A 115343-nucleotide genomic window follows, 5' to 3' on the forward strand; every position below is an offset into this window, starting at 1 on the left:
CCTTCGCCGGTCAGCGCCGTCAACACGGCTTCCGCTGCCCCGGCATAGGTGTTGTGCCCGCTGGGGTAGTCGGGGTGCAGCGGCGTCGTGGCCTCCGGCGTCCAGCCCGGGTCCGGCGTGGTGCCCGGATCACCGTCACCGTCGTCAGCTGCCCGGATGGCCGTGACAGGCCGCCAGCGGGCGTAGGTGTACTTGCTGTCGGAAGCGGCGATCTGCGTGTCCACGAGGGCGACGTTGAAGATCGCCACCATGCCGACCCGCTGGAACAACGGCTGCCGCGACTGTTCAAGCGCAGCCCGCAAAACCCCGGTGTAGGCCTGCTGCGTGGACTGCTCCCAGAACTTCGCCGTCCTGGTCTGCTCGTCAGTGCGCACCGCGCTGCCCGAGACGCCCAACGCGCGAACCTCGGCCAGATCGGCCCGGTAGCGCTCGGAGCCGAGCTCGGGCGGCGGCCCCAACCGGAACTGCGCCGGGTCGTCGAGCAGGAACGGCTTCGCGTACCTCGATCCGGCCTGGATGGCGGCCCCGTACGTCGGCGGCGTGGGCTGCCAGACCCCGGGACCCGGCGCCGGGGGTTGGTACGGCCCGTTGACCGATTCCGGATCCAATCCGTCGTTCGCTCGATCCGCGAGCACGACGCGCGCCTGCTCGCGGCCGACGCGAACGCCTCGGTCCTCAGCGGGACCGTCCGGGATCCGGTCCAGGGTTCGCTCCAGCGCAGCGTTCAGCTCCGCCTGGCGACTCGGCACCAGTTCCGACAGCGCAGCGTGGACTGCTGATGCGATCGCCGCCTGCTCGTACTCCTGCGGTTGCCCCACCCCGAGGTCAGAGCGGACCGCCCGGGCCGCGGCGAGCCAGGACACCGCCCACACGCGGTTCTTCGTGACCTGCGCCGATGCCGGGATGCCCGCCGCGTCCACGGTTGCGGCGGACACGTCGTACCACTCCAAAGCCACATCCACAGCCGGCTGGCCGATTGCGGATGGCACCGCGACCGTCGTTCCGACCACCACCGACACGGCGGCCAAGGCGGTGCTACCTCTGGACGCCCACCCTCGTTCGAACAAGCCTCTTCCCATGTGCAGCTCCTCCGTCGGCGTTCACCTCTCGGTGCCACGTACGACGACAGCGGCGAGCAGGTTCACCACCAATCCGATTCCGACCATCCGGTCTGCCGCGCTGAGCTCACTTCCTGGCGGGGCTTCGAGCAGGGAACTCCTGGTGTCCCTGCGGTTTCGGCGCAACGCCCGCGTATCCGTCCGCGCACCGGGTCGTTGCGCTTGGTGGCGGGGATAGCGTCGGCTGCGGGAGGTCGTCCGTGTCTCAGGGGTGGAGTCGGACATCGCTGCGCCTGCTCGGCGCGCTCGCGGCGGTGGCGTTGCTGGTGTCCTCCTCGGAGGTCCTGACCGCGGCGGCCGACGGGCCGGTGGACACGACCGTGCCGCGTGCGGAGTGCGGGCCGGGATCGGCCCCGGAGACCGGGCTGCAGGGGCAAGTGCCGCTGGCCGACCGGCAGAGCGGGCGCAGTAGCCAAGCGCCCTACCAGTGCAATCTGGAGCTGCTGGGCCAGTTCCAGGGGCAGGGCCAGGCGACGGTCGGGGCTTCCTACGGCCACTGCCAGTACCTGGGCACGATCGTCACCGGATCGCCGCGCGCGGAGCGGCCCGGGGTGAACGTCGTCGACTTCTCCGACCCCGCGCAGCCGGAGCTGACCGATTCGCTGGTCAGCCCCGCCACGGTGGGCGGCACGTGGGAGACGTTGAAGGTGAACGAGGAACGCGGCCTGCTCGCCGCGGTTTCCACCGGGATCCTCACCGGAGGGGTGTTCTTCTCCGTCTACGACGTCAAGACCGACTGCGCGCATCCCCGCCTGCTCAACAGCGTCGCCGGAACGCAGCTGACGCTGCCGATGCCGACGCCCGGCCACGAGGGCGGGTGGGCGCCGGACGGGCGGACCTACTACGCCACCGGCGCCGTGGGCGGCACGATCGCCGCCATCGACGTTGCCGACCCGGCCAGCCCGAGCGTGGTGTTCGTCGGCACCACCGGCTTGTCCAACCACGGCTTCGGGGTCAGCGCCGACGGCAACCGGCTTTACGTGGCCAGCGCGCTGCCCGCCGGGATCACCACCTTCGACGCCAGCGACGTCCAGCGGCGCAAGCCCTTTCCGCTGTTGCGCCGGATCTCCGACATCAGCTGGCAGGACGGGCTGATCACCCAGCACGCGATCCCCTTCACCGACGGCGGCCGGCCGTACCTGGTGGTGGCGGACGAGTTCGGCTCCGGCGGGGTGCGAATCATCGACATCTCCGACGAGCGCGCCCCGAAGACCGTCCGCCAGCTCAAGCTGGAGATCAACCGGCCGGAGAACACCGCCCTGCGCGCCGAGGACACCGCGCGCAACGGGATCTTCGGCTACGAGGCGCACTACTGCACGATCGACCGGCCCGCGGACCCGACCGCGCTGGCCTGCGGCTGGGTGCAGTCCGGCATCCGGGTGTTCGACATCCGCGAACCGGACCGGCCGCGGGAGATCGCCTACTTCAACCCGCCCGGACAGGTCGGGCAGAACGCGCGGCTGGTGAACTCCGCGCACGCCACGGTTCCGGTGGGTGCCACCGTCTCCGACATCAGCAACGGCAACGTCGGCAACCCCCCGCTGAACCTCGGCCCGACCGACCTGACGGCGGACTGGTGCATGTCCCCGCCCCGGTTCGTCGGCGAGCAGTTGTGGGTTTCCTGCGACGACAACGGCGCCCTGGCGTTGCAGTTCACCAACGACGCCTACCCGCTGCGATGAACCGCCGCGTCCTGGCCGCGCTGGCAGCGCTGGCGGTGTTCGGGATCGGCCTGCTCGCCGGCACGTCGCTGCGCGGCGGCGGTGACGCGCAACGCACCTCTCCCAGCGCCGCCGACGTCGGGTTCAGCCAGGACATGATCGTGCACCACCAGCAGGCGGTGACCATGGTGCAGCTGGTCCGCGGCAAGCTGAGCCCGCAGGTGGATGCCGCAGCCGAGGCGATCGCGGCCGACCAGCTCCGCGAAATCGGCCGGATGCAGGGCTGGCTGGTGCTCTGGGAAGCACCTCAGATCGCGGAAGCGCCGATGTCCTGGATGGGCGGCGCGCACCACCACGGCGAAACCCCCATGCCGGGCATGGCTTCCATGCCGGAGCTCAACCAGCTCGGTTCGAGCACCGGGACCGACGCCGACGTCGTCTTCCTGCAGCTGATGATCCGGCACCACCAGGGCGGCGTCGACATGGCCGCCGCGGCCGCGCAGCAGGTGTCGAACCCGCACGTGCGCGACCTGGCCAACGCGGTCGTCGCCGAACAGCAGCAGGAGATCGGCACGTTGACCCTCTTGCTGCAGCAATCCGGTGCGCAGCCGCTGCCCGCCCGCTGATCTGCGCCCCTCCGCACGGGGCGACGATCCGATCGTGCTCGCCGAATTCGCGCGTCCGCGGCACATCCCGTTGAGCGGCAGCAGAAGCGAACGCCTTCTGCGGGAAGCTACCTACGCTCGACGCATGGCAATCGAGACTTCCCAGGCCGGGATGCAGGCGAACTCCGCTGGTGGCGCATCGAAGTCGATCTTCGACGAGGTCGTCGACCGCAAGAGCTCCAACTCCATGAAGTGGGCGTTCGCGAAGACGATGTTGACTCCCGAGCAGGCCGCGGCGGACCCGCTCCCGATGTGGGTCGCCGACACCGACTTCAAGGCCCCGCAGGCAGTCGTCGACGCCCTCCACGAGGCCGTGGACCACGGTGTCTTCGGCTATCCCGGTGGCGCGAGCGACAGCTACGTGGATGCGGTGACGAGTTGGCAGTTCCGCCGGTTCGGGTGGGAGGTGCCCGAGGAGTGGGTGGTGCAGACCCCCGGGGTCATCACGACGCTGAAAACCGCCGTGCAGGCCTTCTCCGCACCTGGCGATTCGATCCTCATCCAGCCCCCGGTCTACGGGCACTTCCACGACGACGTCCTGCTCAACGGACGCCACCTCGCCCTCGCTCCGCTGGAACGCACCGACGACGGATACCGTTTCGACGCGCGAACGTTCGAAGCCGCGATCCAGCCCAACACCAAGCTGTTCATCCTCAGCCACCCGCACAACCCGACGGGAAACGTCTGGACCGAGGAAGAACTGACCGCGATGGGCGAGATCTGCGCCCAGCGCGGAATCCTCGTCGTCTCCGACGAGATCCACCAAGACCTGATCATGAACCCGGCGAAGAAGCACGTCCCGTTCGCCTCGCTCTCCCCCGAGTTCGCGCGCAACAGCATCACGTGCACGGCCCCGAGCAAGACCTTCAACCTGCCGGGTTTGCAGAGCGCGAACGCCTTCGTACCCGACCGCCGCCTGCGCGAGGAACCGCTGCGCCAGTACGACCGGAACGCGTTCCCCTTGGTCAACACCCTCGGAATGGTCGCGGCCGAGGCCGCCTACGCGCACGGCGAACCCTGGCTGGAAGAGCTGCTCTCCTACCTGCGCGGCAACCACGAGCACTTCGCAACGTCGGTCAACAACGCCACCACGAAGGTGCGCGTCCTACCGGCCGATTCGCTGTACCTGGCGTGGATGGACTGCCGAGAGCTCGGAATGGACGCCGAGACGCTCAACGACTTCATGCTCACCACCGCCCGCCTCTGGCTGGACAAGGGGCAGAAGTTCGGCCTCGACGGGCACGGCTACATGCGGGTGAATCTCGGTTGCCCCCGCTCGACAGTCGACCTGGCGATCCAACGACTCCTCACCGCCGTGACGGAACTGTAAAAGGAGCAGTCGTCAACAGGGCACATCAATCCGACCTGCACCAGGTGCTTGCCGTGCGCCTCGCCGGAAGCTGGCGCAGGTGCGCCTCTACGCCGCAGGCGTGGTGACCGGCGTGTGGTACCAGGAGTACCCCGGCGCGCTATCGGTGCTCCGCTCGGTGACCTTCGGCCGGATCGCCGGCCGCGAAGCGGCAGGAAGGACGAACGCCGCGTTGTAGGTACCGGTGCAGTACCAGGGACAACCGCGTTGGCGCCTACCGGGTGCGGAATCCGCCGTCGACGACGAGCTCGGTGCCGGTGACGAAGCTGGCGTCATCGCTGACCAGGAAGGCCACCGCTGCGGCGAGCTCGTCCGCGTTCGCACGTCGGCCGAGGGGGGTTTCGGGGACGACACCGCCTTCTGGTTCGAGCTCGTTCAGCGGCGTGCTGACGCCGCCGGGGACGAGCGCGTTGACGCGGATGCCGTCGGGCGCGAGTTCGAGAGCGGCGGTTCGGGTCAGGCCGAGCAAGCCGGACTTGCTCGCCGCGTAGGCGGAGTAACCGATCGCCCCGGACGGGCCGAAGATGGACGAGGTGTTGACGACAGAGCTGTTCGTTCCCTTGCGCAGCAGCGGCAACATCGTCCGCAACCCGAGGAATGCACCGGTGAGGTTCACTCCCAGCAGGTGGTTCCACGCCTCGAGGGTTTCGTCGCCGATCTCGGTGACGTGGATGATGCCCGCGTTGTTGACCAGGATGTCCAGCTGCCCGAACCGTTCCTCCACCAGGTCGTGGGCAGCGCGCCAGGACGCCGGGTCGGATACGTCGAGGTGCAGGTAGGAGACGTCGAGCCCGTCGGATTGCAGACTGGCGGCGGTCTTCTCACCGGCCTCGTCGAGCACGTCGCCGATCAGCACGGCGGCGCCTTCAGCGGCGAGCCGCTGGGCGTGCGCGGCTCCCTGGCCGCGGGCGCCGCCGGTGATCAGCGCGGACCGGCCGGCGAGCCGGTGCGCAGGGTTCGTGGTCATGGCAGTTCCTCCGGAAAGCAGCGTTGCGACGCGAAGCGAGGCCGACCGGGAGGCCGGCCCGTGGGTGTTCCGTTGATCAGGCGGTGGCCGGCACGCCGTTCGCGGCATGGGCGGCTGGCGCCGCTTCCAGCGCGCTGAGGAGGCGCTCGGTGTCGGCCATCTGGTCGTTCCAGATCGCGCGGACGATGTCGATGCGCAGTTCGGGGTTCTGGATGCTGGCGAAGTAGTTGGCCAGGGCCAGGCCGCGCGGTCCGGCCGCCTCGTGCAGGCCGATCATGCGGGCGACGAGCTTGGCCTGGACGCCGTAGATCGGGATCTGCGGTCCGCGCGGTGCGATCAGGCCGACGAAGTACAGCTTCTCGGCTCCTTCGGGCAGGATCCCGCCCGCGTAGCGGACCGGCACGCGGGAGCGCCAGGTGATCTGGTCGTCGTCGAGGAACGGCAGCGACACGTTGAACCCGGTGGCCCAGATGATCGAGTCGTACTCACCGGTCGTGCCGTCGGCGAAGTGCACCGAGTTCCCGTCCAGGCGGGAGATGCCGGGGCGGATGCCGATGCGGCCGTGGTGGACCCAGTACAGCAGCAGGTCGTTGACCGTCGTCGCCCCCTCCGCCAGCGTCCGGGCCTCCGGCATCGGCATGCCCGGGTAGCAGCTGTTCTCGCCGATGGAGACGCGAGCGAGGAGTCGGCTGATCAGGTCCTGCTCGTCGGGGCTGAACTGCGACAGGAACGGGACTTCCTGGCGCGGGACGCCGAAGTAGGTCTTCGGCTGGAAGTGGAGGCCTTCCCGCATGACGATGTCGGCTTCGAGGCGGTGCTGCGCGACATCGGCGGCGACGTCGCAACCCGAGTTGCCCGCGCCGACCACCAGGACGCGGCGGCCGTCGAGGTCGCCGACGTTGTTGTAGGCGCTGGTGTGGATCTGGCGCCCGGTGAACTCGCCAGGGACCTCCGGGACGTGGGGGCTCCAGAGGTGGCCGTTGGCGATCAGGACCCCGTCGAAAACGCCCTCGTCGCCGCGCGAGGTCATCACCCGCCAACCGGCCGAACCGACCGGCCCGTCGTCAGCCGGTACCGGGGTCACCGAGGTGACCTCGGTGTTGAACGCGATCAGGTCGTAGTGGCCGTGGTGCCGCGCGTAGGACTCGATGTAGGCGCGGACCTGGTCCCGCCGGGGGAAGTGCGGGTAGTGCTCCGGCATCGGGAAGCCCTCGAAGTGCGTCATGTCCCGCGAGGTGATCAGGTGCAAGGCCTCGTAGTCGGTGTGCCAGTGGCCGCCGACCCGGTCGGTCTTCTCGAAGCACTCGACCTCGTAGCCTGCCTCGCGCAGCTGCTGGAGTGCCGACACCCCAGCGGCCCCAGCTCCGATCACGCAGTATCGAGCCATCTTCGCTCCTCATCGTCGATACCGGCCGCGCCGGTGTGATCTCGCGGGCCCCGCTCGCCCTGTTCCCGGGCGGGAGCTCCGCTCGTAGGGAAAGTCTGGAAGTCGATCCAGCTCTCGTCCACGCCGTTGTTTCTGCGATTGCTCAAGGGGTTACCTTGAGCGGAACTTTCGTCCTGCGAACGTCGAGGAGGCCGACGTGGGAACGCAGATCACGCTGCAGCAGTTGCAGTACTTCCTGTCCGCTGTCGAGCACGGGTCCCTGTCCGCCGCGGCCGAAGCGCACTTCGTCGCGCAGCCGAGCCTGTCCGAGCAGATCCGCCGCCTGGAGCGCCAACTCGGCGTCACCCTGTTCCACCGCACGAACCGCAAGCTGATCGTCACCGATGCGGCGCGGATGCTGATCCCGCACGCCGAGCGCACCATCAAAGCCGCTGAAGAAGCGACGGCATCGGTGGACCCGGCGCGGACGTTGACGGGAGGCACCGTCGCCTTCGGCACCTTCAGCAGCGCCCACCACCTCCTGCACACCGACCTCGTCGCGCAGTTCCGCGCCCTGTACCCGCAGGTCCGGATGCGGTTGCTGGGGCACAACTCGGTGCAGGTCGCCGACAGCGTGCGCGACGGCCAGCTCGAGGCCGGACTCGTCGCGCTCCCCGTCGACGACCGCGGCCTCGACGTCGGCCCCGTCGAGTGGGTCGCCGAGGCCGTCTACCTCTCGCGCACCCGCAGCCGCGTGCGCCGCCCGCTGTCGATCCAGGAGGTGGCCGAGTCCGAGCTGATCCTGCCGGAAGTGCGCTGGGGCGACACCGACCCGACCCGCCGCCAACTGCTGACCCACGCGCAGAACGCCGGGGTGGCCCTGCGACCGATCGTGGAGGTCGAATCCCCCGCCACCGCGCTGGCACTGGCCGAGCAGGGTGTCGGGGACACGGTGATCTCCCTGCCGCTCGCCCACGCCCTCGGCTCGACCGCCAACCTGCACTGGAACTCCCTGCAGCAGCCCCTGCACGAGACGTTCGCGTTCATCACCCGCCGGGGCGCTGCCCTGTCCCCCGCCACCGAGATCGTCATCCGGCTCGCCCGGAAACTGCTCCAGAACCTGCCCCATTCCGCCCGCCTGCCGGCCTGACGCCCCGCACCGCTCGACGCCGCCCCGACCAAGGCTCTGACCTGCGCCGACCCAGGCCGACCAAGACCCAGGTCAAGGTATTTCCTTGGTCGTATCTCAGCAATCTCGGCTTCACCATTGGCGCGACCAGGCCCAACACTCCCTACACCCGCGGACGGCGGCCACACCACCGATCACGTCAGGCAGCAGGCGTGAGCGCTCCGGCATCGCGCCTGCTGCCGCCGCACCACCCGCGGCCGACGAAGGAGAGCTCGATGGCCAGTGTCGACCAGAGCCACGCCACCAGATCAACGGACGAACACTTCAAGCGGCGAATGTCCCTGCAGGCCGCCATGTTCATCGGCGTCGGCGGCCAGATCGGATCGGGGTGGCTGTTCGCCGTGCTCTCGGCAGCGGGCATCGCAGGCCCCTCCGCGTTGATCTCGTGGCTGATCGGCGGTGCGCTCACCATGCTGATCGCGCTGGCCTGGATGGAGGTCGGCACCGCCATCCCGGTCAGCGGGGCCATCGTGCGCTACCCCTACCTGTCCAACGGCGGACTGGCCGGCTGGATCATGGGCCTGTCCTACTGGCTGGCCAACATCTCGCTGCCCGCCATCGAAGCCGTCGCCTCGCTGACCTACTTGGGCGGGCTCTTCCCGCAACTCGGCCTGCTCACGACCCGGGACGGCGTGTCGATGCTGTCCTGGCCCCGCGGGATCCTGCTCGGGATCGCCCTGATGCTCGTGTTCCTGGCGATCAACCTATTCGGCGTCAAGCTGCTCAGCGAGGCCAACCGCTGGGTGACCTGGTGGAAGATCATCATCCCGGTCGCCACCTTCCTGCTGCTGTTCCTGACCTTCGACGGCGACAACCTCACCTCCTACGGCTTCTTCGGCGACGAGCAGCACGGCGGCCCGGGCGCGATGCTCGAAGCGGTCGCGGTGTCGGGCATCGCCTTCGCCCTGATGGGATTCCGCGGCGTCATCGACTTCGGCGGCGAGGTCAAGCGCCCCAGCCGCAACATCCCGCTCGGCACCATCGGCTGCGTCCTCATCCCGCTCGGCATCTACCTCGGCCTGCAGCTCGCCTTCCTCGGCGCGATCAACTGGGCCGACGCCGGAGTCGTCCCCGGCGACTGGGTGGGCCTGGCCAACAGCCCCTGGGCGGAAGGCCCCCTGGCCGCTGCTCTGCACGCCTCCGGCTACGCCGCGCTCGGCGCGTTCGTCTCCATGCTCCTGCTGGACGCGATCCTGTCCCCCGGCGCGGCCGGGTACATCTACCTCGGCAGCGGGGCCCGCGTCGGGTACGGCCTGGCGGTGAACAAGTTCTTCCCGCAGATCATGACGCGGGTGAACCGCCACGGGGTGCCTGCCGTCTCGGCGATCGTCTCCTTCGGCATCGGCTGCCTGTTCTTCCTCCCCGCACCGAGCTGGTACCGGCTCGTCGGGTTCATCAGCTCCGCCCTGGTGCTCAGCACGCTCGCCGCATCCGTCGCACTCGTCGTGATGCGCCGGACCGCACCATCGCTGCGGAGGCCGTTCCGCCTGCCCGCCGCCGGTTTCCTCGCCCCGCTGGGCTTCGCCGCGGCCACGCTGATCATCTACTGGTGCGGGTTCGTGACCCTGTACAACCTGGTCACCGTCCTACTCGGCGGCATGGCGGTCTACGCGGTCTTCTTCTCCTGCCAACGCGGCTGGACCCGCCGCGGGCCGGCGGTGGTGCTCGCGTCGGTCTTCCTCGCCTGCTGGGCGTACGTGACCGGGAGCAGCGGATTCCTCCTGGCCCCCGAGGACGTCACCACCCCCGACGGTTCGTGGCCGGTACCGCACGTGCTCGTCATGGCAGCGCTGTGCGCGGGCTTCCTCACCGCGCTGCACCTGATGAGCCCGCCGGAAGGCCGCCAGCACCTGCGCGGCGGTCACTGGCTGGTCTTCCTCCTGCTGATGCTGCTCGGCGTGTCCGCCATCGGCGAATACGGCCCTGCGACACCGGTCCTCGCCTTCCCGATGGACTCCATCGCCGCTCTCGCAGTGGGCGTCCTCGCCTACTTCTGGGCCGTGGCAACAGGTTTCCGCACCCCCGAAATGTCCGAACTGGAGGATGACAAGTGCTGAACGCGATCGTCACCGGCGCCGCAAGCGGCATGGGCAGGGCCACCGCCCAACTGCTCCACGCCGAAGGATGGCGGGTCCTGCCCCTGGACCGCGTCGAAGCGGACATCGACACAGCCGACGAGCCGCTGCGCACCACCGCGGTCGACGTGACCCGGCGCTCCGAAGTCGCATCCGCCATCGACGAGCACCTCGGCCCCGACGACGCGATCGACCTGGTGGCCAACATCGCCGGGATCTACCCGCCCAGCACCCTCGCCGACTTCACCGAAGAGCTCTACCGCAAGACCTTCGACGTCAACGTCCTCGGCGTCCTCAACGTGACCGCCGAGTCCGCACCGCGCATGCGCGAAGGCTCCTCCGTGGTCAACTTCGCCTCGGTCGACGCCTTCGAAGTCTCACCCGGACAACTCCTCTACGGCGCGTCGAAGGCCGCGGTCGTCATGCTGACCAAGGAACTCGCGCTCGAACTCGCACCCCAGCGGATCCGCGTGAACGCGATCGCACCGGGCTGGGTCGACACTCCCGGCAATCGAGCGACCGGCCGGATGGCCGCCGCAGCATCGTCGGTCCCGCTGGGTCGAGTCGCCGCGCCCGAGGAGATCGCGCGCTGGGTCCTGCTGCTCGCAGGCCCCCACGCAGGATTCATCACCGGCGAATCGATCGTTCTCTCCGGAGGAGACGTTCTGCGCTGAACCTTCGAAGCCCTGGGGCGTGGACGGGACTTAGGTCCGCACCCGCGTGCTCGGCCGTGGTGTGTACTGGCCGTGCAGAAACGACATACCTGCGTTCACGCCCAGACCCCGCGTGCGAGGTGGGACTCCGGTGGATTCCGGTGCTGCGGATGATCCGAGCGCTCACGCGTTTCCACCGCCCTCCCATCACCACCGCGTGCTCCCGCACATCGGTGGTCGCAACGCGGGTTCGCCGCGTGGGCCGCAGAGCGCGAGTGCTGGAGGCGCGCGGTCATGGGCCGAGTCGTCGGCCGCTGGAGTGCGGGTAACGGACACTGGCACGAGGGGCCCTGCTTCGAACTGGTGCTGGAGCAGGCATCGGGGAAGTGGGTGCTGACCTACTTCGAGCACGGAGAGGTGCACGCGCGCACCGGGTTCGACACCGAGGAGGACGCGCACGGGGACCTCGGCTGGCTCATGGACAGGATCCCCGCCGAGTACCAGCCCTGGCGCGCGAGCTGACGGACGACACTCCCGGACGCCGCTGGCCTGGCTCGATCTTCGGAGCTGCTCAGAACCGCGCCGCGAGCACTTGCCGGGCGAGGACGTGGTCGGCGGTGATGCGCTGGGCCAGCTCGGTCAGCCGCAGGTGGTGTGCGCGCGCGTAGTCGCGCAGCGGTGCGAAGGTGTCGTGGATCTGGAGGTGGCTCTCCTCGGTGAGCACCCTTCTGGCCCGGTCCAGAGCCGCTCGGCTGTTCAGCGTCGCGTGCAGCTGTTCCGCGAGGTGTCCGCGGTGGGCCAGGCAGTGCTGCTGGTGCAGGCTGAGGACAGCGAGGTCGGCGAACCCCTGCGCGAGTGCCACATCGCAGGTGGGCAGTCGGCTGGAGTCGGTGCGGAGCAGGCTGAGCACCCCCACCGTCCGGGCTTGCCAACGCATCGGCAGTGCGTGCACCGTGCGGAACCCGAACGCGATGGCTGCCGTGACGAAGCTGGACCACCGGTCGGTGTCGACGCCCAGCCCCTCGACCGAGATGACCTGGCCGGTGTTCAGGCACTCGATGCACGGACCGCGCTGGTAGATCTGCAGCCGCAGCAACCCGATGGCGTCGGTGCCCTCGTCCGAGGACGCGACCAGGAACAAGCCCCCGGACCTGTTGGCCAGCATTATCCCGACGAGATCCCCGTCGAGCGCGTCGACCGCGTCGGTGGCGAGGTCGTACAGCGTTTCAGACAGGTCGAAGTCGCCCACCAACGCGCGGGCGGTCCTGGCCAGCGCCTCGACCACAGCGCGTTTCGGGCACGCCTGGCCTCCGGAGTCGTTCATGGCGGCCCGTCACCGCGTTGACCGTGCGAGGTCGGTTCGGCCCAACCCAAGATCTCCTCGGCACGGCCGCGGTCGGTGACGACCTGCCAGGCCACGCCGGAAAGCCGCGCGTGGTGGGTGCGGGCGTAGCGGCGCAGCAGGTTGAACGCCGTGTCCACGTCGAGCCGGCCGCGGTCGGCGAGCACACCTTTGGCCTGTTCGATGACGACCCGGCTGTTCAGCGCACCCTGCAACTGCTCGATGAGCACATCGCGGCGGGCCAGTGCCCGGTGTTGCAAGATCGCGATGGTGGCCACGTCCGCCAATGCTTGGGCCAGCACCAGGTCGTCGTGGTCCAGCGCAGTGGGTTCGGCGCGGAACAGGTTCAGCGTTCCGATGGTGTCCGAGCGCAGCCGCATCGGCAATGCGTGGACGGTGCGAAAACCCCGTCGCTGGGCCTCGGTGGCGAAGCCGGGCCAAGTGGCGGCGTGCTGAGCGATATCCACAGCGGTGACGGGCCTACCGGTGCGGAAGCAGTCGGTGCACGGGCTGGGCTCGTCGGTTTCGACCTGGAACAACTCGACCAGGTGGGCCTGCTCGTTGGACGACGCCAACAACCGCAGGTGCCCCATCTCGTCGACCAGCAGCAGCCCGGCAGCGGCGGTGTCCAGCAGCGCTACGCAGTGCCGCACGAGCGTGTGCAGCAGATCGAGCACGTCGAAGTCGTTGACCAGGTTGTCGGCCAACTCCACGAAGGCCGCCGTCACAGCAGGTTCTTGCGGCTCTGAACGCGCCACCATGGCAAACCTCCTCACTCTCCTCACCCTGGTCCCACCCGCACCCCGCTCAGCCTCCGTCCTCCTCGCTGAACCGGAGGCGGCGGGCCACGACATCGGCGGCGACGTCCTTCAACGGCCGGCCCTCGCAGAAGGCGTGGGCGCGCAACCGCGCCAGCGCGGTGTCGGTGGGCACGCTCAACTGCGACGAGACCATGCCGGTGGCTTGGTGCACCGCGGCGTGGTCGCGCCACGACAGGTCGATCAGCTCCGGCTTCACCTCGGCAGCGGACAGGACGCGGGCCTGGTGGTCCAGCAGTGCGGCGGTCACGGCCGTGGCGACCACCAGCGCTTCGGTGACCTCCTCCAACGGCCCGGTTCGGATGCGGTGGCAATCCAGCACACCGATCCCGATCGCACCGACCTGCAACGGGAACGCGAACAGCGACCCCACTCCCGCGGCGGCGACCTGCTCGGCGAACGCGGGCCACCGCAGCCGAACCTCGTCCGTCGTCACATCCGGCACCAGTACCGGACGTGCCTCGCTGAACGCGGTCACGCACGGCCCTTCGCCGAGGCTGAACTGCAACTCCTCGATCTTGCTCCCCGCCGCGTCGGTCGCTCCCAACAGCATCCGACCGCCCGCGTGTTCGTTGGTCATCAACGACAGCCCGACTCCGTCCACGGGCAATGCCGCGAGACACGCGTGGCACAGTCGCTCGGGCAAGCCTTCCTGCCCGGGCACGTCCGCGACGATCGCGGCGAGCCCCTCCGCCAGCCGGATGCGATCAACCGCCATAGCCGCCCCCGCCCCGGGGATCGGGCGCCATACGGGTCCAGGTTCAACGCATCCGACCCTGCCATTACCACTACTCAGTGTGACACCGCGAACACGGACTCCGGACCGGGACTTTCGGCCCCAGACGCGCAGGGGCATGCCGGCCGACAGGATGCTGACTTGATCGGTACAGGAAGGGCGCTAGGTGCGACCGAGCGCCTTCATCGCCGCGGCCTGCACAGCCCGGCGGTCCGTCTTGCCGCCCGGTCCGACCTCGAGCTCGTCGACGGTGACGACGTACTCCGGCAGGTACTCGGTCGCCACGCCGCGCGACCGCAGCCAGTTCGCGAGCGACTCGGTGTCCAGTCGCCCGCTGTCCGCGAGAACGACCGCAGCGCAGACGCGTTCGCCGTAGAGGTCATCGGGAATGCCGACGACGGCGACGTCCGACACCGACTCGTGGCCGCGAACGAGTTCCTCGACCTCGACGATCGAGATGTTCTTGCCGCCCCGGATGATGAAGTCGGCCTTGCGACCGACGACGCGCACCCGGCCGACGTCGTCGATCTCCACCACATCACCGAGCAGCATCCAGCCGTCGTCGGTGTAGAGCTCGGCGTTCGCCGCCGGATCCGCCCAGTACCCGGCGGACACCAGCGGGCCGCGCACCGCGGGCTGCCCACGCCGGATCCGTCCGGTGCTCTCGGAACCGGAGTCGTCGAGCACCCGGACGTCCATCGATTCGAGCACGTGACCGCAGGTGCGCAAGCGCGTCTCGACGTCGTCGTCCAGGGTCGTGCGGCTGACGCCACCGGCCTCGTTCGAGCCGTAGAACTGCAGGACCTTGGCACCCGTGCGCTCCTCGAACGCGCGAGCATCGCGGTACGCGACGGACTCGCCCCCGGTGTACAGGACGCGGAGGCTCGAAAGATCGCGGGCGCGCACGGCCTCCGAGCGCAGCAGCATCTTGAACTGCGTGCTGACGCAGCAGAGCACGGTGACCTCCTCGCGCTCGATCAGCTCGGCGATCTCCTCGACGTCGAACCTCGACGTCACCACGGCCGGAACGCCGAGGAGCGCCGGCAGGAAGTGCGCCGACCACAGCCCGAAGCCGAACGGTGCCGGAACGGCGGAGCAGACCACGTCGTCCGGCCCGATCCGGCCTCCGAGCATCGCCTCGCGCGCGAAGGCGACCCACCGCCGCTCCCCGTGCGCGACCACCTTCGGCAGTCCGGTCGTTCCGGAGGTCGAGTTGAGGATCGTCACCTCCGATGTGCTGAACGGCACCCCGCTCGGGCTCGTCACTTCGGCTCGGCCCGCACCACCGACGCGGTGCCGCGTGACCGATCCGCGCTCGTCGTCGACGACCACGACATCGACCGGGAAGACCCCGCGTTCCCGCAACTCGACGACGAGGTCGTGCCACGACCGGCCGCGAATCGCTGCCGACGTCACCAGGACCTCGGCGCCCGTGCGGCCCATGATGTGCGCGACTTCCCGCACCCCGGAACGCACCCCGATGGCAGTCGCGACGCGGCCCGCCCGGAAACAGCCGCACAGCGCGGCGTGCACGCCCGCCGTGTCGGGGAGCAGCAGTGCCACGCGCGAGCGCGGACCGCCGGCCGCCCTGTTCAGCTCTTCGGCGACCGCATCCGCCAACCGGTCGTACTCGCTCCACGTCGTTGTCCGGCTCGGGGTCACGAATGCGGTGCCGGTGGGGATCTGCCGCGCCCAGGTGCGCACGACCTCGCTGATCGAGATGTCGTCGTAGAGCCCGGGTGCGGTGGCGAAGCTCCCGGGGACGATGGGACCGCTCACCACATCACTCACCTCGCAGCGCCTCCCAGTCTCACGCCTCGGTGCCTCGGCGGGGTCGTCCGCAGGGCCGCAGCGTGCTGATCCAGCGCCGGGTGTCGGCCGGGTCGATCACGTCGTCCAGCTCGAAGGTGGTGGCCGCGCGCAACGCGCGTCCGCGCTCGTAGGCCTCGGCCACCAGGTCGTCGTACAGCTGCTGGCGCGCGGCCTCGTCGGGCGCCGCCGCGAGTTCCTTGCTGTAGCCCAACCGGACCGCCCCCTCGAGCCCCATACCGCCGATCTCGCCGGTCGGCCACGCCACGGTGAACTGGGGAGCCCGGAAGGAGCCGCCGGTCATCGCCATCGCCCCCAGGCCGTAGCCCTTGCGGAGCACCACTGCGCCGAACGGCACCGTCAGGCGAGCACCGAGCACGAACAGCCCGCCGAAGCGCTTGACCGTCGCGTCCTTCTCCGCCTCCGGTCCGACCATGAAACCCGGTGTGTCGCAGAGGGAAACGATCGGGAGCCCGCCCGATTCGCAGAGCTCCAGGAACTCGGCCAACTTGTCCGCGGCCTCGGCGTCGATCGCGCCGCCCAGGTGGTGGCTGCTGTTGGCCACCAGGCCGTACGCGACGCCCTCCACCCGGACCAGCGCCGTCACGATGCCGACGCCGTAGTCCGGACGCAGCTCCAGCACCGAGCCCACGTCGACGATGGCATCGATGGCGGTGCGGATGTCGTAAGCGCGCAGCCGGTTCTCGGGCACCACGTGCCGGGCGAGGCGCGGGTCCGGCGCCTCCCACTCCACGCCCTCGCCCGGGGAGAGCGGGCTCTGGAAGTACGAGAGGTACCGGCGCGCCAGGTCGACGGCGTGCTCCTCGTCCTTCGCGACCAGGTCGACGACCCCGTTGCGGCGCTGCACGTCGATCGGACCGATGTCCTCGGGCCGGTACTCCCCCAGCCCACCGCCGGAGATCATCGCGGGTCCGCCCATGCCGATGTTCGCGTCGGGCGTTGCGATCACGACGTCGCAGGCGCCGGCCAGCGCGGCGTTCCCGGCGAAGCAGCGCCCGGAGACGACCGCCACCGTCGGCGCACCGCCGCGCAGCGAACCCAGCAGCCGGAACGTCGGAACGTCCAGCCCCGCAACGATATCGATGTCGGTATCGCCGGGTCGGCCGCCACCGCCCTCCGCGAACAGCACCACGGGCACCTTCCGGTCCCGTGCCACCCCCAGGATCCGGTCGGTCTTGGCGTGGTTGCGCATTCCTTGCGTACCGGCGAGCACGGTGTAGTCGTAGGACAGCACCACGGCCTCGGCCGCCGACCGGCCGAACCGATCCGCGCCGATGGTCGCGACGCCGCCGATCAGGCCGTCGGCCGGAGTGCTGGTGATCAGGTCCTGCTCGGACCGCCGGCGGCGCTGGGCGGCGAGCACCAGGGACCCGTACTCGACGAAGCTGCCCGGGTCCACCAGATCGCTGATGTTCTCCCGCGCTGTCCGGCGACCGAGTTTGTGACGCTTGGCCACGGCCTCGGGACGTGCCGAATCCTGGGTGACGGCTTGCCGCTCGCGCACCTCGTCGAGGTCGGGCCGGGAGGAGTCCAGGTCGAGCTCGAATGCGGATTCCGCCTCCGCCGCGCGGGTCCGCGCGTACACCACGAGCGGATCGCCCGGCGCCACCGTCCGACCCGGCGGCACGAGCGCGCGCACCACTCGCGCCGCGTGATCGGCAGTCAGGACGTGCTCCAACTTCATGGCCTCCAGCACAGCCAGCTGACCGCCCGCAGGCACCTCCTCGCCTTCGGCGGCAACCGCGACCACTGTGCCCGCCATCCGAGCGCGAACCACCTCTTCTCCCGGCCGCAGCTCCAACGCGGCGACGGGGGCCGAGGGGACGGGAGTGGTCGCGCCCGCTTCGGCCACCAGCCGTTCCATGCTTCCTGCCAGGAACGTGGTGCTCACGGGGCCAGCGCGCAGATCCCCGTCCGAGAGAAGGGCGCGCAGGAAGGGGATGTTCGTGGCGGCGCCCTCGATCGCGAACTCGCCCAGGGCCGCGTCGAGCTTCGCGAGGGCGGCGGTGCGGGTTCCCGCGCGCGCGATCACCTTGGCCAGCAAGGAGTCGTACCGCGGGCTCACGACCAGGCCCGGCAATCCGAAGGTGTCCACGCGGACCCCCGGCCCGGTGGGCGGGGTGAACGTCGTGAGGGTGCCCGCGGTCGGTGTCGCGCCGCCGTCGGCGGTCATCGTCTCCAGGTTCACCCGGGCCTGCACCGCCGTGCTCGCGGCGGCTGCGGGTTCGCCCCGCACGCCGGACGCGTCCGCCACGACGCCACCGGGGAGCGGGAGGTCGGGCAGGACGGCACCGTCCGCGAGGGCGAGCTGCGCTGCCACCAGGTCCACACCGGTGATCTCTTCGGTGATGGTGTGCTCCACCTGGATCCGGGGGTTCACCTCCAGGAACGCGAACTCCTCACCCCGCACCAAGAATTCCACTGTGGCCAGACCGCGGTACCCGAGGCTCGCGCAGAGCCGCACCGCGGATTCGTGCAGGCCGCGGCGCACGTCCGGCGCCAGGTCGGCCGCGGGCGCGATCTCGAGCAGCTTCTGGTGCCGCCGTTGCACGCTGCAGTCCCGGTCACCGACCGCCAGGACGGCCGTGCCGTCCGCGACCACCTGGACCTCGATGTGCCGGGCACCGTCGAACAGGGCCTCCGCGAACACTTCCCGGTCCCCGAAACCCAGATCAGCCTCGGCGGCGCACGCCCGGTAGGCCTCGTCGACGGCAGCGGCGTCGCGAACCACCCGCATGCCGCGCCCACCACCACCGGCCAGCGCCTTGATCATGATTCCGCCCGGGTTCTCGGCGAAGAACGCGCGGACCTCGTCGACCGTCGAAGCGCCGGAGGTGGCCGGAAGCACGGGCACGCCCACCGCGACTGCGGCGGCGCGGGCCGACGCCTTGTCCCCCAAGGTGTCCAGGACCGCCGGATCCGGGCCCACGAACTCGACGCCCGCTGCCGCGCAGGCCCGCGCGAATTCCGCGTTCTCCGAAAGGAATCCGTATCCGGGATGCACCGCGTCGGCGCCGGATCGCGCGGCCGCGGCGAGCACCGCCGCGTGATCGAGGTAGGCGGCCGGGCCGGCACCGACCAGCGGCAACGCCTCGTCGGCGGCGTGGACGTGGGGCGTGTCCCCGTCGTCCTCCGCGTACAGGGCGACGGTGTTCACCCTCATCTCGCGCGCGGTGCGCACGACGCGCAGCGCGATCTCACCGCGATTGGCGATCAGCAGCTTCTTCATCGTCACGAACACCTTCGTCTACGCGCGGTCACGGGCGACGGGCAGTTCCGCGGCCCGGTCGAGCAGTTCGCCCTTGCGGACCTTGCCGGTGGCCGTCATCGGCAGCTGCTCGACGAGCACGAAATCGGGCACCTTGTACCCGGCCATGTTGTCCTTCGCCCACGCGCACAGGTCGTCGCTCGTGGCGCCGCTCTCCGACAGCACCACGAAGGCAACTGCCACTTGGCCTTTCGCGCGGTCGGGCCGGGGCACCACCGATACCGACTCGATCGCCGGGTGCAGGCGCAGCAGGGCTTCGACCTCGGACGGGAACACGCTCATCCCGTTGGTCTTGATCATCTCCTTGGCGCGCGCCAGGTAGTGCAGGGCGCCCCACTCGTCGAGCCGGCCGACATCGCCGGTGTGCAGCCACCCGTCGCGGATCGTCTCCGCGGTCGCGTCGGGCCGGCCGTAGTAGCCGGTCAAGATCGACGGGCTCCGCACGATGATCTCCCCCGACGTCCCCACCGGCACGGGATCGCCCGAGTCGTCGACGATCAGGACGTCGGTCCCCGGAACCGGCAGGCCGCAGAACACCGGATCGGCGTGCAGGTCCCGATCGCCGTCCTGGAACCCGAGCGTGAAGGTGTCGGCCGTGTGCGTCTCGGTCATGCCGTACGAGGCCTCCCGCAGGACGCCGCCGGTCGCTTCCCGCCACCGCGCCCGGACCTCCGGGGTCAGCTTCAGCACGAACGACACCGCGAGCGCGTTGCGCAGCGACGACAGCCGCGCGCCGTCGAACCCCGGCAGGTCCATCAGCTCCACGTAGTTGTCGACCGTGGCGACCAGGTCGGTCACGCCGTGCCGCTCGACCAGGGACACGGCCGTTGCCGGGTCCCAGCGCGTCATCAGGACGAGCTGCTGGCCGTTCACCAGCGGTTTGAGAACGCCGAAGTCCTCGCCGGCGATCCAGAACACGGGCAGGAAGTTCAGCGACACGACACCGGAATCGCCCACCTGCTTGCCTCCGGCCACGCTGGCGGTCGCGGCCGTGTACACCATGTGCCGCTGGGTGTGCTCGCAGCCCTTCGGCAATCCGGTGGTGCCGCCGGTGTAGTTGAGCGCCGCCAGCGCGTCGGGGTCGCTCGGTCGTGCCTCGGCGCGCGCTGAAGTGCTGATCTCGGCCCAGTCCGACCGCGCAGCGGTGAGGTCGAACGGCACCGGCACGTCGGGCTCGGCCGTGATCAGGTCGGCGAGCCCGGTGAACGCCACGTGCCGCAGGCCCGTGTCGCCGCGCACCGACTCCACGAGGTCGGCGAACGAGTCCTGCGCCAGGAGCACCGTCACCCCGGCGTCCTCCAGCTCGTACCGCAGCTCGTGGCCGCGGAACATGGGGTTGATCGGCACGTGCACCGCGCCCGCCTTGAGGATGCCCACCATCGCGATGAGGAACTGGGGGCAGTTGCCCAGGAACACGCCGACCCGGTCGCCCGGCGCCACACCGCGTTCGACGAGCCAGCCGGCGAACCGGTCGCTCAGCTCGTCGTATTCGGCGTAGGTGATGTCGCGCCCGTAGAACGAGATCGCGACGGTGTCCGGGCGGGTCGCGGCCCAGTGCCGGAGGTACTCGGGCAGGCCGGGCACCTCGACGGGGTACTCGACGGTGCGCGGCACCTGGTCCGGCCAATTGGCCACCTGCAGTTCGCGCACCTCGGCGAGGGCCGCGTCGCGGCGGGACAACGGCATTCGGTCCTCCTAAGGTTCCGGGCGCGCGTCGGCGGCGATGCCGACCGCGCGCTCGGTCAAGCGGATCTGATCGTTGATGAACCGCTCGCGGTCCTCGCCGGAAGCGTGGCCGAGGCGGGCGGCGCCGTGGACGATCGAATCGATCAGCATCGACACCAGCCGCTGGGGCGGCGCGCAGGGATCGATCGCGGCCGGGTCCAGCCCGGACAGGTAGTTGGTGAAGCGGCGCACCAGTCGGCGCCGCAGCGTGCTCCACAGCGCGTCCACTTCGGCATCGACCGCGGCACGGCTGTCGATCATCGCCACGATCGACCCGTTGGCGAAGATGGCCTCGGCGAAGGCGCGGGTGGTCATCCGCAGCACCGCGGCCGGTGGGAGGGACTCGATCCCGTCCAGCTGCTGCGCGGACTCGAGCTCGGCGCAGACCTGCTCGGCGACCGCGAGGAACGCCTCGTCCTTCGAGCGCAGGTAGGCGTAGAACGTGGGCCGCGAGGTCCGGGCCCTGGCCGCGATCAGTTCGACCGTGGTCGCCGGGTATCCGAGGTCGTCGAAGCACGCGGCCGCGGCCGCGATCAGCTCCTCGCGCCGAGGTCCGGACGTCTCCCGGCGATTGGCCCGCGCACGCTCCTGAGCATCACTCGTCGTCACGCCTCGATTGTCTTGGCATCGGCGCTGGCCTCCGGCGCGCACCTGGGAGGAGGACATCGTGCAGCTCCCCTCCGGACTTGCGACGCGTGATCGCCACCACAGTGGTTGACGTTGACGTCCATGTCAATACACCGGCGCCGATCGGCAGACCGCCCCGTGCCACGTGAGGGATCTCCCCCGGATGTCTCGATCTGCCCTGCGCCACCGAGGAGTCCTGCTACCTTCGAGTCGCCGCCGGCTTGATCGTCGGCGGGCACGGGCGGGCTGGGGACAGACACGACGAACGTTCGACGCTGGGGGCGGAGCGTGCCGGTACTTGCTCGACTTGCTGGGGAACCTGATCATCGCGGCAGGCGACCACGCCGCCGCGGGCAGCTCTGGAAGCTACGGCACCAGGCGTAGGAGCAGTACCGACGCGCAGGGATTCCTCTTATGCCGCAGCGGAATCCCGCCTTCGCGCAGCACCGCCGAGTTCACGACTCGATGACCGAGGAGGAGAACAAGGTGACCGAGACCGATCGCGAGCAGTACGCGCAGTGGCTCCCGGTAGAGCAGGAGAACAACCCCCGCCTCGGCCGGGACATCATCTTCGACTACCTCAAGACCGCCGGTGTCGACCGGCTCTACGGAGTTCCCGGCACCAACGAGATCCCGCTGATCGACGGCACCGACGTTCCGGAGAACCAGATCAGGTACGTGCCCTGCCTGCACGAGAACATCGCCCTCGGCGCGGCGATGGGGTACGCGCGCCACCGGCGGACCGACGCCGGCGAGGTCGTGCCCGGCGTGGTCGGATTGCACGTCACCCCAGGAGTCGGCCACGCGCTCGGGAACCTCTTCAACGCGTCCCGGTCGCACATCCCGCTGCTGGTGCTGTGCGGGCAGCAGCACAGCAACCTCCTCATCCAGGAACCGCTCCTGGGATCGGACCTGGTCCAGGTCGCCCAGCAGTACACCAAGTGGGCTTACGAGGTGCGCGGCCCCAACGAGATCGGCATGGCCATGCAGCGCGCGCTGAAGACCGCGCTCGCTCCGCCGATGGGGCCGGTGTTCCTGTCGATCCCGTGGGAGTTCCTGGTGCAGACGGGAGCCGACCCGCAGCGGGGCCGTTTCACCCGGATCGCCCGGGAGTTCCACGCGCAGCCTTCCGAGCTGGACAAGGCTGCCGACCTCCTGGCCAGGTCGCGGTATCCGGTCATCGTCGCCGGTGACGGCGTCGGCGAAGCCGAGGCGTGGCGCGAGCTGCAGGACCTGGCGACGGCCATCGGTGCGCCGGTGTACAACGAGCAGCTCAGCAGCTACCTCAACTACCCCCACCACCTGGCGCATGCGCGGGGCGAGCTGCCGAGCGTCCAGCAGCAGGTCAGGCAGGTCCTGGGGCGGAAGGACCCGGACACGGTGCGGGACACCGCGTTCCTGTGCGGCTTCAACGCGCAGGCCCAGCTCGTGATCTACGACTGGGACGAGGGGCCGCTGATCCCCGGGCACCTGACGCAGGTCTACCTGCACAACGACCCGTGGCAGATCGGCAAGAACCACTACGGAGCGGCGGCGGCCCTGGGCGACATCAAGGACGCCTTGCCCAAGCTCACCGCGGCGGTCAAGACCCACCCCCAGTACGACCGGGTTCACGTGGACGGCCTGAACGAGGAGTTGGCGCAGGAGGACCAGGAACTCGCCGGGGATTTCCAGCAGCGCGCGAAGGAAGTTCCGGGCCAGGGCATCGCTCCCGCGATGCTCGTGGACGTGCTCGACCGGGTTCTGCGGGACCACTCGGTCCACCTGGTCAACGAAGCGTGTTCGGACACCGCGGACTTCCAGCAGGGGCTGTCCTTCGATTCGCCGACCAGCTACATGTCGTCCGAAGGAGGCTCGCTGGGGTACTCGATGCCCGCCAGCCTCGGCGTCGCCGACGCGCTGGCCGGATCCGGTGCGGGCGAGGCGGAGGGCAAGCGGCCCATCGTGGTCAACGCGGTGGGAGACGGATCGGCGCTGTTCTACCTGAACGCGTGGTGGACCGCGGCAAAGTTCCAGCTCCCGGTGCTGTACCTGATCACGAACAACAAGCAGTACAAGACGCTCCGCGTCGGGCTGGACGTCCTGCGGAAGTCCTACGACTGGGAGCCGAGCGGTACGGCCGAGTACCTCGAGCTCGACGAGAATCCCCAGCTCTCGTTCGTGGACCTGGCAGCGGGCTTCGGAGTCGATGGCTGCCTGGTCGATTCCGCGGACGACCTCGAACGGGCGCTGACCAACGCGGTGCAGGTGGTCGACGGGGGCAAGCCCTACGTCGTGGAAGTCCTCACCGACCCGGATCTCCCCGACACGGGCGAGGTCGACATCGGCTCGAACGGGCAGCTCGGCGCGCTGCGAGGAGATGCGGGCCACCGGGTCATCTGGAACTTCGGCCCAGCCTGACGACGTCGTCCCCGCCTGTCGTGCGGCTCGGAACCGGGCCGTGCGGCAGGCGGGACCTGCTCCCTCACGACGAGGCGCTGATGTCGACGAGGAGGCGTCGGGCCAGCCGCTCCGAGGACTGCGGGTTCTGTCCTGTGTAGAGGCTCCGGTCGACGACTACGTGGGGGCGCAAGGGAATCCGTCCTCTGCTGTACACGACTCCTGCCTCCTTGAGCTTGTCCTCCAGGAGCCACGGCGCCTTCTTCGCGAACCGGTTGAGCAGTTCCTCCCGGTTGGACAGCCCGGTCATCCGGTAGCCGGCGAAGGGTGATGTGCCGTCGGATCCGGTGGCGGCCAGGATCGCGGCCGGCGCGTGGCACAGCAGCGCGAGGGGCTTGCCGGATGCCAGCCGGTTCGCCAGCAGGCGACCGGAAGTCGAGTCGTGGGCTAGGTCTTCCATGGGCCCGTGGCCGCCCGGATAGAAGACGAGGTCGAACTCGTCGGCATCGACGGCGTCGAGCGCCACCGGGGTCGCCAACGCCGTCTCGATTCCAGCCAAGTAGCGCTTGACCTCGCGCCGCTTCCAAGGTGCTCCACCGGCCAGGCCGAGGCTCAGCTGGTCGAGCGTGGGGGCCTTGCCGCCGGGAGTCGCGATGGTGATGTCCCATCCTGCCTCGGAGAAGATCCGGTGCGGCACGGCGACTTCTTCGGCCCAGTAACCCGACGGGTGCACCGAACCGTCGTTCAGCGTCCAGCGGTCCGCCGCCGAGATCACGAACAGGACATGCGTCATCTTTCCGCTCCTCCTGACGCCGTCGTGCAACGACGGTCGGGCCGTCGGACAATGGCACCCGCGAAACATCCGGATCCCCGGACGTGTTTACAGTGCTAACATTAGCCACCGCGCGCACCCGCCGTCAACGCCTCGAACAGGGAAACCCCACCCGCAGGCTTCCACTCGCCGCCACGGATGCGCGCCCAGCCGAATTGCAGCGGACGACGAAAAAGGCGCACCGGCCCTTATGTTGACAGTGCTCACATCTCGCGCTAGCTTCATGTTTACACCGTCTACATTCTGGCGAAGGAGCTGCTCCGATGTCGTCCCCCCAAGGCACGTCTTCGACCGAACACGGCACCGTCGAGGTGGACCTGGGTGGCCGGACGGTCGCCGTGCCGAAGGGCGGTCTCTACGACCGGTACCGGATGAACACCGACCTCGGTGAAATCGCCCGCGATCCTCGGGTCAGCAGCGTGGACTTCTTCCGCGGCATGCCCAAGACCGCGGTCGATTCGCCGATCGGTACGACGTTGACGCCGAACTTCTACTACCGGATCTCCACGGCCCGGCTCACGATGCTCGCGCGATCCCGCGCGATTCGCGCTCGCCTGCCCGAGGAGCTCGCACCGCTCGAGGTCGTGCCGGGCATCGGGCTGATCTCCGTCATGTTCTTCCGCTACGACGTGTGCGACATCGACTTCTACACCGAGGCGGCCGTCGGGATCGCGGTGCGTCCGGCGCGCCACGGCCGGTTGGGCACCTTCGACCTCGTTTCCAGCCTCAGCAACGACCACCTGCACTCCTACGTGCTCTCGCTGCCGGTGAGCACCGACATCGCGCAAGTCCGCGGCCACGACGGCTACGGATTTCCCAAGTGGGTCACCGATCTCGACGTCGACATCGACACCCGCCGCACCGTCGCCCGCGTGGCCAACGAATCCGGCGGTACGGACCTGGCGCTGTCCGCAGCGACACCCGCTCAGACCGCGCATCCCAGCGGCGAACGCGTCTCGACGCTGACCGCGTACACCTCGATCGACGGCGCCTGGCACTCGACGCTGAGCCAGACCAACGCACTGGCATCCGGAAGTACCCGTTCCCCGAGTGGTCTCGACCTCCAGGTCGGCCGCGGCCGCATGGCCGACGACCTGCGATCGCTCAAGCCGATCCGGACCATCCGGTTCGACGTCACCACCGAAGGCCAGCTCGCCCTGCACATGCCGGTCCCCACGTCGGTCCCGAACAGGACCTAGGAACACGCGCAACCGAAGGAGAAGGCGATGTCCGAGATCAAGCCGGTGCTCGAACCGGAGGCAGCCGAATTCGCCAAGGCCACCGACAACCCGCCGTTCCTGTTCCAGCTGCCACCGGCCGAAGGGCGCAAGGTGGTGGACGAGGTCCAGTCGGGCGAAGTCGACAAGCCCGCGATCGATGAGGAGTGGGTCACCGTCGAGGGCGGTCCGACCGGTGCGGTGAACGTCCGGGTCGTCAAACCCGCCGGCGCCGGCGGATCGCTGCCAGTGGTGTTCTACATCCACGGCGCGGGCTGGGTGTTCGGCAACGCGCACACCCACGACCGGCTGGTCCGCGAGCTCGCCGTCGGAGCCGAGGCCGCCGTGGTGTTCCCGGAGTACGACCTCTCCCCCGAGGCGAAGTACCCCACCGCGATCGAGCAGAACTACGCGGCCGCGCAGTGGGTGTTCGCCCACGGCGCCGAGAAGGGCCTCGACGCCGCCAAGTTCGCCGCCGTCGGCGACTCGGTGGGCGGGAACATGACCGCCGCGCTGACGCTGATGGCCAAGGAGCGCGGCGACGTCCACATCGGACAGCAGGTGCTGCTGTACCCGGTCACCAACGCCGACTTCGACACACCCTCCTACCACCAGTTCGCCGAGCACTACTTCCTGGCCCGCGAGGGCATGCGGTGGTTCTGGGACCAGTACACCGATGACGATTCCCAGCGCGAGGAGATCCACGCGTCACCGCTGCGCGCCTCGACCGACCAGCTCAAGGGGCTTCCACCTGCCTTGGTGATCACCGCCGAAGCCGACGTGCTGCGCGACGAGGGCGAGGCGTACGCGGCCAAGCTCCGCGAGGCCGGTGTTGCGGTCACCCAGGTGCGGTTCGGGGGCATCATCCACGACTTCATGATGCTCAACGCCCTGCGCTCGACCCACGCCGCGAACGCGGCGATCAAGCTGGCCCAGGACACCCTGCGGGCGGCGCTGCACTGAAACCCGCGGCGCTGGAGGTGGATTCGCCAGGACCACCTCCAGCTCCTCATGCGCGAACAGCACACGGAGTCCTCATGCCCACCAGCCCCGTTGCCACCCCGGCCGTGACCCGCGGCTCCGGCTTGCCCCCATCGCTGACCCCAACCCTGCTCGACCGGTTGACCGCACGAGTCGCGGCCGCAGCAGACGCCGCGAAGGTCACCACCAACGCCCCGTACACCGGTGGGCCGCTGGCCGATCTGCCGGTCTCCACGCCCTCGGACGTCGAGACCGCGTTCGCGCGAGCCCGCCGTGCGCAGGAAACCTGGGCTGCCACGCCCATCCGTGAGCGCAAGAAGATCCTGCTGCGCTTCCACGACCTCGTCCTCCAGCGGCAGGACGAAGCTTTGGACCTGATGCAGGCCGAGAGCGGCAAGACGCGCCGCGACGCGTTCCTCGAAGTCACCGACATCGCCATCACCACGCGGTATTACGCGCGCAGCGCCGCCCAGCTGCTCGCGCCCCGACGGCGCCGCGGCGCGATCCCGCTGCTGACGCACACCACCGAGCTGCGGCACCCCAAGGGCGTGGTCGCGGTCATCTCGCCGTGGAACTACCCGTTGAGCATGGCCGCCGGGGACGCCATCCCAGCGCTCGTCGCCGGAAACGCCGTGGTGCAGAAACCCGACACCCAGACCGCGCTCACCGCGCTCTGGGCCCTCGACCTGATGCGCGAAGCCGGACTGCCCGCGGACGTGTGGCAGATGGTCATCGGGCGAGGCAGCTCCATCGGCGGCGCGCTCATGGACAACGCCGACTACATGATGTTCACCGGCTCCACCGCCACCGGGCGGAAGATCGCGCGCGACGCGGGCGAACGCCTCATCGGCTCCTCGCTCGAACTCGGCGGCAAGAACGCGATGCTCGTGCTCGACGACGCCGACATCGCACGCGCCGCCGACGGCGCCATCGACGCGTGCTTCCCCTCGACCGGCCAGCTCTGCGTTTCGATCGAGCGCATCTACGTCGCCGAGGAGATCTTCGACGCCTTCGTCGCCGAGTTCGTCGCCCGGACCAACGCGCTCCGACTCGGCGCCGCCTACGACTACAGCGCCGACGTCGGATGCCTGACCAACCCGTCCCAACTGGACACCGTCACCGCGCACGTCGACGACGCGGTCGCCAAGGGGGCCACCGTGCTGGCCGGAGGCAGGGCCCGGCCCGAACTCGGGCCGCTGTTCTACGAGCCGACCATCCTCACCGGTGTCACCCCGGAGATGACGCTGCACGACCGCGAAACCTTCGGCCCCGTCGTCTCGATCTACCCGGACCGCGACACCGACGAGGCGGTCGCGCGGGCCAATGCCACGCCCTACGGCCTCAACGCCAGCGTCTGGACCCGCAACGGCGCCAGGGGGCGGGCCGTCGCGGCACGCCTGCGCGCCGGAACCGTCAACGTGAACGAGGCGTTCGCCGCGGCGTGGGGAAGCATCGACGCCCCGATGGGCGGCATGGGCGATTCCGGGCTCGGCCGTCGCCACGGTGCCGACGGCATCCTCAAGTACACCGAGCCCCAAACCGTTGCCCACCAACGGATCCGGGGCTTCTCCCCGCCCTCCGGTGTCTCGCACGAGACCTGGTCTTCCGCCCTGACCGGAGCGCTGAAGTTCCTCAAGCGCATCGGCTCCCGCTGAAGCCCGCCCGAACAGCCGCGAAGGAAGAACAGCAACGATGACACGAGATCGGGCTGCGCCCGAGCCGTCCGCACACGCGCCAGGACTAGCCGGTATCGACGACGGCGGGGCACCCGGTCCGGCTCCAGCCGCTACGACGACGCCGGTGAAGCCTCGAGCATCGCGCGGACCGCGGCGCGGACGCGGTCGTCGACCACCTCGGGAGCAGGGACGTCGAACTTGCCGTCGATGTGCAGGAACGCCAAGCCGTGGACGAGGCCCAACGCGCCCGTCGACAACGCATCCACATCGGCCCCGGGGAACACGCTGTGGACGATGTCGTTGACGTACTTCCAGATCGCTTCGGTCGCGCGAACGCGTTCGTCACTGCTCGAATCGCACGGATCCACGAACATCACCCGGAACAAGGCCGGGTGCGCGAGCGCGAAGCGGACGTAGGCCACCGCGATCTCGGCGAAGTCGTCGGGAGTCACCGGCGACGGGTGCGCCGCGACCAGCTGCTCGGCCAGCTCGCGGTAGCCCTCCGCGGCGACCGCGGAGAGGAGCGCGTCGCGGTCCGCGTAGTGGCGGTAGGGCGCGGTGGCCGACACCCCCGCCCGCCGTGCGACCGCTCGCAGCGACAGCCCGGCATTGCCGCTCTCCTCGAGCAGCTCCCGCGCCGCGCGCAAGCACGCAGCACGCAGATCGCCGTGGTGGTACGTCGTACTCGCTTGCGACACGGATCACCCTCCCAAATGTGTGCAGTGCTCACATCCACTCGGTAATGTAAGCGCTGTACACATTCTAGCCGATCGAGATCGGGAGGTGAACGCAGATGCCGAGCGAGTTGTTCTCACCGCTGCCGCTGCGTTCCGGAGCGGTACTGGGCAACCGGATCGCGAAGGCCGCCATGGAGGAGAACCTGGCCGACGACGGCCAGCTGCCCGGCCACGAGCTGCTGGCGCTGTACCGGCGCTGGGCCGCGGGCGGGGCCGGACTGCTGATCACCGGCAACGTCATGGTCCACGCCGAAGCGCTGACCGGTCCGGCCGGGGTCGTGCTCGACGAGAACTCGCCGCTGGAGCCGTTCACCGAGTGGGCCGCGGCCGCGAAGTCCGGCGGCGGATCGGTGTGGATGCAGATCAACCACCCCGGTCGCCAGGTCGACGCCGCCATGCCCGGCGTCGTGTGGAGCCCGTCCGCGGTCGGCGTCGACCTGGGCCGGCACAGCAAGCGCTTCGGCCGCCCCGTCGCCATGTCCCCCGAGCAGATCGAGGCCACGGTGACCCGGTTCGCCGTCACGGCGGCGCGCGCCGAGCAGGCGGGCTTCGACGGCGTGGAGATCCACGCCGCGCACGGCTACCTGCTGTCGCAGTTCCTGTCTCCGCTGGTCAACCGGCGCACCGACGCCTGGGGCGGATCGCTCGAGAACCGGGCGCGCATGCTGCTGGACGTCGTCCGCGCCGTGCGCGCCGCCGTCTCGCCGACCTTCGCCGTCGCGGTCAAGCTCAACTCCGCCGACTTCCAGCGCGGCGGGTTCGACGCCGACGACGCGCGGCAGGTGATCGCCATGCTCGACGCGCTCGGCGTCGACCTGGTGGAGCTCTCCGGCGGCAGCTACGAGAGCCCCGCGATGTCCGGCCGCCCGGCCGACGAACGCACCCGGGCCCGCGAGGCCTACTTCCTGGACCTGGCTAGGGACCTCGTCCGGACCAGTCCCCTCCCCCTGATGCTCACGGGCGGCATCACCCGACGCGACACCGCCGACGAGGTCCTCGCCAGCGGCGTGGCGCTCATCGGGATGGGCACCGCCCTCGCCGTCACCCCGGACCTGCCCGAGCGCTGGCGGCAAGGACGCGAAGCCGAACAGCGGCTGCGGCCGGTGGCCTGGTCCGACAAAGCTCTCGCCGCCGCGGCCGGCATGGCGCTCGTGCGCCACCAGATGCGCCGGATCGCCGGCGGAAGGACGCCGAGGCCCAACACCCACCCCGCCTACGCCCTCGCCTGCGAACGCCGCCAGCAGCGCCAAGCGCTACGCCGCTACCGCGCCTGGCTGCCCGCGCACACCGACCTCGCAGCGAAGAAGCGGGCCGCGTAGCCGAGCGGTGCGGGTGTTCCCCGATCGCACGCGGAGCACCCGCAACGCGGGCTCAGCGGAAGACCAGGCCACCGTCGATGAGCCCGGCCTGGCCCGTCATGTAGTCGGAGTCCGGGCCCGCCAGGTAGGAGACGAAGGCCGCGACGTCCTCGGGGGTCTGGGCGCGGCCGAGCGCGATGCCGTCGACGAACTTCGCGTAGGTCTCGCCCTCGTCGGCCCCGGTCAGCTCGGCGAAGCGCTTGTCGATCTCGACCCACATGTCCGTGCCGACGACACCCGGGCAGTAGGCGTTGACCGTGATCCCCTTCGCCGCGAGCTCCTTCGCCGCGGCCTGGGTGAGGGCGCGGACCGCGAACTTCGTGGCGCTGTAGGCGCCCAGCATCGCGAACCCCTCGTGCCCGGCGATCGACGAAGCGTTGATGATCTTCCCGCGCACGCCCCGCGCCTGGAACGAGGCTGCTGCGGCCTGGATGCCCCACAGCACGCCGTTGACGTTGACTGCGAACAGCCGGTGCAGCTCGTCCGCCGACACGTCGGTCACGGGGCCCACCAGGGCGATGCCCGCGTTGTTGACGACGACGTCGAGCCCACCCAGCTCGGCCACCGCCGAGTCCACCGCCCCGAAGACCGCGTCCCGGTCCGTCACGTCGGCGGCCAGCGCCACCGCTCTGCGACCGGCCTCCCGGACCTCACCCGCGGTGCCCTCCGGCGCGGACAGATCGACCAGCGCCAGGTCGAAGCCGTCGGCCGCGAGCCTCCGTGCGATGCCCGCGCCGATCCCGCGCGCCGCTCCCGTCACCAGCGCGACACTGCTGTCAGCCATGCGTCCGCTCCCTCCCGGTCGGTCGGCAGCCCGGTCGGCCACACGCCTCCGGTATAGATGACCGGCGCCGACGACCGACAGGGTTGCACCCCGTTGCAACGGCCACCACCGGGTCGCGGGCGGACCGGACCACTCGATCAGGGCCACCGGAGCATCCACATAGGACACGCTCCGGGTCCGCCGCCGTCTCGTGGATTCCGGCGGCGTCCCGCCCAGCGACCGGAAGCCCAGTAATCTCCGGCCAGATCCGCCGCTTCGGACGCCGGATCGGACATGTCGTCGAACGAGGAGGCAGAACACCCGTGACTACCGTCAGCGGAACAACGGTGGACATCCCCACCCCGGACGGCGTCGCCGACGCCTACGTCACTCATCCGGACAGCGGCGGCCCGCACCCCGCGGTCCTGCTCTACATGGACGCCTTCGGGGTGCGACCGCACCTCAAGAAGATGGCCGACCGCCTCGCCGCCGCCGGCTACACCGTCGTGGTGCCCAACGTCGTCTACCGCGCCGGGCGCGCGCCGGTGTTCGACCTGCCGGAGTTCATCGACGTCGAGAGCCGGCCCGACCTCTTCCAGCAGATCGTCCCGGTCGTGCAGGCCCTGACCCCGGAGCTCGCCATGCGCGACGCGGGCGCCTACCTGGACTGGATCGCGAACTTCGACCAGGCCGCCGACGGCCCGGTGGGCCTCACCGGCTACTGCATGGGTGCCGCCCTCGCGCTGCGCACCGCGGGGACCTACCCGGAGCGCGTCGCCGCGGCCGGCGGTTTCCACGGCGGACGCCTGGCCACCGAAGACCCGGACAGCCCGCACCTGGTCGCCGACCGGGTCACCGCGGAGCTGTACTTCGGCCACTCCGACAACGACCACTCCCTCCCGCCGGAGCAGATCGAACGCCTGGAGAAGGCCCTCACCGACGCCGGCGTGCGCCACACCTGCGAGGTCTACCCGGGCTCCCACGGCTACACCCAAGCGGACACCGCCGCCTACCACGAGGAATCCGCGGAACGCCACTGGAAGGCCCTCCTGGACCTCTTCGCCCGAAACCTCCGCGGCTGACGCGCCTTGCGGGTCCTCAGCGTTCGCCTGGCGAGGACGGCCACGCCGCCGTGTCCAGGCGGACGCTGAGGACCGGCACCGCCATGCAAAACGAGTGCTTCAGCCAGAGATTCAGACCTGGTCGAAGTCTGGTCGAGTTTCCGGGCCTGACATGACCGAGCTTCGCTTGAGCGGGTGGATCACCAGGGAGGCTTCGATCGACTGGACGCTCGGGCCCCAGCTCCGCGAGCTGGTGAACTCGTGCAGTGCCGCCCGGTTCGGCAGGGTGACGTCGACCAGCAGCTGGTGCGGCCCTGCCACGGCGGCCGCGTAGCGCACCAGCGGGGATTCGACCAGTTCTTCCCCGACGCGGTCCACGGAATCGGGTGCGGCGCGGATCCAGCACAGCGCTTCCACCGGCAGTCCCAGCAAGGCGGGCTCGACGACCGCGCGGAAGTACAGCAGCCCTTCCTTGCGCAGGAAGTCCACCTTCCGCCGGGCCGTCGCCTCCGACACCCCGGCCAGCCGGCCCAGCTCCTCGTTCGTGCGCCGGCCGTCCTCGATCAGCGCCCGCACGATGGTGCGGCTCGCCGAGTCGAGGCGGGCCGGTTCTTCCGCCAGGTCGATCGACCGCTGCGGGCCGTCGTCGCTGAGCGCTGCGATCTCGGCGTCGCTCAGGATGCCCGGACGCCAGTCGTGCACCGTGCTGTAGTAGCGCGTGATCGGGTAAGTCAGCAGCTGCTGCAGCCCGGGGGTGCCGGGCAGTTCGTCGAGCAGCAGCGTGCTGAGCCGGTCCGGCGGGCACATCAGCTCGGCGACGCAGTCCGCGACACCGGTGGTGACGTAGGTGAACACCACTTCCGGGCGATGGGCCAGCGCGGCGGCCGCTGCCTTGACCGTCATCGGCAGGCAGCGCGCCGCCAGGATCACCGGTTCCGCGCCCACGATCCGGCTCCGGGCCGGAGTTCCCGTGATCACCACCCGACCGGCGGCGAGCAGGTGGGCGCCGCGCCGGGCCACGGTCCGCTCCTGCTCGCCGAGCGCGAACGCGATCTTGCGCCACGGCGCGCGGCCGTCGACCTGCAGCGCGGCGACGATCCGCCGGTCCAGGGCGTCAAGACCCGGTCGGCCATCTGACGACATGCGCCACAGCATCGACCGATTTCGTCATCCTGACAAGAGTCGTTGTCGACAAGCGCCAGGAACCCGATGCTTGCCGGACCTGCGTGTGACGCAGACCGCGACGAGGAGGTTCCCGGTGGCCAGGGCGGAACAGCACTCGACCATCCCCCACGCGCCCGACCGGCCGGCGCCGGACGCGACGCCGAACCGCTGGCGCGTCATCGTCGGCGCGGGCGTCGGCAACGCGCTCGAGTGGTACGACTGGACGGTCTACGCGATCTTCGCGCCGTTCTTCGCCTCCCAGTTCTTCCACGAGGACAACCCGGCGTCGGCGCTGCTGTCGACGCTCGCCGTGTTCGCGGTCGGCTTCCTGATGCGGCCGCTGGGCGGGCTGTTCTTCGGCTGGCTCGCCGACCGGCGTGGCCGCCGGTCGGCGATGGTCACCGCGATGATCATCACCGCGGTCGGCAGCCTGCTCATCGGGGTCTCGCCGACCTACCCCGCCGTGGGCGTGCTCGCGTCGGTGCTGCTCGTGCTCGCCCGGCTGGGCCAGGGCTTCGGTCTCGGCGGCGAGATCGGCGGCTCGCACGTCTACCTCGCCGAGATGGCGCCGCGCCGCCGACGCGGCCTCTGGTGCAGCAGCATGTACATCGCGATCACCTGCGGCGTGCTCGCCGCGACCCTGCTCGCCGCCGTGCTCACCACCGCGCTGGGCAAGCAGGCGATGACGGCGTGGGGCTGGCGGCTGCCGTTCCTCCTCGGCGCCGTGCTCGGCTTCTACGCGATCTTCCTGCGGCGCGGGTTGCAGGAGACCGACGCCTACGTCAAGGACAAGCAGGACACGGCCCGGACGTCGGTGCTGCGCGGCGTCTGGAGCAACCGGCGGGCGGCGTGGAAGGTGGTCGGGCTGACCATCGGCGGCACCGTCGCGTACTACACGTGGTCGGTTTCGGCCACCAGCTACGCGATCAACGCCAAGGGCATCGACGCGCAGCAAGCCCTGTGGGCGGGCGTCGCGGCGAACCTGGTCTTCATCGCCGCCCTCCCGCTGTGGGGCGCGCTGTCCGACCGGTGGGGGCGCAAGCCCAACCTGTTCCTCTTCCCGATCGCGCTCGGCGCGCTGACCTTCCCGCTGACCGGTCTGATCCAGGATTCCGCGTGGCAGCTGGCGGTTTCGATGTCCGTCGCGCTGTTCGTGCTTGGCTCGGTCACCTCCATCGCGCCCGCGTTCAACGCCGAGCTCTTCCCCACCCGGGTTCGCGCGACCGGGTTCGCGTTCCCGTACTCGCTGGCCGTCGCGGTGTTCGGCGGGACCGCACCGTACCTGCAGACGTTCTTGGCGTCCCACGGGCTCGGCTACCTGTTCACCCTGTACTCGATCGCCTTGCTGGCGATCAGCTTCCTCACCGCGTTCACGGTGAAGGAGACCAAGGGCATCGAGCTCGAATGACCTGTCCCGACGCACGAGGAAATGAGCCTGCAGTGACCAGCGAGCTATGCGATCTGACCGCCCGCGACCAGGCCGCGGCGCTGCGGCGCCGGGACGTCTCGGCGCGCGAACTCGTCGCGGCCCACCTGGACCGGATCGAGCGGACCAACGGCGAGGTCAACGCCGTCGTGACGCTGGTGCCCGAACGCGCGCTCGCGGAAGCCGACGCCGCGGACGCCCGCCTCGCCGCCGGCGAACCGGTCGGCCCGCTGCACGGCATTCCCGTGGCCCACAAGGACACCCACCGCACCGCGGGGATCCGGACCACCTTCGGCAGCCGGCTGCTCGCCGACAACGTGCCCGCCGAGGACGAACTCGTGGTGAGCCGGATGCGGACGGCCGGGGCGGTCACGCTCGGCAAGACCAACACCCCGGAGTTCGGCGCGGGCTCGCACACCTTCAACGAGGTCTTCGGCACCACCCGCAACCCCTACCACCTGGGACGCAGCGCCGGTGGGAGCAGCGGGGGCGCCGCTGCGGGCCTCGCCGCCGGCATGCACGCACTGGCCGACGGCAGCGACATGGGTGGTTCTCTGCGCAACCCGGCGGCCTTCTGCAACGTCGTCGGCCTGCGTCCCTCCCCCGGCCGCGTACCGATGCACCCGTGCGAGGCCGCGTGGGCGACGATGGCCGTGCACGGGCCGATGGGCCGCACCGTCGGCGATGTCGCGCTCCTGCTGTCCGCCATCGCGGGCCCCGACCCGCGCGACCCCATCGCGCTCGACCAGCTCGGCTCGACCTTCGCCGTCCCGCTCGACCGCGACCTGACCGGGCTGCGCGTCGCCTGGTCGCCCGACCTCGGCGGCTCCGTGCCCGTGGACCGCGAAGTCCGCGACGCGCTGGCGCCGCAGGTCAAGGTCTTCGAGGACCTGGGCTGCTCGGTTTCCGAGGACTGCCCGGACTTCTCCGGCGCCGAAGAGGTGTTCCGCACGCTGCGGGCGTGGCAGTTCGAGCTGATGCTGGGCTCGGCGCTCGACGCGCAGCCGGAGCTGTTCAAGCCGTCGCTCGCCTGGAACATCGCGGAGGGCCGCCGCCTCACCGGACGGGACCTGGCCCGGGCGGAACGGGCGCACACCGCGCTGTTCCACCGGATGCGCGAGTTCTTCGAGCGGTACGACGCGCTGCTGCTGCCGGTCAGCCAGGTCGTCCCGTTCCCGGTGGAGGCCGAATACCCGGCGGAGGTCGACGGCGTCGCGCAGGAGTCCTACTTGGACTGGATGCGCTCGGCGTACTTCGTCTCCGCGGCCGGGAATCCGGCCCTGTCCGTGCCGGGTGGCTTCACGCCGGACGGATTGCCGGTCGGGCTGCAGATCGTCGGCCCGCACCGCGCGGACCTGGAGGTGCTGCAGGTCGGCCACGCCTTCGAGCAGGCCACGCAGTTCTGGCGGACCCGGCCGACCTACCGCGGCTGACCCCCACCATTCGCCTGATTCGGCTTCTTCCTACATTTTTGGGACATTTCACATGCAGGGGTGACACACCGCACCTCCACCACGGTTGCCGGACCGCGATGGCTTCGGATTATCATTCCCGCGTCTCGCGTTCACCTCGACCAGGTGTCGCGACACGGCACGTTTGGCTACTTTGCGAGGTTCTATACGGCAGTCGTCGCACCTGTCTCGCAGATGCACGCCACCCGTAGCTCTGTCCACAAAGGACTATTCGATACCTCCGGCTCGTGCCCTGGGACATCTCAGCGCTGACCGCATCCGACTCGACCAGCGTCGAGTCCGGCCCGGCGGTCGGCGCTGCGACACCCGACCAGCCATCTCCGCTCATCGCATCGGTCCGCTGCGGACCACCACACCACCGAGGAGGCCCTCGTTGCCGCGCAACATCAACCAGACCATCGAGCCGCAGCGGGAGCCGGTGTGAAGCGGCGGGGATGGATCACCCTGGGCATCACGCTGGTCGTGCTGCTGGTGGTGCTGATCGTGGCGGACCGCATGGCGAACCGCTTCGCCGAGCAGCAGGTGGCGCAGCAGTTGCGCACCCAGCTGCACAGCGAGCAGGAGCCCGAGGTGGACATCCGCGGGTTCCCGTTCTTGACGCAGGTCCTGGAAGGCGACTTCCCCGACATCGGCGTCCGCGCCGATTCCGTCGCCCTCGGCCCGCTCCAGCAATCGGGGTTGACCGCCGACCTGCACCACGTCCGGGTCCCGCTGGACGAGCTCGTCAGCGGTTCACCGCAGCACGTGACGGCGGACCAGGTCAACGGGCACGTCCGGATCCCCGCCGCCACCGTCGGCCAGATCGCCGGCATCGACGACCTGCAGCTCGAACCGGCGCCCGGTGGTGCCATCACGATCTCGGGGAACGTGGACGTGGCGGGGTTCCCGGCCCGGGCCGCCGTCACCGCGGCGGTCGCCGCCAGGGACGACAGCATCCGGATCGAACCGCAGGCGCTGGACCTGCGCCTCAGCCGACTGCCGAACCTCCCCATCGCCCTCGACGACCAGCGCTTGCTCTCGCGCTTCGCCGTGAGCCTCGATTCGCCGGAGCTGCCGATGGGCTTCCGCCCGACCGCGGTGTCCGCCGAGCACGGCGCGCTGCTGGTCGACGCCACCGCCGACCACGTCAACCTGGGAGGTCAGTGACCTCCGGTCGCGCGGTACTGCCTCCGCGGGACGCCGAACAATTCCGACGAAATTCGTGAAAGGTCCTATCGTGCAACTGGAAGCAGGAGCGGCGACCCCAGGTGTCGACATCGCCGCGCAGGCCGAGCCGGTGGTGGACTGGTTCTCGTCGCACCTGGGCGTCTTCGTCTCGGGTCTGATCAACATCGCCATCATCCTCGTGGTGGCGTTCGTGGCCCGCGCCGTCGTGGGGCGTCTGATCGCGCAGCTGGTGAAGCGGATCGTCACTTCGCAGCAGCGGATCAACAAGGCCAAGGCCAAGGCCAACCGGGTCGTGACCAAGCCGGCCGAGGGCAACGGCGAGGAACGCCAGGCGCAGCGCGCCTACACGATCGGAGCGGTGCTGGGCAGCATCGCCTCGTTCGTGATCTTCGGCGTCGCGTTCATGATGGTCCTGGGCGAGTTCGGGATCAACATCGCGCCGGTGCTGGCCAGTGCCGGTGTGGTCGGGCTCGCGATCGGTTTCGGCGCCCAGAGCCTGGTGCAGGACTTCCTGTCCGGGCTGTTCCTGATGGTCGAGGACCAGTTCGGCGTGGGCGACGTCGTCGACGTCGGCGATGCGGTGGGCACCGTCGAGGCGATGACCATGCGCACCACCAAGATCCGCGACCTCGACGGCAACCTCTGGCACGTGCGCAACGGCGAGATCATGCGCGTGTGCAACATGAACCAGGACTGGGCCAACGCGGTGATCGAGATCCCGCTGGACTACTCGGTCGACCTCCCCGAGACCAAGCGCGTGCTGGAGTCCAGCCTGGACGAGTTCGCCCAGGACCCCGAGTTCGCGTCGCAGATCCTGGAAAAGCCCGACGTCAACGGCGTCGTCGGCATCGGCAACGGCGCCGTGACGATGCGGATGATCATCAAGACCAAGCCCGGTTCGCAGTGGGCGATCGGTCGCGCGGTGCGCGGGCACGTCAAGAACCGGCTCGACCAGGAGGGCATCCAGGTGGCCTACCCCTTGCTGCCGCACGCCGGCAGCGGAGCTACGAAGCAGGGCTGACCGCAGCGGCGGGAGACCTGACCGGCGCGTGCGGATCTCCTGGCCCTCGTCGTCGACAGGCCCCGGCACCTTCGAGAGCAGGTGCCGGCGCCTTCCGCTGCCCGAGGAGCTCCAACACGCGATCAGTGCCCCTGCCAGGTGGTCAGTGCTGCGCGGGTTGTCCGGTGAGGTGCTGGCGGTACGAGGTGGGCGATTCGCCGAACTCGGCTTTGAACAGGCGGCTGAAGTGCGCGGCGTCGGTCAGCCCCCACCGGTCGGCGATCCACGAGACCGGGCGGTCGGCGTAGAGCGGGTCGACCAGGTCGCGGCGGATGCGTTCCAGCCGGCGCGAGCGGATCCACGCGGAGACGGGCTCGCCCTCCCCGGAGAAGATCGTGTAGAGGTGCCTGGTCGAGATGTGGTTGGCACGCGCGATCGACGACGGGGTCAGCGCGGGATCCCCGAGGTGGTCGAGGATGTACTCGCGCACCTCGCGGGCGAGGCTGCGCGTCGGGTTGTTCACCGTGCCGTGCCGGCGGTACAGCTCCTGCGTCAACATCGTCACGAGCAGGTCCAGCGCCGAGCCCACCAGCCGCGAGGCGCTGGCGCCGGCCAGCTGGTCCAGGTTCCGCCCGAGTTCGACGAAGAACGGGTTGATCACCTTCCCCAGGCCCGAATCGCTCGGGAACCGGACCGCGGTGACCCGGTCGACCTCGTCCCGCGGCAGGTCCACCAGCTCGTGGGGGAACATGACGACCATCGCGCGGTTGTTCGTCGCGAACGAGAGCTCGTAGGGGTGGTGGGTGTCGTAGATGGCCAGGTCACCGGGGCGCAGCTCCGCTCGCCGGCCGTCCTGCTCCAGCACGGCCGTCCCCTGCAGCTGCAGGCTCAGCTTGTAGTACCGGCGGTCGCCGGGCCCGATGAGTTCCGGTGTCCGGCGCACGACGTGCGGCGTCGCGGCGATGTGGAACAGCGTGACGTCCCCGACGACGGTCCGGTCCAAATGGCCCCGGAAGGCGACACCGCCCGCTTCCTCGATCTCCAGGGGCACGACCGCGCTCGTGATGGCCGAACGCCACAGGTCGAGACCCGCCGGGGACCGCATGGCGTCGGCCGCAGGAAGGGCTGTCATCCCACCTCCACCGTCGGAGGGCTCCGAAATACGGCGATCCTAACCGACCATCCCCGCCGCGGGCCGATTGTCTTTTCCTGCACACCGTTTGACCGGTGGTGCCAGAATCGCGCTGAGCAGCCTCCTCGCCGACTAGCGTGAGCCGATCCCCGGACAGGAGGCCATGGAGATGAGCACTGGCAGCGCAGACCTCGTCGTGACGGGCGGTCCCGTCCACACCGGGATCCCGGGCGAGCGGGCGGAGGGATTCGCGGTCCGGAACGGGCGGATCGTCGCGGTCGGCACGGCCGGAGAGGTCGACGCCTGGTGCGGACCCGGAACGCGTCGTCTCGACCTCGCCGGACGGCTGGCCGTGCCCGGTCTCATCGACGGCCACATCCACCTCGGGATCGGCGGAACCCAGCTCGCGCTGGAGCTGCCGCTGCTGCCCACCGACGGTCCCGACGAGGTGCTGACCAAGGTCCGGGACTGGGCCGGGCGGCTCGAACCGGACGAGTGGATCGTCGGCGGCATCCTCGGCAGCGGCACCTATGCCGCGCTGAACTCGCGGGAGATGTTGCGGCGGCTCGACGAGGCCTCGCTCGGGCACCCGGTGCTGCTGCGCGACGACACGATGCACAACCGCCAGGTCAACTCCGCCGCGCTGGCGGCCATGGGCGTGGACGACACCACCCCGGATCCGCCTGGCGGGACCTACGCGCGCGACGCCGACGGCAGGTTGACCGGTGCGCTCTGGGAGCTGACCAGCACGAGGGCGGAGGAGGCAGCCAAGTCAGCCCAGCGCGATCCGCACGGGCGGCTCATGACAGCCCTGCGGGCAGCTCTCGAGCGGACCCGGCGGATCGGGTACACCTCGCTGCAGGACGCCGCGACGATGGAACACCACTTGGCCGCGCTGCAGGACCTGGAGCGGTCCGGTGACCTCCCCGCGTGGATCGTCGCCTCGATGCCGGCCCGCGACTTCCTCGAGGCAGGCGCTGTGGGAGAAGAGCTGTTCGCGCAAGCCCCGCAGTACCGGAGCGAGCAGATCCGGCCGGACTTCGTGAAGTTCGTGATCGACGGCGTACCGACGACGCGCACCACCGCCCTGCTCCACCCCTACCGGTGCCACCACGACAGCGAGGATTCCGAATTCCGCGGGACGCCGTACTGGAGCCTCGACGAGCTCACCGCCGGGCTGCGGCGCTGCGCCGAGCTCGGCCTCGGCGCGAAGATCCACGCCACCGGCGACGCATCGGTCCGCCTGGCGCTCGACGCCGCCGCGATCGTGCGGAAGGATCCCGGTCCGCAACCGATCATCCAGATCGCCCACATGTCGTTCATCGCGCCGGAGGACCTGCCGCGCTTCGCCGAACTGGACGTGTACGCCGACGCGTGCCCGTTCCTGTGGCATCCCAGCCCGCTGTTCGACGCCGTGGCGCACCAGGTGCCCACCGAGACGATGGACCGGATCTGGCCGTTCAAGGACCTGCTGGCCACCGGCGCGGTGGTCGCAGGCGGATCCGACTGGCCGGTGGGGCTCCCGGAGCTGAATCCCTGGCTGGGGATCGAAACCATGGTGACCCGCGGCGCGCCGGAGGAACAGGGCGATCCGCGCCGCATCAACCCCGAGCAGGCGATCACCCGGGAGCAGGCCGTCGCGGCGTTCACCTCCGCCTCGGCCAGAGCGCTGGGCATCGACGATCGCACGGGCGCGCTGCGGCCGGGGCTGTCCGCCGATTTCCTCGTGCTGGACCGGAACATCTTCGAGGTGCCGGCGACGGAGATCCACCGCACCGGCGTCGACGAGACGTACTTCCGGGGCGAGTGCGTCCACTCCCGCGGCTAGAACGCACGAACGCGCCCTCCCGGTGGAGGGCCCGTTCTGCGCGCGCGTCAGGAGCTGATGACCTGCGGCACCGCGACGGCCTTGAGCCCTTCCTGCCCGAACTCGAGGCCGTACCCGGATCCCTTCACACCGCCGAACGGGATCAGCGGGTGCACGTTGCCGTGCTTGTTGATCCAGATCGTGCCCGCGTGGATGCGAGCAGCGACCTCCTTCGCCCGCTCGGGATCCGCCGACCACACCGACGCGCCGAGACCGGTGTCGAGGGCGTTGGCCTGAGCGATGGCCTCGTCGAGATCCGAGTACGGCAGGATCGGCAGCGCGGGTCCGAACTGCTCCTCGACCACCAGCGCGGCGTCCGGCGCGATGTCGGTGACGAGCGTGGTCGGGTAGAAGTTGCCCGGTGCGTCGCGATCCGGGTCACCGCCCACGACGATCCGGGCGCCCGACGCCTTCGCCTTCTCCACCAGGGTGTCCACGATCTGGAACTGCTCCTTCGTGGTCAGCGGACCGAGGAGGTTGCCCTCGTCGGTGCCGGGTCCCATCGGCGTGCGCTCGACGATCGCGCGCAGCGCGGCCACCACGTCGTCGTGGATGCTCTCGTGGACGTAGAGCCGCTTCAGCGCCGCGCAGGTCTGCCCGGTGTTGATCAGCGCTCCCCAGAACAGTCGTTCGGCGATGGCCTCGGGGTCCGCGTCGGGCAGGACGATTCCCGGGTCGTTGCCGCCGAGTTCGAGGGTGAGCCGGGGCAGGTTGCGCGCGCTGGCCTCCACGATCGCCTGCCCGGTGCGGGTCGACCCGGTGAACATGAGCTTGCCGAAGGCCGGGTGCGCCGTCATCGCCGCGCCCATCTCGCGGTCCCCCGACAGCACCGTGAGGACCCCGTCCGGCAGCACCTGGTTCACGATGGCGGCGACCGCCAGCACCGACAGCGGCGTGTGCTCGGACGGCTTCATCACCACGGCGTTGCCCATCCGCAGCGCGGCCGCGAACTGCCACGAGGCGATCAGGGCCGGCCAGTTCCACGGGCCGATCGCACCGACCAGACCGGTCGCGCGGTAGGTGAGCGTGGCGGCGCCGGACTCGTCGTCGAGGACCTGCTCGGTCTCCAGCGACGTGTCCGCCGCAGCCCGCAGCCAGGCCGCCACACCGCCGGCCTCGAAGCGGCTGCCGGGGCCGTTGAGCGGTTTGCCCTGTTCCCGCGAGATCAGCTCGGCGAGCGCGGCAGCCGACTGGTCGACGGCATCGGCCGCGGCGTGCAGGAGCCGACTCCGCTCCTCGTGCCCCAGCGCTTCCCAGGCCGGTTGGGCGGCCTGGGCGGCGGCGATCGCCCGGTCGAGATCCTCGACCCCGTGCGCGGGCGCGTGCCCGATCACGGCGTCCGTCGCCGGGTCCGTGACCGGACGACCGCCATCGGCGACGACCGCGGCGAGCAACCCCTCGTAGGTCTGCATGTCCATACCTCTCTGCCGAACTCCGATGTCGGCGATTCTCCCGGCGCTCGCGGCCGTCCTGCTTGTCTCAGCGTGCACACGACCTCGGAAACCGTGCACGATTCCGACGGTCGACCGGGCCGAGCAGCCGGAATCGGCCATCGCGCGCCGGAGCGTCCATTGTCGACGCTCCGGCCCTGGGGAGACGTCGGACGCAGCAGGTTCGAGGAGGCCGAACTCCTGGCGCGACCGCGGTAGGCGGTCACCGACAACAACCGCGCGCTGTGCGACAAGGACCAGCGCGCGGTCGGTCACCACACTGGGTCCACCCGCAACGGTGCGGGCAGGTGCTCCCCTAGGAGACTTCATGGCAGACAGTGCGACCACCACGTTGTCCGGCCGGCGCGATCGCAGCGGCCACATCTACCTCTTCGTCGGCGTCTTCTCCGCGGTCCTGTACTCGGTGCTGCTGATCGCGCCCGTGATCGCGGGGCCGCTCGTGACCAAGTACGGCATCGGTCCCAGCGAGACGGGTTTGCTGTTCTCGTGCGAACTCGGCGCGTTCAGCCTGGCGACCGTACCGGCGTACTTCTGGCTCACGCGGTTCCGGCTGACAGCCTCGGTCACCGCGTGCACGCTGGTCGTGGTGGCCGGGCAGGTGGCTTCCGGGTTCGCGGCGGACTTCTGGCTGCTGCTCGTCGTGCGGATCGCCACTTCGCTGGCGGCCGGATCCATCACCGTGGTGCTGCTGTCGTTGAGCTCGCGGACCCGCAACCCCGGGCGGGCGTTCGGCATCTTCGTGGTCGCCCAGCTCGTCATGGGCGCCCTCATCCTCGCGGTGTTCCCCACCCTCTACGCCGATTCCGACGTCTCGGCCGTCTACTGGACCTTGGCCGGGCTCATGGTCCTGTGCCTGCCGTTCATCGGACTGCTGCGCGGGATCACTCTGTCCACACCGGACAGTCGTGCCCACCAGGAGCGCCGCTCCCCCGCTCGGTTCGCCGCCGGACTCGCCGCGCTCCTGCTGTTCTACTTGGCGCTGAGCGGCGTGTGGTCGTTCATGGGCCAGATCGCCACCACCGCGGGCACCGCCGCTGGACCGACAAGCATCGTGCTGTCCGCGGCAACGGTCGCGGGCATCGTCTCAGCGCTCCTCGCAACCGCGCTGGGCGAGAGCCCCCGTCGCGGGCTCTACCTCGTGCTGGGACTTTCCGGCATGGCGATCTCGGTGCTGCTGCTGCTCGGCGGCCCGGCCCTGGCGCAGTTCGCCATCGCGGCCGTGCTGTTCAAGTTCGGCTGGACGTTCGTGCTGCCGTACCTGCTGTCCAGCATCGCCGCGCTCGGCGGGGCCCACACGATGAACACGACGAACCTGATGATCGGCGGCGGGTTCGCCATCGGCCCGGTGCTGGGCGGTTTCCTGACCGAGCTCACGGGCGGGTTCTCGGCGATGCTCTGGTCTTCGGCGAGCTGCCTGGCCGTCGCCCTGTGCTTCGTCCTCGTCCTCACCAGGGGCCGGCTGGTGGAACGACCGCAAGCGCCGGCCCCGGTGAAGACGCCGATCAGCTGAAGGCCAGCGTGGGGACGTCGACGACGTGCGCGCCACCGTCCACGACGATCGTCGCTCCGTGCACGTAGGCGGCGTCGGGCCCCAGCAGGAAGGCCACGACGCCCGCGATCTCCGCAGCGTGCGCGGGGCGGCCCAGCGGCACGTCCCGGGTGACGGTGGCGTAGGCGGACTCGACGTCGGTCGCACCGCCTTCGGACACGAGCACCTGCATCTCCTCGTCGGCCATCGGGGTGCGCACCCAGCCCGGGCACACGGCGTTGGCCCGCACGCCGCGGCGGCCGTAGTCGCGCGCGACCGATCGCATCAGCCCGAGCAACGCGTGCTTGCCAACGGTGTACCCGGCGGTTTCCGGTGCCGCGCGAATCCCCGCCAGCGACGAGACGAACACGACGCTGCCGCCGGACTCCTCCAGCAGCGCGAGCGATTCCCGCACGGTCACGAACGCGGTGGTGAGGTTCGCGTCGAGGCTGGAGCGCCACGTCTCGTCGCTGGTGTCGCCCACCGTGTCGTACCCGTGCCCACCCGCGTTCGCCACCACACCGTCGAGCGAGCCGTACCGCTCGCGGACTTCAGCGACGAGGTCCCGCATGGCCGCGCCCTCGGCGGCATCCGCGGGCATCGCGACGATGCGGGGGTGCGTCGCCGCGACCTCCTCCAGCGGTTCGCGGCGGCGGCCGGAGACGATCACGTCGGCGCCGTCGCCGGCGAGCCGGGTCGCGATGGCCGCACCGATGCCGGTGCCGCCGCCCGTGACGAGATAGGTGCTCACAGAGGTGTCCTCTCCTCTTCCGCCCGCAGCGCGACCTTGTCCAGGTCCTGCTCGAGCGAGTCCCAGATGTTCTTCTTGGCCACGCGGAACACGGCGGCCACCACGATCGCGAGCACCGCGGCGACCGGCAGCAGCCACGGCAACAACGCGATCACCGGGCTGTCGCTGCCCGCGAGCTGCGGGAAGTTGGCGAACGCCAACACCGTCACGGTCCACAACCCGATGCCACCGAGCAGCGGCAGCGCGAACGTCGTGCCCCACCGGGGATCCCGCGTCCGCCGGAAGTGCACGACGATGCCGGTCGCGGCGATCGCCTGCAGCGCGATCAGCCCGAGCGTGCCGATCCCGGTGAACGAGGCGACGAGCGAGGTCACCGGATCGGCACCTGCCACGGCGTAGGCCATGGCGACCGCGCTCGCGAGCACGAGCTGAACGGTCGACGCGACGACGGGTGAACCGTTCTGCGGCCGGGTGCGTGCGAGCTGCTTCGGGAACACGCGGACCCGACCGAGCGCGTACAGGTAGCGAGCCGCGGAGTTGTGCAGCGCGAGCAGCGCGGCGAACAGGCTCACCACCAGCAGCAGCTGCATCACGCCGGTCAGCGCCGAGCCGAGGTAGTCCTCCGACACCGTGAAGACCAGGTCTCCCGCGTCCAGGTGGTCGGCCGCGATCCCGCCCGCCTCCCGGACCCCGAGCGCCGAGACGATCGCCCACGTCGTCACCGCCGCGAAAGCACCGATGAACGCGATCGCCACGTACGTCGCGCGCGGGATCGTGCGCTTCGGATCGCGGGCCTCCTCGCTGAACAGCCCGGTCGCCTCGAATCCGACGAAGGCGTTCGCAGCGAACAGAAGCCCCAGGCCGAGCGAACCGGACAGGAACACCTCGGGCTGGAACACCTCGAACGAGAAGCCGGTGCGAACGAGGATGGCGAGGTCGAGCACGAGCAGGATCGCCACCTCGCAGACGAGGGCGACGCCGAGCACCTTCGCAGAGAAATCGATCCCGGCCCTGGTCAGCAGCCACACGCCGACCACCGAGACCAGGCTCCACACCCACCACGGCGCGTGCAGGCCGAGCACGCTGCCGACGACCTCGGAGGTGAAGAACCCGCTCGTGCCGACCGCACCGGCGACGAAGCAGTTGTAGCCGACGACCGCGACGAACGCCGCGACCAGCCCGGCGGTGCGGCCGAGCCCGCGCACCACGTAGGCGTAGAAGCCGCCTGCGTTGACCAGCTTCTTCGCCATCTGCGCGTATCCGACGGCGAAGAGCAGGAACACCGCGGTGGCGATCAGGAACATCACCGGGGTGCCGCCGCCGACGCCGACCGCGATGCAGATCCCGCCGATCACGATGATCCCGGTGAGCGGTGCCACCGCGGCCAGCACCAGGAAGACGACGCCGCTGACCCCGAGCTGTCCCCGGAGCTCGGTTTCCGGGGCGGACGCGGTGGTCACGCCTGCTCCGGCCCGGACGCCGCGGGGTGGGTGGTCCGGTTGAGGATTTCGGCCCGCGCCCCGACCGGGAAGTTCACCAGCGAGGTGGTGTCGAACCCGTCGTTGCCGAAGAGCTTGCCGTCGGTCCGCATGCCGTCGAGGTCGATGAGGATCAGCCCGAGGGTGGGCACGATCTTCTCCCGCCACACGAACAACGTCAGGCCGTCCCGGATGCCGATGTGGTGGCAGCGGTCGGTGTCCGCGAGCCCCTGCTCCACGCCCTGCAAGCAGTGCCAGGTGTAGCGGTCGGGCGTGAGGTAGATGTGCTCGTAGACCTCGTTCGGCGAATAGGTGTAGCGGTTGCGCAGGCCCACGAGCGCATCCGTCGGCGCGTGCCGGGCCGCCGACGAACCGCCGATCGCGCCGTGCACGATGCGCGCGGTGACACCGGTGGGGTCGTCGCCGCGCTGCACCCGCGTGTAGGCGGACTCGGCGCGCACCTCCGGGCCGGGCAGCTCGCCTTCGACGAGCGTCACCAGCCCGGCGTCGGTGTCGAGCACGAACGTCGTCGAGGTCTCGTCGACGACGCCGTCGACGAGGTAGACGCCGCTGCGGACCGACGTGACCCGCACTGGAACGTCGGTGCGGCCATCCCACGACGCGACACCGTCGCCGATCTCGAGGCTGCGCGGCCCGTCGAGGTCGAGCGCGAAGCGCGTCCCCGAGAGGTCCTCGGTCGGTTCGAGGATGTCGGCTTCCGGCGCAAAGCCTTCGCCGAGCGCGCCGACCGGAATGAAAGCCTCGCCCATTCTTCCTCCAGGTGGAGCGGTTCGTTTCGGCAAACCCTAGGAACCACCTCGGAGACCGCCTAGGACACGCGCGCAGACTCCTTGTCGAGGACGGCGTTCCGGCCGCCCGGGTGCGGCTGCTACCGGCCGGGGTCTGCGGGGTCGATGGCTTCGGCGAGCAGATCGCGGCCCTCCGCGGTCCCGTCCAGTTGCCGGTTGATCCGGCGGACGACCCGCCAGCCCTCCGCGGTGCGCGTGAACTCCCAGCGGTTGACGCCCGTGCGCCAGATCCGGTAGCCGTCCGAGTCCGGTTCGCGCAGCACGAGCTGCGAGTAGTTGGTGACGACCGCCGAGTCCCCGTTCAGCTCGATGTGCGGGATCCCGAGCAGGTGCGCGGCACCGGAGCCGATCAGGCCCTGGTGCATCTCGCCGGTCACCATGTCGCCGATCGCGGCCTGCCCGGCGAGCGCAGCGGGAAAGGTGTCGTACACACCGTCCGCCGTCCACATCGCCGCGGTCACCTCGGCGGAACCGCTGTCCACGGCCGGACCGTAAGCGGCGACGATCTGCAGCAGGGCCAACCGGTCCTCGACTTCGGCGAGGCGATGTTCGAGAGCGGCGATCCGGTCGGCGGTGGCGCCGGTGCTCGCGTCGGTCATGCGCACTCCCCTGTCCGGAAAACTCGTCAGGACGGTCCCCTCGCACCTCACCCGGCTCGGGACGGCGCGAAGCACGGCAGCTCGGCCATCGCCCGCAGCTGATCGAGGTACTGCTCCAGCGATTCGTGCCGCAGCCGGGGGACGACGGTCGTCGCGCCGGCCTCGGTCAGGGCCGCAACGGCCTGCTCCGCCCCTGCGGGGTCGCCGACCGGGTCGAGGGCTTCGACGGTGTTGACGACCACGTCGAAATCGGGCCCTGGCGGCGGGTTCTGGTCGAGCCGCGCGCGGAGCAGCTCCGGTGCCATGGCCGCCGGAAGCCAGCCGTCGCCCAGCGCGGTGGCGCGCCGGGCGGCGCGCGCGGTGTTGCCGCCGACCCAGATCGGGACCCGCTCCTGGATCGCGTGCGGTTCCACCACCAGGTCGGAGAACTGGTAGAAGCGGCCCTCGTAGGACGGCAGGCGCTTCGACAGGGCGGCCCGCAGTCCGGCGATCGCGTCGTCCGCCCGGGGACCCCGGTCGTCGAACGGCGCCCCGAGCACCGCGAACTCCTCGGCGGTGCTGCCGACGCCGACCCCGAGGACGAGCCGCCCACCGCTGATCATGTCGAGCGTGCCGAAGCGCTTGGCGATCGCCAGGGGGTGGTGGTAGCCGAGCACCAGGACGTTGGTGCACAACCGGATCCGCCGGGTCCGCGCGGCCAGGTAGGACAGCGTGGCGAGCGGATCCCAGTACAGGGTGCCGCGGATGCCACCCATCATCGCGGACGGCGAGCCCTCCGGGACGGCGACGTGGTCGCTGCAGGTCAGGAAGTCGTAGCCGAGCTCGTCGGCGACCTCGGCGATGCGCGCGACCTCGTCGATGCCCGCCTTCGCCTCCCAGGCCGGGCTGTGGTTCGGGATCTGCAGCACCACCGGCGTGTTGACACCCATTCGCACAGCCACGATGTCGACTCTCCCCGTTCCTCCGATGGATGCGGCGGCTCAGGGTTGCAGCCAGTCCCGCTGGATGCACGCAGCTTTCCCACTCACCGGGAGTTGCCCGCGGGTTGGACAGTGGTACCGCGCCGGTGCGTCTCAGCGATCGGCGCGGAAGAGCGCCCGCTCAAAGGATTTCCGATGATCACGGGAACGCGGCCTTCACCTTGACGCTCCCCCGGAGCGTGGTTAGCCTTCCCGTCATCAAGCAAGCGCTTGGGCAATTCGCGGACGAGCGGAGCGGGCTGAACGCCCGACGGGCCCGCGCGCCGCCCGGCGCATCCGGGCGGAGGCCGTCGCCACCGCGACTGCCGGTCAACGCCGACGACGACGCAGGAGGAACGGCATGTCGAGCGATCACGCGGGTGCGACTCCGTCGGCGGCGGAGCAGGTGCTGGCGATGTCGGAGATCCAATCGCTGTTCGCCAAGCGCCTCCGCGCGATGGACACGAAGCAGTGGGACCAGTACGCGCAGTGCCACACCGACGACGTGGTCAGCGAGTCGTACGCCGACGTTCCGGACGAGAACCGGCCGCAGGCGGACGGCCAGGCGAACAAGGTGGTCGGAGCCGTAGCGCTGACGAAGGCGATCTCCGGGCTCCTCGACGGCGACACGAAGGTCACCACGGTGCACCACGGCCACATGCCGGAGATCGAGCTCACCTCCCCGACCACGGCACGCGGGATCTGGGCGATGGAGGACGAGCTCTGGTGGCAGCACGGTGATGTCACCGAGCACATGCACGGCTACGGCCACTACCACGAGGAGTACCGGAAGGTGGAGGGCCGGTGGCTGATCAGCTACCGCAAGCTCACCCGCCTCCGCGTCACCAAGACTCCCGGGTTCTTCTCCTACCTCCGCGGCCGGCTGTAACGCGTCCAAACTGGACTAAGGGAGCGGAGGTCTTGATCTGCCGGGGTTTCACCCCTCCCGGAGCGCGCGGTCGAGGACGGACACCGCGCGGTCTGCTTGGTCCGCGGTCAGCACCACCGGCGGTTTGATCTTCAGGACGTTGTCCGCAGGTCCGTCGGTGGACAGCAGCACGCCCTCCCGCTTGGCCGCTTCCACGACGCGCCGCGCCGTCGCGGCATCCGGTTCCTTGCTCCGGCGGTCCGAGACCAGCTCGACGCCGAGGAACAGCCCGCGCCCGCGCACGTCGCCGATCACCTCGTGGCGCTCCGCCAAAGCCGTCAGCCCGTCCTTGAAGTGCGCGCCGACGGTCGCCGCGTTCGCCATCAACCGCTCGTCCTCCACCGCGTCCAGCACCGCCAGGCCCACCGCGCAGGACACCGGATTGCCCGCGAACGTGTTGAAGTACTCCATGCCGGTCACGAATCGCCGCGCCACCTGCGGTGTCGTCACGACCGCGCCGATCGGGTGGCCGTTGCCGATCGGCTTGCCGAGGGTGACGACGTCCGGCACCACGCCGTGAGCTTCGAACGCCCACATGTGCGTGCCGACCCGGCCGAACCCGCACTGCACCTCGTCCGCGATGCACAGACCGCCCGCCTCCCGAACGGCCGCGTAGGCGGCCTCGAGGTAGCCGTCGGCGAGCTCCAGCTGCCCGGCGCACCCGGGAATCGACTCGTGGATGAACGCGGCGGGCGGCAGCTCCGCGCACTGCACCGCGACCTCCGCCGCGTACCGCGGGCCGTCGCCGCCGAACTCGCCCCGGTACGGGTCGGGAACCGGGCAGATCCGCACCCGCTCCCCCGGCCCGGTGCCGCCGGCCCGGTTGAACTTGTACGGGCTGATCTCGATCAACGAGCTCAGGTTGCCGTGGTAGGCCCAGTCCAGCACCAGCGCGTGCTCCCGCCCGGTGGCGGTGCGCGCCAGCCGCAGCGCCAGGTCGTTGGCCTCGCTGCCGGAGTTGGTCAGCAGCACCACGTTCAGCGGGTCCGGGAAGGTGGCCGCCAGCCGCCGGGCGTACTCGGTGATCCCGGCGTGCAGGTACCGGGTGTTGGTGTTGAGCACCGCCGCCTGCGCGGACAGCGCTTCGACCACCCGCGGGTGGCAGTGCCCCACGTGGCAGACGTTGTTGACCAGGTCCAGGTAGCGCCGCCCGTCCGCGTCGATCAGCTCGGCGCCTTCCCCGGCCACGATGTGCAGCGGCTCGGCGTAGCTCAGCGACAGCGCGGTGGACAGGTTCGTCCGGCGGCGGGCCGCGATGTCCGCCGCGGAGCGGACGGGATCGACCGCGGTGGGCTCCGGCGCGCGCAGGACCAGGTTCGGGTTCGGCGAGATGCTCTCCCACACGTCGACCTCGTCCGGGCGCACCGCGCCGGGCAGATCGGTCGAGCGACCGAGCAGGGTGGTGAACAGCTGCACGTGGATGTGCGGTGGCCAGCCGCCGTTCTCCGGCGCCGAACCTGTCCAGCCGATCCGCTCGCCCCGCCGGACGGCGTCGCCGGGCCGCAGCCCGGTCGTGCTCGCCTGGCTGAGATGCCCCACCAGCAGCCAGAACGGCGTCCCGTCCCCGCAGCGGTGTTCGAGCAGCAGCACGCCGCCGTAGTCGCATTCCGCCGGCCGGTAGTCCACTGCGGCGACCACTCCGTCGAGCGGCGCGAACACCGGCTCGTCGGCGGCGGTGAACACGTCGATCGCCATGTGCACGCTGCGTCGGCCGCCCTGCCCCGCGAACGCCTCGGAGCGGTACACGACGCGGTCCTCCCGGTACCGGCCGAGCGCGATGGCGCTGCCGGTGGCCCGGACTTGCGCGTCGATCGCGGCTGCCACCTGATCCGCACCGCGCTGCATCTGCAGTTCCGCCGGTCCCCGCGCCGTCCAGTCGATGCAGTGCACGTCAGCCGTGCGCAGATCGGTGCGCAGCATCGGTGCGGGATCGCAGGCGGCCGACCGCAACCAGGTCACGACCTTCCGCTCGGCCGCGACCGCGCGGTAGCCGCAGGCATCGCGGAATCGCGCGGCCAGCAGTGGCCGGGGCTCCGCAGCCAGGTCCGAGATCAGCGCGCGGATCGCGGGTTGGCTGATCGACAGGTAGGCGTTGTCCGGGTCGGCGGCGCGCTGTTCGGCGGCGTTGATGATGCTCATCGCGAGCCGGGCGTCGACCAGCTCGGGCAGCAACCGGAGTTCGACCTCGGTCAGCGGCGATTCCTGGTGGTAGCCGGAAACCACCTGGCACGCCGCGGAAACCGGGTCCGGCACCCCCAGCTGCGCGTACGCCACTGCGACCGCCAGCCCGCAGACCCGCGGGGCGCGCACGACATCGCCCAGGTCGATGATCCCGGCGATCGACCCGTCGTCCGCGACGATCACGTTGTTCTCGTTGGCATCGTTGTGGATCGCCTGCTGCGGGAGCTCCAGCAGCTCCGGCAGGAGCTCGCCGAGCCGCTGCAAAGCCGCGTCCGCGAACGGCCGATCGGCGGCGTCGACCAGCGGCAGGCTCGCCAGGAGTTCCTTCGCCTGCAACGGGTTCCACCGGTAGGCGCGGTCCAGCCCGGGATGCTCGAAGCCCGCCAGCGCCCGGTCCAGCCGCGCGACCGCCGCGCCCAAGGCCGCGAACCGCGCCGGTTCCGGCGGACCGGCTTGGGACCACTCGCGGCCGTCCACCCAGTCCAGCAGGTGCGCGGTCCGGGATTCCCCGTCCACCACGGCGGTGCCGGACGGCGTCGTCGTACCGGCGTCGGAAAGCCACTCCAGCAAGGCGTTCTGCAGCGCGAGATCGGATTCCGCGGTGTCCGCCGAGTAGACCTTCAGCAGGTAGCGCGGTCTGCCGCCGACGTCCAGCCGCGCGTTGGCGTGCCGCTCCCCGGGCAGCGGCGTGACTTCCGCGGCCACCCCGAACAGGTCCGCGGCAACTGCGGACAGCGTCTCGGCCGATGGGGTCCTCCGGCGAATCTCCATGCGCCGGAAGCTAAGTCGCGCCGGAACCGCTGTCGATGAAACGGCCGCGACTTCCCCGGAAAATGCAAGAATCCGGGACGTGGACGACGTAGATCGAAGAATCTTGCACGAACTCGGCCGAAATGCCCGAACCTCGCTGGAACGCCTTGCCGAGGTTTCCGGGCTCGCCCCATCCTCTGTCAAACGCCGCATGGCGCGGCTCGAAGCATCGGGCGTGATCCGCGGGTACACGGTTCAGCTCGACCAGCGGAGGCTCGGATTGGGGTTGCAAGCCCTGATCGGCGTCTTCGCCGCCGCCGGGGTCACCCGCGAGGCGCTGACCGCACTGCTCACCGAGCAGGAGGAGATCGTGCGGGCGTGGACCACGGCGGGCAGTGCCGACGCCCTGGCGCTGATCCACGCACGGGACTCCGACCACCTCGAACAGATCATCCTGCGGCTGCAGCGGACGAAGGCAGTCGTGCACACCAGGACCCAGATCCTGCTCACCGAACTGGTCAGCCGGGGCTGACCCCCGTCCCGCGCCCGAACCTGCAGGGAGGCACGGCATGGCAGCACCTTCACCGACCGCACCGGGCAGTCGCAGCACCACCGTCCGGATGGACACCGGGCTGCGCCGGGACATCGGGCGCCGGAGCCTGCTGTTCACCGGCATCGGATCGATCATCGGCTCGGGCTGGCTGTTCGGCGCGCTGACCGCGGCGCAGATCGCCGGTCCCGGCGCGATCTTCTCCTGGATCATCGGTGCGGTCATGGTGACGCTGATCGGCCTCACCTTCGCCGAGCTGTCCGTGATGTTCCCGGTCACCGGTGGGGTCATCCGGTTCCCGCAGTACGGGTTCGGCTCCTTCGCGGGCTTCTTCGCCGGCTGGGTGATGTGGGTGGCCTGCGCGGCGTCCGCGCCGAGCGAGGTCCTCGCGGTGATCCAGTACGCCAAGCCCTACCTGCCGTGGCTGATGACCTCCGAGGACGGCGTGCTGGTCGCGACCCCGCCCGGGCTGCTCGTCGCGATCGCGCTGATGGCGGTGTTCAGCGTCATCAACGTGCTCGGGGTGAAGGCCTTCGTGCGGTTCAACGACCTGCTGGTCTGGTGGAAGCTGCTGGTCATCGTGGTGGTGATCGGCACGTTCTTCGCGCTGTCGTTCAACCCGGACAACCTCGTCGCGCACGGCGGGTTGTTCCCCAACGGCACCGCCGCGGTGTTCACCGCGCTGCCCGCGGGCGGCATCGTGTTCGCCTACCTCGGGTTCCGGCAGGGCGTCGAATTCGCCGGTGAGTCCGCGAACCCGCAGCGCAACGTGCCGTTCGCGGTGATCGGCTCGATCGTGGTCACCGGCCTGATCTACGTGCTGCTGCAGGTCGCGTTCCTCACCGGACTGCCCAGCGAACTGCTCGGCGCCGGGTGGTCCGAGGTCACCTTCACCGACGTCGCAGGCCCGCTGGCCGGGTTGGCGACCCTGCTCGGCGCGACCTGGCTGGCGATCACCCTCTACGCGGACGCGATCGTCTCCCCCGGTGACACCGGGCTGATCTACACCGCGGTGACCACCCGGATCGCCTACGCCAACGCCCAGAACGGCAACGCACCGCTGGCGCTGACCAAGCTCAACCGGCGCGGTGTGCCGTGGTTGGCCGCGGTGTTCACGTTCGTCTTCGGCTGCGTGTTCTTCCTGCCCTTCCCCGGCTGGCAGAAGATCATCGGCTTCATCACCTCGGCGACGGTGCTCACCTTCGCGTTCGGCCCGGTGGTGTACGGCGCGCTGCGGCGCACCCTGCCGGACCAGCCGCGACCGTTCCGGCTGCCCGGCGGTGACACCATCGCCTACCTGGGCTTCCTGTCGGCGAACCTGATCGTGTTCTGGACCGGGTGGCAGATCAACGAGAAGCTCTTCCTGGCGATCGCGCTCGGCTACGTCTTCTTGATCGGCTACCGGCGGTTCGCCCGCCGCGCACTGCCCGCGCTGGACCTGCGCGCCGGGTCGTGGTGCGTGCTGTGGATCGCGGGCATGGCGATCATCAGCTACTTCGGCGAGTTCGGCCCCGACCCGGATTCCCTGCTGCCCGGCGGCAACGGCCCCATCGGCATGGTCTCCGGCACCGCGATCATGGCGGTGTTCAGCGCGGCCGTCTACGCCTACGCGATGATCACCCGCCCCAGCTTCGAGAGCACCGTCGCGAACATCGCAGGCGACGACTCCTGACCCGGGGAAACATGCGGTCGCCTAGCGTCGTTGGGCGGCCGCGTGGGTCTGCTCGACCGCGTTGAGCACATCCGCCAGGTCCGGCAGGACCACGTCGGCGATCGACGGGTCGTCGGTCAAGCCCTGGCGGTTGATCCACACGCGCGGGATGGCGAGGGCGTGCGCCGGCTCGATGTCGTGGAAGTAGCCCTCGGCGACGTGCACCCAGTTGTCCCTCATGGCGCCGAACGACTCCTCGAACCGGGTGAAGTGGCTGGGGTTCGGCTTGTACGAGCCGACGTGCTCGGCGGTGACGACCGCGTCGATGTGCACGCCCAGCCGCCGCTGTGATTCGCCGATGAAGACGTTGTCGCAGTTCGTCAGCAGGGCCAGCCGCCAGCCCGCGGCGCGCAGATCGGCCAGTGCGCGGGGGACGTCCGGGAAGACCGGCCAGTAGGGGATCGTCGCGGAAAGCGCGGAGGCATCGTCTTCGCGGAGTTCGAGACCGGCTTCCCGTGTCGCCCGGCGCAACGCCTCCTCCAGCACACCGCCGTAGCGCATCGCGGGAGTCTCCGCCTGCACCTTCCGCTCGTGCTTGTTGTAGAGCTCCAAGAGTTCCGGGCCGCGCCCCGGGAAGAGCAGCTCAGCAGTGGTCGCGATCCCGTGGCGCCAGTCCACCAAAGTGCCGAAGCAGTCGAACGTCGCCCAGCGCACGTCTCCCATGAACAGCCTCCTCGAAGAGCCAACGCGGAACTGGCGACATGCTGGTGCACTGTTATACAGATATGCAAGAGACCGTTCGGGGCGGCTTCTAGGATGAGAACCGTGCTGCAGACGATGACCACCAGGGACGCGCTCGTCGCGGAAGTCCGCAAGCAGATCCTCAGCGGTGAGCTCGCACCGGGAGAGCCCCTGACCGAGAACGGGCTCGCCGCCAAGTTCGGGGTGGCGCGGCCTACGGTGCGCTCGGCCCTGCAAGTCCTGCTCAGCCGCCACCTCGCGCAGCAAGCCGGAGGACGTTCCCTGGTCGTCCCCGCGTTCACCGAAGCCGATGTGCGCGATCTGTACTTCGTGCGCACCCCGCTCGAGCTGGAAGCCGTCCGCCGCATCGTCGAGAACGAGCTTTCCCTGGATGCGGCTGAACAGTCGCTGCGAGCGCTCGAAGCCCTGCCGCGAGACGCGAGCTGGGGAGACCGGGTCGAAGCGCACACCGCGTTCCACATCGCGTTGATCAACGCAGCCGGAAGCCCCCGGTTGAGCAGGATTTACCCTGCGATGCAAGAGGAAATGCAGCTCTGCCTGGCGCAGCTGCGCGCCTCCTACCCGGGGCCGCAAGACCTCGCCCGCGAACACCGCGCCCTGCTCGAAGCGATCCGGTCGGGCGACCCCGACCACGCCCAGGCCGAGATGCGCGCGCACCTGGAACGCACCCTCCACGACCTGACGAGCGCGGACGCCGACTAGATCGGGCCTCTCACCGGATCATCTCCACTCGCCTCTCACCGTCGTTCCGCAAGCGTTCACGGACCACCACATCGCGCGTCGGACCCCGCTGGCGAGCGCCGGGGTCGATGCTCGGCACGAGGGGCTGCCAGCAGGCGCAATCCGCGCGGCCAGACCTCAACCGATACGTGCGGCCAGCAATGGACATCTCGTCCGACTAGAAGCCGTGGGCAGCGCTGTCGTCGTGGTTTGCACGGCTCAGTTCAGCTGGGGGATTCGGCGGCGATCGTCAGGGCTGCGGCCAGGCTCATCAGGCCGCGGGCCGTTCTGGGGTTGGCTCCGGTGAGCTTGGCGATGCGGGAGAGGCGGTTGTCGATCGTGTTCGGGTGGACGTGCAGCTGGCGTGCCGTCTGCCTGCGGTTGAAGTCCGCGGCGAAGTACTCCTTCAACGTCACCAGCAAGTCCGGTTCGCGACGCAGTTCGTCCACTATGGACAGGAAGTGCGGGACCGCTTCGCTGCTGTGGTGGAGCTGGTACTCGAAGAGCAGGTCGTCGAGCACGGCCACCTCGGCCGGGCTGCCCAGCTGCGCGAGGTGCCGAGCCTGGCCGGCAGCGGCCGGCACCTCGGCGCGGGAGCCGGCGTGGGCGAACCCCGCCATCACGTCGATGCCCGCCGCGCGCTGCAGCCTGGGAATCGCGGCGCGAGCGGCCGCCAAGTCGGCGGCGGCGCGATCGGGCTCGGACGGGACGAGGAACAGGCCCCCGTCCGGGTCCAGGGCGACGAGGGCGTCGTCGGCCAGCGAACGGGTCAGCTCCTCGGTGATCCGGTGCACCTTGCGCCGTCCGGCGAGGCGGCGTCCGACCGCGTCGCCGACGGATTCGGACGGGTGCGGGGCGAATCGCAGGGCGAGGATCGCGTAGCTGTCCGCCAGCCTGAGGTCGACGCGGTCGGCGAACTCGGCCGTGGCCTGCCCGTCCACCAGTGCGCGCACGACGGCACGCATGTTCTCCCGCTCCTCGCTGTGCGCGGCCTGGGACTCCTCCTGGTGCGCTTGGAAGCCGGCGTGCATCACCGACTGCAAGCACCGCAGCAGCGCGTCGCCCGCGACCGCCGGCGGCGCGCCGCGGGAGAGGCGCGACAGCTCGTCCCAGATCGTCCGGGCACCCACCAGGTACGCGTCCATGAAATCCGCGATGGGCAGGCCCTCCGCCCCGCGCTCCCGTCCCCTGTTCGCGAACAGCAGCAGCTCGTCGTCGTGCAGCTCCCGCTCCTGCTTGACCACGCGGACGTAGAGCCGTGCGAACTCCCGCGTGGTGTGCGCCATGTGCCGGTACAGGTGCTCCGGAACGGTGCCCTGGTAGCGCGGCGAGGCGGCGGCGTACGCCTGGATCGCGCGGTCGGCGATCTCGGGAGCTCTGCGCTCGAGCTGATCCCACAGATCTTGTGACATGTCACAACACGCTAGCGGAAATCGTGGGGTAAGTGCGCTACCCGCACAGCAGCGGTTGGAGCACAGTCGAGCGGTACATGGCCCAGATCACAAGGAGCCCACGGTGCCCGATGCCGCGCGTTGCGAACCGCTGTTCCGGCCGAAGTCGATCGCCGTGGTGGGGGTGTCGGCCACGACGGCGCTGTCGTGGGGCCGCATCACCGTGCAGCGGCTGGTCCACGGCGGTTACGAGGGCGAGATCGTGGTGGTCGCCCGCGGCGAGCTGAGCCTGCCGGGAGTGCGGGTGGTGGGTTCGCTGGCCGAGGTCGGCTACGGCCCGGACCTGGTGGTGCTGGCGACGCCGGCCACTGCCGTGCCCGGTCTGCTGCGGGAGGCCCGCGAGATCGGTGCCGGAGCCGCCGTCGTGTACGCGTCCGGGTTCGCTGAGGAGGGCAACGACGACCTGCAGGAGGAACTGCGGAGCGCCGCCGGGGACATGCCGGTGCTGGGCCCGAACTGCCTCGGCGTGGTCAGCCGTCCGACCGCGGTGCAGGTGTCCACCACGGTGTTCCTGGACCGGCCGCGGCTGGACCCCGGTCCGATCGGGGTGGTGACGCAGAGCGGGGCGATGGGGTTCGTGCTGGCCGACCTGCTGGAACGAGCGGGGCTCGGCTACTCCTACTACGCCAGCGTCGGCAACGAGGCCTGCGTCTCGGCGTGCGAGTTGGGCGGTTACCTGCTGGCGCAGCACGACGTCGAGGTCCTGGTGCTGTACCTGGAAGGCGTGCGGGACGCCGCGGAGCTCCGGGCGTTGGGGCGCCAGGCCCGGGAACTCGGCAAATCGGTGGTCGCGCTGACCGTGGGCAGCAGTGCGGCCGGAAAGCGCGCCGCGCTCTCGCACACCGCGGCGGTCGCCGGTGATCACCTGCTGCTGGCCTCGCTGTGCCGCCAGGAGGGCATCGACCTGGTCACCGACGACGATCAGCTCGTCGACGCCGTGCTGTGCGCGCGCAAGAAGACCGCGCTGCCCCCGGCACCCCGGCTGGCGGTGCTGACGATGTCCGGCGGGGCTGGCGGAGTGCTCGCCGACAACCTCACCGCGATGGGCGCCCGCATCCCGCCGCTGTCGGCGGCCACCCGCCGGAAGCTCGCCGAAGTCGGCGGGGTGGAAGCCACCGACACCAATCCGGTGGACCTCGGCGGCAACATCATCCGCTGGCTGGACCGGGTCGAGGAGCTCCTCGGCTCCCTCGACGAGGACCCCGAGCTGGACGGCGTGGTGCTGTACCTGACCTTCGGCGACCGGTTCCGCGACGCGTACCACCGACTGGTCGAGGCCGCGGCGGCGATGCGCACCCCGACCTGGTTCGTGTGGGCGTGCGCCCCGCCCGGGGAACTGGAGCAGCTCGGGCGTCCCGAGACCGTGCTGCCCAGCATCGGCGCGCTGCTGCGGCGGATTCAGGTCCTGATACCGGACGCGGTCCCCGAGCCCGCCCCGCAAGACACGAGCACGCCCGCTGAACGTCCACTGTGGTCGGAACTGCGGTCCGCGCCGCTGCTGGCGGAGGCCGGGATCAGCCACGTGGACACCGTTTCCGCGTCGGATGCGACCGCACTGACCGATGCCGTGCGCCGATCCGGCTGGCACGGGCCGTACGTGGTGAAGGGCGACGCCGCCGACGTTCCGCACCGCGCCCGCGCGGGCCTGGTGCGGGTCGGGGTGACTCCTGCGGAGCTGCCCGCGGTGGCGGCCGTGATCGCCGACCGGCTGGCGGAGGTGTCCACGGACCCGGACCGCGCGCTGGTCGCCCAGCCGATGCTCGCGCACACCGCCGAGCTGGCGCTGGGCGCGACCCGGGATCCGGTGTACGGCACTGCGGTGCTGCTCGGCGCAGGTGGCGACCGGGCCGAGGACGCGACCGCGCCGCGGCGAGCCCTGCTGCTCCCGGCCACCGACGAGCAGGTCCAGGAGCTGGCCGGCTGGGCCGGCGCGGTGCTCGGAGCCCCCGTTCCGGCCACTGCCCGGGCGATCGAGGCGCTGACCGGGTTGCTCACCGAGCACCCGGAGTTCGCCGAGATCGACATCAACCCGCTGTGCGTCACCGGCGACGAACTGGTCGCGGTCGATGCGCTGATCACCCACTCATGACAGGAGAGCACCGGATGACTGATCTGCTCGATTACGCGGACCAGGTGTGGCGGGGCGAGGCCAGCACCGGCGTCTACCACTCGGGTCGGCTGCGCGAGGACGGCCTGCACGAGGTCGCCGACGGGGTGTGGATGTGGCCGGCCTTCGGCAACGTCTACCTGTTCCCCACCGCCGACGGCCTGTTCTGCTTCGACACCGGCGAGAAGCGCACCGCCGGAGACCTGTTCAACGCGACCCGCGCCCGCACCGACGCACCGCTGCACACCGCGGTGTACTCCCACGGGCACATCGACCACGTCTTCGGCGTCGGGCCGTTCGACGTCGAGGCCGGGGAGCGCGGCTGGCGGCGTCCGACCGTCGTGGCGCACGAGAACACCCCGCCCCGGTTCCGCCGCTACGCCGCGACCGCCGGCTACAACACCGTGATCAACCAGCGGCAGTTCCAATCCCCCGGTTTCCGCTGGCCCACCGAGTACCGCCACCCCGACGTCACCTACCGCGACACCAGCGCGCTGCGCATCGGCGAGCTCGACGTGCAGCTGCGCCACGCCCGCGGCGAGACCGACGACGCGACGATCGCCTGGCTGCCCGAACGGCGGATCCTGTGCTGCGGCGACTTCTTCATCTGGTCGTCCCCGAACCCCGGCAACCCGCAGAAGGTCCAGCGCTACGCCGCCGAGTGGGCCGAGGCGCTGCGCTGGATGGCCGGACTAGGTGCGGAACTGCTGCTGCCCGGCCACGGCGTGCCCATCGTCGGCGCCGATCGGATCCGCACCGCGCTCACCGACACCGCGGAGTTCTTGCAGACCCTGCACGACCAGACCGTCGAGGCGATGAACGCCGGTGCCACCCTCGACGAGGTCGTCCACGGCGTCACCGCCCCGGCCGAACTGCTGGCCAAGCCCTACCTCAAACCCTCGTACGACGAGCCGGAATTCGTCGTCCGCAACATCTGGCGGCTCTACGGCGGGTGGTACGACGGCAACCCCGCCAACCTCAAACCCGCCCGCACCGAGGACTTCTCCCGCGAGATCGCCGCGCTCGCCGGCGGCGCCGACCGGCTCGCCGCGCGAGCTCGCGAGCTGCTCACCGCCGGAGAGCACCGGCTGGCCGGTCACTTCGCCCAGCTCGCCGCCGACGCGGCACCCGACGACCACACCGCGCACGCCACCCGCGCGGAGGTGTTCACCGCACTGGAGAAGGCCGCCACTTCCACCATGGCCAAGGGCGTCTACGCCTGGGCCGCCGCCGAATCGCAGGCCGTCCTCGACGGCACCGACCACGCCGAGCAGCTCCGCACCCGCACCGCGGGCCGCACCCGGTGGGCCATCTAGCAACCGCCCGGGCGCCCGCGGAGACGCCGGAAGGAGAGCGAAGCGATGAACACTCCAGCAGCACAGATCGATGCCATCAGTGCGCGTGCCGCGTCCAGGGGAACCTCGAGACGCGGCTGGGTCGTGATCGCACTGCTGGTGGCCTTCATGCTGATCAACTTCGCGGACAAGGCAGTGCTCGGGCTGGCCGCGAAGCCGATCATGCACGACCTCGGGCTCTCGCCCGCGTCCTACGGCCTGCTCAGCAGCGGGTTCTACTTCCTGTTCAGCATCTCGGCGATCCTCGTCGGTTTCGTCACCAACCGCGTGCAGACGAAGTGGGTGCTGCTCGTGCTGGCGGTGATCTGGGCGCTGACCCAGGCGCCGATGATCGGCACGGTCGGCTTCGGCGTGCTGCTGGCCAGCCGGATCGTGCTGGGTGCGGCCGAGGGCCCGGCCAACCCGGTCGCCATGCACGCCGCGCACAAGTGGTTCCCGAACGAGAAGCGCGGCCTGCCCACCGCGCTGCTCAACGTCGGCGCCGGTCTCGGCGTGGCGGTGGCCGCGCCGCTGCTCACCAAGATCATCGTGACCTACGGCTGGCACTGGGCGTTCTTGGTGCTGTTCGTCATCGGCATGGTGTGGGTGCTGCTGTGGGCGGTGTTCGGGAAGGAAGGCACCGTCGCCGGAAGCGCGTCGATCCACGCCTCTTCCGCGCAGTCCGAAGTGGACGAACCCGCGCTGCCGTACCGCCGGATCCTGCTGAACCGCACGTGGCTGGGCGGCTTCCTCGCCGGTTTCGCCGCCTATTGGGCGCTCTCCCTGCTGGTGGCGTGGGTTCCCGCGTACTTGCAGACCTCGCTGCACTACAGCGCGGTGACCGCGAGTGCGCTCGTGGCCCTGCCCTGGGTCGCTTCGGTGGTGTTCAACGTGTGCCAGGGGGCGCTGACCGACTGGCTGATGCGCCGCGGCGTCTCCAGCCGGATGTCCCGCGGTGTGCTCGGTGGTGTCGCGGTCATGATCTCCGGCCTCGCGATGGTGGTGTTCCCGTTCATGCCCGGAGGCGCGCTCCAGATCGCACTGCTGACCATCGCCTTCAGCCTCGGCGGGATCGTGTTCGCGATCGGGATGACCGTCAACGCCGAGATCAGCCCCACCCGGCAGCGCGGTGCGGTGCTCTCGATCACGGTCGGCATCGTCACCACCGCCGGTCTGATCGCGCCCTACGTGACCGGGCTGATCATCGAGTCCGCCGCCGATCCGACCACCGGCTACGCCATGGCGTTCGCCATCACGGGCGTGCTGTCGATCGTCGGCGGAGCGCTCGCGACGATCTTCGTGCAACCCGAGCGAACCGCTCGCCGACTCGGCTTGCGAACCGAAGAGCCGACCGCCCGCGCCTAGCCCACCCACGCAGAGAAACCTGGGACCTACCTTTGATCTTTGGTTTTGATGCGCCGCAGGCGCATAGCCCACCTAAGCAGCCTGCACCGCCGCGGGTTCTCAGCGTTCGCCTGACGAGGACAGCCCGCACGCCGTGTATTGGCATACATAAGTCCGGGATCCCGCAGCTCAGGCGGACGCTGAGGTTCCGCCACCCGCACCGCCATGCAAAACGAGTTCGAAAACAGTTTGAGGTGTCGCACGCATGCTCGCCAACAACGCCAACGGCAGCCCGCTGCTCGGCTCGCGTGAAGTCCAGGTCGTCGCGCCCGGGGTGTTCACCATCGGCCTGCAGGGCAACAGCTTGGCCGTCGAGACCGATCAGGGACTGCTGATCATCGATTCCGGGCCGGCGCCCCACCTCGTTCCGGGCGCCCTGGAGTCGCTTCGGGAGCACACCGACAAGCCGGTCCGCTGGATCGTCTACAGCCACGGCCACCTCGGCTACAACTACGGCGTGCCCGGTTTCCTCGAGGCCGCGGCCGAACGCGGGGAACCGCGGCCGACCCTGATCGCCCACGAGAACGTCGTCCGACGCTACCGCCGCTACCTCGAAACCGCCGGGCTGCAGAACCACATCAACACCCGCCAGTTCCGCAGACCGATCGAGGACTTCCCGGTGGTGCCACCGCTGACGTTCCCCGACCAGACCTACCAGGAGTCGCTCACCCTCGGCAGCACCGGCCGGACCGTCCGGCTGCTGTGGGCCCCGTCGGAAACCGACGACGTCACGGCGGTGTGGCTACCGGAGGACCGCATCCTCTACGGCAGCGCCGCGGTGATCAACGGCATCCCCAACATCGGCACCCCGATGCGCACCATGCGCGACACCGTCCGCTGGGCCGACACCCTCGACCGGCTCGCCGCGCTGGACCCGGCGGTCCTGATCCCGGAGTTCGGCGATGTCGTGCGCGACCGCCCGGCCGAGCAGCTCACCGCGACCGCTCGCGCTCTGCGCTGGCTGCGCGACGCCGTGGTGGAGAGGCTGAACCGGGGCATGGGCGTCGACGACATCGTGCACGACGTCAAGTACCCGGCGGAGCTGTTCGACGTGCCGTGGATGCGGGAGAACTACGGGCACCGCGACTACATCGTGCGCGACGTCGTGCGGTCGGAAACCGGTTGGTGGGACGGCAATCCCACCAACCTGCACCCGAGCAGGCCCGCCGACGCAGCTGCGGTGCGCGCCGATGCCATCACCGACAAGCAGGCCGTGCTCGACCACGCCGCCCGCCTCCGCGACGCCGATCGGGTGCAGGACGCGCTGCACGTCGTCGACCTGCTGGCGCTGGCACCCGGCGACGATCCCGAGGTCCAGCGGGCGCGCGAGCTCAAGGCCGAACTGTGCGCGTTGCGGGCGAAGCAGGCCACCAGCTACGTTTCCCGCAGCTTCTACCGGACCTCGAGATGAGCGGGGGGACGCACGTGGAACGCACGATGGCGGTGCGCGTCGGCGAGCTGACCTTCGACGTCGCAACCGCAGGTCCGGAATCCGGCGCACCCGTCGTGCTGCTGCACGGATTCCCCGAAACGCACGCCTGCTGGCGCCAGGTGATGCCGATGCTGACCGCGGCAGGTCTGCGCGTCCTCGCACCCGATCAACGCGGCTACTCCCCCGGTGCGCGCCCCGAGGGCGTCGACGCCTACCGCATCGAGCACCTCGTGTCCGACGTCATCGGGCTGCTGGACGCACTCGGCATCCCCCGGGCGCACCTGGTCGGCCACGACTGGGGTGCCAACGTGGCGTGGTTCGCCGCCGCGTGGCACCCCGACCGGGTGCGGACCCTGACCGCGCTCTCCGTTCCGCACCCGGCCGCGTTCAACTGGGCGCTGGCCGGCGATGCCGACCAGCAGCGGAGATCGGCCTACATCAAGGCCTTCCGCCGTCCCGGAGTCGAACGCAAACTGCTGGCGGACGACTGCCGACGTCTCCGGGCCAGCTTCGGCGGTGCCGTCGACAGCTCGCTCGTCGAGGAACACCTGCGCATCCTCCGCGAACCGGACGCGCTGACCGCGGCCCTGTCCTGGTACCGCGCCTCGACATCGGACTTCGCCGCGCTCGCTCCGGTCACGGTGCCCACCACCTACATCTGGAGCGATGAGGACGCCTACCTCGGACGCGCCGGAGCCCTGCGCTGCGGCGAGTTCGTGTCCGGCCAGTACCGCTTCGTCGAACTCCCCGGAGTCAGCCACTGGATCCCCGAACAGGTTCCGCAGCGACTAGCGGACGAAATCCTGCACCAGGTCAGCACCGCATAACCCTCAGCGGTCGAAGAACTCGGTCGCGGCTTCCTTGAAACGGCGGCTGGACACGGCGTTGAGGTGGTGGCGGCGCCCGAGCGAGACGAACGGCGCGTCGAACCCGGCAGCGACCTCGGGTGCGTCCGAAGCGATGTCGTCCTGGTCCCCGGCGGCGAAGAGCACCGGGACCGGTGGCGGACCGTCGAGCCGGCACCCCTCCACCTCGTCGATGCACGAGCCCAGGTCGCCTGCCGACAGCGCCTCCGCAACGCGCTGCATCGAGGCGCGGTCGGCGGGACGCCCGCCGATGCCGCCGAGCGCGAGCCGCCGGACCCGGCCGGGAGCGAGCTTCGCCAGCTCCCAGCCGACCAGACCACCCATCGAGTAAGTCACCACATCCACAGTGGACGCACCAGCTTCGTCCAGCACGGTAAGGACATCCTGCGCCAGCGACTGCGGCGAGTACCCGGAGGCAGGGCGGTCGCTCTGTCCGTGCCCGCGCAGGTCGACCAGGACGTGACCGCGGTCGGCGAGCGCGCGCACCCATCCGGTGCGGCCCCAGGTGCTCTCGGCGTCCGACGCGAACCCGTGGACCAGCAGCACCGGAGCCGGCCCCGGAGCCGCGTCGTACCAGATCTTCGCGCCGTCCCCGGCGGTGGCGAACACGATCAGTCCTCCGGCACGGTCAGGCGGACGCGCCGCTTCGGCTTCTTCTCCTCGGGCACGGTCCCGACGATGCCCGCCTGGTCGTCGGAGACGGTGAACGTGACCAGCGAGTCCCCGACCGCCAGCTCCTCGTCCTCGCCGACGTGCAGCCGTGCGATCCAGCCGGACTGCGGCGACGGGATCTCCACCGCCGACTTGGTCGTCTCCAGCTCGACCAGCGGCGCGTTGCGCTCCACCCAGTCGCCCTCCTTGACCAGCCACTCCAGCACCTGGGCGCTGATCAGGCCCTCGCCGAGGTCGGGCAGGGGAAAGGTCACTTCAGCCACGGCGGTACTCCAATGCGGTCTGGACGGCGATCAGGATCCGGTCGATGCTGGGCAGGTACTCGTCCTCCAGCTCCCCCGACGGGTAGGGCACGTCGAAGCCGGTGACCCGCTGCACCGGCGCGCGCAGATCGCCGAAGCAGCGTTCGGTGACCAGCGCGGACACCTCGGCCCCCAGCCCGGCGGTCAGCGGCGCCTCGTGGACCACGACCGCGCGGCGGGTCTTGGCGACGGAGGCGGCCAGGCCGTCGACGTCGATCGGCTTGAGCCAGCGCAGGTCCACGACCTCCAGCTCCACCCCGTCCTCCGCGGCGAGCTCGGCGACCTGCTCGCAGCGGGCGACCATCGCACCCCACGCGATGAGCGTGGCGTGCCGGCCTTCGCGCACGACCCGGCTGGTGCCGGGCGGAATCGGCGCGACCGGCTCGGTGGGGTCGAAGGATTCCCGCTGCCAGTAGCGGGACTTGGGCTCCATGAAGATCACCGGGTCGGGGTCGGCGATCGCCTGCCTCAGCAGGTGGTACCCCTGCGACGGGGTGGACGGCGACACCACCTTCAGCCCGGGCACGTGCGCGAACAGCGCCTCCAGGCTCTCCCCGTGGTGCTCCGGCGCGCGGATCCCGCCGAAGCTGGGCAGCCGCAGCGTGATCGGCATGTTCAGCACGCCCCGGCTGCGGTAGTGCATGCGGGCCACCTGGTTCACGATCTGGTCGATCGCCGGGTAGCTGAAGCCGTCGAACTGGATCTCCGGCACCGGACGCCAGCCGTGCATCGCCAGCCCCACCGCCATGCCCATGATCGCGGATTCGGCCAGCGGCGTGTCGAACACCCGATGCTCGCCGAACTTGTCCCGGAGGCCGTCGGTCACCCGGAACACGCCGCCGAGCGTGCCGACGTCCTGCCCGAAGATCAGCACCCGGTCGTCGTCCTCGCACGTGTGCTGCAGGGCCAGGTTCAAGGACTGCTGCAAGGACAGCTCAGGCATCGAGGGACTCCTTCCACGCCCGCTGCTGCTCCAGCAGGGCCTTCGTCGGCTCGCGGTAGACGAACGAGAACAGCTCCTCCGCAGGCGGTGCCTGGAGCGCGAGCAGCCCCTCCCGGACCTCGCGCACCACGTTCGCGACGTGTTCCTCGGACGCGGCGACCTCGTCGGCGGGGAGCTGCTTCGCGGCGGCGGCGAGCGGGTCGCGCTCGGTCCACGCCTGCTCGTCCTCCAGCGTCCGGTAGCGACCGGGATCGTCCGAAGTGGAGTGCGGGCCCATCCGGTAGGTCATCGCTTCGATCACCGTCGGCCCACCGCCGTCGCGCGCCCGGTCCAGCGCGGCGCGGGTCGCCTCGAACACCGCGGACACGTCGTTGCCGTCGACGCGGTGCCCCTCGAAGCCGTACCCCGCGGCGCGAGCGGCGACCGAGCCACCGGCGACCTGCTGGTCGGTGGGCACCGAGATCGCCCACCCGTTGTTCTGGCAGAAGAACACCACCGGGAGCCGGTACACCCCGGCGAAGTTCATCGCCTCGTGCACGTCGCCCTGCGAGCTGGACCCGTCGCCGAAGTACGAGATGGCCGCGCCGCCGGTCTCGTCCAGCTTGGCGCCCATCGCCCAGCCCACGGCGTGCGTCACGGGCCCGCCGACGACCGCGTTGAACGGCGCGAGCCGCGAGGCCTGCGGATCGTAGAGCCCGCCGTGCCAGATGTTGAGGTGCGTGGCCAGGTAGGAGACGAGGTCGACGCCCATCGCGACCGCCGCACCGAGATCGCGGTAACCGGGGAAGGCGAAGTCGCGGCTCAGGTCGAGGGCAGCAGCACTGCCCACCTGCGCGGCCTCCTGCCCCTTGGCCGGCGCGTAGGCGGGCAGCACGCCCTGGCGCTGGAGGGCAATGGCCTCCTCGTCGAGCCGCCGCGCCACCAGCATCAGGCGGTGGAGAGCCTTGAGATCAGCTACGTCCATGGCGGAAGCCTGCGAAACCACCGCCCAACCGTGCAAGTGTCGCCTTCCCAGCTGATCACTCTGCACGATCCGACCGGCAATACACCCCCACTGCTGTACAAATTGCCCAACGATCGACCGCGCACCCAGGAAGCGGCAGCCGCTGTTCAACCCCCGCCACCTCGTTCCGCAGCGGGGGTCCGGCCGCTGTCACCGATGCGCTGCGGCCCGCACTGGCCGAACTGGTCGGCCCCGTCGTCGCCGAGGCTGTTCACCTCGTGGGCCCGGGAAGTCAGGCGGTCGGCTCGGTGAAGCGCAGATCGGTGATCGAGCTCAAATCGATGCCGTAGCGGGCGTAGACCTTGGTGGTGTTCTCGCCAGTGAGCTGGTCCTCGCTGTAGCCGAGCCGGGCGGCGATGGCGATGACCTGTTCTTTGCTTTCGGCTTCGATCTCGGCGTAGGTGGGGATGCGCGGCCAAGTGTCGATCTCGATCTCCGCGTCGTCGAGGGTGAAGCTGACGCGCTTGTTCTCCTGGTAGGCCTTGGGCTGGTAGCCGAGCTTGGCGAGGATGGCGTTGGTGGCTTCAAAGTCGTCGACAGCGACCTCGGTTTCCTGAGTGCCGTCAATCCCGTCGTGGAGGATCTCCTTGATCGTCAAGGTGATCTCGCGCCCGGTGTCACGCAGCCGAATCCACCTCGTGGCATCACCGGGGGCAATGTCGTAGACGTAGCGGCGCTGCAGCGTTTCGCCGTGCTTGTGCCCGCCTTCGGCGAGGATCCGCTTCTGCAGGATGTCGGCGTCAACGTCGAGGATCTTGGCTTCGTGCTCGATGGGCACTGGCATTCCCTTCGTGTCTGATCAGTCCACAGCGATGGCACTGGGAGCGAGGCGGGCGTACTCCGCCTCGCGAAATCGAGGTAGCCGGGTGGGACGGATCCACTTGACCATGATTCGCCGCCCATCGGACATGCGGTATGCGGTACGTGCCCCGGATACGCCCGCAGTGACGTAGCGGGCCTCGGGGATCGCCCCTCGTTCGTCGAGTACACGCTGGATCGCGTCCAAGGAACGTTGGCCGTGGTCGAGCGAATTGAGCAGGCGCACCGAGTAGCTGTACCGACCTGACAGAGCCTTGACCAGGCAAAACCAAAGGCACCACAAGGCCTGCAAGTGATATCCCCGAACAGGCTTCACAGCCGCATTGACCTGGGATAGCAGCAACAGCACAGCTCACAGAGGCGCAGTTCCACGAGAACGCCAATTTCGCGAGAAATTGGGCTGTTCTGCTGTTTGCGCGAGTGTCAGGTGGGGGTGTCGCCGAGGATGTTGATCGGCTTGCGGCTGCGGATGGTGCCGAACAGGAGTGCTTGGGCGGTGGCGACCATGTGGTCCTGGATGACGGTCTGGGTCTTCACCGGGTCGCCCGATTCGATCGCCGCGACGATCTCGAAGTGCCGGTCCGCGCTCATGTTGGTCAGCGCGCGTTCCAAGCCGCGGTACATGATGCACATGCGGATCGAACCCTCGAGCAGCTTCCACGACCGCAGCAGCGCGTCGTTGTTGGTGAGCTCGCAGAGCAGCTCGTGGAAGGCGAGGTCGGCCTCGATCTGGGCTTCGAGCGAGACCTTCGCGGCTGCGGCCATGTCGTCGACGGCTGCGCGCAGCCGGGCGCAGTGCTGCTCCCGGTAGTAGCTGGCGGCCAGCGTTTCGCCCGCCACCGCCTCCAGCGCGGATCGGACGGTGAAGGTGTTGATGATGTCCTTCTCGTCGATCTGCCGGACCGTGACCCGGCCGCGATCGCCGTAGGAGACCAGGCCTTCCTGCTGCAGTTCGCGCAACGCCTCGCGCAAGGTGCCGCGGCTGATGCCGAGCTGCTCGGACACCTGCACCTCGCCGAGGTGGGTGCCGGGCGGGAAGGTGCCGGTGGTGATGGCCTGGCGCACGGCGTCGACCGCCATCTGCCGGAGGTTCCGACCGCGTTCCCGACCTGCCTGTGCCTGGCGGCCCACCACTCGCACCCTCCTCGGTCCCTGCTCCCCGACGGTGCTCAGCACCGTTCGTACTCGGCAATCAACTGTACCTTCGCCGCGCTCGGCGACCCGTGGTCGAACTCGTAACCGAGCCACTCGCGCACGAGGCGGCGCGCCAGCTCGATCCCCACCACCCGCTGCCCGAGGGTCAGCACCTGGCAGTCGTTGGACAGCACGGACCGCTCCACGGAGAAGGAGTCGTGGGCGGTGGTGGCGCGAACGCCGGGAACCTTGTTGGCCGACAACGCCATCCCGATGCCGGTGCCGCAGATGAGCAGGGCCCGGTCAGCGGATCCCGCGCGCACGGCCTCTCCCGCGGCGAGCCCGATCTCGGGGTACGGGCGGTGCACGTCCTCGGCATCGCGGTGCACGCCGAGGTCGATCACCTCGCTCACCCGGGGATCGGCGCGCAGGTCGGCGGCGAGGCGTTCCTTGTGGTCCAGTCCGGCGTCGTCGCAGCCGATCGCGATTCGCCAGGTCATCGGTGTTCTCCCGTCAGGTAGTCGCCGATCGTCCGGGCGATCAGGGCCGTGGACACCGCGCCGGGGTCCGGGGTGCCGATGCTGCGCTCGGCCAGCGGGCGGGCCCGTCCCTTGCGCGGTACCAGCTCCGCAGTGCTCCGGGCCGCGCGGTCGGCGGCCTCGGCCGCTCGCGTCCACGCAATGCCCGTTGCCGCACCGGCGGCGACCGCGTCCTGCAGTTCGGTCCGGAACGGTTCCAGCGCATCGAGCAACGTCTTGTCCCCGACCGCGGCGCCTCCGAGCGACACGATGCGGCTGGTCAGCGCGTCGACGGCCTTCACCGCCACCTCCGCGCCACCGGCGTGGTCGCCGAGGACTTCGCCAGCGGCCCGCAGCCCGGCGCCCCACAGGACGCCGGACGTGCCGCCCGCTCGCGCGGCCCAGCCGTCCCCGGCGACCGCGAGGCAGTCCCCGGCTCCAGCCCCGGCCCGCTGGGCCTCCTCCGCAGCGGTCACCGCGGCACCGATACCGCGGACCATGCCGCGCCCGTGGTCGCCGTCGCCGGCCACGGCATCGATGGCTCCCAGCTCGTCCTCCGCTTCGCCGAGCACCGCGGCCACCCGGCGCAAGGCACCGAGCACGTGATCAGCGAGTTGGCGCGACTCGGCGGAAGCCGGCGCGTACCGAGCCACCGGCTCGACTTCCCGCTGCTCGTCCGCGACCGCCCGCGGCTCCGGCTCGTCGGCCATCCGGCCGCGGCGGAACGCCGGTGTCGACGCCGGGGCCGCCCACAGGCGTTCGAGCTCGTCGTCCAGCCAGGTGAGGGTGAGCGAAACGCCTGCCATGTCGAGGCTCGTGACGAGCTCACCGACCTCGGGGAGCACCGGGACGTGCCCCGACTCGCGCAGCAGCGCGGCCACCGACCGCCACAGCACGAGCAGTTCCTCCTGCTTGACCGAGCCGAGACCGTTGAGCAGCACGGCTACCCGGTCCCCGGCGTCCGCGGGCTTCTCCGCGAGCAGCCTGCGGACGAAGTCCGCCGCGAGCTCCCGGGCCCGGGACAGCGGCACGTCCCGCAACCCGGGTTCGCCGTGAATTCCCAGTCCCAGACCCATCTTCCCGTCCGGCACCTGGAACAGCGGCTCGGCCGCACCGGGGAAGGAGCACCCGGCGAACGCGGTGCCGATCGTGCGCGTGCGCTCGTTGGCCTTCCTGCCCACCCGCACGACCGAAGCGAGGTCCACGCCTTCCTCGGCAGCGGCACCCATGATCTTGAAGACCGCGAAATCGCCCGCGATGCCCCGCCGCTGCCCCTCGTCCGGGGCACTGGCGATGTCGTCGGTGACCACCACGTTGTCGACGGCGATGCCCTCGGCGCGCAGCCGGTCGGTGGCCAGGCCGAAGTTCATCACGTCGCCGGCGTAGTTGCCGTAGCTGAACACCACCCCGGCACCGGACTCCGCGGCCTTCGCCACCGAGTAGGCGTCCTGCGCGGACGGCGAGGTGAACAGGTTGCCGCTCACCGCTCCGTCGGCGAGTCCGGGCCCGATGATCCCGTAGAAGGCCGGGTAGTGGCCGGAGCCTCCACCGGGCAGCACCGCGACCTTCGGCCGTTCCGGCCGGGCCCGCCGCACCGCGCCGCCGGGCACCTGGCGCACCAGGTCGGCGTGCAGGTCGCAGAACCCGGCCAGCGCGTCGTCGGCGAACGTCGCCGGGTCGTCCCACAAGTAAGTCATGTCACCCCATCCGTCCTCAGTGGAGGAACGAACCGCCGTTGATGTCGATCGTGGTGCCCTGCAGGTAGCCGGCGTCGTCGGTGCACAGCCAGGTGATCACCCCGGCCACCTCGTCCGCCGTGGCCTGACGACCGAGCGGCACGCCGCGGGTGATGGCGTCCTCCAGCTCCGGGCTGGTCGCCGCCACGCGGATGTCGGTGTCCACCGCGCTCGGCGCCACGGCGTTGACGGTGACCCCGGCCGCGCCGAGCTCCTTGGCCAGCGACTTGGTGAAGCCGAGGATGGCGGCCTTCGCGGCGCAGTAGGGCGTCTTGCCGAACACTCCCCCGCCCTGCTGGGCCGACACCGACGACATGTTGACGATGCGCCCCCAGCCCGCCTCGATCAGGTCCGGCAGGAACGCCTTGGTGACCAAGTAGGTGCCGGTCGCGTTGACCGCCAGCACCTTGTTCCACAGCTCGAGGGTGGTCTCCAGGAACGGCACCGGCGAGGTGATGCCCGCGATGTTGGCCAGCGCCCCGACCGCGGGCAGCCGGCCCGCGTCGACCTCCGCTCGCACCGCCTCATAGGCGGCTCGCACCGACGCTTCGTCGGACACGTCGACGGCGTGCGCGAAGACCGCGGCGCCGGTCTGCGCGGCGATGTCCTCGGCGGTCTCCTTCGCGGCCGGTTCGTCGAGGTCGAGCACCACGACCGCCCACCCCTCGCGGGCGTAGCGCAGGGCCGTGGCCTTGCCGATCCCTCGCGGCGCAGCCGCGCCCGTCACCACTGCCGTGCGCTGCGTGCTGGTCACTGCAGGTCCTCCAAATGTCGTCGGTCAGAGCAGAGTTGCGATGTACTGGGCGGCGCGCACCGCCGCGGCGGGCCGTTCGTCGTCGGTGACATCGCGGGTTTCCAGTTCGAGCGCGCACGCCCCGCCGTAGCCGGTGGAGCGCAACGCCTCGAACGCGGCGGGGAAGTCGACCACGCCGTTGCCGATGCTGTGGTTGATCCCGCCGGGCTTGGCGTCCCGGAGGTGGACGTGCGCGATCCGCGGCCCGAACCGCCGCGCGAAGTCCGCCGGGTCGCCGCCGGAGGCGACGATGTGGCTGGTGTCCAGCACGACGCCCACCGCCGGGTCCAGCCGCTCGATCAGCCGCGCGGCCAGCTCGACGTCGCCGCACAGGCGGAAGAAGTGCGGCGCTTCGACCCAGATCGCCACGCCGTGGGCTCGCGCGACCTCGGCGGCCCTGGCGAGTTCGCCGGCGACGCGGTCCAGGTCGGCGTCCAGACCGGTCACCGGCTCGCGCGACTGCGCGCCGCACGGCAGCACCAGGGCTTCGGCGCCGCATCCCGCGGTGAGGTCGAGCAGGCGTCCCAGGTGCGTCTCCCGCTCCTGGGCCGCACGCTCGTCGAGCACGCGGTTCAGGTCGCCGATGTCGCCGTTGACCGAGCGGACCGCGAGACCGCTGGCCCGCACTGTCGACACCACCTCGGCCACCGCGGCTTCGGTCAGGTCGTAGGGCACGTGGTCGCACACGCCGGGCAGCGCACCGAGATCGATCTCGGTGAAGCCGCACTCGCCGATGACGCGGAGCGCCTCGGCCAACCCGAGATGGCGAAAGCTGATGGACGAGCACCCCGGCCACCGGTCGGACACGTTTCCTCCTCGAGAACGGATGCCGGAATGTTAACAGCGATCTGTCAACAGACAAGAACTCAAGCACTAGATGCGAGATTAAAGCACGTAAGACGTGGACAACGAGCAGGCCGCACTGTTGACAAACACTCGTCGAGAGCTGAATATCTGCGGCAATGTTGACACCGGAGAGCCGGTGTCGAGGACATCGGACTACCCCAACGGAGAGGTGAGCGATGAGCGCGGAACCGCTGCGCACCAGCGGCCCGGTGCACGGAACACCGGACGTGCACCGGGTGGCGTGGGGATCGACCGCCGGCGGCGTCATCGAGAGCTACGACTTCATCGGTTTCGGCACCGCCGCGGCCCTCTACTTCGGTCCCGCGTTCTTCCCGAGCGCCTCACCGGTCGTCGGGACGCTGTCGGCGTTCGCGACGCTCGGCGTCGGGTTCGTCGCCCGGCCGCTCGGCGGCATCGTCGGCGGCCACCTCGGCGACCGGATCGGCCGCAAGCCCGTCCTGGTGGCCTCGCTGATCGTGATGGGGCTGGCCACGTTCGCCATCGGCCTGCTGCCCACCTACGCCCAGGTCGGCGTGCTCGCACCGGCGCTGCTGGTCGCGGTGCGGATCATCCAGGGCCTCGCCTACGGCGCCGAGTGGGGCGGGGCGATCCTCATGACCTACGAGCACGCCCCGCTGCTGCGGAAGGGCGCGTTCACCGGGATCGTGCAGTCCGGCTTCCCGATCGGGCTGCTGCTGGCCAACCTCGTCTTCCTCGGTTCGGTCGCGCTGCCCGGCGACTGGGCCTGGCGGGTGCCGTTCCTGGCCAGCCTGCTGCTGGTGATCATCGGACTGGTCGTGCGGTCGAAGGTCCCCGAGTCGCCGGTGTTCGAAGACGTCCGGGACAGCGGCGAGATCGCCAAGGCCCCGATCGTCGACGTGATCAAGAACGACTGGCCGAACCTGCTGCGCGGCATCGGACTGCGCATCGCCGAGACCGCGGGCTACGCGGTGGCCATCACCTACATGATCTCCTACCTGAAGTCGGAGGAGCTGGCCTCCAGCGACGAGACCATCCTGTCGCTGTGCGTCGCCTCGGCGATCGGCATCTTCGCCACGATGGCGTGGGGCCGGCTGACCGACCTGGTCGGCAGGCGCCCGGTGTACGTCTGGGTCTGCCTGTTCAACGCGGCCTGGGCGATCCCGATGTTCTTGCTGGTCAACACCGGCTCGCTGATCGCGATCATCGCCACCGTGGTCATCTCCTACGGCGTCAGCCAGAACGCGCTGGCCGGTTCGCAGGGCGCGTGGTTCCCCGAGCTGTTCCAGGCGAAGACGCGTTCGTCGGGAGCGTCGCTGGCGTACCAGATCTCGGCGATGATCTCCGGTTTCACCCCGTTCGTCACCACGCTGCTGTTCATCGCGCTCGGCTGGATGGGCCCCGCGCTGCTGTTCCTCGTCTACTCGGTCCTCGGCCTGGTCGCCGCCCTGCTGACCCGCGAGACGTTCGGGAAGCGCGAGCGCGAGGAAGCGCGGCGCCTCAGCGCCGAGAACGACGACGCACGGCCCGCCGCCGCGCGCTGACACATCGAGGTTTTTCCATCCTCGTCCTGCGTGGCGGCGCCGGTAGCGGAACCTCAGCGCCCGCCTGGACTCCGGGTGTCCGACTTGATGCATGCCAGCTCATCTCAACGGATTGAAGGGAGCACGATGACGATCGCCACCGACAGCGACCTGGCGGCGCGCGCCGAGCGGGTCCGCGCGGCGGCCCACCGAATGCGGCACCACGTCCTGGACATGGGCGAGGTGCAGGGCCAGGGGTACGTCGGGCAAGCGCTGGGCGTCGCCGACGTCCTCGCCGCCGTCTACGCCGACCAGCTGCGGTTCCGGGCCGACGACCCGGACTGGCCCGAGCGGGACCGGTTCCTGCTGTCCACCGGCCACTACGCCATCGCCCTGTACGCGGCCCTCGCCGAAGCGGGCACCATCCCGGTCGAGGAGCTGGAGACCTACGGCTCCGACGGCTCCCGCCTGCCCATGTCCGGCATGGCGTCCTACACCCCCGGCATGGAGATCTCCGGCGGATCCCTCGGGCACGGCCTCACCGTCGCGGTCGGCATGGCGCTCGGCACCCGGCTGCGCGGCGAAGCGCCCCGCATCATCAACTTCCTGTCCGACGGCGAGCTCGACGAAGGCTCCACGTGGGAAGCCGCGATGGGCGCCGCCCACCACCGCCTCGGTCGGCTGCTGGCCATCGTGGACATGAACGCGCTGCAGGCGGACGGGCCCACGCAGGGCGTGCTCGGCATCGAGCCCGCCGAGGAGAAGTGGTCCGCAGCGGGGTGGTTCGCACAGCGCGTGGACGGCAACGACGTGCCAGCCCTGCTGCGGGCTTTCGACGCCGCCGCGCAGCGATCGGCACCCGTCGGCGAACCCGCGGTGATCCTCTGCGACACCAAGATCGGGCGCGGTGTGCCGCTGCTGGAAGCCAGGGAGAAGGCCCACTTCATGCGGATCGAGGAGCACGAGTGGCAGCTGTGCCGCGAGCAGCTGGCCGAGAACGCGGGAGGGCGGGCACGATGACCAGCACGAAGCCGAAGCGGCTGACCACCTCGGCGATGATCGCCTCCTTCGCCGATCCCGGGCAGCGGACCACCAGCGCCCCGTTCGGCCATGCACTGGCTTCGCTCGCCGAAGCCGACGACCGGATCGTCGGGCTGACCGCCGACCTCGGCAAGTACACCGACATGCACGTGTTCGCCGAGGCCCACCCGGACCGGTTCTTCCAGATGGGCATGGCCGAGCAGCTGCTCATCGGTGCGGCGGCGGGCATGGCGGAGGTGGGGCTCGTCCCCTTCGCCTCGACCTACAGCGTCTTCGCCGCCCGACGCGCCTACGACTTCCTCTGCCTGGACGTCGCGGAGCCGAACCTCAACGTCAACATCGTCGGCGGGCTCCCGGGCCTGACCACCGGGTACGGCCCCAGCCACCAGGCGACCGAAGACGTGGCGATCTTCCGCGGCATGCCGAACCTGACGATCGTCGACCCGTGCGACGCGGTGGACATCGAGCAGGCCGTGCCGCAGCTCGCCGCCGCCGAGGGGCCGACGTACCTGCGGTTGCTGCGCGGCAAGGTGCCCACCGTGCTGGACGAGTACGACTACTCGTTCCGCCTCGGCAAGGCCGCTGTGCTGCGCGGCGGCGCGGACGTCGTGTTCGTCTCAAGTGGACTCATGACGATGCGCGCACTGCAGGCGGCAGAAGCGCTCGCGAAGCACCGGGTCGACGTCGCGGTGGTGCACGCACCGACGATCAAGCCGTTCGACGCCGACACCGTACTGTCCGAAGTGGACACCGATCGGCTCGTGGTGACGCTGGAGAACCACACCGTGGTGGGCGGGCTCTTCGAAACGGTCGCCTCGGCCGTGGTGACCCGGGGCCTGAACAAGAGGATCGTCCCGATCGCGCTGCCGGACGCCTTCTTGGACGCCGGAGCCCTGCCGACGCTGCACGAGCGCTACGGCCTGGCAACCGACCGCATCGTCACCAAGGTCCTCGACGAGCTGCGCTGAGCACCTGAACACCTCGCGGCTGGTCCGCCCGAACGGTTTCGGGCAGGCCAGCCGCGAGGTCGTTCCAGGGTCCGGGGTCAGTTCACGCCTTCCATCCGCCGCGCGAACGACAGGCCGACGAGGGAGATGACGGCGACGCCGATGTAGTAGAAGCTGGGCGAGTTCAGCGAGCCGGTGACGTCGATGAGCCAGGTGAGCACGAGCGGCGCGACGCCTCCGATCGCGGTCACGCCGACGTTGTAGGCGACGGAAACACCGGTGGTGCGCACCTCTCCCGGGTACATCGCGGTGAGCAGCGCCGGCAGCGGGCCGAAGTAGAACGCCATGATGACGCCGAGCACCACGGTGACCAGGACCAGCGTGAACACCGTCGGCGAGCCGACCAGGACCTGGAACAGCGGCCAGGCCAGCACCAGCGCCGCGGCGGCCGACCACGTCATCACCCGCGCCGGCCCGACCCGGTCCGCCAGCATGCCGACGAAGGGAACGCCGACGAGCGTGACGAGGCCGGCGACCGCGCCGCCGAGGTAAGCAGCGCTCGCGGGCACCCCCAGCTGCTTCGTCGCGAGGGTGGGCATGTAGAGGATGAGGTAGACCGACAGCGTCGCGACGCCGACGCACGCGGCACCGGCGAGGACCCGGCCGATGTGGCGGGTCAGCACCGTTCGGACCGGCGCCTGCTCCCGCGGCCCCTGGCTGAACTCCTCGGTCTCGGACAGCCGCGCCCGGATGTAGAGGCCGACCGGGCCGACGAGGATGCCGATGATGAACGGGATCCGCCAGCCCCAGGCGTAGAGGTCCTCCTCCGGCAGGTACGTGAACAGGACGTAGCCGAAGGCCGAGGCGAGGAACATCGACGCGCCTTGGCTGGCGATCTGCCACGACGCGTAGTAGGCCCTGCGGTTCGGCGCCGTTTCCACCAGGAACGTGGTGGCCGTGCCGAACTCGGCACCGGCCGAGAAGCCCTGGACGAGTCGCGAGAGCAGGATGATCAGGCCCGCCCAGGCCCCGATCGCGTCGTGGGTCGGCGCCGCTGCCATGAGGATCGTCCCGACCATCATGAGCAGGAGCGTCACCGTGAGCGCCTTCTTGCGGCCGTGCCGGTCGCCGTAGCTGCCGAGGAGCAGGCCGCCGAGCGGGCGCACCACGTAGGAGATGGCGAAGGTCGCGAAGGTGAGCAGCAGGCCGGAGCTCCCGCTGCCCTCCGGGAAGAAGTTCTTCGCGATGACGACCGCGAACGACGCGTAGACGATGATGTCGAACCACTCGAGGGCCGCACCGATCGAACTGCTGATCACGGCCTTTCGGGCGGCCGCGATGCGTTCCGGCGTGACGGTGGACATGTGTCCCTTTCGGTAGGGGTGACGCTGGCTGCGCGGTCAGGAGCGCAGGTCGTCGACGAGGTTGTCGAGGAGAGCTTCGCAGCGCGCGATCTGGTCGAGTTCGACGAACTCGTCCGCCGTGTGGGCCTGCGCGATGTCGCCGGGGCCGCACACCACCGTCGGGATGCCGGCGCGCTGGAAGAGACCGGCTTCGGTGCCGTAGGTGACCTTCGCCGGCGACTCCTCGCCACCCCACTTGGTGACGTGGCGGATGACCTCGGCGTCCGGTGCCGTGTCGAGCCCGGGGGTCGACGCGGCGACGGACATCTCGACCCGGGCGCCCGGGTTCTCCGCCTGCATCTCGGTCTCGATGCGCCGAACCTCGGTGCGGAACACGTCGATCATCTCGTCGACGTCGACCCCCGCCACCGAGCGGAACTCGAAGCTCAGCGCGCACTCGGCGGGGACGGTGTTGACCGCGATGCCGCCGGAGATCTCGTTGACCGTCGCCGTCGTGAACGGCACGTCGAAGAACTCGTCGAACGGTCCGTCAGCGCGGAACCGATCGGCGGTGGAGCGCACGAAGCGCACCAGCTGGGCGGCGTGCTCGATCGCGTTGACGCCCTGCGGCGTCAGCGAGGAGTGCGCGGCCAGGCCGTGGAAGGCCACCCGGATCAGCGTGATCGACTTGTGGCCGCGGATGACCCTCATGCTCGTCGGTTCCCCGACGATGCAGGCCCGCGGGCGCAGACCGCGCCGGACGATCTCGTCGACCAGCGGGATCACGCCGACGCACCCGACCTCCTCGTCGTAGGAGAACGCGAGGTGGACCGGTTCCCGCAGCGGCTCGGCGGCCAGCTGCGGCAGCTTCGCGACGACGGCGCCGACGAAGGACTTCATGTCGCACGCGCCCCGGCCGTAGAGCCGGTCGCCGCGCACCTCGGAGGTGAACGGGTCGCTGCTCCACCGCTGCCCGTCGACGGGGACCACGTCGGTGTGGCCCGACAGGACGATGCCGCCCGTGGTCGATCCGTCGGCGGCGGGGAACGTGGCGAGGAGGTTCGCCTTGGTCCCCTCGGCGTTGGGGATCAACGTCGGCTCGACCCCGTTGGCGCGGATCTCGTCGGCGACGACGTCGATGAGCGGCAGGTTGCTGTCGCGGCTCGTCGTGTCGACGCCGATGAGGCGTGCGATCCAGTCCAACGTCGTGGTGGACGGGGTCAGAGGCGTGGTGTCGGCCGGCATGCGGGTTGAGCTCCAGGTAGTCGAGATTTGCATCCATCAAACGGGTGAATGATGATGGCATTCGCCCGCGACCAGGCGGGGGAAATGCAGGATTGCGCAGCAAGGGGTGAGATCGTGCAGGATTCCACCGGCATCGCGGACGAGCTCGACCTCGCCATCGTCAACTGCCTCCAGATCAACCCGCGAGCGTCGTGGACGCAGCTCAGCCGGGCGCTCGACGTCGACCCGGTCACGGTGGCCCGCCGCTGGAACAGGTTGAGCGACAGCGGCACGGCGTGGGTCACGGGCCGCGCGGCCGGGCACGGCACGCCGGAGTCGTGCCTAGCCGTCATCGAGCTGAGCTGCGCCGCCTCGGAGACCCTCGCCATCGCGAACCGGATCGCCCGCCTGCCCCACGTCCTCAACCTCGAGCACACGAGCGGCCCGCGCGCGCTCACGATCCTCGTCGAGGTGCGCGATCTGGCGTTCCTCTCGCGCTTCCTGCTCGATTCCCTCGGTTCGATCCCCGGGGTCGTCAGCGCGAGCAGCCACGCCGTGACGAAGGTGCTCACGATGGGCGACCACTGGAAGCTCAAGGTCATCGACGCGACCCAGCGCGCCATCATGGCCCGGAGCCTGCCCCGCCACCTGACCCAGCTCGCCGCGAACCGCCCCGACGGCCTCCGCCCCTACGACGACGTCGACAAGCAGCTGATCCTCCTGCTCGGCGAAGACGGCCGCATGCCGGTGTCCACTATGGCCGGACGAACGGGCTTGAGCGAGAGCACGATTCGCCGCCGGCTGGCCGAACTGGTCAACCACGGCCGGGTCGTCCTGCGCTGCGACATCGCGCTGCCCGCCTCCGGCTGGCCGGTCATCACGTGGCTCTGGGCGCACGTCAGCCCCGACGACGCGGAAACGATCAGAACGATCCTGCACCGCATCGAGGGCATCCGCGCGTGCTTCCAGATCTCCGGAGGCCAACCGAACCTCCTGCTCGGCCTCAACACGCGCTCGCTGCGCGAAGCACCGGTCATCGAGGCGAAGCTCGCCGACGCGGCACCCCGCCTGTCGATCATCGACCGGTCCATGGTGCTGCGCTCGATCAAGCGGATGGGACGCGAACTCGACGAAGCGGGCCGCAGCGTCGCGAGCATCCCGATGAACATCTGGGCCGCCCCCACCTCTCCCCCACCCCACCGCGAAACCACGACCTAAACGCCCGACCCGTAGGTCCGGGTCATCTCGCGCATGCTGTCGTCGAGCGCTTCGGCGTGCGCTCCGACGACTCGGTCGGCCCGGTAGGGCTCGAGGGCCGGGTTCTTCCCCTCCGAAGTCACATCGGCGGCGACGAGTTCCGCCAGGGCCGGTGCGAGGTGGATTCCGCTGTGCGTGACGACGTGGTACAGCCGCGGTTCGTCCGGCACGATCCCCACGATGGGCAGTCCGTCGGCGGGGACCGGGCGCACACCGACTGCCGCGGTCAACGGGACTTCGGCTGCCCGCTCGGGCAGCAGGGGCCGGGCCTGCGTCCACAACCTGTCCAGCAGATCTCGCGGAACCCGGGTGTCCGCACCGCTCCCCCGGGGGAGTTCCGCGTCGAGCGGGTACGAGTGCAGGCACACACCACCGTTGCGGGTCGGCCGCAAGTTGATCGTCCACAAAGTCCAGATCGACCGGAGGTCGAGCCCGGGTACGGGATCGAGGTGGCCGATGACTCCGGGGATCAGGTCCAGGGGGAGGTCCGCTCCCGCCATCTCCGCGATGCGGCCAGCGGCTGGACCCGCGCAGTTGATGACGTGGTCGGCTTCCCAGATGCGATCCCCCGAACGCACGCCTGCGAGCGCGCCTCGGCGGTAGTGCAGACTGGTGACCTCCACACCCTCGTGCAGGACGGCACCAGCTCTCCTGGCCCGGGCGAGCATTCCGGAGACGTACGCGGCGGGGTCGTACCAGCTCGCCTGCGGATAGATCACTGCCGTACCACCGGCCGCGGCCGGCAGCCGCAAGCCGGGGTCCAGATGCCGGAGATCAGCGATGTCGGCCACTTCCGACTCGTACCCCCACTCCGCCAGCCGATCGCGGCGAGCGAGCATGACGTTGCTGTCGTGCTCGTTGGTCCCCCACTCGATCGATGGCGCGGGGAACCGCCACTCCAGCTCACCGCAACGCTCGTTCAGCTCTTCGTGCAAGGCTGCGCTGCGCAGCGCGAGGTCGAAGTAGTGCCGGGGTGTCTTCCGCGCCGTGATGTCCATCGCGAAGGTCGTCGCGGTCGTTCCCGCTCCTGCGCGACCGCTGTCGAGGACCTGGACGGACATTCCGCGCTGGGCCAGGTCGCAGGCCACGGTCACCCCGATGGCCCCGGCGCCGATGACAACGACGTCACTCATCACACGTGCTCCCAGTTCACAGTCCGTTGCACCCGGCTGGATTCCACGGCTCCCGCCAGCGAAATCCCAGCGCGTCAGCGCATTTCCCCGGCGCCTCGATAGGGGTTGCGGCTGACGAGCGGTCGCCCTTCGGCGAAGCGCTCGAACCGGAAATCGGCGGCGTCGACCGACGGTTCCGAGCTCGCACCGTCCAGCAGCAGGTCGGCCGCCAACTTCCCGACCGCGGGCGAGATCTTGTAGCCGTGGCCGCTGAACCCGACCGCCAGGAACAGGTTCTCGACGGGTGCGGGTCCGATGATCGGGTTGTAGTCCGGGGTCACGTCGTAGCAGCCCGCGTACGAGCTCGCGATGCGCGGATCCGGCATCGCGGGCAACCGGTGGTCGAGCTTGCCGATGTTCACCTCGACGAACCCGGGGTCGGCCCGGTTCGAGTAGCCGTCCGGGTCGGCGAACTCGGGACTGCTGTGGTCGCTGTTGCCCACCAGCAGCTCACCGGACGGCTCGCCGCGGAAGTACTGCAGGTTCACCAGGTCGGAGAACACCGGCACGTCCCGGAGCGGCTCACCGGTGCCGACCAGGAGGATCTGCTCGCGTTGGGGCCGGATCGGCAGGTCGAGACCGGCCGGGCCGGCCAGCTCCGGGGACCACACCCCGCTGGCCAGCACGACCGCGCCGGCGTCGATGCGGTCGCCGTTGCCGAGTTCGACCCCGATGACGTCGCCGCCGGGCCCGATGCGCAAGGCCTCGACCGGTGTCCCCTGCAGGATCTGCACGCCCAGCTCGCGCGCTCGTTTGGCGAAGGCCATCCCGGTCAGGTAGGCGTCGCCGTGCCCGCCCCCGGGCTCGTGGGCGAACGCCGCGAAGTCGTCGAGCCGCATGCCGGGCCACAACTGCGCGACCGCGTCGTGGTCGACGAGCTCCACCTCGATGCCGAGTTCCCGGTGCATGGCCACGTTCGCCCGCAGCGACGCCGCGTTCACCTCACCGACGCCGACGATGTAGCTCGTTCGCCGAAAACCCACGTCTGCCCCGAGGATCTGCTCCGCGCTGGAGAACACCTCGGCACCGTCCCTGGCCATCGCCGCGAGGGACGGCACGCCGTAGTGGCACCGGACGATGCCGCTCGACTTGGCCGTCATACCGGAGCACAGCGTGCCGCGTTCGAGGACTGTCACCCCGACGCCGCCCCTCTCGGCCAGCGACCACGCGATCGCGAGCCCTTCCAATCCGCCGCCGACGATGACGATGTCGGTTGTGCCTGCCACTTGCCCCGCCCTCCCTCGTACTACTGCTGTTCAGCCGCGGCGGTTCCCGCGCGTTGGTGCGCCGCCGGCCAACGCCGGACGAACGTCAGGACGAGCAACGCGACACCGAAGACGATCGTGGCCGTGATGAAAGACCCGGTGAATCCGGCGACGACGGCGATCGGCGCGACGATCGCCAGCAGGATCTCGACCGGACCGAAACCCACGTAGGCCAACCCGAACTCCTCGACCGTGCCGCTCTTCAACCGCGGGTCCACGATGCGCAGCAGAGCCAGTCCGGTGGCGATGGAAGCCGTCGACCAGCCCCAGGTGAACAGCCCGCGCTCCAACCACTGCTCGCCGAACATCCGCGGCGTCAGGTAGCGGAAGATCAGCAGGCAGTAGACCAGGCCGAACACCATGAGCAACGCCAGCGGGACGGCGTAACCCGCGACCACGCTCGGCACGATCGAAGCGATGCCCGTCGCCACCAGGAAGTCAGTCGCCGAACCGGAGATGCTCTTGATCGTGGCGCCGTCCAAGTACTCCCGGGCCGGCGTCCGGTCGATGACCGTCCGCAGCAGCAGCCCGCAGAGGAACGCCGCGGCGAACACCGGAACGGACACGTCCGGGAACAGCAGGGCGAACCCCTTGGTCGCCAGGTACCCGGCGAGCGTGACGATCACGACGAGCGACAGCTGCATGGCCAGCGGTTCCAACGAGCTCGGCGAAACCGTGGCCCGGCCGATCGGCTCCCGCTCCTCGGGCGCCGCCAGGAGACCGGTGCGCATCGACTCCGGGAGGTCCGCGACACCTGCCGCGCTCCCCAGGGAGTACTTGGCGCCCCACTTCACCAGGACCAGGCCACCGACGATGCACACCACCACTCCGACGGTCGCCGAGGTGAAACCCAGCGACGTCGCCTCCTGCCACCCGGCGTCGGACAGCGTGCCCCCGACCGCCGATGCCGTGCCGAAACCACCGGCCCACCCGGCCGCGAGCAGCAGCCCGAAACCATCGGGCAGGTCGAAGAACCAGCCGAGCACCGCAATCGCGAACAGCAGGCCGAGACCCCACTGCAGGACGTAGGACAACACCGAGTACGACCACATCACCCGCGCGCTGCGGATCTTGCCGCGCACGGCGAACGAATCGGTCAGCGGCAGCGCGCCGAACACCACCGCGGTGAGGATCGTCGCGTAGGTGCCCAGCTGGGACGAGAACGGGATCAGCCCCGCACCGTTGGGCCCGAGCGCCAGTCCGAGCACGCCCGCGATGATGCTGGCGGGAAGCAGCAATCGCTGCACCCAGCGGACCTTCGCCCGGACGAGCTTGCCGATGAGCAGCAGTCCGCAGATGGAACCGATGTCGATGAGAACGCTCCACGCGGTGAACGACATCGCACCTCCCTGGAAACGCCGGGCCTGGAATGCCCAGCAGTAGACAGCCCCGGAAGCAAGGTGTCCAATATCGGTTGGCTTCCGATTACTAGCGTCCGGAGAATGAATGGAACTTCGGCACCTGCGGTACTTCCTCGTGGCCAGCGAGGAGCTGCACTTCGCGAATGCGGCGCGGCGGCTCAACATGACGCAGCCGCCGCTGAGCGTCGCCATCCGCCAGCTCGAGCGCGAGCTCGGCGCCGAGCTGTTCGAGCGCAGCACTCGGCAGGTGTCGCTGACCGATGCCGGGAAGGCCCTCGTCGAGCAGGCCAGCCGCATCCTTAACGCGGTCGACGAGCTGCCGACGCTGGCGCAGGAGGGCGCCAGCGGCAACACCGGTGAACTGACCATCGGGTTCGTGAGCTCCGCCAGCTTGTCCGTGCTGCCGCCGGCAGTGCGCTTGTTCCGCGAGCGCCACGAGAACGTCAAGCTCCACCTCAACGAGCTCACCACGGCTCAGCAGGTGGAGGCGCTCTACGAGGACGAGATCGACATCGGGCTGGTCAGGACCGGGACATCGCCGGTGGGGCTCACCGTCACCCCCGTCCTGGAGGAACGACTCGTCGCCGTCATCCCCGAAGCGCACCCGCTCGCCGACCGCGATCCCGTTCCGCTGGACCTCCTCGCGGCCGAACCCCTCGTGCTGGTCCCCCACCGCCTCATGCCCGACTACTGCGAAGCCGTCCTCGAGATCTTCGAAACCGCGCGAGCACGGCCGCGGGTGCAGCAACGCGCCGTGCACCAGGAAACGATCCTCGGGCTCGTGGCAGCAGGCGTCGGGCTGTCCGTCCTGCCCGAATCGGTCGTGCGCATGCAGCGCCACGGCGTCGTGTACCGCCGGCTCGAGAACGACCAGTTCCGGGTGCCGCTCTCCGTCGCCACGGCCAGGCACAACAACTCGGCGATCGTCGAGAAGCTCGTCGACTGCATCCGGCGGGCGGCGCGGGACGAAGCGGTCCAGTTCCCGGAGCCCGGTTCGACACATGCGCCTTTCGACCCTGGTCCCTGACCGACCCGGGTCGCAGGCTGCGCACTGTGCGGTATCCGTGCGCAATCGAGGAGGACCGATGACGTTCGAAGTCAAGGATCTCGGCAAGCCGGACGAGACGCGCACGTTCGAGCACGGCGAGCTGGGCCTCGTCGAACTCCCGGGGGTGACTGTCGGGCGCACCGTGCTGCACCCCGGCTGGCGCTGGTCGAACGACGTCAAACCGATCGTGCAGACCGGCAGCTGCCAGCAGGCGCACACCATGTACGTCCTGTCCGGCACGCTGCACATCGCGATGGACGACGGTCAGGAAGGCGAGATCGGGGCCGGGCAAACGGGTGTCCTCTCCCCCGGGCACGACGCATGGGTCGTGGGCGACGAGGACTTCATCGCCATCGACTGGTCCGGGGCGGCCACCTACGCAACTCCGCCGGAGTGATCCACGCGCGGTGCGCCCGGACGTTCTGGAGAGGCCAGCGCGGACCGTCCACAGTGGTCGTCACGTGACGTCGCGCCAATCGCGGATCAGGGCGGCCTGCCCGCAGCGGTGCCCATCCGCGTCGAGCAGGTTCCACAGCAAGGTCTTCTCGATCCAGAAGCGCCGACCGCTCGCGGCGACCCGGACGCCGCGGTAGTCGTCGGTGAACCCCTGGCGCCGGGCGTCTTCGAGCAGGCGGTCGCGGTCGCCTGCGCATCCGGCCCCGCGGACAACCGCGACGGCATCCCGACGATCTCGTCCCAGCCGTACTCGAAACACCGCTGCGCGGTCCGGTTCGCGTAGACGAAGCGCGGGTCGGCGCCGCCGTCGTGGGCTTCGGACCCGATTCGATCATCACCAGAACAGCAGCGGGGACGAGCACTGGATCGTTCCGCCGCGCGGCTGCGGCGGGAGATTCGAGCGGCGTCCGGATCGATCCCGGGTCCCATCCGATGATTGACACCGCAACAGAGCGGGTGGCACGATCACCGCCACAGATCTTGGAAACGTTTTCAACTCCCCTCGGGTCCGCGCTGGAAACGTTTCCAATCTCCCGCCGCGAACGACCTGGAGGGACGATGACGTCGACACGGGCCACGCTCTTGCAGGTGGCCGAGCGCGCGGGGGTTTCGCTGGCGTCGACCTCCCGCGCCCTCCACGGGACCGGCGCGAGCAAGGCGATGGTCGAGCGGGTCCACGCGGCGGCCGCCGAGCTCGGCTACAGCGTGGACGCGATCGGGCGGTCGCTGCGCATGAAGAAGACCTTCCAGATCGCCTTCGCGGTCGCGGACATCGGCAACCCGGTCTACGTGGAGATGATGCGCGGCATCCACGAAGTCCTCGCCCCGCACGGCTTCCGGGTCGTGGTCATGACCACCGGCGATACCGCGGACTCCGCCGCGGAGCTGGTGCGCAGCCTGAACAGCGGCTTCGTCGACGGCATGATCATCATTCCGCTGCGCACCGACGACCGGCTGATCGCGGAGATCCAGCAGGCGCCGGTGCCGGTCGTGGTGATCGGGCGCGCGATGAGCGACCACGGCGTCAGCTCGGTCTCCACCGACTCGGCGGCCGGGATCGGTGCGGCGGTGGAGCACGTGCGCTCGCGCGGTCGCCGCCGCATCGGCTTCCTCAACGGTCCGCTCGACACGACACCGGGCGAGTCCCGGCAGCGCGGGTTCGACGCGGCAGCCCGCACCGCCGAGCTCATCGAGACCGAGATCGCTGACGATTTCACCGTCGCGGCCGGGCTCGACGCGGCTCGACGGCTCTTCGCCCGCGCCTCCGGCCCCGCGGAGCAGCTCGACGCCGTCGTGGCGGCGAACGACCTGCTCGCCATCGGGGCGATCCGCGCGGCGCGCGAATTCGGGCTGAAGGTGCCCGAAGACGTGGTCATGACCGGGATGGACGACACCGAGCTCGGCCGCGTGTTCCTGCCGAGCCTGACGAGCGTGTCCCTCGACTCGACCGCACGCGGACGTGCGGCGGCCGAGCTCGTGCTCGGGCTGACCGACGATCCCGACCAGCCGGCGCGGCAGGTCGCCGTGGGTCCCGAACTCATCGTGCGTGAGTCCACAACAGACGGATCGGCGTTATGACCGCACCTTCCCTGGCCACGAAGCCGACTGCCCCACCGCCGCCCCGGAAGCGCGGGACGGCCGTGGCGCGCGCCCGGCGGCGCGAGGTCGTCGCGCTGGTGATGCCGTCGCTGATCCCGATCCTGGTGCTCAGCGTCGCGCCGCTGGTCGTCGGGATCGCGCTCGCCTTCACCGACGCGCGCCTGGTCCGCAAACCCGACTACGACGTGGTCGGACTGGACAACTTCGCCGGCCTCCTGGACAACTCGCTGTTCTGGGAGTCGCTGCGGATCGGCCTGATCTGGACGGTCAGCGTCACGCTGCTCCAACTGGTGGCGGCCATGGGCCTGGCGCTGCTGCTCAACTCCGGTCTGCGCCTGCAGGGTCTGACCCGGGTGCTCGCGCTCGTCCCGTGGGCGATGCCGCCGGTGGTCGTGGCGATCATGTGGCAGATGATCTACTCGGCCAACGGGGGTCCGCTCAACGCGTTCCTCGGCGGCATCGGCCTGCCCGGCGACATCAACTGGCTCGGGGACTTCTCCACCGCGCTGCCCGCGGTGATCGTCGTCGGGGTCTGGGTCGGGATGCCGCAGACCACCATCGCGCTGCTGGCCGGCCTGCAGCAGATCCCCGCCGACCTGCACGAAGCGGCCGCCGTGGACGGCGCCGGGGCCTGGCGCCGGTTCACCGCCGTGACCTGGCCGAGCCTGCGGCCGATCGTCACGTCGATCACGTCGCTGAACTTCATCTGGAACTTCAACTCGTTCGCCCTGGTCTACGTGCTCACCGAGGGCGGCCCCGGCGGTCGGACGATGGTCCCGGTGCTCTTCGTCTACCTGGAGGCGTTCAAGAACCGCAACCTCGGTTACGCCGCCGCGATGGGCGTCGTGCTCGTCGTCGTCATCGTGGCGGTCCTCGCCCTGTACCTGCGGGCGCAGTTCCGCCACGACCGCACCGAGAAAGCGCGGTGAGCCATGCGTTCCCTGATCCGCCCCGCCCAGTACGCGGCGCTCGCCGCCTACCTCCTGTTCCTCGGTTTTCCCTTGCTGTGGCTGATCTCGGCGTCGGTGAAGTCCTCCGCGGAGCTCAACTCGCTGTCGGTGAGCCTGCTGCCGCAGGAGTGGCACTGGGAGAACTACTCGCAGGCGCTCGAGCGGCAGGGACTGGTCCGATCCGCGGTGAACAGCCTCGTGGTGGCGCTGGTGTCGACCGCACTGGTGATCGTCATCGCGCTGCCGGCGTCCTACGTGCTGGCCCGGGTAAAGGGCAAGGTCCGGATGGCCGGGGTCGCCTGGATCCTGGTGAGCCAGGTTTTTCCGGTGGTCCTCGTCGTCCTCCCTCTGTTCCTCGTCCTGCGGGCGCTCGGATTGGCGGACAGCCTGGTCGGGCTGACGCTCGTGCACACGACCTACATGCTGCCGTTCGCGTTGTGGATGTTGCAGGGATACGTCGCGTCGGTGCCGGTCGAGCTCGAGGAGGCCGGGACGATGGACGGCGCGCGGCGGTTCACCGTGCTCCGCGCGATCGTGCTCCCCCTGCTGGCGCCGGGCATCGCCGCGACCGCGATGTTCAGCTTCGTCGCCTCGTGGAACGAGTTCTTCTTCGCCCTGGTCCTGCTGCAGTCACCGGAGAACTACACGCTGCCGATCACCCTGAAGATGTTCATCGGCGGTGAAGGCAAGGTCGCGCTCGGGCCGCTCGCCGCGGGAGCGGTGCTCGCGGCGATCCCCAGCATCGTCTTCTTCTCCCTCCTCCGCCGGAGGCTCACCAGTGGGCTGGTGGCGGGAGCGGTGAAGGGATGAGTTCCCCCACCCCAGCCGTGAAAGGGTCGACAATGACGTCTCGACGCACGTTCCTCGGCGCTTTATTCCTGAGCAGCAGCTTGCTGATGGCCGCTTGCAGCGGCGGCGATGAGTCGGGGCCGGCGACCCTGACCTTCCAGTCGCTGTCCGACCAGCCGGCCGCGATCGAAGCGACGAACAAGATCGTCGACGCCTGGAACCAGCAGCACCCCGAGGCGCGGGTGCAGGTGGTGCCAGCGGGCTGGGACGGGGTCTACGACAAGCTCATCACCCAGTTCAACGCCGGTACCGCGCCCGACATCATCCACTACGAGGCCGCCGGCGTCGTCCCGTTCGCCAAGGACGGCTACCTCGCGGACCTCTCGCCGTACCTGTCGGAGCAGAAGCGCGCGGACATCCCGAAGGGCGTGCTCGACTCGGTCACGGCCGACGGCAAGGTGATCGGCTACCCGACCGAGCTGCAGTCCTACGTCGTCTTCGCGAACAAGGGCCTGCTCCAGCGGGCGGGCATCGAGATCCCCACCGGGCCCACGATGACCTGGGACCAGCTGCGGGAGATCGCCAAGGCCACCACCAAGGACGGCGCCTACGGCCTCGGGTGGGGCCTGTCCAGCCCGACGGCGGCGTTCGTGGCGCTGGCACCCGGTTTCGGCGGGCAGTACTTCCACGGCAGCGGCGACGGCACGACCATCGAGGTCGGCCAGGGCGAGATGGCGCTGCCCGAACTCGTCAACCAGATGGCCTTCCAGGACCGCTCCATCCTCCCGGTCACCCTGACCCAGTCCGGTTCCAAGGCGCTCGCCCCCTTCTACGCCGGGCAGGTCGCCATGACGGTCCAGGGCTCGTACCAGGCGGCGAACATCGCCAAGGACGCCCCGAAGGACCTCGACTGGACCGTGCTGCCGCCGCTGGCGGGGCCGGCCGGACCGGCGCAGGCGGCCAACCCGCAGACCCTGTCGGTCAACGTCGACTCCAAGCACGTCGAGAAATCCGCCGAGTTCATCGAGTTCTTCACCAGCACCGAGAACCTGGCCGCGCTGAACGAGGCCGACGCGCTGATCCCGCCGACCACGTCGGCGCGGGAGGCCCTCGCCCAGAAGCTCGGCTCGCAGAACGGCTGGAACGCCATCCTGGCCACCGGGCAGCACCTGACCTCGGCCCCGTACCTGTTCGTCGACAAGTACGCGCAGTGGAAGGACACCGTGGCCACCCCGGCCTACCAGCGGTTCCTCGCGCAGCAGACCGATGCCGGTGCACTGGCCAAGGAGCTCTCCGACGGCTGGAACAGCATCGCGCACAAGTAGTCGCACCCGGACCGGCGGCAGATCCGCCGCCGGTCCACTTCGGACAGCGGAGCGCGGGCGAACCGCCTGCGCCGGACGCGGAAGGGACCGGATCCGGTGACCTGGCTTGAGGACCGCGCGGTGGCGGTGATCACCGGCGCGGCGGTGGGCGACGCCCTCGGTGGTGCCACGGAGGGGTGGACACCGGAGCAGATCGAGGAACGGCACGGCGGCCGGGTGACCGGCATCGTCGGCCCGTGGTACCCGAACTGGCGGGACGCGCGCCCCATCGCCCCGTACCACAAGGGCGACGGGCACATCACCGACGACACCCTGATGACCTGCGCGCTCGTCGAGGTGTACGCGAAGCGCCGCGCCCACCTCGACGCCTACGCGGTGGCCGAGGACCTCGTGCCGCTGATGATCGGCGAGCCCCGGTGGGTTCCCGAGCTGGAGTCCTCCGCCCTGCTCCTGCAGCGCGTCTTCCTCGCCGAGAAGTGGATCGTCGCGAGACTCCACTATGGACACGTCGACCCGCGCGAGGCCGGTGCGGGCAACGTCGTCAACTGCGGGGCCGCGATGTACATCGCGCCGGTCGGGATCGCGAACGCGGGCGACCCGCGCGGTGCGTACGCGGAGGCGATCGACCTCACCGGTGCGCACCAGTCGAGCTACGGCCGGGAGGCGGCCGGGGTGCTGGCCGCGATGGTCGCCGCCGCGGTCGCTCCCGGTGCCGGCCTCGACGACGTGGTGGAAGCGGCCCTCGCGGTCGCGCACGACGGGACGGCAGAGGCTCTGCGCGCCGTCGTCGACGCGTTCGCGGACTCGACCCCGCCGAGCACCGACGAGCAGGAGCGCGCTCTCGCGCGCCGCGTCCGCGAGACCGTCGCCCCGTTCGATTCGGTGGGGCCGCACTACCGGGAGATGTCGATGGACGCCCGGCGGCCGTCCCGGACGAAGTCGATCGAGGAGCTGCCCGCCGCGCTCGGGCTCGTGCTCGGCCACCGGGGCGACTACCGCGGTTCGGTGCTGGCCTCGGTCAACTACGGCCGCGACGCAGACTCGATCGCCTCGATGGCGGGCGCGATCTGCGCCGGCCTCGGCGGGACCGCCGTCGTGCCGGCGGAGTGGGTGGACGCGATCGGCGAGGCCAGTCGCATGGACCTGCGCGCGACCGGGCGGCTGATGGCTTCGGCCGCGGCCGACATCCTCCGCGCCGACCGGGAACGGGCCCTCGAGCGCATCGCCGGCATCGATGCGCTCGACGCCCGGGGAGCCGCGGTGATCGGAGAAGGGGCATGAGGCTCACCTGGGCGCAGCCGGAGGACCTGTTCGCCCACGAGCTGGTGCAGTCCGCGGCGGAGGGCAAGAACGTCACCGAGGTCCGTGATCGGTGGGTAGCCGCCGGTGGCGACCCGATTCCCGCGGCGAGCGGTGCCGGTCCCCGCCCGGCCACGCCGGCGATGCGTTCGCTGGCGCGCACGTTGCTGGACGAGCTCGACGCGATCCCCGCCGCACCGGCCCCGGAGGAGCCGGATGACTGGGACGCGATCGTCGCGCTGCTCCCACCCGCTCCGAGCCTTCCGCGCCCCGCGCGGGAACGGGCGCTCGGGGCGTGGACCGGACGAGCGGCCGGGTGCCTGCTCGGCAAGCCGGTCGAGAAGATCCCGCGCCAGGGCATCGAGGAGATCCTGCGCGCGACCGGGCGCTGGCCGCTGGACCGGTACTTCACCGCGGTCGGCCTTCCCCTGGAGGTCGCGGAGCGCTGGCCGTGGAACCGGCGCTCGGCGGGCACCTCGCTGGAGGAGAACATCGCCGGGATGCCGGAGGACGACGACCTCAACTACCCGATGCTGGCGCTCACCCTGCTCGAACGGCACGGCCGCGAGTTCACCACCGACGACGTCGGGCAGCTGTGGCTGGACAACCTCCCCGCCGGACGCGTGTTCACCGCCGAGCGCGCCGCGTACCGCAATCTCCTCGACGCCCGGCCCGTTCCGCGGACGGCCAAGCACCACAACCCTTTTCGCGAGTGGATCGGCGCGCTCATCCGGACCGACGTCTTCGGCTGGGTCTCGCCGGGCGACCTGCGTGCCGCCGCGCAGCTCGCCTGGACCGACGCGCGGTTGAGCCACACGCGCAACGGCATCTACGGGGCGATGTGGGCAGCGGCGCTCGCGTCGGCGGCGATGGTGTGCCGCTCCGCGGCGGAAGTCCTGGACGCGGCCGAGGCCGCCATCCCGCCGGGCAGCCGCCTCGCCCAGGCGGTCCGGTTCGGCCGTGCGCTGGCCGCCGAGTCCGACGTGCGCACCGGGCTCGACCGCCTGCACGCGGAGTACGGGCACCTGCACTGGGTGCACGTGCTCAACAACGCGGCGGTCATCGCCTACGCATTGGCCAAGGGGCAAGGGGAATTCGGACCGAGCGTGTCGATCGCGGTGCTGGCGGGCTGGGACACCGACTCCGCGGCGGCGACGGTCGGCGGAGTCGTCGGCGCCCTGCGCGGCGTGGACGGCATCGGCGAGCAGTGGACGGCACCCCTCGACGGGCGCATCGCGACGTCGCTGCCCGGTGGCGAACAGCGCATCGCGGACCTGGCCGAACGCACCGCCGCGCTCTCGGTTTCGTGAGTGGTTCGGGGTGCCATGACGCCCCGAACCGCTCACGAGACCACCAGGCAGGAGGAAAGGCACCATGACGTACGCGTTCGACCCGCTCGTTCCCCGTCCGATCGACCGGCAGACCGACGTGCCGGTGACCGGACCGCCGGATCCCGACCTGCTCGACGAGGCGAAGATCTTCGCCGGACCGCCCGATCCCGCCGACCGGCCCGCGTGGCGGCAACGCCTGCACGAGTGGCGCGATGACGCCCGGAACCGCCACGGCTACACCGGCGCCGCGTACGACCGCCCGGCGGCGGCGTGGGCGATGCGCTGCTACAGCGTCGCCCAGGTGTGGCTGTGGGACGAGCTGCTCTACTCGTTCGAGGAGCGGCGGTTCACCCCCGACCGCTTCATCGCCGACGCGCGCGAGCGCTTCGGCGGGCTGGACGCGGTCGTGCTGTGGCACGCCTACCCCATCATCGGGCTCGACGAGCGCAACCAGTGGGACTTCTACCGCGACGTGCCAGGTCTTTCCGGGCTCGTCAAGGCCCTGCACGACGCGGGGTTGCACGTGTTCGTCGACTACAACCCGTGGGACGTCGGCACCCGGCGGGGCGAGGACGACCTGACCGAGCTCGCCGCGCTCGTCGCCGACTTCGACGCCGACGGCGTCTTCCTCGACACCCTCAAGAAGGCGGAACCGGAGTTCGTCGCCCGCCTCGAACGGGCCCGCCCCGGGATCGTGCTCGAAGGCGAGTCCAAGCTGCCCGTCGAGCGCATCGAGGACCACTCGTGCTCGTGGGCGCAGTTCTTCGCGGATTCGCCCGTGCCCGGGGTGCTGCGCGCCCACTGGTACGAGCGGCGGCACATGCAGCACCACGTTCGCCGCTGGCACCGCGACCACACCGAGGAGCTGCACTCGGCGTGGCTCAACGGCGTCGGCGTCATGGTGTGGGAGGCCGTCTTCGGCGTCTGGGTCGGCTGGTCGCGCCGCGACTCCGCGACCGTGCGCCGCATGGTCACCGTCCAGCGCGCGGTCGGCGACCTGCTGCTCGACGGCGAGTGGACGCCCCTCGCGGAACTCACCGACCAGGCCGAGGCAGCCGGGGTGTACGCGTCGCGCTGGGAATCGGACGACGTGACACTGTGGACAGTCGTCAACCGGGGCGAGGAGGACTACCGCGGCTCCGTGGTCGTTCCCGGCGAAGGCGCGCTGATCGACCTCTTCGACGACGGCGTCGTGCCGGGACGGGGCATCGGCGCGCTGCTGCACATCGCCCCGGGAGCCCGGGAGCCCGAGTGGCTGCCCGGGCTGGTCGAAGCGCTGCGGGGCATGCCGCACGACCCGGACGCCCGCTTCCCGCACCGCCTCGCGATCCGCCGCTCTCCGGAGCCGACCACCGGTGCGGCCGAACCGGGCGCCGTCGTCGTGCCCGCCGGGCCGTACGTGCTGACCGTGCGTTACCGCGCGCGGGAGACGGGCATGTACCAGGGCGCGCCCTACGTCGACGAGTGGAAACCCCTTCCGCCCAGGCTGCACGATGCGCGGACGCTGCAACGCGACGGAGAGCTCACCGCACCCGTCGCGGTCGCCTCCAGCGAGGTCACGAACGCGCAGTTCGCCGAGTTCCTCGAAGCGACGGGTTACCGGCCCGCCGATCCGCACCGGTTCCTCGCGCATTGGACAGGTGATCGATCGTCCACGCAGGACTCGCCGGTGACCTTCGTCGACCTCGACGACGCGCGCGCCTACTGCGCATGGCGGGGCGGTCGGCTGCCCACGGAGGACGAGTGGCAGCTCGCCGGGGAGACCGGCCGGTTGCGGCGCGGCGAGCCGGCCGTGTGGAACTGGACCGAGAGCGAGCATTCCGACGGCCGGACGCGGTTCGCGATGCTCAAGGGCGGCTGCGACTACCGCGCCGAGGGCGCCGACTGGTACGTGGAGGGCGGTCGGCGGGACCCCGACTTCAGCGTGAAGCTGCTGCTCCCCGGGCTGGGCCTCGCGCGCAGCGCGACGGTGGGCTTCCGCTGCGCCTGGGACCTGGCCGGTTCGTCCGATGTGGAGGATGTGCGATGACCGTGTCCCGCGACCTTTCGGCAGGCGCCCTCGCCGGACTGCGCGTCGTCGACGCGTCAACGCTCTTCGCCGGTCCGATGGCCGCCATGCACCTGGGCGACATGGGCGCCGAGGTGATCAAGGTCGAGCACCCGGCCAAGCCCGATCCGTCGCGCACCCACGGTGTCGCGAAGGACGGCGTCAACCTGTGGTGGAAGACCCTGGGCCGGAACAAGCGCACCGTCACCGCCGATCTCGCCAGCGAGGGCGGGCGCGAGGTGTTCCTCGCGCTCGCCGCGACGGCGGACGTGGTGATCGAGAACTTCCGGCCCGGCACCCTCGAACGGTGGGGCCTCGGCTACGAGGAGCTCGCCGCCAGGAACCCCCGGCTCGTGCTCGCCCGCGTCACCGGGTTCGGGCAGCTCGGCCCCTACCGGACGCGGCCCGGCTTCGGCACGCTCGCCGAGGCGATGAGCGGATTCGCCGCGACGACCGGGGAGCCCGACGGGCCGCCGACGCTCCCGCCGTTCGGCCTCGCCGACGGAGTCGCCTCGCTCGCCACCGCTTTCGCGATCATGGTCGCGCTGTCCACCCGCGAGCAGCGCGGGCAGGGGCAGCTCGTCGACGTGGCGATCATCGAACCGATCCTCGCGATGCTCGGCCCGCAGATCACCCGCTGGGACCAGCTGCGCACCGTTCAGCCGCGCACCGGCAACCGGTCGACGAACAACGCACCGCGCAACACCTACCGCACCTGTGACGGGCACTGGGTCGCAGTTTCCACGTCGGCGCAATCGGTCGCCGAGCGCGTCGTGCGGCTCGTCGGCCGGCCCGATCTCGCCGAGCAGCCCTGGTTCGCCAGCGGAGCCGATCGCGCGCGGCACGCCGACGAGCTCGACGAGGCCGTGGGCGCGTGGATCGCGCAACGCACGCGCGAGGAAGTCGTGGCGGCGTTCGAGGAAGCGCAGGCCGCGATCGCGCCGATCTACGACGCCGCCGACATCGTGGCCGATCCGCAGTTCCGCGCGCTGGGCACGATCCACGAGATCACCGACCCCGAGCTGGGCCCGACCCTGGTGCAGGGTCCGCTGTTCAGGTTGTCCGGCAACGACGGCGTCATCCGGTTCACCGGCCGCCCGCACGGCGCCGACACCGACGAGGTGCTCGACGAACTCGGGTTCGCCCGGGAACGGATCGCCGAACTGCGCGCCGAGGGGGCGGTATGAGCCGCGCACCCGGTGCTCCCCCGTTGACGCTGCTGTACGTGCCGGCCGACCGGCCGGAGCGGGTGGGCAAGGCGCTCGCGTCGAACGCCGACGTCGTGCTCGTGGACCTCGAAGACGCGGTCGCCCCGGCGCGCAAGGACGAAGCTCGCGCGAACGCGGTGCAGCTGCTCGCCGATCCGCCCGCTCGCCCGGTGCAGGTGCGTATCAACCATCCGAGCACGCAATGGCATGACGACGACGTCGCCGCGCTCGCGGTCCTGCCGCTCGTCGTGGGCGCCCGGGTCCCCAAGGTCGAGGCGGCAGAAGAGGTCCGGAAGCTTGCAGCTGCGCTGCCGGGGCGCGCGCTCCACCTGCTCATCGAGTCAGCGCTGGGGGTCGAGCGCGCCCTGGACATCGCGACGGCCGCACCGCGGGTCGCATCGATCGGACTCGGCGAGGCGGACCTGCGCTCGGATCTGCGCGTGGCCGACGATGCGGGCCTCTCGTGGGCGCGCAGCCGGGTGGTCGTCGCGGCCAGAGCAGCGCACCTGCCACCGCCGGTCATGTCCGCCTACCCGAACGTGCGCGATCTGGACGGGCTGGCGGAGTCGTGCCGGGCCGGGCGAGCGCTCGGTTTCCGCGGACGCACCGCGATCCACCCGGCGCAGCTGGACACGATCCGGGCCGCGTTCCTGCCGACCGCCGAGGAGGTGGAACGAGCGCGGGAGGTCGTCGCCCGGCTCGACGGTGCGACGGCAGCAGGTGTCGGCGCGCTCGCCCTCCCGGACGGCACCTTCCTCGACGTGGCGATGCTCGAACAGGCCCGCGCCGTCCTCGCCCTCGCCGACCCGCGAAACCCCTGACCCTCCCCTGCGTCCGCGCGTTCCTCGAGCGAGGCATACTGCTGCTTCGAGGCGTTTCCCCGCCAAGCGGGGAAATCACCGTGCGATGTGCGGCCGGGTTCGAGTTCCGGGCCGCGCAGGTCGACGAGCACGAGTCGGCGTGCCGGTCGCGGGTTCACCCGGAACTCGCGGCGGATGCGGCAAATGCGGCAGTTGTCCGATGTGGCCGGTCGAATGCGCTGGAACAGGTGAGGACCATTGGTATCAGTGGTGCTGGCGGAAACCCCTGAGCTGCCACCGGAGTTGACCCCTGACCGGATCTTCACGTCCTGGACACCGGACCCGGCGGCGTTGGTGGTCGTGGCCGTGCTCGGCACGGCCTACTGGCTGGGTGTGCGGCGGCTCAGGGCCGGTGGGGAGAGTTGGTCGACGGCGCGGACGGCGGCGTTCTTCGGCGGCCTGGCCACGATCGCACTGGTCACGATGTCGTTCCTGGGGGTCTACGCCGACGCGCTGTTCTGGGCACGGGCCGTGCAGAACACCACGCTGCTGATGATCGCACCGCTGCTGCTGGCGATCGGCGCTCCGCTGTCGCTGCTCGTGCGCAGCGCCCCGCAGCAGCTCGCCGAGCGGACGACCACGTGCATCCGGTCGAAACCGGCGCAGCTGCTGACCTTCCCCGGTGTGGTCACCGCGCTGCTCGTCGGAGTTCCGTTCGCCCTGTACCTGACCCCGCTGTACGAGCTGACGCTCCGCTCGTCGGTGATCGACGCGGCAATGCGCGGAATGCTGGTGTTCGCCGGTTTCGTCTACTTCTGGACCCGGCTGCGCGTGGACCCGACGCCCCGCGACGATCCGCACGTGGTGTCGTTCGGGATCTCCCTCGCGGAGGTCATCTTCGACGGAGTGCTGGGACTGGTGCTCTGGCTGGGTCCGCTGCGCGCGCCGCACTACTACGAAGCACTGGCTCGCACGTGGGGACCGAGCCTGCGCACCGACCAGATCATCGCCGCGGGCGTGGTGTGGATCGGGGGCGACCTCGCCGGACTGCCGTTCCTCGGCACACTGATGCGGCAGTGGAAGCGCGATGACGCGGCGGAAGCAGCCGAGATCGACCGCGCGCTCGACGCGCAGCAGGAGGAGCAGCCGGACGAGCCCGCCGCGAGCAGTGGGCTGTGGTGGGAGGACGACCCGATCCTGGCCGAACGCTTCCGCCGCTGAGCCCGCACGGGTGGAGATCATTTCCGGCGAATTGCGGCGTTGAATTCGGACAATGCGCATCCCGGCCGCAGACAACGCAACAAGAGCGAAGAATTCGAAGTGGGCAATACCGCCGATTCCTCGCCGCCGAGCGCCGTTCTCGTCACATTTCCCAACATTCCCAGACCGGTAGGCTCGAGGAGTATTCCGGGCAGCCTCGCTGCGCTCAACGACAACCGGCGAGAAAGGTCCCGCCATGTCAGATCTGTCCTACTTCGAGGCCGCCGTGATCGGCTTGCTGCAGGGAGTCAGCGAGCTGTTCCCGGTTTCCAGCCTCGGGCACAGCATTCTCCTGCCCGCGCTCTTCGGGGGCAGCTGGGCCGGCGATCTCGACATGAGCGCACCGCATTCATCGTATTTGTCGGTCCTGGTGGCGATGCACGTCGCCACGGCGCTGGCACTGGTGGTCTTCTTCTGGCGCGACTGGGTGCGCATCGTCGGGGGCTTGTTCACCTCGGTGCGGGACCGCCGCATCCGGACGCCGTACCAGCGCCTGGGTTGGCTCCTGGTCGTCGGCACGATCCCGGTCGGCCTCGCGGGTCTGGTGCTGGAGAAGGTGGTCCGCGAATACCTGGGCAAACCCGTACCCGCGTCGATCTTCCTCGCCCTCAACGGCCTGGTCCTCTACGCGGTCGAGAAGTACCGGCAACGGCGCGACGAGCACGCGACCGCCCCGGAAACCGAGATCATCGAGGCGATTCCGCTGCACGAGCAGCAGACGGTCGTGATGTCGGCGGTGTCGACCGAGCAGACCGTCCCGATCCCGGCAGTCCGCGGGCTCGGCACCACCGCCGAGGACGACCGGGACGAATCCGACGACCCGGACGTGCAGTCCGACGTGCGGCTGTCCCGGCAGAGCTGGCGGCAGGCACTCCTCATCGGTGCCGCGCAGTGCCTGGCGCTGCTGCCCGGCATCAGCCGGTCCGGCATCACCATGGTCGGCGGCTTGGTCCGCGGCCTGCGCCACGACGACGCGGCGCGCTTCGCCTTCCTGCTGTCCACCCCCGCCATCGGCGGCGCGGGCCTGCTGAAGGTCCCCGAGCTCTTCGCCCCGGAAGCGCAGGGCGTGCTCGGACCCGCGCTCCTCGGCAGCGTCCTGGCCGGGATCGGCGCCTACATCTCGGTGCGCTTCCTCACCTCGTACTTCGAAACGCGCACCCTGCGCCCCTTCGCCCTGTACTGCATCATCGCCGGGCTGGCCTGCTTCGGCTGGTTCGCCATCTAGGAAGCGGACCGGGTCACTTGCCCGCGGACCTCGGAGTCCGCTCGTTGTCCGACCGGGGGAACCAGGCGTACCAGTCGCGGCTGGTGGGCGCGAAGTAGTGCGTCGGCGGGAGCTTCTGCGCCGGGTAGAGGCGGTGGCCGGCGGCCGGACCGTTCGGGCCGTGGTCGAAGTAGGCGCCGCTGATCCAGTCCGGGTTGATGTCCATCTCCATGCCCCGGACGACCCCCGCCCCCTGCAGGATGCGCCCCAGCGTGCACACCGAGAGCGCGGGCCCGGCGACGTAGACCTCGGCGCCGCTGGCGGTGATGCCGAAGGCGGAGCGGTCGATGTAGGACTTGTTCCCGACGGTGACGCCCCACTCGGCGCTGCCGCCGGTGTCGCAGGTGGGGTTCAGCTGCCCGTCGTCGACGAGCATGACGAGGTTCTGGCGCACGCTGGCGACGTCCGGGGTGAGGTGCACTTCCTGGTTCCAGGAGCCGACTTGAGCGGTGCCGTTGCGCATCATCACCAGGCTCGCGGCACCGTTGACGAGCGGGTAAACGGTCTTGCCGTCGCTGTAGTAGCCGCCGTGGCTGTCCCCGCGCGGCAAGCGGAACCCGGCGTTGAACACGGCCAGCACGTTCTGCTGGTCGGTGCGCGTGAGCGAATCGGGTTCGGGCCACTTCCCGCCCGGATCCTGGAACCCGGGGCGCAGCTGGCCGCTGACCAGCTTCGGGTCGATCCACATCGCGGCGGCCAGGTACGAGGTGTGCTCGTTGTCGGGGCGCACCATGGCGACGCGCACGGCCGGTTTCCCGCGCACGGTTTCCACGGTCTGCCACTGGCCTTCGCCCGGCAGCGGTGTGCCGCCGGCGAGGTTGGGCATCGGAGCCGGACCGCCGGTCGAGTTCGCGTCGTTTCCGACCTTGGGGATCCCGCCTTCCGGCGTGCCGCCGACCGCGGGTTTGTCGATGTCGTACTGCACCTGCTCCAGGTACGTGATGGCCGAGCCCAAGCCGTGATCGCGGCCCCATTCGGCCAGCCGCGCCGCCACGCCCGCGTTGCCGGGGGCGTCGAGCGCATGACCGATCGACCCGGCGATCACGACGGCGAACGCACCGAGCACGGCCAGCGTTCCGCGCAGCGCTTTCCAGAACGGGGATCGGCGATTCCGGGAGCCGGACACCGACGAACGCCTTCTGCGATGCTTCACGGACGGCCTTTCCAGAACTTTCCAGCAGTCGCCCACCAGAAGGCGGACCACCGGCCCCCAAGATCGGCTTCTCGATTGGTGCGCGCACCCACCCCACGAGGCGTCTGCGCTATCGGGAGATTAGCAAGACCCGGATATCGCTCCGCGACCAACGCCGATGGAATTGCTCACACCGCGCGAAAGCATCGTCCCATTTTCGACCTTGACCCGAAAACGGGTACTTTTGCCGACCAGCCAGGATTCCCCTCGGAGACCGGACAATTCTCGCGGTAATTCCAAACACCGCGAACGAGGATGGATCAGTCCATTGAGGACTCCACAGGTCGTGAGCACTTTGGGGCGCTAAAACACCCCAAAGTGCTCACGACCTCGAGGCGGACGGATCACGCGGTCGACGGTGCGGATCCGGTTTCCGCCGCAGCCTCCTCCGCGGCGAGGGTCCGCACTGCCGGCAGTGCGATGAGCGCGGCCAGTGCGATGGCGAGCACGCCACCGGCGAGCTTGCCCAGCAGCAGCGGGCCGATGAGGTTCGGCTGGAAGTTCGCCGTGAACGCCAGGTGATCCCCCACCAGGAAGGCGGAGCAGACGGCGAACGCGATGCACAGCACCTTGTCCTTCGGGGGCATGTGACGGATGAGCCGGAACAGGGCCAGCACGTTGGCCGCGGCGGCGAGCAAGCCGGCCGTGCCTTCGGAACTCATTCCCACGCGGCGGCCGAGCGCGCCCAACGGGCGGGCGAGCCCCTTGCGCAGCACGTAGACCATGGGGAACGCCCCGGCGAGCATGATGCCGATGTTGCCGGCGACCTCCAGCGCCCGGTACTGGTCCTCGGCGTCGGCGATGATCGGGTCGAAGCCGAAACCGCCGAGCACGGTGGAGAACACGCCCGTGAAGTGCTCGACGATGCTCACCGCCAGCACGAGCTTCAGCGCGGCGTCCAGGATCCGCCCGAACCAGATGAACAGGCGGATCATGATCGCAGGCACGAACCACAGCGCCGCCGCGAGCAGCACGACGAACACCACCAGCGGGAGCAGGTTGAGCAGCATCGATCCGACGTCCAAACCGGACAGCGGCGCAGTCGATGCGCTGTCGGCGGACACCTCGCCGCGCACCGTCGTCGAAGTGGCCAGCAGGATGCCCGTGGTGACCAGCACGCCGACGGGGATCGCGAGCACGCCGGACATCACGCCCAGCGCCATGTAGCGGTGGTCGCGGCGGTCCAGCATGGCCAGGCCGACCGGGATGGTGAAGATGATGGTGGCCCCGGCCATGTAGCCGACCACGGTGGCCATGATCCAGCCACCGGTGCTGCCCGCGGTTTCCTGCGCCAGCTGGTAGCCGCCCATGTCCACCGCGATCAAGCTGGTCGCGGCGATCGCCAGGTCCGCACCGATCGCGCCGAACAGCGGGCCGGCGACCGACTCGACCAGCGCCGACAGGTACGGGATGGCGGCCATGATCCCGGCGACGGGGACGAAGATGGCGCCGATCGAGTGCAGGCCTTCCTTGAACTCCCGGCCGAGCCCGCTCTCGTCGTCGCGGATCGCCGCCACGGCGCCGATCACGACGAACACCATCATGAGGTAGATGATCAGGTTCCCGAAGGACTCCACGCGCCCTCCTCCTCTCGGTGGCGGGCGGTTCAGCCCAGCAGCGGGCGCAGGTGGTCGTTGAGGAACGTGCCGTCGGGGTCGAACTCCCGGCGCACGGCGAGGAAGGTGTCGAACTCGGGGAACAGCTCGCCGAGCCGGTCCCGCGTCATGAAGTGGATCTTCCCCCAGTGCGGTCGGGCCTGGTACCGCTGCAGCCGCTGGTCCACGGTGCGCAGGAACGGCCAGTAGTCGGTACCGGGCGCACCGGACACCGAGATCACCATGGTGTCGCGCTGGTAGTTCGGCGACAGGTAGGCGTCATCGGCCGCGGTCCAGCGCACTTCGATCGGGTAGAGCTGGTCGGGGAACTCGTCGAGCATCAACCGCCGGATCTCGTTGAAGGCCTCGAGCCCGTGCTCGGCCGCGACCATGTACTCCATCTCGTGGAAGGGCTCCTCGTACCCGCCGGGGTAAACCCGGTAGGCGCGGTCGGTCCGGTTGCCGACGTCGTCGGAGACGAGCCCGTCCGGCTCGGTGACCTCGACCTCGTCGTAGATCTTGACGTAGCAGTGGTTGCTCATCGGCTGGTCGGGCGGCGCCGGGAGCTGGTAGAGGTCCACGGAGTGGTCCGCCGGGCACCAGAAGAACGAGAAGTGCCGGTGGTCGGCGATCAGCCGGTCCCAGGAGTCCTCGATCTCCTGCCACGGCCGGTAGCTGATCTCCTCCTTGATGTAGTAGGCGGGGGAAACGGCCAGTTCGACCTCGAGCATCACGCCGAGCGAGCCGATCGCGACCTGCGCCGCGCGCAGCTCCCGCACCTGGTCCTCACCGATCTCGACGACCTCGCCGTGCCCGTCGACCAGCCGCACCCGGCGCATCGCCGCGGACATGTTCGGCAGCTCGATGCCCGAGCCGTGCGTGGCCGTCGAGAGCGCGCCGGCGATGACCTGCTTGTCGATGTCGCCCTGGTTGGACAGCGACAGCCCGGCTTTCCACAGCGGTTCGCCGAGCCCGCCGACCGTGGTGCCCGCCAGCGCGGTGGCCCGCAGCCGCTGCGGATCGGTCGCGGTCACCCCGCTCAGCTGCGCCAGGTCGAGCATGAGCCCGCCGGTGGGCACGATCGGCGTGAACGAGTGCCCCGTTCCCGCGACCCGCACGTTCATCCCCTGCCGGATCGCGTAGCGGACGGCGTCGACGACTTCCGATTCGTCGCGGGGCCGGGCGTACATCGCCGGGGTGACGGTGTGGTTCCCCGCCCAGTTCTTCCAGACGTGGTCGTAGCTGGTGGGGGCGGACAGCGCGGGCTCGGTCATGCGGATGCTCCGATCTCGTGCAACGGATCTCGATCAGTCCTCGGATACGCCTCCCGCCTCGGCAGCGCAGGCCTCTCCCCGAAGCCTCGTCAGGAGGAGCGCACCAGCGCCGAAAACTTAAAACATTCAATTTTAAATGACAAGGGTCCGTGCGGGCCCCGGTCGCGCCGGTATGCTCGCCCGAGGTCGTGCCACGACGGCCGAATCGATCACGTCCGCACGCCGGATCCCGCCCGGACCAGTTGGTGAGCAGAGGAAAGACAACGGTGTCGAGTTTTGCCGCGTACCTCCGGTTGGACGGGACCGAAGGGCTCCCGCACAGCGTGGCCGGGCAGCTGGAGACCGCGATCGCCGTCGGACTGCTCAGCCACGGCGACCGGCTGCCGCCGGAATCCGAACTCGCGGCCGAGCTGGGCGTTTCCACCGGAACCCTGCGCCAGGCCTTGGAAACCCTGCGGCAGCGCGGGGCCATCGAAACCCGCCGCGGGCGCGGCGGCGGCAGCTTCGTGCGGAACGCGTCGAAACCGCCGCCCGAAACGGCGTTGAACCAGCTGCGCGAGCGCAGCGCCGACTCGCTGCGCGATCTCGGCGACGCCTGCGCCGCCGTGGTCGGCGGAGCCGCTCACCTGGCCGCGCAGCGGGCGGCTCACGACGACGTGGAGCGGCTGCGGCGGCTGGCCGAGCACTTCCGCTCCGCCGAGACCGCGGACGAGCGGCGCCGAGCGGACAGCCGGTTCCACATCGAGATCGGCGTCGTCGCCCACTCGGTCCGGCTCACGCAGGCCATCGTCCACCTGCACGACGAGCTGGCGTCGTTGTTCTGGACGGTCGGCGGCGAGGCCGAGCACCACCCGGTGACCGAGTCCGCGAACACCGCGCTCATCGAGGCGATCGACAGCGCTGACGCGGACACCGCGCGCGCTGTGGCGATGCAGGACGTGGAGACCCGGGTGCAGCACCTGATCGATCTGCACCTGGACCTGGTGGTGCGCGGTGAACCATGATGGCCGCATCGCGCAACCAGAAGGTGAAGGATCTTGAACGACCGAGAGCTCGCGTCGCTGCGCAGGTGCGCGGAACGCATCAGAGCACGGGTCGACCGGGTGCTCGATGATCTCGGTTCGGCGCAGGCCGAGGTCGTCCGCGTGCTGGCGCCGGCTCGACGGCCGCTGCGCCGAGCCGACGTCGCGCAGGTGCATCCGACCCTGGTGAAGGTGCTCGACCAGCACCGCGGCTTCGTCCAGGGAGTGGGTCTCGCGCTCGACGACGGCCACCTCGACGACGCATCGCGCTGGCTGGAGTGGTGGCGCAGCGAGGACGACGAGCCGGCCCGCTTCGTCCGCCACCAGCTCGACCCGGCGCACAACCACTTCTACGACTACGTCGGCCAGGACTGGTTCGCGCTGCCCCGGCGGACGGGACGACCGGCGGTCACCGGCCCCTTCGTGGACTTCGCCGGGACCAACGAGCACACCATCACCCTGGCCGTTCCGGTGTTCCACGACGACGAGTTCGTCGACGTGCTGGGGGCCGACGTCGCGGTCGAGGGCGTCGAGCGGTTGTTGATCGAGTCCCTGCGATCGCGGTCACCGGACGCCGTGCTGCTCAACGAGCACGACCGCGTCGTGGCGTCGACCAGCGCCCGCTGGTGGAGCGGAACCCTGCTGCGCCGCGACGCCGGCGTGAACTGGTCCCAGGACATCGACCTCGGCGGCGACCTGCGCTGGCGCCTCGTCGCGGCGCACCGCTGACGACGCCCTCAAGCGCAGTCCATAGTGGACGATTCGAGAACCCGTGCGCTACCAAGCTGATTGACGTGCTCGATCCGTCCGGGCCACCCGGTCAGGCAGTGACCCAGGCGAAGATGGCCAGCAGCAACAGGTAGCAGGCCACGATGGCCGCCGCGCCCGCCAGGTTCGTCACCGCCACGCGGGCCGGCCCCGGCACCAGCCAGAACGCGAAGATCTTGTTCACCAGCGGCATCAGCAGCCAGGTCAGGATGCTGACGCTCAACACGTTGCCGATGAACAGGGACAGGTATCCCGGTAGCCCTGCCGCGCCCAGTTCGCGACCGACCGTCAGGCTCAGGACCATGACGGTGGGATAGAGGGCCAGCAACACGGTCATGGCCTGCTTCCAGTTGGACGGGACCCCTTCCTCCCCTTCACCGTCGAACCGGAACCAGCTGCCGAATGCCGATCTGATCTTCCGCACGTCGTAGCCGGCGAAGTAGTCCTCCCCTTCCTCCAGGAGCTTCGCCCGCGTCTCGGACTCCAACCACTCGTCCAGATGCGCGCGGCTGTCGTACCGGAACACCGCGACCCATTTCTCCTGAACTCCCGGTACTGGCTCGAACAGCTCGAGTCCCATGAATCCCGGAGATTTCTCCTGCACCTTGCGGACCTTGTTCTGCCAGTGCCTGAAATCGCATTCACGCCCCGGCCTGACGTCGTGCGAGACGACCGCGGTCACGACGTCCCGGGTCGGCGGCTCTCCGGCGAGGATCTCCTGTGCGGCAGCCCCTTCGAACAGCTCATCGCCCTCGGCGAGCAGTTCCTGCCGTTCCGCCGAGTTCAACCAGGCGGTCAACTGGTCGATCGTCGAGAAGCGGAAGACGACCGACCAGGAGTTCTGCTCGTCCGACGTCGGCGGGTACTGCTCCGCCGCCTCGAACCCGCTGAAGCCACCGGCCGCCTGGTCCACCTTTTGCTGCCATCGCCGGTAGTCGTCCTCCCGGCCTTCGCGGACCGTCAACGAGATCAGGACGGTCGCGCCACGACTGCCGAACTCCTGGTTTGGCCCCCGCTCCATATCGGGTAACCATAATTAGCTCCGACTGGCCGGACAACTCGACTGAAAAGCGCTCGGCGCAATGCGATCGGAGGTTCTGGGGATGGAGCACGAAGAACTCATCGCCGAAGCCGTTCGGTTGGCGACCGAATCCGTTGAGAACGGGTGGGGCGGCCCGTTCGGCGCGGTGATCACCCGCAACGGGGACATCATCGCACGGGGGCAGAATCGCGTCCTGCTCACCGGTGATCCGACCGCGCACGCGGAGGTGGAAACCATTCGAATGGCCTCGCAAGTGCTCAATTCCGAGGCGCCGAGCATTCCGGAGAACCACCAGAACGAATCGACGCTGGAATTCGTGCCACGCCCCGAAGGTTCCGATGACGTGGTGCCCGAGCGGGCCCGCATGCTCATGGGATGCTCCATCTACATCAGCGGCGCACCGTGCCCGATGTGCATGAGCGCGATCTACTGGTCCCGGATCGACGCGGTCTACTACGCCAAGGACCTCCAGGACACCAAGGAGATCGGTTTCGACGACGCCTTCCAGTACGACGACTTCAAGAAACCGCTCGACCAGCGGAGAATATCGATTCAACAGATCTTCCCCGAGATCGGGGACCGCGCGTACCAGGCGTGGATGAACAAGCCCGACCGGCACCCGTACTAGCGCGGAGCGACTCCGTCGGGAGTCCGGGCCGAAACGTCAGCGCCTGCTCCTCCCCCACATCCCCCGCCGGATTCGCAGCGACTGCGCCCTTCGGCGTGCCGAGTTCTACTCGCAAAAAGGGCGAACCTGCCTTTGTTCGCCCCGTGGGCAGCGTCACCGAGATCGCTCAGCCGGGACGAATACGCTCGTCAAGAGCTGGTTCTGCGCCAGGGAGAACTTCGTCGCGACATCAGGGGGTTGACGGACTCCAGCCAGGAACTTAGGTTTGCCTCGCCTCACGAACGAGGCCAGCTGCTGGACCACGTCACCCACAGCGGAAACCTGGAGGAGGACGAGATGCGCCCGGATGTCGACGGCACGGGCCCGGCGCGCTCTTCGCGCAGGTAGCGCAAGCCACGACCTTCGAGCACGACTAGCCGGCCAGCGGTGACGCGGTGCGGATGACCCGCACCTGCCCGCGGCCGAAAGCCGCAACGCCCACCTCCCCGGCGTGCGGTTCTCATGGAAATCCCCTCACCACAAGGGATTCCCCATCCTGCGGCCTCAGCCACGCCAGCGACACAACAGCGCCCGGACCTTCCGGGCGCCGATGCACGACGGAACGAGAGATGAGCGAAACAGCCCAGATCAGCCATGAGGTCAAGCCCACCGGGCGGATCGCATTCACCATCGACACCGCACTGCTCCTGCTCAGGGTCGTCCCGTTCGGGCTGCTGACCGTGCACGGCGCGCAGAAGCTGTTCGGCGTCTGGGGCGGCAAGGGGTTGAGCGGAACGGCCTCCGGGTTCGCCGCGATGGGGTACGAACCCGCGTGGTTCTTCGCCCTGCTCGGCGGCGGCGCCGAGTTCGTCGGCGGAATCCTGCTGTTCCTAGGCCTTTTCACGCCCCTCGGCGCAGCCATGTCGCTCGGCGTGATGATCAACGCCGTCGCCGCTGTGGCCGCCAAGGGCCTGGAGTCGTCCGGCTACGCGATCGTGCTCGCGGTCATCGCCGCCGCACTGGCGATCAGCGGCCCAGGCCGGTTCTCGCTCGACGCGGGTCGCCCCTGGCACCGGACCGGGCCGGTCGTCGCGGCGGTCAGCATCGCGGTCGCTGTCGCCACCTCGGCCGCGACACTGCTGGTGAAGGGCTGAACGCGTGCGCGGGTCACCGCGGGGCGAACCACGTCCCCCTGCGGTCGGTGGTCGGCTGACCTAGCGTTGAAACCCATGACCGCACGGAACCGGGGGCATCGCCACAACACCGGGCGAAGCCGGGATTCCCGCCGCGAGCACCTGTCGATCAACCCGGTGTTCGTCGCCGAACCGGCGCAGGTGCCGCGCAACCGGTTGCCCACGGGGGAACTCGATCCCGACGTGGCCTACCAGGTCGTGCACGACGAGCTGATGCTGGACGGCAACGCGCGGCTCAACCTCGCCACGTTCGTCACCAGCTGGATGGAGCCGCAGGCCGACCGGTTGATGGCGGAGTGCTTCGACAAGAACATGATCGACAAGGACGAGTACCCGCGCACGGCCGAGCTGGAGCAGCGCTGCGTGCGGATGCTCGCGGAGCTGTGGCACGCCCCCGACCCCGAGTCCACCATCGGCTGCTCCACCACCGGGTCCAGCGAGGCGTGCATGCTGGCGGGGTTGGCGCTCAAACGCCGTTGGCAACACGCCCGGCGAGCGGCCGGCAGGCCGGCGGATCGGCCGAACATCGTGATGGGCGCGAACGTCCAGGTCTGCTGGGAGAAGTTCGCGAACTACTGGGACGTCGAGGCGCGGCTGGTGCCGATGGAGGGCGAGCGCTTCCACCTCGACGCGGCCGAAGCCGTCGCGCGCTGCGACGAGAACACCATCGGGGTGGTGGCGGTGCTGGGCTCCACCTTCGACGGCAGCTACGAGCCGGTCGCCGAGATCTGCGCCGCGCTGGACCGGTTGTCCGCCGAGCATGGCTGGGACGTGCCGGTGCACGTCGACGGAGCCTCCGGAGCGATGATCGCCCCGTTCTGCGATCCCGACCTGGCCTGGGACTTCCGGCTGTCCCGGGTCGCCTCGATCAACACCTCCGGGCACAAGTACGGCCTGGTCTACCCCGGCGTGGGCTGGGTGGTGTGGCGGGATTCGGCTGCGCTGCCGCAGGACCTCGTCTTCGACGTCAACTACCTCGGCGGCAGCATGCCGACGTTCGCGCTGAACTTCTCCCGCCCGGGCGGGCAGGTGGTCGCGCAGTACTACGCGTTCCTGCGCTTGGGCTTCGACGGTTTCCGCAGGGTCCAGCAGACCTGCCGCGACGTGGCGACCTCGCTGGCCGACCGGATCGCAGGGCTCGGACCGTTCAGCCTGCTCACCCAGGGCGACCAGCTACCGGCGTTCGCCTTCGCGCTGCGCGAGGAGGTCACCGGCTACTCGGTCTTCGACGTGTCGGCGCACCTGCGGGAACGCGGCTGGCTGGTCCCGGCCTACGCGTTCCCGGCGAACCGCACCGACCTGGCGGTGCTGCGGATCGTGGTCCGCAACGGCTTCACCCACGACCTCGCGGACCTCCTGCTCGAAGACCTCGAACGATCCATCGCGGAACTCCAGCACCAGCCCGAACCCCTGCGCGGCGTGGAGCACAGCTCCTTCGCCCACGGCAGCGGCATCCCGCAGCGGGACTCATCGCCCGCGCAGCTCGAGCGCGACCGCACCGAGCACTAAGGCGCCTCCGGCAAAAGCACCGGCCCAGAGCGACTCGCCGAACGCGGTCGCGCCGATCGCCGCGCCTACGAGCGGCGTGACGTAGGCGTAGGTGCTGACCAGCGGTGCCGGCGCGCTCTCCAGCAGGCGCGTGTAGAGCATGAAGCCGACGAGCGAATCGAAGACGACCAGAAACACCGCCGCACCCGCCGACGTCCAGCTGAGCGCGAGGAGCAGGAACACAGTGCGATCGGGGGAACCCGCACCCCGGCGCCGCGCAGCTCTGCCGATGTTCACCGCGGATCCCTTCATGATCTGTGCACCTGGCTGAGGCATGTGGCCTGCGCGTCACGTTCCACCGCTCACGATTGCCACATCGCGATGGACAGGAGCGCCAGGGCTGTGCAGATCAGGGTCGCGCAGTTGAACAGCACCCGATGGCGGACGAGGTGGTCAGCGGTGAGGCGGCCGAGCGGTGCTGAGATGACCGCTGGCAGCGGTCCTAGCGGGTTCAGCAGACTCTCCGGGTCCAGCAGGCTCAGCGGGCCGAGTCCGACGAGAAGTCCGAGCACGCCGAACGTGAGAGCAGTCCCCAGGCGCCCCAGGTTCAACTTTCGGCAGAGCTTCTCGACGAGGAGGCCCAGCGGCAGCCCCACGATCAGCACAACGCCAACGATGAACGGCAGTGCGAGCAGGGTCATCCCCGCGGAGCCGAGTGCTCGCGACAACGCGGGATCGCCGGGGAACCCGTCACCGACGAGGAAAAGCGCGTACACCACCGCGGACGCGATCGCGGTGACCGCCACGACGCCCGCGAGAACCAGCCTCGGGTGCGAACCCTCCACCAACTCGGGCGAACCCTGCTTCATCCCCACGTCCAGAACCTTAGACCCGTGAAGCGAATTTGGTGCGCTTTTCCCGAAATCCCGCCCCGTCCACGCAGTTTCACACGAAGAATCGGTGCACCGCCCTCCAACGTTCCGCCGGGGCAGTGCGCCGCACCACCGGCGAGAGCCAGGCGCGCACTGCTCCGGGTCGGTCCCGGAAAGCGCTCGGGCGGGCCGCTCGAATCCGCGCTGCCGTTCATTCCGGATGTGCCGCGTGAGTTATCATAGATCCAGCACGATCACTGATCGCGACAATGGGAAAACAGGTCGGGAGCCGATTGATGACCAGCGAGCCGAAAGAGAATTTTGCACGCGGGGCACGACGAAATCCGCGGCTCGCCGAACGGGTTGCCGAACTGATCGAGAAGGACATCGTCGCGAGCGGCTGGCGCATCGGTTCGGTGCTGGGTTCCGAGGGGGAGCTCATCGAGCGGTACGGGGTGAGCAGGGCGGTGTTCCGGGAAGCCGTCCGGCTGGTGGAGCACCAGCAGTTGGCCACCATGCGCCGCGGTCCCAGCGGTGGGCTGGTCGTGACCGAGCCGGACCCCGGCGTCGTCCGCAACGCCGCACGAGTGCACCTCCGACGCGCGGCGGTGACCCGGCATCAATTGCTCGAAGCGCGGATGGCGCTCGAACTCGCGGGAATCGCCAGCGCCACCGAGAATTTGACCGAATCGGGAATCGAAAAGCTGAAAGAGGCGCTCGATCTCGAGCAGGAGCAGATCGATCGAGGTGTTACTCGAGGATATGCGCGCGATCTGCACCGGGTCATCGCGGAACTGGCCGGAAATCCCGCGATAGCATTGTTCGTGGAAGTGCTGGCACAACTGGACCAGGACATCGTCCAGCAGGAATGGGACGCTGCCGACGTCGACGACGAGGGGCATCTCGACGATGCCATCGCATCCCACGAAGCGCACGAGGCCATCGTCGCGGCCATCGTCGCCGGGGACGCGCCACTGGGCCAGCACCGGATGCGCCGCCACCTGCAAGCGATCGCCGCGTTGCTCCCGGACGAATCGTGACGCAGCCGGTCAGCGTCCCACCCATCTCGGTTCGCGCTTCTCGGCGAAGGCGGCCAGTCCCTCGCGCCGGTCTTCGGAGTCGAGCGCCCGGGCAGCGATCGGTTGCTGCGCCTCCCATGCCTCCTCCTCGGTCGCCCACGACGACGACCGAAAGATGATCTCCTTCGACGCCATCACCGCCGTGGGCCCGTTGGCCTGCAGGGATTCGGCGAGTTCCACCGCGGCGTCGAGGGAAGCTCCCGCGGGCACGACCCGGTTCACCACGCCCCAGCGGTGGAAGAACTCCGCGTCGCGGAAGGCACCGGTCAAGGCGAGCTCCACGGCCAGGTGGTAGGGCAACCGCTTCGGCAGGCGGAACAGTCCACCGCCGGCCGCGACGCCGTTGTGGCGGACCTCGGGCAGCCCGAACCGGGCGTCGGCGGCCGCGACGATCAGGTCGCACGACAGGCACAGCTCGAACCCGCCGCCGACGGCGAACCCCTCCACGGCTGCGATCAGCGGCTTGCGCGGCGGCCGCCGGAAAACACCGAAGCCGCCCCGCCTCGGCGTGACCGCCTTCTCCCCTCTCGCCGCCGCTTTCAGGTCCGCCCCGGCGGAGAACGTCCCACCGGCGCCGGTGACGACGCCGGCGAACAGGTCGTCGTCATCATCGAGCAGGTCCATCGCCTGCTCGAGCTGCCCGGCGGTCGCCGCATCGACCGCATTTCGACATTCGGGGCGGTTGATCGTGACGATCAGGACGTGCTCACGCCTGTCGGTCAGGACCAGGTCCGCGGCGGAACTGCACGGCATGGTGGTGCCCTTCCCTCCTGCGCAGGACGGCGAACGTGGCTCAGCTGAGCCCGAATTCCTGCCGAGCGATGAGCCCGCGCATGACCTCGGAGGTGCCGCCGCCGATGGTTTCCAGGATCGACTGGCGCCACATGAACTCGGCGTCGGTCCCCTTGACGAACGCCTCGGACGAACCGAATTCCAGCCCGGCACGGGCGATGTCCTGCGCCAGCACCGTTCCCGCGAGCTTGTGGTAGGCGGCAGGCACCGCTGACGGCTCACCGCTGATCACCTCGCCGAGCAGCGCCAGTGCCAGCGCCTCGACCTCGGCAACGCGCACAGCCAGCTCTTCGAGCCGATGCCGGACCACGGGATCGCCGAGGACACCGGCGGTTTCCAACCCGGCCACCACGTCGTGCAGGTCGCGTCGCAGCCGTTTCGGCGGGAACTGCACGTGGCGCTCCACCGCGAGCGCCGAGCTGACCACCTGCCAGCCCTCGTCCTCGTCGCCCACCCGGTTGGCCACCGGGACCCGCACGCCGTCGAACCGGACCTCGTTCAACCGCCCGCCGTCGAGCGTCGGAATCGGCGACACCGACACCCCGGGGCTGTCCAGCGGCACGATCAGCACGCTGAGCCCGCGCGATCTGCTGTCCTTGGGTCCCGTCCGGCACAGCAGCCAGATGTAGTCCGACCAGTGCGCGTTGGACGTCCAGCACTTCGCACCGTCGACCACGTACTCGGCTTCGCTCGAGCGGGAGGTGCCCCCGTCGTCGAGCCGCGCCCGGGTGCGCACCGCCGCCAGGTCCGAACCGGCATCCGGTTCGGAGTAGCCGAGGCAGAAGTTGATCCGGCCGCGTCGCAGCCCGGTCAGGAATCGGGCGCGCTGCTCGTCGGTTCCGTGCGACATCAGCGCCTTGGCGACCAGGCCCGGCCCCATCGGCGGCCGCGCGACCCGGGCGTAAGCCATCTCGTCCCACAAGATGAACTCGTACGCGGGTGAGCGGCCGGCCCCGCCAAACTCGACCGGCCAGGACAGCGAAAGCCAGCCCCGGTCGCCGAGCGCCCGGTAGACGCGCCGGACGCTGTCGGGTGTGTTCGCACCGCGGTGGAAGTACCCGCGCACGTCGTGGAATTCGTCCAGGAACTCGAGGACCTCGCCGCGGAAGGCCTCTTCCTCGGGGGTGAAGCCGAAATCCATCTCAGTCCTCCGCGCCGGTGGTCCACTTCGGTTCCCGGCCCTCGCTAAACGCGCGCGGCCCTTCCTTGGCGTCGGGGTGGGCCCAGTGCATGCGCAGCAACGCCCAGCCGTACTCGCACGCTTGGGCGTACCCCACCTCGAGCGAACCCCAGATCGCCTGCTGCGACAGCGACACCGCGGCCGGCGAGTTCCGCACGATCGCACCGGCCATCTCCTCGGCCGCGTCCATCAGACCCTCCGTTGTGGACAGTTCGTCGACCAGGCCGAGCTGGTAGGCGCGCTCGGCGGGCATCCGGTAGCTCTTGCCCATCAACGTCATCCGCAGCGCGGACCCCAGCGGCAACCGCTTCGCCAGTCCGATGTTCTCCATCGCACCGACCAGCCCGACGTTCACGTGGGTGTCCATGAAGGACGCGTGGTCCACGGCGAGCACGATGTCGGCGTCCACCACGAAGTGCAGCCCCGCACCGGCGACGAGGCCGTTGACCGCGCTGATCACCGGCTTCCACACCCGATTCTGCTTCGGGGACCAGTGGACTTCGTCGGTCAGCGGCCCCGTGCCGGTGCTCATGCCGCCGCGGTCGGCGACCACGTTGACGTCCGCACCGGTGCAGAAGTGCCGGTCACCGGAGCCGGTGATGATCGCCGCGCGGATCCAGGGGTCGTCGCGCA

General features: G+C 70.0%; 100 protein-coding genes and 1 pseudogene (2 of these 101 running past the window's edge). 52 read left to right on the plus strand and 49 right to left on the minus strand.

Annotated features, from left to right (window positions below):
* A protein-coding gene (locus OU415_RS00545; RefSeq protein WP_270946467.1) for a vanadium-dependent haloperoxidase crosses the window boundary here: on the minus strand, positions 1–935 show its 5' portion. It extends 205 nt beyond the left edge of the window; 935 of the gene's 1140 nt are visible here — the first part of the coding sequence; it begins with the start codon at positions 933–935; its stop codon lies beyond the left edge, outside the window.
* 383 nt (positions 936–1318) lie between these two features.
* Here OU415_RS00545 and OU415_RS00550 point away from each other — a divergent pair, with 383 nt between their 5' ends.
* The 4 genes from OU415_RS00550 to OU415_RS00565 all read left to right on the plus strand — a co-directional run bounded on the left by OU415_RS00550 (position 1319) and on the right by OU415_RS00565 (position 4991).
* A complete protein-coding gene (locus OU415_RS00550; RefSeq protein WP_270946468.1) occupies positions 1319–2800 on the plus strand; it encodes an LVIVD repeat-containing protein in 1482 nt (493 codons plus the stop codon).
* Positions 2797–3405: a DUF305 domain-containing protein gene (locus OU415_RS00555; protein WP_270946469.1), complete on the plus strand. Its 609-nt coding sequence runs from the start codon at positions 2797–2799 to the stop codon at positions 3403–3405. The genes OU415_RS00550 and OU415_RS00555 overlap by 4 nt, the downstream gene beginning before the upstream one ends.
* 124 nt (positions 3406–3529) lie before the next feature.
* Positions 3530–4774: a MalY/PatB family protein gene (locus OU415_RS00560; protein ID WP_270946470.1), complete on the plus strand. Its 1245-nt coding sequence runs from the start codon at positions 3530–3532 to the stop codon at positions 4772–4774.
* A gap of 79 nt (positions 4775–4853) precedes the next feature.
* A complete protein-coding gene (locus OU415_RS00565) occupies positions 4854–4991 on the plus strand; it encodes a hypothetical protein (protein WP_270946471.1) in 138 nt (45 codons plus the stop codon).
* A 36-nt stretch (positions 4992–5027) separates the two neighbouring features.
* On the opposite strand, the gene OU415_RS00570 is transcribed toward OU415_RS00565, so the two are convergent.
* The gene (locus tag OU415_RS00570; RefSeq protein ID WP_270946472.1) at positions 5028–5780 is read right to left on the minus strand and encodes an SDR family NAD(P)-dependent oxidoreductase; all 753 of its coding nucleotides are present in this window, start codon (positions 5778–5780) and stop codon (positions 5028–5030) included.
* A gap of 76 nt (positions 5781–5856) precedes the next feature.
* Positions 5857–7167, minus strand: a complete 1311-nt coding sequence (locus OU415_RS00575; RefSeq protein ID WP_270946473.1) for a flavin-containing monooxygenase — start codon at positions 7165–7167, stop codon at positions 5857–5859.
* 196 nt (positions 7168–7363) lie between these two features.
* On the opposite strand from OU415_RS00575, the gene OU415_RS00580 reads away from it, so the two are divergent.
* The 4 genes from OU415_RS00580 (at position 7364) to OU415_RS00595 (ending at position 11585) form a co-directional block, all read left to right on the plus strand.
* Complete coding sequence (locus OU415_RS00580; protein WP_270946474.1) at positions 7364–8296, plus strand: LysR family transcriptional regulator; 933 nt, start codon at positions 7364–7366, stop codon at positions 8294–8296.
* A gap of 254 nt (positions 8297–8550) precedes the next feature.
* Positions 8551–10392, plus strand: a complete 1842-nt coding sequence (locus tag OU415_RS00585; RefSeq protein WP_270946475.1) for an APC family permease — start codon at positions 8551–8553, stop codon at positions 10390–10392.
* Positions 10386–11084 (plus strand): SDR family NAD(P)-dependent oxidoreductase, encoded by a 699-nt coding sequence (locus tag OU415_RS00590; RefSeq protein ID WP_270946476.1) that lies wholly within the window; start codon positions 10386–10388, stop codon positions 11082–11084. Before OU415_RS00585 ends, OU415_RS00590 begins: the two co-directional genes overlap by 7 nt.
* A gap of 273 nt (positions 11085–11357) precedes the next feature.
* Positions 11358–11585: a hypothetical protein gene (locus tag OU415_RS00595; protein ID WP_270946477.1), complete on the plus strand. Its 228-nt coding sequence runs from the start codon at positions 11358–11360 to the stop codon at positions 11583–11585.
* 49 nt (positions 11586–11634) lie between these two features.
* On the opposite strand, the gene OU415_RS00600 is transcribed toward OU415_RS00595, so the two are convergent.
* The 7 genes from OU415_RS00600 to OU415_RS00630 form a co-directional block, all read right to left on the minus strand.
* Positions 11635–12387 (minus strand): GAF and ANTAR domain-containing protein, encoded by a 753-nt coding sequence (locus tag OU415_RS00600; RefSeq protein WP_270946478.1) that lies wholly within the window; start codon positions 12385–12387, stop codon positions 11635–11637.
* A complete protein-coding gene (locus OU415_RS00605; RefSeq protein ID WP_270946479.1) occupies positions 12384–13166 on the minus strand; it encodes a GAF and ANTAR domain-containing protein in 783 nt (260 codons plus the stop codon). Before OU415_RS00605 ends, OU415_RS00600 begins: the two co-directional genes overlap by 4 nt.
* Positions 13167–13212: 46 nt before the next feature.
* The gene (locus OU415_RS00610; RefSeq protein ID WP_270946480.1) at positions 13213–13941 is read right to left on the minus strand and encodes a GAF and ANTAR domain-containing protein; all 729 of its coding nucleotides are present in this window, start codon (positions 13939–13941) and stop codon (positions 13213–13215) included.
* Between the two features lie 180 nt (positions 13942–14121).
* Positions 14122–15738 (minus strand): class I adenylate-forming enzyme family protein, encoded by a 1617-nt coding sequence (locus OU415_RS00615; protein ID WP_270946481.1) that lies wholly within the window; start codon positions 15736–15738, stop codon positions 14122–14124.
* A 31-nt stretch (positions 15739–15769) separates the two neighbouring features.
* Complete coding sequence (locus OU415_RS00620; protein WP_270946482.1) at positions 15770–19018, minus strand: acetyl-CoA carboxylase family protein; 3249 nt, start codon at positions 19016–19018, stop codon at positions 15770–15772.
* A gap of 18 nt (positions 19019–19036) precedes the next feature.
* The gene (locus tag OU415_RS00625; RefSeq protein WP_270946483.1) at positions 19037–20743 is read right to left on the minus strand and encodes an AMP-binding protein; all 1707 of its coding nucleotides are present in this window, start codon (positions 20741–20743) and stop codon (positions 19037–19039) included.
* A 9-nt stretch (positions 20744–20752) separates the two neighbouring features.
* Complete coding sequence (locus OU415_RS00630; protein ID WP_270946484.1) at positions 20753–21391, minus strand: TetR/AcrR family transcriptional regulator; 639 nt, start codon at positions 21389–21391, stop codon at positions 20753–20755.
* A 504-nt stretch (positions 21392–21895) separates the two neighbouring features.
* On the opposite strand from OU415_RS00630, the gene OU415_RS00635 reads away from it, so the two are divergent.
* On the plus strand, positions 21896–23809 hold the full coding sequence (locus OU415_RS00635; RefSeq protein WP_270946485.1) for a thiamine pyrophosphate-binding protein: 1914 nt from the start codon (positions 21896–21898) through the stop codon (positions 23807–23809).
* A gap of 64 nt (positions 23810–23873) precedes the next feature.
* Here OU415_RS00635 and OU415_RS00640 read toward each other — a convergent pair whose 3' ends face one another.
* The gene (locus OU415_RS00640) at positions 23874–24581 is read right to left on the minus strand and encodes a type 1 glutamine amidotransferase domain-containing protein (RefSeq protein ID WP_270946486.1); all 708 of its coding nucleotides are present in this window, start codon (positions 24579–24581) and stop codon (positions 23874–23876) included.
* A gap of 302 nt (positions 24582–24883) precedes the next feature.
* On the opposite strand from OU415_RS00640, the gene OU415_RS00645 reads away from it, so the two are divergent.
* From OU415_RS00645 to OU415_RS00655, 3 genes are all read left to right on the plus strand, one after another.
* The gene (locus OU415_RS00645; RefSeq protein ID WP_270946487.1) at positions 24884–25819 is read left to right on the plus strand and encodes an acetoacetate decarboxylase family protein; all 936 of its coding nucleotides are present in this window, start codon (positions 24884–24886) and stop codon (positions 25817–25819) included.
* A 27-nt stretch (positions 25820–25846) separates the two neighbouring features.
* On the plus strand, positions 25847–26800 hold the full coding sequence (locus tag OU415_RS00650; protein ID WP_270946488.1) for an alpha/beta hydrolase: 954 nt from the start codon (positions 25847–25849) through the stop codon (positions 26798–26800).
* A gap of 74 nt (positions 26801–26874) precedes the next feature.
* Positions 26875–28473, plus strand: coding sequence for a succinic semialdehyde dehydrogenase (locus OU415_RS00655; RefSeq protein ID WP_270946489.1), 1599 nt, complete (start codon positions 26875–26877; stop codon positions 28471–28473).
* Positions 28474–28604: 131 nt separating this feature from the next.
* On the opposite strand, the gene OU415_RS00660 is transcribed toward OU415_RS00655, so the two are convergent.
* Positions 28605–29192, minus strand: a complete 588-nt coding sequence (locus OU415_RS00660) for a TetR/AcrR family transcriptional regulator (protein WP_270946490.1) — start codon at positions 29190–29192, stop codon at positions 28605–28607.
* 95 nt (positions 29193–29287) lie between these two features.
* Between OU415_RS00660 and OU415_RS00665 the strand changes: the two genes are divergently transcribed.
* Positions 29288–30550 carry an NADH:flavin oxidoreductase/NADH oxidase family protein gene (locus OU415_RS00665; protein WP_270946491.1) on the plus strand — a complete coding sequence of 421 codons (1263 nt, stop codon included), beginning with the start codon at positions 29288–29290 and terminating at the stop codon, positions 30548–30550.
* 52 nt (positions 30551–30602) lie between these two features.
* Here the strand turns inward: OU415_RS00665 and OU415_RS00670 are convergent, their stop codons facing one another.
* Positions 30603–31373: an acetoin reductase gene (locus OU415_RS00670; protein ID WP_270946492.1), complete on the minus strand. Its 771-nt coding sequence runs from the start codon at positions 31371–31373 to the stop codon at positions 30603–30605.
* A 302-nt stretch (positions 31374–31675) separates the two neighbouring features.
* Here OU415_RS00670 and OU415_RS00675 point away from each other — a divergent pair, with 302 nt between their 5' ends.
* Positions 31676–32434 carry a dienelactone hydrolase family protein gene (locus tag OU415_RS00675; RefSeq protein ID WP_270946493.1) on the plus strand — a complete coding sequence of 253 codons (759 nt, stop codon included), beginning with the start codon at positions 31676–31678 and terminating at the stop codon, positions 32432–32434.
* Between the two features lie 111 nt (positions 32435–32545).
* Here the strand turns inward: OU415_RS00675 and OU415_RS00680 are convergent, their stop codons facing one another.
* Positions 32546–33556: an Lrp/AsnC family transcriptional regulator gene (locus OU415_RS00680; RefSeq protein ID WP_270946494.1), complete on the minus strand. Its 1011-nt coding sequence runs from the start codon at positions 33554–33556 to the stop codon at positions 32546–32548.
* Between the two features lie 115 nt (positions 33557–33671).
* On the opposite strand from OU415_RS00680, the gene OU415_RS00685 reads away from it, so the two are divergent.
* The 4 genes from OU415_RS00685 (at position 33672) to OU415_RS00700 (ending at position 38663) form a co-directional block, all read left to right on the plus strand.
* Positions 33672–34985 carry an MFS transporter gene (locus OU415_RS00685; RefSeq protein ID WP_270946495.1) on the plus strand — a complete coding sequence of 438 codons (1314 nt, stop codon included), beginning with the start codon at positions 33672–33674 and terminating at the stop codon, positions 34983–34985.
* On the plus strand, positions 34982–36436 hold the full coding sequence (locus OU415_RS00690; RefSeq protein ID WP_408641762.1) for an amidase: 1455 nt from the start codon (positions 34982–34984) through the stop codon (positions 36434–36436). Before OU415_RS00685 ends, OU415_RS00690 begins: the two co-directional genes overlap by 4 nt.
* 459 nt (positions 36437–36895) lie before the next feature.
* Positions 36896–37621 (plus strand): LmeA family phospholipid-binding protein, encoded by a 726-nt coding sequence (locus OU415_RS00695; RefSeq protein WP_270946497.1) that lies wholly within the window; start codon positions 36896–36898, stop codon positions 37619–37621.
* A 70-nt stretch (positions 37622–37691) separates the two neighbouring features.
* Positions 37692–38663 carry a mechanosensitive ion channel family protein gene (locus tag OU415_RS00700; protein ID WP_270946498.1) on the plus strand — a complete coding sequence of 324 codons (972 nt, stop codon included), beginning with the start codon at positions 37692–37694 and terminating at the stop codon, positions 38661–38663.
* Positions 38664–38805: 142 nt separating this feature from the next.
* Here OU415_RS00700 and OU415_RS00705 read toward each other — a convergent pair whose 3' ends face one another.
* Complete coding sequence (locus tag OU415_RS00705) at positions 38806–39774, minus strand: AraC-like ligand-binding domain-containing protein (RefSeq protein ID WP_270946499.1); 969 nt, start codon at positions 39772–39774, stop codon at positions 38806–38808.
* Between the two features lie 169 nt (positions 39775–39943).
* On the opposite strand from OU415_RS00705, the gene OU415_RS00710 reads away from it, so the two are divergent.
* Positions 39944–41602 carry an amidohydrolase gene (locus tag OU415_RS00710; RefSeq protein ID WP_270946500.1) on the plus strand — a complete coding sequence of 553 codons (1659 nt, stop codon included), beginning with the start codon at positions 39944–39946 and terminating at the stop codon, positions 41600–41602.
* A 47-nt stretch (positions 41603–41649) separates the two neighbouring features.
* Here the strand turns inward: OU415_RS00710 and OU415_RS00715 are convergent, their stop codons facing one another.
* The gene (locus tag OU415_RS00715; protein WP_270946501.1) at positions 41650–43053 is read right to left on the minus strand and encodes an aldehyde dehydrogenase family protein; all 1404 of its coding nucleotides are present in this window, start codon (positions 43051–43053) and stop codon (positions 41650–41652) included.
* A gap of 346 nt (positions 43054–43399) precedes the next feature.
* Here OU415_RS00715 and OU415_RS00720 point away from each other — a divergent pair, with 346 nt between their 5' ends.
* Positions 43400–44602, plus strand: coding sequence for an MFS transporter (locus OU415_RS00720; RefSeq protein ID WP_270946502.1), 1203 nt, complete (start codon positions 43400–43402; stop codon positions 44600–44602).
* Here OU415_RS00720 and OU415_RS00725 read toward each other — a convergent pair.
* The 5 genes from OU415_RS00725 to OU415_RS00745 all read right to left on the minus strand — a co-directional run bounded on the left by OU415_RS00725 (position 44595) and on the right by OU415_RS00745 (position 49198).
* The gene (locus OU415_RS00725) at positions 44595–45371 is read right to left on the minus strand and encodes an SDR family NAD(P)-dependent oxidoreductase (protein ID WP_270946503.1); all 777 of its coding nucleotides are present in this window, start codon (positions 45369–45371) and stop codon (positions 44595–44597) included. The genes OU415_RS00720 and OU415_RS00725 overlap by 8 nt on opposite strands.
* A complete protein-coding gene (locus OU415_RS00730) occupies positions 45368–46831 on the minus strand; it encodes an APC family permease (protein ID WP_270946504.1) in 1464 nt (487 codons plus the stop codon). Before OU415_RS00730 ends, OU415_RS00725 begins: the two co-directional genes overlap by 4 nt.
* Positions 46828–47619 (minus strand): MoaF C-terminal domain-containing protein, encoded by a 792-nt coding sequence (locus OU415_RS00735; RefSeq protein ID WP_270946505.1) that lies wholly within the window; start codon positions 47617–47619, stop codon positions 46828–46830. The genes OU415_RS00730 and OU415_RS00735 overlap by 4 nt, the downstream gene beginning before the upstream one ends.
* 119 nt (positions 47620–47738) lie before the next feature.
* Positions 47739–48257, minus strand: coding sequence for a nuclear transport factor 2 family protein (locus OU415_RS00740; protein WP_270946506.1), 519 nt, complete (start codon positions 48255–48257; stop codon positions 47739–47741).
* A gap of 47 nt (positions 48258–48304) precedes the next feature.
* The gene (locus tag OU415_RS00745; RefSeq protein WP_270946507.1) at positions 48305–49198 is read right to left on the minus strand and encodes a TIGR03619 family F420-dependent LLM class oxidoreductase; all 894 of its coding nucleotides are present in this window, start codon (positions 49196–49198) and stop codon (positions 48305–48307) included.
* Positions 49199–49577: 379 nt separating this feature from the next.
* On the opposite strand from OU415_RS00745, the gene OU415_RS00750 reads away from it, so the two are divergent.
* Positions 49578–50105, plus strand: coding sequence for a nuclear transport factor 2 family protein (locus OU415_RS00750; RefSeq protein WP_270946508.1), 528 nt, complete (start codon positions 49578–49580; stop codon positions 50103–50105).
* A 48-nt stretch (positions 50106–50153) separates the two neighbouring features.
* Here the strand turns inward: OU415_RS00750 and OU415_RS00755 are convergent, their stop codons facing one another.
* Positions 50154–53096 (minus strand): aminotransferase class III-fold pyridoxal phosphate-dependent enzyme, encoded by a 2943-nt coding sequence (locus OU415_RS00755; protein WP_270946509.1) that lies wholly within the window; start codon positions 53094–53096, stop codon positions 50154–50156.
* On the opposite strand from OU415_RS00755, the gene OU415_RS00760 reads away from it, so the two are divergent.
* Complete coding sequence (locus tag OU415_RS00760) at positions 53095–53607, plus strand: Lrp/AsnC family transcriptional regulator (RefSeq protein WP_270946510.1); 513 nt, start codon at positions 53095–53097, stop codon at positions 53605–53607. The two genes, OU415_RS00755 and OU415_RS00760, sit on opposite strands and share 2 nt — an antisense overlap.
* 37 nt (positions 53608–53644) lie before the next feature.
* Positions 53645–55297: an APC family permease gene (locus OU415_RS00765; RefSeq protein WP_270946511.1), complete on the plus strand. Its 1653-nt coding sequence runs from the start codon at positions 53645–53647 to the stop codon at positions 55295–55297.
* 21 nt (positions 55298–55318) lie between these two features.
* On the opposite strand, the gene OU415_RS00770 is transcribed toward OU415_RS00765, so the two are convergent.
* Positions 55319–55999 (minus strand): HAD family hydrolase, encoded by a 681-nt coding sequence (locus OU415_RS00770; protein ID WP_270946512.1) that lies wholly within the window; start codon positions 55997–55999, stop codon positions 55319–55321.
* Between the two features lie 93 nt (positions 56000–56092).
* Here OU415_RS00770 and OU415_RS00775 point away from each other — a divergent pair, with 93 nt between their 5' ends.
* The gene (locus OU415_RS00775; protein WP_270946513.1) at positions 56093–56740 is read left to right on the plus strand and encodes a GntR family transcriptional regulator; all 648 of its coding nucleotides are present in this window, start codon (positions 56093–56095) and stop codon (positions 56738–56740) included.
* 242 nt (positions 56741–56982) lie between these two features.
* Here OU415_RS00775 and OU415_RS00780 read toward each other — a convergent pair whose 3' ends face one another.
* Complete coding sequence (locus OU415_RS00780; protein WP_270946514.1) at positions 56983–58170, minus strand: PucR family transcriptional regulator; 1188 nt, start codon at positions 58168–58170, stop codon at positions 56983–56985.
* Between the two features lie 103 nt (positions 58171–58273).
* On the opposite strand from OU415_RS00780, the gene OU415_RS00785 reads away from it, so the two are divergent.
* From OU415_RS00785 to OU415_RS00805, 5 genes are all read left to right on the plus strand, one after another.
* Positions 58274–60298, plus strand: coding sequence for an acetate--CoA ligase family protein (locus tag OU415_RS00785; RefSeq protein ID WP_270946515.1), 2025 nt, complete (start codon positions 58274–58276; stop codon positions 60296–60298).
* Between the two features lie 14 nt (positions 60299–60312).
* Positions 60313–61632: an alkyl sulfatase dimerization domain-containing protein gene (locus OU415_RS00790; RefSeq protein ID WP_270946516.1), complete on the plus strand. Its 1320-nt coding sequence runs from the start codon at positions 60313–60315 to the stop codon at positions 61630–61632.
* Positions 61633–61677: 45 nt separating this feature from the next.
* Positions 61678–63015 (plus strand): MFS transporter, encoded by a 1338-nt coding sequence (locus OU415_RS00795; protein WP_270946517.1) that lies wholly within the window; start codon positions 61678–61680, stop codon positions 63013–63015.
* A gap of 244 nt (positions 63016–63259) precedes the next feature.
* Positions 63260–64465, plus strand: coding sequence for an alkyl sulfatase dimerization domain-containing protein (locus OU415_RS00800; protein ID WP_270946518.1), 1206 nt, complete (start codon positions 63260–63262; stop codon positions 64463–64465).
* Positions 64466–64479: 14 nt separating this feature from the next.
* Complete coding sequence (locus OU415_RS00805; protein ID WP_270946519.1) at positions 64480–65313, plus strand: alpha/beta fold hydrolase; 834 nt, start codon at positions 64480–64482, stop codon at positions 65311–65313.
* A 3-nt stretch (positions 65314–65316) separates the two neighbouring features.
* On the opposite strand, the gene OU415_RS00810 is transcribed toward OU415_RS00805, so the two are convergent.
* The 10 genes from OU415_RS00810 to OU415_RS00855 all read right to left on the minus strand — a co-directional run bounded on the left by OU415_RS00810 (position 65317) and on the right by OU415_RS00855 (position 74079).
* Entirely contained in the window at positions 65317–65961 is a 645-nt protein-coding gene (locus OU415_RS00810; protein ID WP_270946520.1) for an alpha/beta fold hydrolase, read from the minus strand.
* Positions 65962–65963: 2 nt separating this feature from the next.
* Positions 65964–66287, minus strand: coding sequence for a biotin/lipoyl-containing protein (locus OU415_RS00815; protein ID WP_270946521.1), 324 nt, complete (start codon positions 66285–66287; stop codon positions 65964–65966).
* Complete coding sequence (locus tag OU415_RS00820) at positions 66280–67269, minus strand: alpha-ketoacid dehydrogenase subunit beta (protein ID WP_270946522.1); 990 nt, start codon at positions 67267–67269, stop codon at positions 66280–66282. Before OU415_RS00820 ends, OU415_RS00815 begins: the two co-directional genes overlap by 8 nt.
* A complete protein-coding gene (locus OU415_RS00825; protein WP_270946523.1) occupies positions 67262–68233 on the minus strand; it encodes a thiamine pyrophosphate-dependent enzyme in 972 nt (323 codons plus the stop codon). The genes OU415_RS00820 and OU415_RS00825 overlap by 8 nt, the downstream gene beginning before the upstream one ends.
* Before the next feature lie 271 nt (positions 68234–68504).
* Positions 68505–69050 carry a class IV adenylate cyclase gene (locus OU415_RS00830; protein ID WP_270946524.1) on the minus strand — a complete coding sequence of 182 codons (546 nt, stop codon included), beginning with the start codon at positions 69048–69050 and terminating at the stop codon, positions 68505–68507.
* Positions 69051–69514: 464 nt separating this feature from the next.
* Complete coding sequence (locus OU415_RS00835) at positions 69515–70171, minus strand: GntR family transcriptional regulator (RefSeq protein WP_270946525.1); 657 nt, start codon at positions 70169–70171, stop codon at positions 69515–69517.
* 89 nt (positions 70172–70260) lie between these two features.
* Positions 70261–70725, minus strand: coding sequence for a ribose-5-phosphate isomerase (locus tag OU415_RS00840; RefSeq protein WP_270946526.1), 465 nt, complete (start codon positions 70723–70725; stop codon positions 70261–70263).
* Positions 70722–72440 (minus strand): dihydroxyacetone kinase family protein, encoded by a 1719-nt coding sequence (locus OU415_RS00845; RefSeq protein WP_270946527.1) that lies wholly within the window; start codon positions 72438–72440, stop codon positions 70722–70724. Before OU415_RS00845 ends, OU415_RS00840 begins: the two co-directional genes overlap by 4 nt.
* Before the next feature lie 16 nt (positions 72441–72456).
* Positions 72457–73233: an SDR family NAD(P)-dependent oxidoreductase gene (locus OU415_RS00850; protein WP_270946528.1), complete on the minus strand. Its 777-nt coding sequence runs from the start codon at positions 73231–73233 to the stop codon at positions 72457–72459.
* Positions 73234–73257: 24 nt separating this feature from the next.
* Positions 73258–74079 (minus strand): sugar phosphate isomerase/epimerase family protein, encoded by an 822-nt coding sequence (locus tag OU415_RS00855; protein ID WP_270946529.1) that lies wholly within the window; start codon positions 74077–74079, stop codon positions 73258–73260.
* A 215-nt stretch (positions 74080–74294) separates the two neighbouring features.
* Here OU415_RS00855 and OU415_RS00860 point away from each other — a divergent pair, with 215 nt between their 5' ends.
* The 3 genes from OU415_RS00860 (at position 74295) to OU415_RS00870 (ending at position 77629) form a co-directional block, all read left to right on the plus strand.
* Positions 74295–75641, plus strand: coding sequence for an MFS transporter (locus OU415_RS00860; RefSeq protein WP_270946530.1), 1347 nt, complete (start codon positions 74295–74297; stop codon positions 75639–75641).
* A 126-nt stretch (positions 75642–75767) separates the two neighbouring features.
* Positions 75768–76640 carry a transketolase gene (locus tag OU415_RS00865; protein WP_270946531.1) on the plus strand — a complete coding sequence of 291 codons (873 nt, stop codon included), beginning with the start codon at positions 75768–75770 and terminating at the stop codon, positions 76638–76640.
* Entirely contained in the window at positions 76637–77629 is a 993-nt protein-coding gene (locus OU415_RS00870) for a transketolase family protein (protein ID WP_270946532.1), read from the plus strand. Before OU415_RS00865 ends, OU415_RS00870 begins: the two co-directional genes overlap by 4 nt.
* A 77-nt stretch (positions 77630–77706) precedes the next feature.
* On the opposite strand, the gene OU415_RS00875 is transcribed toward OU415_RS00870, so the two are convergent.
* Together OU415_RS00875 and argE are read right to left on the minus strand one after the other, a co-directional pair.
* Positions 77707–78972, minus strand: coding sequence for an MFS transporter (locus OU415_RS00875; RefSeq protein ID WP_270946533.1), 1266 nt, complete (start codon positions 78970–78972; stop codon positions 77707–77709).
* 36 nt (positions 78973–79008) lie between these two features.
* Positions 79009–80196, minus strand: a complete 1188-nt coding sequence (gene argE / locus OU415_RS00880; RefSeq protein WP_270946534.1) for an acetylornithine deacetylase — start codon at positions 80194–80196, stop codon at positions 79009–79011.
* A 114-nt stretch (positions 80197–80310) separates the two neighbouring features.
* Here argE and OU415_RS00885 point away from each other — a divergent pair, with 114 nt between their 5' ends.
* The gene (locus OU415_RS00885; protein ID WP_270946535.1) at positions 80311–81393 is read left to right on the plus strand and encodes an Lrp/AsnC family transcriptional regulator; all 1083 of its coding nucleotides are present in this window, start codon (positions 80311–80313) and stop codon (positions 81391–81393) included.
* Here the strand turns inward: OU415_RS00885 and OU415_RS00890 are convergent.
* The 3 genes from OU415_RS00890 to OU415_RS00900 all read right to left on the minus strand — a co-directional run bounded on the left by OU415_RS00890 (position 81390) and on the right by OU415_RS00900 (position 85209).
* Entirely contained in the window at positions 81390–82565 is a 1176-nt protein-coding gene (locus tag OU415_RS00890; protein WP_270946536.1) for an NAD(P)/FAD-dependent oxidoreductase, read from the minus strand. The two genes, OU415_RS00885 and OU415_RS00890, sit on opposite strands and share 4 nt — an antisense overlap.
* A gap of 74 nt (positions 82566–82639) precedes the next feature.
* The gene (locus OU415_RS00895; protein ID WP_270946537.1) at positions 82640–83830 is read right to left on the minus strand and encodes an NAD(P)/FAD-dependent oxidoreductase; all 1191 of its coding nucleotides are present in this window, start codon (positions 83828–83830) and stop codon (positions 82640–82642) included.
* A gap of 20 nt (positions 83831–83850) precedes the next feature.
* Entirely contained in the window at positions 83851–85209 is a 1359-nt protein-coding gene (locus OU415_RS00900) for a sodium/glutamate symporter (protein WP_270946538.1), read from the minus strand.
* A 106-nt stretch (positions 85210–85315) separates the two neighbouring features.
* Between OU415_RS00900 and OU415_RS00905 the strand changes: the two genes are divergently transcribed.
* Together OU415_RS00905 and OU415_RS00910 are read left to right on the plus strand one after the other, a co-directional pair.
* Positions 85316–86257, plus strand: coding sequence for a LysR family transcriptional regulator (locus tag OU415_RS00905; protein WP_270946539.1), 942 nt, complete (start codon positions 85316–85318; stop codon positions 86255–86257).
* Between the two features lie 58 nt (positions 86258–86315).
* Positions 86316–86675: a cupin domain-containing protein gene (locus OU415_RS00910; protein ID WP_270946540.1), complete on the plus strand. Its 360-nt coding sequence runs from the start codon at positions 86316–86318 to the stop codon at positions 86673–86675.
* 60 nt (positions 86676–86735) lie between these two features.
* On the opposite strand, the pseudogene OU415_RS38280 reads toward OU415_RS00910, so the two are convergent.
* Positions 86736–87163: pseudogene (locus OU415_RS38280) on the minus strand (MEKHLA domain-containing protein).
* 129 nt (positions 87164–87292) lie between these two features.
* On the opposite strand from OU415_RS38280, the gene OU415_RS00920 reads away from it, so the two are divergent.
* The 11 genes from OU415_RS00920 to OU415_RS00970 all read left to right on the plus strand — a co-directional run bounded on the left by OU415_RS00920 (position 87293) and on the right by OU415_RS00970 (position 100567).
* On the plus strand, positions 87293–88312 hold the full coding sequence (locus tag OU415_RS00920; RefSeq protein ID WP_270946542.1) for a LacI family DNA-binding transcriptional regulator: 1020 nt from the start codon (positions 87293–87295) through the stop codon (positions 88310–88312).
* Entirely contained in the window at positions 88309–89262 is a 954-nt protein-coding gene (locus tag OU415_RS00925; protein ID WP_270946543.1) for a carbohydrate ABC transporter permease, read from the plus strand. The genes OU415_RS00920 and OU415_RS00925 overlap by 4 nt, the downstream gene beginning before the upstream one ends.
* Positions 89263–89265: 3 nt before the next feature.
* Positions 89266–90093, plus strand: coding sequence for a carbohydrate ABC transporter permease (locus tag OU415_RS00930; RefSeq protein ID WP_270946544.1), 828 nt, complete (start codon positions 89266–89268; stop codon positions 90091–90093).
* Between the two features lie 32 nt (positions 90094–90125).
* Positions 90126–91397, plus strand: coding sequence for an ABC transporter substrate-binding protein (locus tag OU415_RS00935; protein ID WP_270946545.1), 1272 nt, complete (start codon positions 90126–90128; stop codon positions 91395–91397).
* Positions 91398–91493: 96 nt separating this feature from the next.
* On the plus strand, positions 91494–92678 hold the full coding sequence (locus OU415_RS00940) for an ADP-ribosylglycohydrolase family protein (RefSeq protein WP_270946546.1): 1185 nt from the start codon (positions 91494–91496) through the stop codon (positions 92676–92678).
* Positions 92675–94006, plus strand: a complete 1332-nt coding sequence (locus tag OU415_RS00945) for an ADP-ribosylglycohydrolase family protein (RefSeq protein WP_270946547.1) — start codon at positions 92675–92677, stop codon at positions 94004–94006. The genes OU415_RS00940 and OU415_RS00945 overlap by 4 nt, the downstream gene beginning before the upstream one ends.
* Positions 94007–94070: 64 nt before the next feature.
* On the plus strand, positions 94071–96056 hold the full coding sequence (locus tag OU415_RS00950) for an SUMF1/EgtB/PvdO family nonheme iron enzyme (RefSeq protein WP_270946548.1): 1986 nt from the start codon (positions 94071–94073) through the stop codon (positions 96054–96056).
* The gene (locus OU415_RS00955) at positions 96053–97261 is read left to right on the plus strand and encodes a CaiB/BaiF CoA transferase family protein (protein WP_270946549.1); all 1209 of its coding nucleotides are present in this window, start codon (positions 96053–96055) and stop codon (positions 97259–97261) included. The genes OU415_RS00950 and OU415_RS00955 overlap by 4 nt, the downstream gene beginning before the upstream one ends.
* Positions 97258–98103 carry an HpcH/HpaI aldolase/citrate lyase family protein gene (locus OU415_RS00960; protein WP_270946550.1) on the plus strand — a complete coding sequence of 282 codons (846 nt, stop codon included), beginning with the start codon at positions 97258–97260 and terminating at the stop codon, positions 98101–98103. Before OU415_RS00955 ends, OU415_RS00960 begins: the two co-directional genes overlap by 4 nt.
* A gap of 246 nt (positions 98104–98349) precedes the next feature.
* Positions 98350–99303: a cytochrome c oxidase assembly protein gene (locus OU415_RS00965; protein ID WP_270946551.1), complete on the plus strand. Its 954-nt coding sequence runs from the start codon at positions 98350–98352 to the stop codon at positions 99301–99303.
* Positions 99304–99538: 235 nt separating this feature from the next.
* On the plus strand, positions 99539–100567 hold the full coding sequence (locus tag OU415_RS00970; RefSeq protein ID WP_270946552.1) for an undecaprenyl-diphosphate phosphatase: 1029 nt from the start codon (positions 99539–99541) through the stop codon (positions 100565–100567).
* Between the two features lie 13 nt (positions 100568–100580).
* On the opposite strand, the gene OU415_RS00975 is transcribed toward OU415_RS00970, so the two are convergent.
* The 3 genes from OU415_RS00975 to OU415_RS00985 all read right to left on the minus strand — a co-directional run bounded on the left by OU415_RS00975 (position 100581) and on the right by OU415_RS00985 (position 104667).
* Positions 100581–101732 carry a phosphodiester glycosidase family protein gene (locus OU415_RS00975; protein WP_270946553.1) on the minus strand — a complete coding sequence of 384 codons (1152 nt, stop codon included), beginning with the start codon at positions 101730–101732 and terminating at the stop codon, positions 100581–100583.
* Positions 101733–102142: 410 nt separating this feature from the next.
* Positions 102143–103375 carry an ethanolamine utilization protein EutH gene (eutH, locus tag OU415_RS00980; protein WP_270946554.1) on the minus strand — a complete coding sequence of 411 codons (1233 nt, stop codon included), beginning with the start codon at positions 103373–103375 and terminating at the stop codon, positions 102143–102145.
* 29 nt (positions 103376–103404) lie between these two features.
* Complete coding sequence (locus tag OU415_RS00985; protein ID WP_270946555.1) at positions 103405–104667, minus strand: D-arabinono-1,4-lactone oxidase; 1263 nt, start codon at positions 104665–104667, stop codon at positions 103405–103407.
* 266 nt (positions 104668–104933) lie between these two features.
* Between OU415_RS00985 and OU415_RS00990 the strand changes: the two genes are divergently transcribed.
* Both OU415_RS00990 and OU415_RS00995 read left to right on the plus strand, forming a co-directional pair.
* On the plus strand, positions 104934–105671 hold the full coding sequence (locus tag OU415_RS00990; protein WP_270946556.1) for a FadR/GntR family transcriptional regulator: 738 nt from the start codon (positions 104934–104936) through the stop codon (positions 105669–105671).
* 33 nt (positions 105672–105704) lie between these two features.
* Entirely contained in the window at positions 105705–106418 is a 714-nt protein-coding gene (locus OU415_RS00995) for a cache domain-containing protein (protein WP_270946557.1), read from the plus strand.
* Between the two features lie 91 nt (positions 106419–106509).
* On the opposite strand, the gene OU415_RS01000 is transcribed toward OU415_RS00995, so the two are convergent.
* Positions 106510–107478: an antibiotic biosynthesis monooxygenase gene (locus OU415_RS01000; protein WP_270946558.1), complete on the minus strand. Its 969-nt coding sequence runs from the start codon at positions 107476–107478 to the stop codon at positions 106510–106512.
* A gap of 82 nt (positions 107479–107560) precedes the next feature.
* Here OU415_RS01000 and OU415_RS01005 point away from each other — a divergent pair, with 82 nt between their 5' ends.
* The 3 genes from OU415_RS01005 (at position 107561) to OU415_RS01015 (ending at position 110808) form a co-directional block, all read left to right on the plus strand.
* On the plus strand, positions 107561–108127 hold the full coding sequence (locus OU415_RS01005) for a nucleoside deaminase (protein WP_270946559.1): 567 nt from the start codon (positions 107561–107563) through the stop codon (positions 108125–108127).
* A 608-nt stretch (positions 108128–108735) separates the two neighbouring features.
* Positions 108736–109260, plus strand: coding sequence for a DoxX family protein (locus OU415_RS01010; protein ID WP_270946560.1), 525 nt, complete (start codon positions 108736–108738; stop codon positions 109258–109260).
* A gap of 75 nt (positions 109261–109335) precedes the next feature.
* Positions 109336–110808 carry a glutamate decarboxylase gene (locus tag OU415_RS01015; RefSeq protein ID WP_270946561.1) on the plus strand — a complete coding sequence of 491 codons (1473 nt, stop codon included), beginning with the start codon at positions 109336–109338 and terminating at the stop codon, positions 110806–110808.
* On the opposite strand, the gene OU415_RS01020 is transcribed toward OU415_RS01015, so the two are convergent.
* Together OU415_RS01020 and OU415_RS01025 are read right to left on the minus strand one after the other, a co-directional pair.
* Positions 110767–111099, minus strand: coding sequence for an EamA family transporter (locus OU415_RS01020; protein WP_270946563.1), 333 nt, complete (start codon positions 111097–111099; stop codon positions 110767–110769). The genes OU415_RS01015 and OU415_RS01020 overlap by 42 nt on opposite strands.
* Before the next feature lie 50 nt (positions 111100–111149).
* The gene (locus tag OU415_RS01025; RefSeq protein ID WP_270946564.1) at positions 111150–111662 is read right to left on the minus strand and encodes a hypothetical protein; all 513 of its coding nucleotides are present in this window, start codon (positions 111660–111662) and stop codon (positions 111150–111152) included.
* Between the two features lie 293 nt (positions 111663–111955).
* Between OU415_RS01025 and OU415_RS01030 the strand changes: the two genes are divergently transcribed.
* The gene (locus tag OU415_RS01030; protein ID WP_270946565.1) at positions 111956–112699 is read left to right on the plus strand and encodes a FadR/GntR family transcriptional regulator; all 744 of its coding nucleotides are present in this window, start codon (positions 111956–111958) and stop codon (positions 112697–112699) included.
* A 9-nt stretch (positions 112700–112708) separates the two neighbouring features.
* Here OU415_RS01030 and OU415_RS01035 read toward each other — a convergent pair whose 3' ends face one another.
* The 3 genes in view from OU415_RS01035 to OU415_RS01045 are tightly spaced (at most 40 nt apart) and all read right to left on the minus strand, a layout consistent with a single transcriptional unit that may run on beyond the window.
* Positions 112709–113491 carry a crotonase/enoyl-CoA hydratase family protein gene (locus OU415_RS01035; RefSeq protein WP_270946566.1) on the minus strand — a complete coding sequence of 261 codons (783 nt, stop codon included), beginning with the start codon at positions 113489–113491 and terminating at the stop codon, positions 112709–112711.
* A gap of 40 nt (positions 113492–113531) precedes the next feature.
* Complete coding sequence (locus OU415_RS01040; protein ID WP_270946567.1) at positions 113532–114671, minus strand: acyl-CoA dehydrogenase family protein; 1140 nt, start codon at positions 114669–114671, stop codon at positions 113532–113534.
* A gap of 1 nt (position 114672) precedes the next feature.
* Positions 114673–115343, minus strand: partial view of an enoyl-CoA hydratase/isomerase family protein gene (locus OU415_RS01045; protein WP_270946568.1) — the 3' portion only. 133 nt of this gene lie beyond the right edge of the window; 671 of the gene's 804 nt are visible here — the last part of the coding sequence; its start codon lies beyond the right edge, outside the window; its stop codon occupies positions 114673–114675.

This window comes from Saccharopolyspora oryzae (assembly GCF_027853915.1).
In the GTDB taxonomy this organism is placed as follows: Bacteria; Actinomycetota; Actinomycetes; order Mycobacteriales; family Pseudonocardiaceae; genus Saccharopolyspora; species Saccharopolyspora oryzae.

Coding starts and splice junctions, on each gene's coding strand:
- OU415_RS00595 (WP_270946477.1), top strand. CDS start 11,358: ATGGGCCGAGTCGTCGGCCGCTGGAGTGCGGGTAACGGACACTGGCAC.
- OU415_RS01030 (WP_270946565.1), top strand. CDS start 111,956: ATGACCAGCGAGCCGAAAGAGAATTTTGCACGCGGGGCACGACGAAAT.
- OU415_RS00870 (WP_270946532.1), top strand. CDS start 76,637: ATGACCAGCACGAAGCCGAAGCGGCTGACCACCTCGGCGATGATCGCC.
- OU415_RS00625 (WP_270946483.1), bottom strand. CDS start 20,743: ATGCCGTTGTCCCGCCGCGACGCGGCCCTCGCCGAGGTGCGCGAACTG.
- OU415_RS00985 (WP_270946555.1), bottom strand. CDS start 104,667: ATGACCGAGCCCGCGCTGTCCGCCCCCACCAGCTACGACCACGTCTGG.
- OU415_RS00900 (WP_270946538.1), bottom strand. CDS start 85,209: ATGTCGTTCACCGCGTGGAGCGTTCTCATCGACATCGGTTCCATCTGC.
- argE (WP_270946534.1), bottom strand. CDS start 80,196: ATGCCGGCCGACACCACGCCTCTGACCCCGTCCACCACGACGTTGGAC.
- OU415_RS00875 (WP_270946533.1), bottom strand. CDS start 78,972: ATGTCCACCGTCACGCCGGAACGCATCGCGGCCGCCCGAAAGGCCGTG.
- OU415_RS00670 (WP_270946492.1), bottom strand. CDS start 31,373: ATGGCTGACAGCAGTGTCGCGCTGGTGACGGGAGCGGCGCGCGGGATC.
- OU415_RS00775 (WP_270946513.1), top strand. CDS start 56,093: ATGAGAACCGTGCTGCAGACGATGACCACCAGGGACGCGCTCGTCGCG.
- OU415_RS00845 (WP_270946527.1), bottom strand. CDS start 72,440: ATGACTTACTTGTGGGACGACCCGGCGACGTTCGCCGACGACGCGCTG.
- OU415_RS00930 (WP_270946544.1), top strand. CDS start 89,266: ATGCGTTCCCTGATCCGCCCCGCCCAGTACGCGGCGCTCGCCGCCTAC.
- OU415_RS00650 (WP_270946488.1), top strand. CDS start 25,847: ATGTCCGAGATCAAGCCGGTGCTCGAACCGGAGGCAGCCGAATTCGCC.
- OU415_RS00760 (WP_270946510.1), top strand. CDS start 53,095: ATGCGCCGGAAGCTAAGTCGCGCCGGAACCGCTGTCGATGAAACGGCC.
- OU415_RS01005 (WP_270946559.1), top strand. CDS start 107,561: ATGGAGCACGAAGAACTCATCGCCGAAGCCGTTCGGTTGGCGACCGAA.
- OU415_RS00755 (WP_270946509.1), bottom strand. CDS start 53,096: ATGGAGATTCGCCGGAGGACCCCATCGGCCGAGACGCTGTCCGCAGTT.
- OU415_RS00950 (WP_270946548.1), top strand. CDS start 94,071: ATGACGTACGCGTTCGACCCGCTCGTTCCCCGTCCGATCGACCGGCAG.
- OU415_RS00860 (WP_270946530.1), top strand. CDS start 74,295: ATGAGCGCGGAACCGCTGCGCACCAGCGGCCCGGTGCACGGAACACCG.
- OU415_RS00820 (WP_270946522.1), bottom strand. CDS start 67,269: ATGCCTGAGCTGTCCTTGCAGCAGTCCTTGAACCTGGCCCTGCAGCAC.
- OU415_RS00800 (WP_270946518.1), top strand. CDS start 63,260: ATGCTCGCCAACAACGCCAACGGCAGCCCGCTGCTCGGCTCGCGTGAA.
- OU415_RS00735 (WP_270946505.1), bottom strand. CDS start 47,619: ATGGGCGAGGCTTTCATTCCGGTCGGCGCGCTCGGCGAAGGCTTTGCG.
- OU415_RS00750 (WP_270946508.1), top strand. CDS start 49,578: ATGTCGAGCGATCACGCGGGTGCGACTCCGTCGGCGGCGGAGCAGGTG.
- OU415_RS00920 (WP_270946542.1), top strand. CDS start 87,293: ATGACGTCGACACGGGCCACGCTCTTGCAGGTGGCCGAGCGCGCGGGG.
- OU415_RS00680 (WP_270946494.1), bottom strand. CDS start 33,556: ATGTCGTCAGATGGCCGACCGGGTCTTGACGCCCTGGACCGGCGGATC.
- OU415_RS00610 (WP_270946480.1), bottom strand. CDS start 13,941: ATGGCGGTTGATCGCATCCGGCTGGCGGAGGGGCTCGCCGCGATCGTC.
- OU415_RS00605 (WP_270946479.1), bottom strand. CDS start 13,166: ATGGTGGCGCGTTCAGAGCCGCAAGAACCTGCTGTGACGGCGGCCTTC.
- OU415_RS00910 (WP_270946540.1), top strand. CDS start 86,316: ATGACGTTCGAAGTCAAGGATCTCGGCAAGCCGGACGAGACGCGCACG.
- OU415_RS00765 (WP_270946511.1), top strand. CDS start 53,645: ATGGCAGCACCTTCACCGACCGCACCGGGCAGTCGCAGCACCACCGTC.
- OU415_RS00555 (WP_270946469.1), top strand. CDS start 2,797: ATGAACCGCCGCGTCCTGGCCGCGCTGGCAGCGCTGGCGGTGTTCGGG.
- OU415_RS00645 (WP_270946487.1), top strand. CDS start 24,884: ATGTCGTCCCCCCAAGGCACGTCTTCGACCGAACACGGCACCGTCGAG.
- OU415_RS00865 (WP_270946531.1), top strand. CDS start 75,768: ATGACGATCGCCACCGACAGCGACCTGGCGGCGCGCGCCGAGCGGGTC.
- OU415_RS00770 (WP_270946512.1), bottom strand. CDS start 55,999: ATGGGAGACGTGCGCTGGGCGACGTTCGACTGCTTCGGCACTTTGGTG.
- OU415_RS00960 (WP_270946550.1), top strand. CDS start 97,258: ATGAGCCGCGCACCCGGTGCTCCCCCGTTGACGCTGCTGTACGTGCCG.
- OU415_RS00640 (WP_270946486.1), bottom strand. CDS start 24,581: ATGACGCATGTCCTGTTCGTGATCTCGGCGGCGGACCGCTGGACGCTG.
- OU415_RS00560 (WP_270946470.1), top strand. CDS start 3,530: ATGGCAATCGAGACTTCCCAGGCCGGGATGCAGGCGAACTCCGCTGGT.
- OU415_RS00970 (WP_270946552.1), top strand. CDS start 99,539: ATGTCAGATCTGTCCTACTTCGAGGCCGCCGTGATCGGCTTGCTGCAG.
- OU415_RS00710 (WP_270946500.1), top strand. CDS start 39,944: ATGAGCACTGGCAGCGCAGACCTCGTCGTGACGGGCGGTCCCGTCCAC.
- OU415_RS00925 (WP_270946543.1), top strand. CDS start 88,309: ATGACCGCACCTTCCCTGGCCACGAAGCCGACTGCCCCACCGCCGCCC.
- OU415_RS00585 (WP_270946475.1), top strand. CDS start 8,551: ATGGCCAGTGTCGACCAGAGCCACGCCACCAGATCAACGGACGAACAC.
- OU415_RS01035 (WP_270946566.1), bottom strand. CDS start 113,491: ATGCCGTGCAGTTCCGCCGCGGACCTGGTCCTGACCGACAGGCGTGAG.
- OU415_RS00705 (WP_270946499.1), bottom strand. CDS start 39,774: ATGACAGCCCTTCCTGCGGCCGACGCCATGCGGTCCCCGGCGGGTCTC.
- OU415_RS00795 (WP_270946517.1), top strand. CDS start 61,678: ATGAACACTCCAGCAGCACAGATCGATGCCATCAGTGCGCGTGCCGCG.
- OU415_RS00720 (WP_270946502.1), top strand. CDS start 43,400: ATGGCAGACAGTGCGACCACCACGTTGTCCGGCCGGCGCGATCGCAGC.
- OU415_RS00665 (WP_270946491.1), top strand. CDS start 29,288: ATGCCGAGCGAGTTGTTCTCACCGCTGCCGCTGCGTTCCGGAGCGGTA.
- OU415_RS01020 (WP_270946563.1), bottom strand. CDS start 111,099: ATGAAGGGATCCGCGGTGAACATCGGCAGAGCTGCGCGGCGCCGGGGT.
- OU415_RS00575 (WP_270946473.1), bottom strand. CDS start 7,167: ATGGCTCGATACTGCGTGATCGGAGCTGGGGCCGCTGGGGTGTCGGCA.
- OU415_RS00835 (WP_270946525.1), bottom strand. CDS start 70,171: ATGGCGGTCGACGCCGTGCGCCAGGCCATCACCACCGGCACCTTCCCG.
- OU415_RS01015 (WP_270946561.1), top strand. CDS start 109,336: ATGACCGCACGGAACCGGGGGCATCGCCACAACACCGGGCGAAGCCGG.
- OU415_RS00935 (WP_270946545.1), top strand. CDS start 90,126: ATGACGTCTCGACGCACGTTCCTCGGCGCTTTATTCCTGAGCAGCAGC.
- OU415_RS01000 (WP_270946558.1), bottom strand. CDS start 107,478: ATGGAGCGGGGGCCAAACCAGGAGTTCGGCAGTCGTGGCGCGACCGTC.
- OU415_RS00890 (WP_270946536.1), bottom strand. CDS start 82,565: ATGAGTGACGTCGTTGTCATCGGCGCCGGGGCCATCGGGGTGACCGTG.
- OU415_RS00790 (WP_270946516.1), top strand. CDS start 60,313: ATGACTGATCTGCTCGATTACGCGGACCAGGTGTGGCGGGGCGAGGCC.
- OU415_RS00740 (WP_270946506.1), bottom strand. CDS start 48,257: ATGACCGACGCGAGCACCGGCGCCACCGCCGACCGGATCGCCGCTCTC.
- OU415_RS00620 (WP_270946482.1), bottom strand. CDS start 19,018: ATGAAGAAGCTGCTGATCGCCAATCGCGGTGAGATCGCGCTGCGCGTC.
- OU415_RS00780 (WP_270946514.1), bottom strand. CDS start 58,170: ATGTCACAAGATCTGTGGGATCAGCTCGAGCGCAGAGCTCCCGAGATC.
- OU415_RS00955 (WP_270946549.1), top strand. CDS start 96,053: ATGACCGTGTCCCGCGACCTTTCGGCAGGCGCCCTCGCCGGACTGCGC.
- OU415_RS00655 (WP_270946489.1), top strand. CDS start 26,875: ATGCCCACCAGCCCCGTTGCCACCCCGGCCGTGACCCGCGGCTCCGGC.
- OU415_RS01010 (WP_270946560.1), top strand. CDS start 108,736: ATGAGCGAAACAGCCCAGATCAGCCATGAGGTCAAGCCCACCGGGCGG.
- OU415_RS01040 (WP_270946567.1), bottom strand. CDS start 114,671: ATGGATTTCGGCTTCACCCCCGAGGAAGAGGCCTTCCGCGGCGAGGTC.
- OU415_RS00905 (WP_270946539.1), top strand. CDS start 85,316: ATGGAACTTCGGCACCTGCGGTACTTCCTCGTGGCCAGCGAGGAGCTG.
- OU415_RS00840 (WP_270946526.1), bottom strand. CDS start 70,725: ATGACCTGGCGAATCGCGATCGGCTGCGACGACGCCGGACTGGACCAC.
- OU415_RS00570 (WP_270946472.1), bottom strand. CDS start 5,780: ATGACCACGAACCCTGCGCACCGGCTCGCCGGCCGGTCCGCGCTGATC.
- OU415_RS00825 (WP_270946523.1), bottom strand. CDS start 68,233: ATGGACGTAGCTGATCTCAAGGCTCTCCACCGCCTGATGCTGGTGGCG.
- OU415_RS00690 (WP_408641762.1), top strand. CDS start 34,982: ATGACCTGTCCCGACGCACGAGGAAATGAGCCTGCAGTGACCAGCGAG.
- OU415_RS00600 (WP_270946478.1), bottom strand. CDS start 12,387: ATGAACGACTCCGGAGGCCAGGCGTGCCCGAAACGCGCTGTGGTCGAG.
- OU415_RS00715 (WP_270946501.1), bottom strand. CDS start 43,053: ATGCAGACCTACGAGGGGTTGCTCGCCGCGGTCGTCGCCGATGGCGGT.
- OU415_RS00945 (WP_270946547.1), top strand. CDS start 92,675: ATGAGGCTCACCTGGGCGCAGCCGGAGGACCTGTTCGCCCACGAGCTG.